This window comes from Mycobacterium hubeiense, assembly GCF_002838065.1.
In the GTDB taxonomy this organism is placed as follows: Bacteria; Actinomycetota; Actinomycetes; order Mycobacteriales; family Mycobacteriaceae; genus Mycobacterium; species Mycobacterium hubeiense.
On sequence record NZ_PIZU01000011.1, the window covers coordinates 1 to 111,925 of the forward strand.

114 protein-coding genes, 2 tRNA genes and 1 pseudogene (1 of these 117 cut by a window edge) are annotated in these 111,925 nt (G+C 67.0%); 35 read left to right on the forward strand and 82 right to left on the reverse strand.

The genetic code is table 11. From position 1 onward, the window contains the following. Positions 1–44 precede the first annotated feature (44 nt). From CWS39_RS10640 to CWS39_RS10670, 7 genes are all read right to left on the reverse strand, one after another. Positions 45–947, reverse strand: coding sequence for a tyrosine recombinase XerC (locus tag CWS39_RS10640; protein WP_102143008.1), 903 nt, complete (start codon positions 945–947; stop codon positions 45–47). A 43-nt stretch (positions 948–990) separates the two neighbouring features. After that, on the reverse strand, positions 991–2,151 hold the full coding sequence (locus CWS39_RS10645) for a lactate 2-monooxygenase (protein WP_102142892.1): 1,161 nt from the start codon (positions 2,149–2,151) through the stop codon (positions 991–993). Positions 2,152–2,175: 24 nt separating this feature from the next. Further along, positions 2,176–3,042 (reverse strand): siderophore-interacting protein, encoded by an 867-nt coding sequence (locus tag CWS39_RS10650; RefSeq protein ID WP_102142893.1) that lies wholly within the window; start codon positions 3,040–3,042, stop codon positions 2,176–2,178. Positions 3,043–3,106: 64 nt separating this feature from the next. Beyond that, positions 3,107–4,231, reverse strand: coding sequence for a DNA-processing protein DprA (gene dprA, locus CWS39_RS10655; RefSeq protein ID WP_102142894.1), 1,125 nt, complete (start codon positions 4,229–4,231; stop codon positions 3,107–3,109). Next, positions 4,231–5,739: a YifB family Mg chelatase-like AAA ATPase gene (locus CWS39_RS10660; protein WP_102142895.1), complete on the reverse strand. Its 1,509-nt coding sequence runs from the start codon at positions 5,737–5,739 to the stop codon at positions 4,231–4,233. The genes dprA and CWS39_RS10660 overlap by 1 nt, the downstream gene beginning before the upstream one ends. Next, the gene (locus CWS39_RS10665) at positions 5,739–6,107 is read right to left on the reverse strand and encodes a YraN family protein (RefSeq protein WP_102142896.1); all 369 of its coding nucleotides are present in this window, start codon (positions 6,105–6,107) and stop codon (positions 5,739–5,741) included. Before CWS39_RS10665 ends, CWS39_RS10660 begins: the two co-directional genes overlap by 1 nt. 92 nt (positions 6,108–6,199) lie before the next feature. Further along, on the reverse strand, positions 6,200–6,589 hold the full coding sequence (locus CWS39_RS10670; protein WP_102143009.1) for a hemophore-related protein: 390 nt from the start codon (positions 6,587–6,589) through the stop codon (positions 6,200–6,202). Between the two features lie 196 nt (positions 6,590–6,785). On the opposite strand from CWS39_RS10670, the gene CWS39_RS10675 reads away from it, so the two are divergent. The 3 genes from CWS39_RS10675 to CWS39_RS10685 are packed head-to-tail and all read left to right on the forward strand — an operon-like array spanning position 6,786 to position 10,414. Beyond that, positions 6,786–7,796, forward strand: a complete 1,011-nt coding sequence (locus CWS39_RS10675) for an iron ABC transporter substrate-binding protein (RefSeq protein ID WP_102142897.1) — start codon at positions 6,786–6,788, stop codon at positions 7,794–7,796. Then, entirely contained in the window at positions 7,797–9,371 is a 1,575-nt protein-coding gene (locus tag CWS39_RS10680) for an ABC transporter permease (protein ID WP_102142898.1), read from the forward strand. Continuing rightward, the gene (locus tag CWS39_RS10685; protein WP_102142899.1) at positions 9,368–10,414 is read left to right on the forward strand and encodes an ABC transporter ATP-binding protein; all 1,047 of its coding nucleotides are present in this window, start codon (positions 9,368–9,370) and stop codon (positions 10,412–10,414) included. The genes CWS39_RS10680 and CWS39_RS10685 overlap by 4 nt, the downstream gene beginning before the upstream one ends. Here the strand turns inward: CWS39_RS10685 and CWS39_RS10690 are convergent. The 3 genes from CWS39_RS10690 to CWS39_RS10700 are packed head-to-tail and all read right to left on the reverse strand — an operon-like array spanning position 10,411 to position 13,846. Further along, positions 10,411–11,196: a Rossmann-fold NAD(P)-binding domain-containing protein gene (locus CWS39_RS10690; protein WP_102142900.1), complete on the reverse strand. Its 786-nt coding sequence runs from the start codon at positions 11,194–11,196 to the stop codon at positions 10,411–10,413. The two genes, CWS39_RS10685 and CWS39_RS10690, sit on opposite strands and share 4 nt — an antisense overlap. Positions 11,197–11,205: 9 nt before the next feature. Continuing rightward, the gene (locus CWS39_RS29150) at positions 11,206–12,831 is read right to left on the reverse strand and encodes a lysylphosphatidylglycerol synthase domain-containing protein (protein WP_199178059.1); all 1,626 of its coding nucleotides are present in this window, start codon (positions 12,829–12,831) and stop codon (positions 11,206–11,208) included. Between the two features lie 46 nt (positions 12,832–12,877). Continuing rightward, a complete protein-coding gene (locus CWS39_RS10700) occupies positions 12,878–13,846 on the reverse strand; it encodes a type IV toxin-antitoxin system AbiEi family antitoxin domain-containing protein (protein WP_102142901.1) in 969 nt (322 codons plus the stop codon). 174 nt (positions 13,847–14,020) lie between these two features. Here CWS39_RS10700 and CWS39_RS10705 point away from each other — a divergent pair, with 174 nt between their 5' ends. After that, positions 14,021–15,397 (forward strand): hypothetical protein, encoded by a 1,377-nt coding sequence (locus CWS39_RS10705; RefSeq protein ID WP_102142902.1) that lies wholly within the window; start codon positions 14,021–14,023, stop codon positions 15,395–15,397. Here CWS39_RS10705 and CWS39_RS10710 read toward each other — a convergent pair. The 6 genes from CWS39_RS10710 to CWS39_RS10735 form a co-directional block, all read right to left on the reverse strand. Continuing rightward, positions 15,347–16,750, reverse strand: a complete 1,404-nt coding sequence (locus CWS39_RS10710; protein ID WP_102142903.1) for a protoporphyrinogen/coproporphyrinogen oxidase — start codon at positions 16,748–16,750, stop codon at positions 15,347–15,349. The two genes, CWS39_RS10705 and CWS39_RS10710, sit on opposite strands and share 51 nt — an antisense overlap. Positions 16,751–16,753: 3 nt before the next feature. Then, a complete protein-coding gene (locus CWS39_RS10715; protein WP_102142904.1) occupies positions 16,754–17,569 on the reverse strand; it encodes an acyl-CoA thioesterase in 816 nt (271 codons plus the stop codon). Next, positions 17,566–18,756, reverse strand: a complete 1,191-nt coding sequence (locus CWS39_RS10720) for a CoA transferase (RefSeq protein ID WP_102142905.1) — start codon at positions 18,754–18,756, stop codon at positions 17,566–17,568. The genes CWS39_RS10715 and CWS39_RS10720 overlap by 4 nt, the downstream gene beginning before the upstream one ends. 129 nt (positions 18,757–18,885) lie before the next feature. Next, complete coding sequence (locus tag CWS39_RS10725) at positions 18,886–21,012, reverse strand: thiamine pyrophosphate-dependent enzyme (RefSeq protein ID WP_102142906.1); 2,127 nt, start codon at positions 21,010–21,012, stop codon at positions 18,886–18,888. A 4-nt stretch (positions 21,013–21,016) separates the two neighbouring features. Beyond that, positions 21,017–21,790, reverse strand: a complete 774-nt coding sequence (locus CWS39_RS10730) for an HAD-IIA family hydrolase (protein WP_199178061.1) — start codon at positions 21,788–21,790, stop codon at positions 21,017–21,019. 32 nt (positions 21,791–21,822) lie between these two features. Further along, positions 21,823–22,365: a TetR/AcrR family transcriptional regulator gene (locus CWS39_RS10735; RefSeq protein ID WP_102142908.1), complete on the reverse strand. Its 543-nt coding sequence runs from the start codon at positions 22,363–22,365 to the stop codon at positions 21,823–21,825. An 87-nt stretch (positions 22,366–22,452) separates the two neighbouring features. Between CWS39_RS10735 and CWS39_RS10740 the strand changes: the two genes are divergently transcribed. Genes CWS39_RS10740 through CWS39_RS10750 form a run of 3 tightly spaced genes read left to right on the forward strand, consistent with a single transcriptional unit; the run spans position 22,453 to position 24,753 of the window. Then, positions 22,453–23,643, forward strand: a complete 1,191-nt coding sequence (locus CWS39_RS10740) for a serine hydrolase domain-containing protein (protein ID WP_102143011.1) — start codon at positions 22,453–22,455, stop codon at positions 23,641–23,643. A gap of 20 nt (positions 23,644–23,663) precedes the next feature. Then, complete coding sequence (locus tag CWS39_RS10745) at positions 23,664–24,038, forward strand: amino acid-binding protein (RefSeq protein WP_102142909.1); 375 nt, start codon at positions 23,664–23,666, stop codon at positions 24,036–24,038. 10 nt (positions 24,039–24,048) lie between these two features. Further along, positions 24,049–24,753, forward strand: a complete 705-nt coding sequence (locus CWS39_RS10750; RefSeq protein ID WP_102142910.1) for a dienelactone hydrolase family protein — start codon at positions 24,049–24,051, stop codon at positions 24,751–24,753. Between the two features lie 6 nt (positions 24,754–24,759). On the opposite strand, the gene CWS39_RS10755 is transcribed toward CWS39_RS10750, so the two are convergent. Beyond that, positions 24,760–25,770 (reverse strand): prenyltransferase, encoded by a 1,011-nt coding sequence (locus CWS39_RS10755; protein WP_102142911.1) that lies wholly within the window; start codon positions 25,768–25,770, stop codon positions 24,760–24,762. Between the two features lie 195 nt (positions 25,771–25,965). On the opposite strand from CWS39_RS10755, the gene CWS39_RS10760 reads away from it, so the two are divergent. After that, positions 25,966–27,165 carry a cytochrome P450 gene (locus CWS39_RS10760; protein WP_233213449.1) on the forward strand — a complete coding sequence of 400 codons (1,200 nt, stop codon included), beginning with the start codon at positions 25,966–25,968 and terminating at the stop codon, positions 27,163–27,165. A 229-nt stretch (positions 27,166–27,394) separates the two neighbouring features. Here the strand turns inward: CWS39_RS10760 and CWS39_RS10770 are convergent, their stop codons facing one another. Genes CWS39_RS10770 through rplS form a run of 4 tightly spaced genes read right to left on the reverse strand, consistent with a single transcriptional unit; the run spans position 27,395 to position 29,715 of the window. Further along, positions 27,395–27,700 (reverse strand): DUF2469 domain-containing protein, encoded by a 306-nt coding sequence (locus CWS39_RS10770; protein ID WP_102142913.1) that lies wholly within the window; start codon positions 27,698–27,700, stop codon positions 27,395–27,397. 41 nt (positions 27,701–27,741) lie between these two features. Next, positions 27,742–28,467, reverse strand: a complete 726-nt coding sequence (locus CWS39_RS10775) for a ribonuclease HII (protein WP_102142914.1) — start codon at positions 28,465–28,467, stop codon at positions 27,742–27,744. Positions 28,468–28,476: 9 nt separating this feature from the next. Further along, on the reverse strand, positions 28,477–29,337 hold the full coding sequence (gene lepB, locus CWS39_RS10780; RefSeq protein WP_431306114.1) for a signal peptidase I: 861 nt from the start codon (positions 29,335–29,337) through the stop codon (positions 28,477–28,479). A gap of 36 nt (positions 29,338–29,373) precedes the next feature. After that, positions 29,374–29,715 (reverse strand): 50S ribosomal protein L19, encoded by a 342-nt coding sequence (gene rplS, locus CWS39_RS10785; RefSeq protein ID WP_090338961.1) that lies wholly within the window; start codon positions 29,713–29,715, stop codon positions 29,374–29,376. Between the two features lie 309 nt (positions 29,716–30,024). Here rplS and CWS39_RS10790 point away from each other — a divergent pair, with 309 nt between their 5' ends. Beyond that, positions 30,025–30,957: a serine hydrolase gene (locus CWS39_RS10790; RefSeq protein ID WP_102142916.1), complete on the forward strand. Its 933-nt coding sequence runs from the start codon at positions 30,025–30,027 to the stop codon at positions 30,955–30,957. Here CWS39_RS10790 and trmD read toward each other — a convergent pair. From trmD to rpsP, 4 genes are read right to left on the reverse strand one after another with little or no spacing between them, the layout of a single operon-like run. Continuing rightward, on the reverse strand, positions 30,954–31,646 hold the full coding sequence (gene trmD, locus CWS39_RS10795) for a tRNA (guanosine(37)-N1)-methyltransferase TrmD (RefSeq protein WP_102142917.1): 693 nt from the start codon (positions 31,644–31,646) through the stop codon (positions 30,954–30,956). The two genes, CWS39_RS10790 and trmD, sit on opposite strands and share 4 nt — an antisense overlap. Position 31,647: 1 nt before the next feature. Next, a complete protein-coding gene (gene rimM, locus CWS39_RS10800; RefSeq protein ID WP_102142918.1) occupies positions 31,648–32,166 on the reverse strand; it encodes a ribosome maturation factor RimM in 519 nt (172 codons plus the stop codon). A 5-nt stretch (positions 32,167–32,171) separates the two neighbouring features. Further along, positions 32,172–32,414, reverse strand: coding sequence for an RNA-binding protein (locus CWS39_RS10805; protein ID WP_003928628.1), 243 nt, complete (start codon positions 32,412–32,414; stop codon positions 32,172–32,174). An 8-nt stretch (positions 32,415–32,422) separates the two neighbouring features. Beyond that, positions 32,423–32,977 carry a 30S ribosomal protein S16 gene (rpsP, locus tag CWS39_RS10810; RefSeq protein ID WP_102142919.1) on the reverse strand — a complete coding sequence of 185 codons (555 nt, stop codon included), beginning with the start codon at positions 32,975–32,977 and terminating at the stop codon, positions 32,423–32,425. Positions 32,978–33,196: 219 nt separating this feature from the next. On the opposite strand from rpsP, the gene CWS39_RS10815 reads away from it, so the two are divergent. After that, on the forward strand, positions 33,197–33,691 hold the full coding sequence (locus CWS39_RS10815) for a nuclear transport factor 2 family protein (protein ID WP_102142920.1): 495 nt from the start codon (positions 33,197–33,199) through the stop codon (positions 33,689–33,691). On the opposite strand, the gene CWS39_RS10820 is transcribed toward CWS39_RS10815, so the two are convergent. After that, positions 33,688–34,107, reverse strand: coding sequence for a nuclear transport factor 2 family protein (locus tag CWS39_RS10820; RefSeq protein WP_102142921.1), 420 nt, complete (start codon positions 34,105–34,107; stop codon positions 33,688–33,690). The two genes, CWS39_RS10815 and CWS39_RS10820, sit on opposite strands and share 4 nt — an antisense overlap. A gap of 47 nt (positions 34,108–34,154) precedes the next feature. Here CWS39_RS10820 and CWS39_RS10825 point away from each other — a divergent pair, with 47 nt between their 5' ends. Then, complete coding sequence (locus CWS39_RS10825; RefSeq protein WP_102142922.1) at positions 34,155–35,036, forward strand: serine hydrolase; 882 nt, start codon at positions 34,155–34,157, stop codon at positions 35,034–35,036. Positions 35,037–35,152: 116 nt separating this feature from the next. Then, complete coding sequence (locus CWS39_RS10830) at positions 35,153–35,926, forward strand: D-alanyl-D-alanine carboxypeptidase (RefSeq protein ID WP_199178070.1); 774 nt, start codon at positions 35,153–35,155, stop codon at positions 35,924–35,926. A 94-nt stretch (positions 35,927–36,020) separates the two neighbouring features. On the opposite strand, the gene CWS39_RS10835 is transcribed toward CWS39_RS10830, so the two are convergent. The 9 genes from CWS39_RS10835 to CWS39_RS10875 form a co-directional block, all read right to left on the reverse strand. Continuing rightward, a complete protein-coding gene (locus CWS39_RS10835) occupies positions 36,021–37,091 on the reverse strand; it encodes a metal-dependent hydrolase family protein (protein WP_102142924.1) in 1,071 nt (356 codons plus the stop codon). Then, on the reverse strand, positions 37,091–38,647 hold the full coding sequence (gene ffh, locus CWS39_RS10840) for a signal recognition particle protein (RefSeq protein WP_102142925.1): 1,557 nt from the start codon (positions 38,645–38,647) through the stop codon (positions 37,091–37,093). The genes CWS39_RS10835 and ffh overlap by 1 nt, the downstream gene beginning before the upstream one ends. Before the next feature lie 50 nt (positions 38,648–38,697). Then, entirely contained in the window at positions 38,698–41,190 is a 2,493-nt protein-coding gene (locus tag CWS39_RS10845) for a [protein-PII] uridylyltransferase (protein WP_102142926.1), read from the reverse strand. Between the two features lie 72 nt (positions 41,191–41,262). Further along, a complete protein-coding gene (locus CWS39_RS10850; RefSeq protein ID WP_102142927.1) occupies positions 41,263–41,601 on the reverse strand; it encodes a P-II family nitrogen regulator in 339 nt (112 codons plus the stop codon). Between the two features lie 5 nt (positions 41,602–41,606). Then, positions 41,607–42,986 (reverse strand): ammonium transporter, encoded by a 1,380-nt coding sequence (locus CWS39_RS10855; RefSeq protein ID WP_199178063.1) that lies wholly within the window; start codon positions 42,984–42,986, stop codon positions 41,607–41,609. Positions 42,987–43,160: 174 nt separating this feature from the next. Beyond that, positions 43,161–44,405, reverse strand: coding sequence for a signal recognition particle-docking protein FtsY (gene ftsY, locus CWS39_RS10860; protein ID WP_102142928.1), 1,245 nt, complete (start codon positions 44,403–44,405; stop codon positions 43,161–43,163). 73 nt (positions 44,406–44,478) lie between these two features. Beyond that, entirely contained in the window at positions 44,479–48,063 is a 3,585-nt protein-coding gene (gene smc, locus CWS39_RS10865) for a chromosome segregation protein SMC (protein ID WP_102142929.1), read from the reverse strand. Between the two features lie 26 nt (positions 48,064–48,089). Further along, entirely contained in the window at positions 48,090–48,374 is a 285-nt protein-coding gene (locus tag CWS39_RS10870) for an acylphosphatase (RefSeq protein WP_102142930.1), read from the reverse strand. Further along, a complete protein-coding gene (locus CWS39_RS10875) occupies positions 48,358–48,774 on the reverse strand; it encodes an OsmC family protein (protein WP_102143013.1) in 417 nt (138 codons plus the stop codon). The genes CWS39_RS10870 and CWS39_RS10875 overlap by 17 nt, the downstream gene beginning before the upstream one ends. Positions 48,775–48,909: 135 nt before the next feature. Here CWS39_RS10875 and CWS39_RS10880 point away from each other — a divergent pair, with 135 nt between their 5' ends. Further along, positions 48,910–49,449: an Rv0361 family membrane protein gene (locus tag CWS39_RS10880; protein WP_102142931.1), complete on the forward strand. Its 540-nt coding sequence runs from the start codon at positions 48,910–48,912 to the stop codon at positions 49,447–49,449. On the opposite strand, the gene mutM is transcribed toward CWS39_RS10880, so the two are convergent. The 5 genes from mutM to CWS39_RS10905 form a co-directional block, all read right to left on the reverse strand. Next, entirely contained in the window at positions 49,450–50,304 is an 855-nt protein-coding gene (mutM, locus tag CWS39_RS10885; RefSeq protein WP_102142932.1) for a bifunctional DNA-formamidopyrimidine glycosylase/DNA-(apurinic or apyrimidinic site) lyase, read from the reverse strand. After that, a complete protein-coding gene (gene rnc, locus CWS39_RS10890; RefSeq protein ID WP_431306113.1) occupies positions 50,297–51,034 on the reverse strand; it encodes a ribonuclease III in 738 nt (245 codons plus the stop codon). The genes mutM and rnc overlap by 8 nt, the downstream gene beginning before the upstream one ends. Beyond that, positions 50,986–51,564 carry a YceD family protein gene (locus CWS39_RS10895; protein WP_102142934.1) on the reverse strand — a complete coding sequence of 193 codons (579 nt, stop codon included), beginning with the start codon at positions 51,562–51,564 and terminating at the stop codon, positions 50,986–50,988. The genes rnc and CWS39_RS10895 overlap by 49 nt, the downstream gene beginning before the upstream one ends. Positions 51,565–51,600: 36 nt before the next feature. Further along, positions 51,601–52,338, reverse strand: a complete 738-nt coding sequence (sepIVA, locus tag CWS39_RS10900) for a cell division protein SepIVA (protein WP_102142935.1) — start codon at positions 52,336–52,338, stop codon at positions 51,601–51,603. Positions 52,339–52,496: 158 nt separating this feature from the next. Then, the gene (locus CWS39_RS10905; RefSeq protein ID WP_102142936.1) at positions 52,497–53,063 is read right to left on the reverse strand and encodes a hemerythrin domain-containing protein; all 567 of its coding nucleotides are present in this window, start codon (positions 53,061–53,063) and stop codon (positions 52,497–52,499) included. A gap of 166 nt (positions 53,064–53,229) precedes the next feature. On the opposite strand from CWS39_RS10905, the gene CWS39_RS28630 reads away from it, so the two are divergent. The 3 genes from CWS39_RS28630 (at position 53,230) to CWS39_RS10915 (ending at position 55,482) form a co-directional block, all read left to right on the forward strand. Then, positions 53,230–53,508, forward strand: a complete 279-nt coding sequence (locus CWS39_RS28630; protein WP_142386827.1) for a hypothetical protein — start codon at positions 53,230–53,232, stop codon at positions 53,506–53,508. A 257-nt stretch (positions 53,509–53,765) separates the two neighbouring features. Then, positions 53,766–54,992 (forward strand): hypothetical protein, encoded by a 1,227-nt coding sequence (locus CWS39_RS10910; protein ID WP_142386828.1) that lies wholly within the window; start codon positions 53,766–53,768, stop codon positions 54,990–54,992. A 28-nt stretch (positions 54,993–55,020) separates the two neighbouring features. Then, positions 55,021–55,482 (forward strand): hypothetical protein, encoded by a 462-nt coding sequence (locus CWS39_RS10915; protein WP_142386829.1) that lies wholly within the window; start codon positions 55,021–55,023, stop codon positions 55,480–55,482. 105 nt (positions 55,483–55,587) lie between these two features. Here the strand turns inward: CWS39_RS10915 and CWS39_RS28860 are convergent, their stop codons facing one another. The 7 genes from CWS39_RS28860 to CWS39_RS10945 form a co-directional block, all read right to left on the reverse strand. Further along, positions 55,588–55,731, reverse strand: a complete 144-nt coding sequence (locus tag CWS39_RS28860) for a hypothetical protein (protein ID WP_158240331.1) — start codon at positions 55,729–55,731, stop codon at positions 55,588–55,590. 101 nt (positions 55,732–55,832) lie between these two features. Continuing rightward, the gene (gene coaD / locus CWS39_RS10920; protein ID WP_102142939.1) at positions 55,833–56,312 is read right to left on the reverse strand and encodes a pantetheine-phosphate adenylyltransferase; all 480 of its coding nucleotides are present in this window, start codon (positions 56,310–56,312) and stop codon (positions 55,833–55,835) included. Positions 56,313–56,337: 25 nt separating this feature from the next. Continuing rightward, complete coding sequence (gene rsmD / locus CWS39_RS10925; RefSeq protein ID WP_102142940.1) at positions 56,338–56,889, reverse strand: 16S rRNA (guanine(966)-N(2))-methyltransferase RsmD; 552 nt, start codon at positions 56,887–56,889, stop codon at positions 56,338–56,340. After that, positions 56,886–60,269: a pyruvate carboxylase gene (locus tag CWS39_RS10930; RefSeq protein WP_102142941.1), complete on the reverse strand. Its 3,384-nt coding sequence runs from the start codon at positions 60,267–60,269 to the stop codon at positions 56,886–56,888. Before CWS39_RS10930 ends, rsmD begins: the two co-directional genes overlap by 4 nt. A 32-nt stretch (positions 60,270–60,301) precedes the next feature. Beyond that, a complete protein-coding gene (locus tag CWS39_RS10935; RefSeq protein ID WP_102142942.1) occupies positions 60,302–60,934 on the reverse strand; it encodes a vitamin K epoxide reductase family protein in 633 nt (210 codons plus the stop codon). Positions 60,935–60,938: 4 nt separating this feature from the next. Further along, positions 60,939–61,712: a DsbA family protein gene (locus CWS39_RS10940; RefSeq protein ID WP_102142943.1), complete on the reverse strand. Its 774-nt coding sequence runs from the start codon at positions 61,710–61,712 to the stop codon at positions 60,939–60,941. A 20-nt stretch (positions 61,713–61,732) separates the two neighbouring features. Then, the gene (locus CWS39_RS10945; RefSeq protein WP_102142944.1) at positions 61,733–62,821 is read right to left on the reverse strand and encodes an alpha/beta hydrolase; all 1,089 of its coding nucleotides are present in this window, start codon (positions 62,819–62,821) and stop codon (positions 61,733–61,735) included. Between CWS39_RS10945 and CWS39_RS10950 the strand changes: the two genes are divergently transcribed. Both CWS39_RS10950 and CWS39_RS10955 read left to right on the forward strand, forming a co-directional pair. Then, positions 62,820–63,650: an aldo/keto reductase gene (locus CWS39_RS10950; RefSeq protein WP_102142945.1), complete on the forward strand. Its 831-nt coding sequence runs from the start codon at positions 62,820–62,822 to the stop codon at positions 63,648–63,650. The two genes, CWS39_RS10945 and CWS39_RS10950, sit on opposite strands and share 2 nt — an antisense overlap. Before the next feature lie 5 nt (positions 63,651–63,655). Further along, entirely contained in the window at positions 63,656–64,507 is an 852-nt protein-coding gene (locus CWS39_RS10955) for an aldo/keto reductase (protein WP_102142946.1), read from the forward strand. Positions 64,508–64,519: 12 nt separating this feature from the next. On the opposite strand, the gene CWS39_RS10960 is transcribed toward CWS39_RS10955, so the two are convergent. From CWS39_RS10960 to CWS39_RS10970, 3 genes are read right to left on the reverse strand one after another with little or no spacing between them, the layout of a single operon-like run. Continuing rightward, positions 64,520–65,221: an HNH endonuclease family protein gene (locus CWS39_RS10960; protein WP_102142947.1), complete on the reverse strand. Its 702-nt coding sequence runs from the start codon at positions 65,219–65,221 to the stop codon at positions 64,520–64,522. Continuing rightward, positions 65,218–67,458 (reverse strand): ATP-dependent DNA helicase RecG, encoded by a 2,241-nt coding sequence (gene recG / locus CWS39_RS10965; protein WP_102142948.1) that lies wholly within the window; start codon positions 67,456–67,458, stop codon positions 65,218–65,220. Before recG ends, CWS39_RS10960 begins: the two co-directional genes overlap by 4 nt. A gap of 2 nt (positions 67,459–67,460) precedes the next feature. Continuing rightward, positions 67,461–69,086, reverse strand: coding sequence for a DAK2 domain-containing protein (locus CWS39_RS10970; RefSeq protein WP_102142949.1), 1,626 nt, complete (start codon positions 69,084–69,086; stop codon positions 67,461–67,463). A 214-nt stretch (positions 69,087–69,300) separates the two neighbouring features. Here CWS39_RS10970 and rpmB point away from each other — a divergent pair, with 214 nt between their 5' ends. Both rpmB and CWS39_RS10980 read left to right on the forward strand, forming a co-directional pair. Beyond that, complete coding sequence (gene rpmB, locus CWS39_RS10975) at positions 69,301–69,492, forward strand: 50S ribosomal protein L28 (protein WP_102142950.1); 192 nt, start codon at positions 69,301–69,303, stop codon at positions 69,490–69,492. Between the two features lie 45 nt (positions 69,493–69,537). Beyond that, positions 69,538–69,864 (forward strand): hypothetical protein, encoded by a 327-nt coding sequence (locus tag CWS39_RS10980; protein WP_102142951.1) that lies wholly within the window; start codon positions 69,538–69,540, stop codon positions 69,862–69,864. A 74-nt stretch (positions 69,865–69,938) separates the two neighbouring features. Here the strand turns inward: CWS39_RS10980 and CWS39_RS10985 are convergent, their stop codons facing one another. Both CWS39_RS10985 and CWS39_RS10990 read right to left on the reverse strand, forming a co-directional pair. Further along, entirely contained in the window at positions 69,939–70,622 is a 684-nt protein-coding gene (locus tag CWS39_RS10985; protein ID WP_102142952.1) for a uracil-DNA glycosylase, read from the reverse strand. A gap of 15 nt (positions 70,623–70,637) precedes the next feature. Then, complete coding sequence (locus CWS39_RS10990; protein WP_102142953.1) at positions 70,638–71,591, reverse strand: thiamine-phosphate kinase; 954 nt, start codon at positions 71,589–71,591, stop codon at positions 70,638–70,640. A gap of 85 nt (positions 71,592–71,676) precedes the next feature. Here CWS39_RS10990 and CWS39_RS10995 point away from each other — a divergent pair, with 85 nt between their 5' ends. Further along, positions 71,677–71,919 (forward strand): Lrp/AsnC ligand binding domain-containing protein, encoded by a 243-nt coding sequence (locus tag CWS39_RS10995; RefSeq protein ID WP_102142954.1) that lies wholly within the window; start codon positions 71,677–71,679, stop codon positions 71,917–71,919. Between the two features lie 44 nt (positions 71,920–71,963). Further along, entirely contained in the window at positions 71,964–72,455 is a 492-nt protein-coding gene (locus CWS39_RS11000; RefSeq protein ID WP_255413001.1) for a DUF3515 domain-containing protein, read from the forward strand. A 32-nt stretch (positions 72,456–72,487) separates the two neighbouring features. Here CWS39_RS11000 and CWS39_RS11005 read toward each other — a convergent pair whose 3' ends face one another. The 3 genes from CWS39_RS11005 to CWS39_RS11015 are packed head-to-tail and all read right to left on the reverse strand — an operon-like array spanning position 72,488 to position 75,742. After that, positions 72,488–73,591 (reverse strand): D-alanine--D-alanine ligase family protein, encoded by a 1,104-nt coding sequence (locus tag CWS39_RS11005; RefSeq protein ID WP_102142955.1) that lies wholly within the window; start codon positions 73,589–73,591, stop codon positions 72,488–72,490. Between the two features lie 40 nt (positions 73,592–73,631). Next, complete coding sequence (locus CWS39_RS11010) at positions 73,632–74,756, reverse strand: cystathionine gamma-lyase (RefSeq protein ID WP_102142956.1); 1,125 nt, start codon at positions 74,754–74,756, stop codon at positions 73,632–73,634. Positions 74,757–74,761: 5 nt separating this feature from the next. Continuing rightward, on the reverse strand, positions 74,762–75,742 hold the full coding sequence (locus tag CWS39_RS11015; protein ID WP_102143015.1) for an NAD(P)H-dependent glycerol-3-phosphate dehydrogenase: 981 nt from the start codon (positions 75,740–75,742) through the stop codon (positions 74,762–74,764). A gap of 62 nt (positions 75,743–75,804) precedes the next feature. Here CWS39_RS11015 and cofC point away from each other — a divergent pair, with 62 nt between their 5' ends. From cofC to mutT1, 3 genes are read left to right on the forward strand one after another with little or no spacing between them, the layout of a single operon-like run. Continuing rightward, complete coding sequence (gene cofC, locus CWS39_RS11020; RefSeq protein WP_102143016.1) at positions 75,805–76,464, forward strand: 2-phospho-L-lactate guanylyltransferase; 660 nt, start codon at positions 75,805–75,807, stop codon at positions 76,462–76,464. 55 nt (positions 76,465–76,519) lie between these two features. Then, entirely contained in the window at positions 76,520–78,697 is a 2,178-nt protein-coding gene (locus CWS39_RS11025) for an RNA degradosome polyphosphate kinase (protein ID WP_199178073.1), read from the forward strand. A 52-nt stretch (positions 78,698–78,749) separates the two neighbouring features. After that, the gene (gene mutT1, locus CWS39_RS11030) at positions 78,750–79,673 is read left to right on the forward strand and encodes an 8-oxo-(d)GTP phosphatase MutT1 (RefSeq protein ID WP_199178065.1); all 924 of its coding nucleotides are present in this window, start codon (positions 78,750–78,752) and stop codon (positions 79,671–79,673) included. A 57-nt stretch (positions 79,674–79,730) separates the two neighbouring features. Here the strand turns inward: mutT1 and CWS39_RS11035 are convergent, their stop codons facing one another. The 3 genes from CWS39_RS11035 to leuC form a co-directional block, all read right to left on the reverse strand. Beyond that, the gene (locus CWS39_RS11035; RefSeq protein WP_102142958.1) at positions 79,731–80,384 is read right to left on the reverse strand and encodes an HU family DNA-binding protein; all 654 of its coding nucleotides are present in this window, start codon (positions 80,382–80,384) and stop codon (positions 79,731–79,733) included. A 214-nt stretch (positions 80,385–80,598) separates the two neighbouring features. Beyond that, positions 80,599–81,192 carry a 3-isopropylmalate dehydratase small subunit gene (gene leuD, locus CWS39_RS11040; RefSeq protein ID WP_102142959.1) on the reverse strand — a complete coding sequence of 198 codons (594 nt, stop codon included), beginning with the start codon at positions 81,190–81,192 and terminating at the stop codon, positions 80,599–80,601. A 12-nt stretch (positions 81,193–81,204) separates the two neighbouring features. Further along, the gene (gene leuC / locus CWS39_RS11045; protein ID WP_199178066.1) at positions 81,205–82,617 is read right to left on the reverse strand and encodes a 3-isopropylmalate dehydratase large subunit; all 1,413 of its coding nucleotides are present in this window, start codon (positions 82,615–82,617) and stop codon (positions 81,205–81,207) included. 39 nt (positions 82,618–82,656) lie between these two features. On the opposite strand from leuC, the gene CWS39_RS11050 reads away from it, so the two are divergent. Next, the gene (locus CWS39_RS11050; protein WP_102142960.1) at positions 82,657–83,358 is read left to right on the forward strand and encodes an IclR family transcriptional regulator; all 702 of its coding nucleotides are present in this window, start codon (positions 82,657–82,659) and stop codon (positions 83,356–83,358) included. A 128-nt stretch (positions 83,359–83,486) separates the two neighbouring features. Here the strand turns inward: CWS39_RS11050 and CWS39_RS11055 are convergent. The 5 genes and pseudogenes from CWS39_RS11055 to CWS39_RS11075 all read right to left on the reverse strand — a co-directional run. After that, positions 83,487–83,559 (reverse strand) — tRNA-Glu (locus CWS39_RS11055). A 55-nt stretch (positions 83,560–83,614) separates the two neighbouring features. Next, positions 83,615–83,686 (reverse strand) — tRNA-Gln (locus CWS39_RS11060). Between the two features lie 119 nt (positions 83,687–83,805). Further along, entirely contained in the window at positions 83,806–85,278 is a 1,473-nt protein-coding gene (gene gltX / locus CWS39_RS11065; protein WP_102142961.1) for a glutamate--tRNA ligase, read from the reverse strand. After that, positions 85,275–86,060, reverse strand: a complete 786-nt coding sequence (locus CWS39_RS11070) for a fumarylacetoacetate hydrolase family protein (RefSeq protein ID WP_102142962.1) — start codon at positions 86,058–86,060, stop codon at positions 85,275–85,277. Before CWS39_RS11070 ends, gltX begins: the two co-directional genes overlap by 4 nt. Positions 86,061–86,090: 30 nt before the next feature. Beyond that, positions 86,091–86,851, reverse strand: a pseudogene (locus CWS39_RS11075) (prolyl oligopeptidase family serine peptidase); the annotation flags it as partial. Positions 86,852–86,935: 84 nt separating this feature from the next. Between CWS39_RS11075 and CWS39_RS11080 the strand changes: the two are divergent. Further along, positions 86,936–88,114, forward strand: coding sequence for an MFS transporter (locus CWS39_RS11080; protein ID WP_102142963.1), 1,179 nt, complete (start codon positions 86,936–86,938; stop codon positions 88,112–88,114). 58 nt (positions 88,115–88,172) lie between these two features. Here CWS39_RS11080 and CWS39_RS11085 read toward each other — a convergent pair whose 3' ends face one another. Both CWS39_RS11085 and serA read right to left on the reverse strand, forming a co-directional pair. Continuing rightward, positions 88,173–89,183 (reverse strand): 3-isopropylmalate dehydrogenase, encoded by a 1,011-nt coding sequence (locus tag CWS39_RS11085; RefSeq protein WP_102142964.1) that lies wholly within the window; start codon positions 89,181–89,183, stop codon positions 88,173–88,175. Between the two features lie 49 nt (positions 89,184–89,232). Continuing rightward, positions 89,233–90,819: a phosphoglycerate dehydrogenase gene (gene serA, locus CWS39_RS11090; RefSeq protein ID WP_102142965.1), complete on the reverse strand. Its 1,587-nt coding sequence runs from the start codon at positions 90,817–90,819 to the stop codon at positions 89,233–89,235. A gap of 54 nt (positions 90,820–90,873) precedes the next feature. Here serA and CWS39_RS11095 point away from each other — a divergent pair, with 54 nt between their 5' ends. Continuing rightward, positions 90,874–92,304, forward strand: a complete 1,431-nt coding sequence (locus CWS39_RS11095; protein WP_199178068.1) for a phytoene desaturase family protein — start codon at positions 90,874–90,876, stop codon at positions 92,302–92,304. Positions 92,305–92,312: 8 nt separating this feature from the next. On the opposite strand, the gene ilvC is transcribed toward CWS39_RS11095, so the two are convergent. From ilvC to CWS39_RS11110, 3 genes are read right to left on the reverse strand one after another with little or no spacing between them, the layout of a single operon-like run. Beyond that, complete coding sequence (gene ilvC, locus CWS39_RS11100; RefSeq protein ID WP_199178074.1) at positions 92,313–93,314, reverse strand: ketol-acid reductoisomerase; 1,002 nt, start codon at positions 93,312–93,314, stop codon at positions 92,313–92,315. A 46-nt stretch (positions 93,315–93,360) separates the two neighbouring features. Beyond that, positions 93,361–93,867, reverse strand: a complete 507-nt coding sequence (gene ilvN / locus CWS39_RS11105) for an acetolactate synthase small subunit (RefSeq protein WP_102142967.1) — start codon at positions 93,865–93,867, stop codon at positions 93,361–93,363. Beyond that, a complete protein-coding gene (locus CWS39_RS11110; RefSeq protein ID WP_102142968.1) occupies positions 93,864–95,726 on the reverse strand; it encodes an acetolactate synthase large subunit in 1,863 nt (620 codons plus the stop codon). The genes ilvN and CWS39_RS11110 overlap by 4 nt, the downstream gene beginning before the upstream one ends. A gap of 306 nt (positions 95,727–96,032) precedes the next feature. On the opposite strand from CWS39_RS11110, the gene CWS39_RS11115 reads away from it, so the two are divergent. Beyond that, positions 96,033–96,374: a PH domain-containing protein gene (locus CWS39_RS11115; RefSeq protein ID WP_102142969.1), complete on the forward strand. Its 342-nt coding sequence runs from the start codon at positions 96,033–96,035 to the stop codon at positions 96,372–96,374. A gap of 3 nt (positions 96,375–96,377) precedes the next feature. Here CWS39_RS11115 and CWS39_RS11120 read toward each other — a convergent pair whose 3' ends face one another. Next, positions 96,378–97,214: a DoxX family protein gene (locus CWS39_RS11120; RefSeq protein ID WP_102142970.1), complete on the reverse strand. Its 837-nt coding sequence runs from the start codon at positions 97,212–97,214 to the stop codon at positions 96,378–96,380. A gap of 127 nt (positions 97,215–97,341) precedes the next feature. Here CWS39_RS11120 and CWS39_RS11125 point away from each other — a divergent pair, with 127 nt between their 5' ends. Next, a complete protein-coding gene (locus CWS39_RS11125) occupies positions 97,342–98,463 on the forward strand; it encodes a PQQ-dependent sugar dehydrogenase (protein WP_102142971.1) in 1,122 nt (373 codons plus the stop codon). 65 nt (positions 98,464–98,528) lie between these two features. Here CWS39_RS11125 and CWS39_RS11130 read toward each other — a convergent pair whose 3' ends face one another. The 3 genes from CWS39_RS11130 to CWS39_RS11140 form a co-directional block, all read right to left on the reverse strand. Then, on the reverse strand, positions 98,529–99,728 hold the full coding sequence (locus CWS39_RS11130; RefSeq protein ID WP_102142972.1) for an IS30 family transposase: 1,200 nt from the start codon (positions 99,726–99,728) through the stop codon (positions 98,529–98,531). A 91-nt stretch (positions 99,729–99,819) separates the two neighbouring features. Next, the gene (gene gatB, locus CWS39_RS11135) at positions 99,820–101,322 is read right to left on the reverse strand and encodes an Asp-tRNA(Asn)/Glu-tRNA(Gln) amidotransferase subunit GatB (RefSeq protein ID WP_102142973.1); all 1,503 of its coding nucleotides are present in this window, start codon (positions 101,320–101,322) and stop codon (positions 99,820–99,822) included. 23 nt (positions 101,323–101,345) lie between these two features. Further along, positions 101,346–101,819, reverse strand: coding sequence for a MarR family winged helix-turn-helix transcriptional regulator (locus CWS39_RS11140; RefSeq protein WP_233213451.1), 474 nt, complete (start codon positions 101,817–101,819; stop codon positions 101,346–101,348). 73 nt (positions 101,820–101,892) lie between these two features. Here CWS39_RS11140 and CWS39_RS11145 point away from each other — a divergent pair, with 73 nt between their 5' ends. After that, positions 101,893–102,588: an NAD(P)-dependent oxidoreductase gene (locus tag CWS39_RS11145; RefSeq protein WP_102142974.1), complete on the forward strand. Its 696-nt coding sequence runs from the start codon at positions 101,893–101,895 to the stop codon at positions 102,586–102,588. Between the two features lie 26 nt (positions 102,589–102,614). On the opposite strand, the gene CWS39_RS11150 is transcribed toward CWS39_RS11145, so the two are convergent. Then, positions 102,615–103,046: a hypothetical protein gene (locus CWS39_RS11150; protein ID WP_102142975.1), complete on the reverse strand. Its 432-nt coding sequence runs from the start codon at positions 103,044–103,046 to the stop codon at positions 102,615–102,617. Positions 103,047–103,108: 62 nt separating this feature from the next. Between CWS39_RS11150 and CWS39_RS11155 the strand changes: the two genes are divergently transcribed. Both CWS39_RS11155 and CWS39_RS11160 read left to right on the forward strand, forming a co-directional pair. Next, positions 103,109–103,912, forward strand: coding sequence for a TetR/AcrR family transcriptional regulator (locus tag CWS39_RS11155; RefSeq protein WP_102142976.1), 804 nt, complete (start codon positions 103,109–103,111; stop codon positions 103,910–103,912). Continuing rightward, on the forward strand, positions 103,912–104,772 hold the full coding sequence (locus tag CWS39_RS11160) for an SDR family NAD(P)-dependent oxidoreductase (protein WP_158240332.1): 861 nt from the start codon (positions 103,912–103,914) through the stop codon (positions 104,770–104,772). Before CWS39_RS11155 ends, CWS39_RS11160 begins: the two co-directional genes overlap by 1 nt. On the opposite strand, the gene CWS39_RS11165 is transcribed toward CWS39_RS11160, so the two are convergent. Beyond that, entirely contained in the window at positions 104,769–105,800 is a 1,032-nt protein-coding gene (locus tag CWS39_RS11165; RefSeq protein ID WP_102142978.1) for an ATP-dependent 6-phosphofructokinase, read from the reverse strand. The two genes, CWS39_RS11160 and CWS39_RS11165, sit on opposite strands and share 4 nt — an antisense overlap. 220 nt (positions 105,801–106,020) lie before the next feature. Here CWS39_RS11165 and CWS39_RS11170 point away from each other — a divergent pair, with 220 nt between their 5' ends. Further along, positions 106,021–106,275 carry a hypothetical protein gene (locus tag CWS39_RS11170; RefSeq protein ID WP_233213452.1) on the forward strand — a complete coding sequence of 85 codons (255 nt, stop codon included), beginning with the start codon at positions 106,021–106,023 and terminating at the stop codon, positions 106,273–106,275. A gap of 15 nt (positions 106,276–106,290) precedes the next feature. On the opposite strand, the gene CWS39_RS11175 is transcribed toward CWS39_RS11170, so the two are convergent. The 7 genes from CWS39_RS11175 to CWS39_RS11205 form a co-directional block, all read right to left on the reverse strand. Beyond that, complete coding sequence (locus CWS39_RS11175) at positions 106,291–106,713, reverse strand: ankyrin repeat domain-containing protein (protein ID WP_233213453.1); 423 nt, start codon at positions 106,711–106,713, stop codon at positions 106,291–106,293. A gap of 3 nt (positions 106,714–106,716) precedes the next feature. Continuing rightward, entirely contained in the window at positions 106,717–106,905 is a 189-nt protein-coding gene (locus tag CWS39_RS11180) for a hypothetical protein (RefSeq protein ID WP_255413002.1), read from the reverse strand. After that, on the reverse strand, positions 106,817–107,227 hold the full coding sequence (locus tag CWS39_RS30280; protein WP_255413003.1) for an ankyrin repeat domain-containing protein: 411 nt from the start codon (positions 107,225–107,227) through the stop codon (positions 106,817–106,819). Before CWS39_RS30280 ends, CWS39_RS11180 begins: the two co-directional genes overlap by 89 nt. A 255-nt stretch (positions 107,228–107,482) precedes the next feature. After that, complete coding sequence (locus CWS39_RS11190; RefSeq protein ID WP_102142981.1) at positions 107,483–107,920, reverse strand: ankyrin repeat domain-containing protein; 438 nt, start codon at positions 107,918–107,920, stop codon at positions 107,483–107,485. Next, positions 107,910–108,569 (reverse strand): hypothetical protein, encoded by a 660-nt coding sequence (locus CWS39_RS11195; RefSeq protein WP_142386830.1) that lies wholly within the window; start codon positions 108,567–108,569, stop codon positions 107,910–107,912. Before CWS39_RS11195 ends, CWS39_RS11190 begins: the two co-directional genes overlap by 11 nt. Further along, positions 108,569–110,251: an HNH/ENDO VII family nuclease gene (locus CWS39_RS11200; protein ID WP_102142983.1), complete on the reverse strand. Its 1,683-nt coding sequence runs from the start codon at positions 110,249–110,251 to the stop codon at positions 108,569–108,571. Before CWS39_RS11200 ends, CWS39_RS11195 begins: the two co-directional genes overlap by 1 nt. Beyond that, positions 110,248–110,523: a hypothetical protein gene (locus tag CWS39_RS11205; RefSeq protein WP_142386831.1), complete on the reverse strand. Its 276-nt coding sequence runs from the start codon at positions 110,521–110,523 to the stop codon at positions 110,248–110,250. The genes CWS39_RS11200 and CWS39_RS11205 overlap by 4 nt, the downstream gene beginning before the upstream one ends. A 161-nt stretch (positions 110,524–110,684) precedes the next feature. Here CWS39_RS11205 and CWS39_RS11210 point away from each other — a divergent pair, with 161 nt between their 5' ends. Continuing rightward, entirely contained in the window at positions 110,685–111,230 is a 546-nt protein-coding gene (locus CWS39_RS11210) for a hypothetical protein (protein ID WP_142386832.1), read from the forward strand. Positions 111,231–111,252: 22 nt separating this feature from the next. Here the strand turns inward: CWS39_RS11210 and gatA are convergent, their stop codons facing one another. Then, positions 111,253–111,925 carry the 3' portion of an Asp-tRNA(Asn)/Glu-tRNA(Gln) amidotransferase subunit GatA gene (gatA, locus tag CWS39_RS11215; protein WP_102142986.1) on the reverse strand. It continues 812 nt past the right edge of the window, so 673 of the gene's 1,485 nt are visible here — the last part of the coding sequence; the start codon falls outside the window, past its right edge; it ends in the stop codon at positions 111,253–111,255.

Sequence of the window (111,925 nt, forward strand, 5' to 3'; positions counted from 1 at the left end):
TCGCAACAGCCCGTCAGCGCGACCGCGCGCGCCGAAATCGCAAGCTAGGCGCGGGGGTGCGCTTGGTCGTGCACCGCGCGCAGCCGGGCGACAGTGACATGGGTGTAGAGCTGGGTGGTGGCCAGCGTCGAGTGACCCAGCAATTCCTGCACGATGCGCAGATCCGCCCCGCCCTCCAGCAGATGGGTGGCGGCGCTGTGCCGCAGGCCGTGCGGCCCGATATCCGGCGCACCGTTGACCGCCGCGACGGTCTGGTGCACGACGGTGCGGGCCTGACGTGGGTCGAGCCGGCGACCGCGAGCGCCCAGCAGCAACGCGGGGCCGGATTGGTCATTGGCCAGCGCGGGCCGACCGTCGGACAGCCACGCCGTCAGCGCGGCCTGCGCCGGCTCGCCGAACGGCACGGTGCGTTGTTTATTGCCCTTGCCCAGTACGCGCAATAGTCGACGGGAGGTGTCGACGTCATCGATGTCCAGCCCGCACAGTTCACTGACCCGGATGCCGGTCGCATAGAGCAGCTCCACAATCAACCGGTCCCGCAGCGCCAACGGATCTCCTTGCTGCGCACCGGATTTGGCGGCGGCCATGGCGTCTAGCGCCTGGTCTTGGCGCAGCACGGCGGGCAGCGTGCGGCGGGCCTTGGGCACCTGCAGCCGGGTGGCCGGGTCAGTGGGCAGCAATCCGCGCCGCGACGCCCACCCGGTGAACGTCTTGACCGCCGAGGTGCGCCGGGCCAGCGTGGTGCGGGCAGCGCCCGCGGAGGCCTGGGTGGACAACCACGATCGCAGCAGCGGCAGGGTCAGGCTGGTGATCTGCGCGTCGGGAACGCGTTCGGCGACGAAGTCGAACAGCGACCGAAGATCGCCGCGGTAAGCCCGGCGGGTGTGGTCGGAACGAAGGCGCTCGAGCGCGAGGTACTCGTCGAACTCGTCGAGCACCGACTCGATGTGGGCCTGCACTCCCCTACCGTCGCAGATGCGGGCGGCGTGTCTACTCGACGCGCCGCAGCGCTTCGGGTGTGAGGTCTTTGCGCGTGGGATAACCGTCGACGGCCATGATCAAATCGGCTTCGGCGAGCAGCGAGCGCAGCACGTGCACGACGCCGTCCACCCCGCCCAGCGCGAGCCCGTAGGCGTACGGGCGGCCGATGCCCACGGCGGTGGCGCCCAGGGCCAGCGCCTTGACGATGTCCGCGCCGCTGCGAATGCCCGAGTCGAACAACACCGGCATCCCATCGGCGGCCTCGACCACCGCGGGTAGGCAGTCGATGGCGGGGATCCCGCCGTTGGCCTGACGGCCGCCGTGGTTGGAGCAGTAGATGCCGTCGACGCCGCCGTCTTTCGCGCGCCGGGCATCGTCGGGATGGCAGATGCCTTTGACGATCAACGGCAGCTTGGTCAGTGAGCGCAGCCACGGCAGGTCGTCCCACGTCAAGGGATTGCCGAACAGTGACACCCAATGCAGCACGGCGCCTTGCAGATTCTCCTCGGGCGGCTGCGACAGGCCGGCGCGAAACACCGGATCGCTGAAGTAATTCGCCAGGCAGCGACCGCGCAGCTGCGGGAAGTTCGACGTCGACAGATCACGCGGTCGCCAGCCGGGGATCCAGGTGTCCAGCGTCACGATGATGCCCTTGTAGCCGGCCGCCTCGGCGCGCTGCACGAGGCTGGCCGCGAGATCCTTGTCGGTGGGTGTGTAGAGCTGGAAAAACCCTGGGGTGTCGCCGAATTCGGCGGCGACATCTTCCAACGGGTCTTCGGTGAGGGTGGACACCACCATCGGCACGCCGGTGCGCGCGGCGGCCTTGGCGGTGGCGAGGTCGCCGTGGCCGTCTTGTGCGCAGATGCCGATGACGCCGATCGGCGCCATGAACACCGGCGAGGGCAGGCGCAGCCCGAACAGCTCCACGGTGAGGTCGCGCTCCTTCGCGCCGACGAACATGCGCGGCATGAGCCCCCACTGGTCAAAGGCCGTGCGGTTGACCCGCTGGGTGCGTTCGTCACCCGCACCGCCGGCGACGTAGGAGTACACCGACGGCGGCATTGCGGCCTCCGCCTTGGCCTCCCAGTCCGCGTACGCCATCGGCATCGTCGGCACGATGCCGGACAGCCCCTGCAGATAGATCTCAAGTTGGTAATCGCCGAATGCCATGACGGCTAGCGTGCCAGCCGGGTCTTACGCGCTGGCGCCAGCCTCCGCCTTGGCGAGTTCGGCCTTCCACTGCCGGAACGTCTCCTCGGTGCGGCCGCGGCGCCAGTACCCGGAGATCGACGACGCCCACTTCGCGTCGACGCCGCGTTCCTTGCGGATGTAGGGCCGCAGGTTGTGCATGACGGCCTGCGCCTCACCGTGGATGAACACCTGCACCTGGCCCGGCAGCCACGGCGTCTCCTTGACCGCCGCGATGAGCGGGGCTTGGTCGCCTGCCTGGCTTTCCGGCACGAGATCGGCGCGGCCGCCGCGGTAGATCCAGTTCACTTCCACCCCGGGCGGCGCGGTGAGTTCGATTTCGTCCTCCGGTCCGCCGACTTCGATGAACGCTTTGCCAATCGCGTTGTCGGGCAAGGCTTCCAGCGCTGCGCCGATCGCCGGCACCGCCGATTCGTCGCCGGCGAACAGGTGCCAATCCGCCGCGGCATCGGGGGCATAGGCGCCACTGGGCCCCATCAGGTAGGCGGGCTGACCCGGCGTGGCCGCGACGGCCCACGGCCCGGCGACGCCGTGGTCACCGTGCACGACGAAGTCGATCGTCACCTCCCGGCGCTCGGTGTCGGCTCGGCGCACGGTGTAGGTGCGGACCGCGGGTTGCTGCTCGGCGGGCAGGGTTTTGAAGCTGTCGAGCGTCAACGGCTGCGGCAGGGCGGCGACGTCGACACCGTCGGCGACGAAGACCAGCTTGACGTAGGCGTCGGTGTAGCTGTTCGGAGTGAACGTGTCGAAGCCGGTCCCCGAACCTGCGTCGCCGAGCACCACGCGGATCAGATGCGGCGTCAACTGCTCGGTGCGAGCCACTTCGAACGTGTGAATCGGGCGTGTCGCCACTGCTCCTCCAAAATTTATTAGCCAGCCTCATCGACTATACGAGCGCCGCCGCCGTGAAAGTGCTCTACGGCAGCTTGCTCAGCTTCCAGCGGCCGTCCTGCTGTACCACCAGACCAGCCACTTCTAACATCGCCAGCGGCCCGAGTATTCGCTGCGCGGGCATACCCGAGGCCACCGCGATCTCGTCGGCGGTGCGAAATCCGCGGGCCGGCAGCGCGTCGTACACCCGCTGTTCGGCCTCACCCAGACCGTCCAGCGGCGATGTCGGGTGCTGCTCCTCCGGCGCCAGTTCGCCGACGCGGCCCACCAGCTCAGCGATGTCTTCGGCCCGAGAGACCAGCTGCGCGCCGTCGCGCAGCAGCTTGTGACATCCCGCCGAGACCGACGATGTGACCGGCCCCGGCACCGCACAGACCACCCGGCCCAGCATCCGCGCCCAGGCCGCGGTGTTGGCCGCGCCGCTGCGCAGGCCGGCCTCTACCACGACCGTTGCGCCTGCGAGCACGGCGACCAGCCGATTGCGGGTCAGGAAGCGCAACCGGCCCGGATGCACCCCCGGCGGATACTCACTGATCACCAGTCCGGTCTCGGCGATGCGACGCAGCAGGGTCGTATGGCCCGACGGGTACGGCCGGGCCAGACCCCCGGCGAGGACGGCGACGGTCACCCCGTCGCTCGCCAGCGTGGCGCGGTGCGCCGCTCCGTCGATGCCGAACGCTCCACCCGAGACGACGGCGACGTCGCGCTCCACCAACCCCACGGCCAGATCGGCGGTGACGTGCTCGCCATATGCAGTGGCGGCCCTGGTGCCGACGATCGCAGCGGCGCGCTCGGCCACCTCGTCCAGTTGCGCCGGCCCGACCGCCCACAGCACCAGCGGCGAGCGCCCCTCCCGACGGCGCAGTACCTGCTCACCGCCGAACGCAGTGAAGCTCAGTGTTGGCCACTCATCGTCGTCGGCGGTGATCAGCCGTCCGCCCAGCCGGTCGAGAACCTCTAAATCCCTTGCTGCGCAATCAATATGACGTCGAGCTCCGGTATGCGGGGCCAGCTCCTCGACCCCGCCGCACCGGACCATGTCGGCAGCTTCGACCGGACCGACCTGCGCCACCAGCGCCGCAAGCTCGGCACACGGTGGTTCGGCAACGCGGGAAAGATAGGCCCACGCGAGCCGGACATCGTCGGTCATCACCCACCTCCACCTTGGCGGAAACTCAGCGCCGTAGTGACTTCGTCACGCCCCGGCGAGGTGAGCCCGCCCAGATCGCTCAATGTCCACGCGACGCGCAATGTCCGATCCATGCCACGGATGCTGAGCAGACCGCGGTCCAGCGCCGTGCGCACCGGCGCCATCGCCGACGGGCTCAGCCGGAACTCGCGCCGCAGCAGCGCACCGCTTACTTCGGCGTTGGTGCGAATCCCGTGCGGACGCCAGCGTTCCTCGGCCGCCGCCCGCGCCGCGGCTACCCGCTCGCGAACTTGACCGGTGGACTCCCCTGCCTCGACACCGAACGCGCCGGCCTTGACCGGGTGCATCTCCACGCGCAGGTCCACCCGGTCCATCAGCGGGCCCGACAACTTGCCGAGGTATCGGCGCTTCACCGACCCGCCACAGATGCAGTCGCGGGGGTCCGCGGGCGCACACGGACATGGGTTGGCCGCCATCACCAACTGGAACCGTGCCGGGTACCGGGCCACGCCGTCGCGTCGCGCGAGGCGAATCTCGCCGTCCTCCAACGGTGTTCGCAGCGCCTCCAGCGCGCTCACGCCGATCTCGGCGCATTCGTCGAGAAACAGCACACCGCGGTGCGCGCGGCTGACCGCACCGGGGCGGGCAAACCCGGATCCACCCCCGACGAGCGCGGCCACACTCGAGGTGGGGTGGGGCGCAACGAATGGCGGCCGGGTGATCAACGGCGTGTCACCCGACAGCAGGCCTGCGACGGAGTGGATCGCCGTCACCTCCAGCGCCTCTTCGTGCGACAGCGGTGGCAGCAGACCCGGAAGCCGTTGCGCCAGCATCGTTTTACCCACACCGGGCGGTCCGGTGAGCATGAGGTGATGCGCGCCGGCTGCGGCCACCTCGACGGCGTACCGGGCGTGTGACTGACCGATCACATCGGCCAGGTCGAGCGTGTCCTCAGGCGTGGCCGGCGGTGCGGATATGCGCTCGGCGAGCTGCGCCTTACCGGACAGCCATGAACGGAGCTGGCCGAGCGTGTGCACACCGAGCACGTCGATGCCCTCGACCAGGCTGGCCTCCGCCAGATTGTCGGCGGGCACCACCACCGTGGGCCAACCGTCGCGTTTGGCCGCCAACACGGCCGGCAGCACGCCCTTGACCGCACGCACCCGCCCGTCGAGCGCCAGCTCACCGAGCAGCACCGTCTTCTCCAGCCGGGCCCATGACGACTTTCTCTGCGCCGACAACACCGCCGAAGCGATGGCCAGGTCATACACCGAACCCATCTTCGGCAACGTCGCCGGCGAGAGCGCCAGCGTCAGCCGCGACATCGGCCAGCTGTTACAGCAGTTGGTGATTGCGGCACGGACGCGGTCTCGCGACTCCTGCAGCGCCGCATCGGGCAGCCCGACGAGATGCACACCCGGCAGCCCGGACGTGATGTGGGCTTCGATCTCCACGAGCACGCCGCTGAGCCCCCGCACCGCGACTGAAAATGCTCTGCCCAGCGCCATCAACCCACCGCCTGCAGATGGGTGATCTCCGGCGTCGGGCGCCGGCCGATGCGCACCCCGATGACGTCGAGGCGCACCGCGTGCCACCGCTCGTCCTGCCCGGCCAACCACAGCCCGGCCAACCGCCGCAGCCGACGCACCTTGTCCGGCGTCACCGCCTGCTCGACACCGCCGAACCCCTCGCCGGTGCGTGTCTTGACTTCGACGAATACCGCGGTGCGGTTCGCAACGTCCGCGGCGATGATGTCCAGTTCGCCGTAACGGCACCGCCAGTTGCGAGCCAGCACGCGCAGGCCCTGCAACGTCAGATAGTCGACCGCCAACTGCTCGCCCAATGCGCCGAGCTCGGCGCGGGTCCACGCTTCCATGTCGCCACCATGCGGTGCGCGACCGACAGGGCCGGCAGATCGGGCGCTAGTTATCCCCAGTTACGACTTCATCCACAACCGAGGCATTTGTGTCAGGCGGCGGGTGTGTTCGCCATCGCCTCGTAAAGCACCGCGATCTGGGTCGGTGACACCGCGACGTTGCAGCCCCGCTGCTGGTCGATCAGCGGCTGCGCGATGGCCCTCAGCTCCGCGTACTCCTGCGGATGCGCCACGAAGTAGTCGCGGACAGACTGCTCGGCTCCTTGGCCCCTGGTGCCCGCCGCGGTCAGCACATCGTTGGCTCCGGGATGGGTTTCGAGGTACTGCCCGGCCGCGCTGAGCACACCGCTGGCCGTAGTCGCGAACGCGGCCGCACTGCAGGGCGGCGCCGCGCTGGCCGGAGGCAAGGCAATCGTGGCAGCGGCAACGCCGCCCAGGACACCGGCGGCAAACACGCCGCCAAGACCTGCAGACATAGTCATCGGTTGTTCCTCATTCCCCAAGCGAAGGGTCACATCCCCGCACCCGACAGCGAAGTACCCGAACCCCGTCAAGATCAATCAGGTTCGATCTACCGCAGCCAACGAGTCCGGGCACGGTGGGCGGTATGGTCATTTAGGTAACCCTCAGCTAAACGACGAGCGGACCGTCAGGCGCACTTTCGGGAGGACCTTCTTGATGCGGACACGTTGGAGAGTCGCCGCAGTACTGTCCGCCGTTGCCATGATCGCGGCCAGCGCCACCGCCTGCGGTTCTGGCAGCGGCGACGAGCTCCTGATCTACAACGCCCAGCATGAATCGCTCACCAAGGAGTGGATCGACGCCTTCACCAAAGAGACCGGCATCAAGGTGACCTACCGCCACGGCGGTGACACCGAGATGGGCAACCAGCTCATCGCCGAGGGTGATGCCTCGCCCGCCGACGTATTCCTCACCGAGAACTCCCCCGCCATGGCGGCCGTCGAACGCGCCGGCCTGTTCGCCGATCTCGACTCCGAAACACTCAATCAGGTTCCGCCGCAATACCGTCCGCCCACCGGCAAATGGACCGGTGTCGCGGCGCGCACCACCGTCTTCGTGTACAACAAACGGCTGCAGCCCGACCAGTTGCCCAAGTCCATGATGGATCTGCAGCGGCCAGAGTGGAAGGGCCGCTGGGCCGCACCGCCGGCACGGCCGGACTTCCAGGCCATCGTCTCGGCGCTGCTGCAACTAGAAGGCGAGGCAGCGACGGCTCAGTGGCTCGCGGGCATGAAACAGAACGCCGTGCTCGAGGACAACAACGTCTCCACCCTCGAAGCTGTCAACGCCGGGGAGATCGACGGCGGCATCATCTACCACTACTACTGGTACCGCGACCAAGCGGAAACCAAAGAGATCAGCGGAAATACGGCGCTGCACTACTTCAAGAACCAAGACCCCGGCGCGTTCATCAGCGTGTCCGGCGGCGGCGTGCTCGCATCCAGCGACAAGAAGGACCAGGCGCAGCAATTCATCCGTTTCATCACCAGCCGGGCCGGACAGGAAGTGCTGCAGAAGGGCACCTCCTTCGAATACCCGGTGGGCAGCGGAGTATCGGCTAACCCGGCTCTGCCCCCACTCGCCGATCTGCAAGCGCCCAAGGTCGATCCCTCAAATCTGAACGCCGAGAAGGTATCCGACATGATGACGCAGGCTGGCCTGTTGTAAGTGGTCGCTCCGACGGTTTCGCTTCCCGCCACGCCGGTCGCGCGGCCAGACAAGACCGCTCGTCCCGGCCCGCTCGTCGCTGCCACGGTGACGGTTCTGGTTGCCGCGACGTTCATCCCGCTGGGATACGTGGTGTGGGGAGCGATCTCCGTCGGCTGGCGACGCGCCTACGAGCTTGTCGTGCGCCCCGGGGTGGGCGAACTGCTGTTCAACACCATCGCTCTGGTTGCTCTGACCGTGCCGCTGTGCGTCGTCATCGGCGTCGGGGCGGCCTGGCTGGTGGAGCGGACTGACCTACCCGGTCGCTCGTTCTGGCGGCCGTTGTTCGTTGCGCCGCTTGCCGTTCCGGCGTTCGTCAACAGCTACGCCTGGGTCGGGGTGATCCCGGGGTTGCACGGGCTGTGGGCGGGAGTCCTGATCACCACGCTGTCGTACTTTCCGTTCATGTACCTGCCGGCGGCGGCGACCCTGCGCCGACTCGACCCGACCGTCGAGGAGTCCGCCCGCGCATTGGGATCCGACACACCCGGCGTGTTCTTCCGGGTGGTGTTGCCGCAACTGCGGCTGGCGATCCTCGGCGGCGGCCTGCTGATCGGTGTCCATCTCCTCGCCGAATACGGCGCATTCGCCATGATCCGCTTCAACACCTTCACGGTCGCGATCTTCCAGCAATTCCAGGTCACCTTCGACGGTGCGGCGGGCAGCATGCTCGCCGGTGTGCTCGTGCTGCTGTGCCTGGCGCTGCTGATTGCCGAAGCTTCGGCGCGCGGGTCGGCCCGTTACGCCAGAATTGGCTCAGGCGCACCGCGGGCAGCACCTCCGATACCGTTGGGCCGCAGCACAATACCGGCGTTGGCTGCGGTCGTGGCATTGGTGGTGGCGGCGCTCGGCGTTCCGGTCCTGACGCTTGCGCGCTGGCTGTGGATAGGCGGTGCCGACGTCTGGGAACTCGGCGCCATCGGAACCGCGCTCGGCCAAACCCTCGGGCTGGCCTCCGTCGCCGCGATCCTGACGACGGTGCTGGCATTTCCCGTCGCGTGGGTGGCGGTGCGGTCGCGCGGTGTGCTCGCCCGTGTCGTCGAGGGCGCCAACTACGTCACGAGTTCACTGCCCGGCATCGTGACCGCGCTCGCGCTCGTCACCGTCGCCATCCACGTCGCCCGCCCGCTGTATCAGAGCGTGCCGCTGATCATCTTCGCCTACGTCCTACTGTTCATGCCGCGCGCATTGGTCAACGTCCGCGCCGGCCTTGCCCAGGTCCCACCGAGCCTCGAAGAAGCGTCGCGGTCGTTGGGCAGCTCCCCGTCGGCGACCTTCTTTCGGGTGACGCTGCGGCTCACCGCACCCGCCGCCGCTGCCGGCGCCTCGCTGGTATTCGTCGCGGTGGCAACCGAATTGACGGCCACACTGTTGCTGGCGCCGACGGGCACCCGGACCTTGTCGATGCTGTTCTGGTCGTTCAGCAGCGAGCTCGACTACCCCGCGGCGGCGCCGTACGCACTGATGCTCGTGCTGATCGCCATCCCGGTGACGGTGTTGCTGTTCCGCCAGTCGACGAAGGTGGCCGCGCTGTGAGCACACCGGTACTCGACGTCCGCGGACTCGCAAAGTCCTTCAACGGCAACACCGTTCTCGATGACATCACCCTGCAGCTGGAGCCCGGCAGCACCACGGCCGTCGTCGGCTCATCCGGCTGCGGCAAGACCACGTTGTTGCGCCTCATCGCCGGCTTCGAGACGCCCGACGCCGGCACCGTCACCATCGCGGGCCGACAGGTGGCCAGCCCGGAATCAGCTGTAGCGCCCCATCGCCGCGGGGTCGGCTATGTCGCCCAGGACGGTGCGCTGTTCCCCCATCTGACCGTCGAGCAGAACATCGCGTACGGGCTTCGCGGAGGAATTCGCAACGGCCGCACCCGCGCACGCGTCGCGGAGCTGTTGAAAACCGTCTCGCTGGACCCATCTTTCGCGGCGCGTCGCCCGCATCAGCTCTCCGGCGGTCAGCAGCAGCGCGTCGCCTTGGCGCGGGCGCTGGCCCGCCAGCCGGTGCTGATGCTACTCGACGAACCGTTCAGCGCGCTCGACACGGGCCTGCGGGCATCGACCCGAAAAGCGGTCGCGCAGTTGCTCTCCGGCGCGGGGGTGACGACGCTGCTGGTCACCCACGACCAGGAGGAAGCCCTGTCGATCGCCGATCAGGTGGCGGTCATGCGCGACGGGCGGTTCACGCAAGTCGGCGCCCCGCAGCACGTCTACCGGCAGCCCCGCGACCGGTTCACCGCGGAGTTCCTCGGCGACTGTGTGACACTGCCGTGCGTCGTCTCGTCAGGAGTTGCCGAATGCGCGCTCGGCCACATACCGGTGCGGGGGGACGACGGCCCCGGGACACTGCTGCTGCGGCCCGAACAGCTCGTGGCCACAGTGGTTTCGGACAGCGGTCAGCTCGAAGGCGTCGGCACGGTGTCGGCGGTCGAGTTCCTCGGCCACGATGTGCTGTTGACCATCGAGCCCGCCGGCGAGACCGAGCCGATCGTCGTGCGCCAGCACAGCCTCAACCCGCCGCCGATCCACGCCAAGGTCCGCATCGAGGTCGTCGGCAGCGGAGTCGTACTCCCCTAGCTGCCGCGTTTGTAGTGCTCGTTCGCCGCACGCACCGCTGAGATCAGCGGCATGGGCAGGCCTTGGCTCTGCGCAAAAGAGAGAAGCGCGTCAACATCTTTCGGCAGACAACGCCCCGAGTAGCCGCGATCGTCTGGAAACACGGCAGTGTGGTCGCGTTCGACGCGCGGATCGAGCAGCCAGCCCTCTCGAACGGCGAACCAGTTGGCGCCCACCCTTTGACACAAGTCGTAGAACTCGTTGACGAACGTGACTTTGGTTGCGAGATAGCAGTTTTCCATGTACTTGATGATTTCTGCTTCCACCGCCGAGCATTCAAAGAACCGTGTGCCGGCGCCCTCGATCGCGGTGAGGGTGCCCAGGAACCAGCGCCGGTCCTCGGGTTCGCCGCCGATGATCTGGAACGACTGATCGTGAGCCCACTGGTCCCACGAATTGCTCGCGAACGTTGTCTCGCCCACGTATTCAGGGCTGAAGCAAATCGACTTGTTGGTGGCGGCGACGAGCTCGTCCGTCGTCCCGGGGGGAACGGTCGAGCGCAGAAGAACTCGCTCGCACGGGATTCGCTTGACGGCCTCGACGACATCCGAAACGTCCGCGGCACCGTCAAGACCCGGCGGTGTTCCGACCGCGACGACGACGAAAGCACAGGTACTCAGCGCCTTTTCGGGATACGGACGTCCATCTGCGATGTCATAGGTCACTGTTTCAACGCCGGCCCGCCGGAGTCGATCCGCAACGTTGTGACCGACATGGCCCATGCCAATGATCCCCACGCGCATGAAGTGACCCTAACCGACGTCGGCCTGCGGTGAGTTGAGCTCGCGATGCACAGCGGGGATGACGTGGCTCAGGTAGCGGCCGAGCCGGACAAACGAGGTGCCGCTGTCGCGGAATGAGTACGTGATCGGCACCTCGGCATAGCGAAAACCCTTGGCCAACAGGTCGAGTGTGAGGACCTGCGCGTAGTTGTAGTCGTGCACGATCTCGGCGGCGGCGGCCGCGGCGGGCCTGAAAGCGCGGTAACCGCTCTGCCCGTCGGTCAGGTCGCGACGCCGGGTGAGCCAGCGCACCCACAGGGTCAGAACCTGGTTGCCGAACCGGCGGTGCGGCAGCATCCGACCGATCTCGCCTGAAAATCGCGAGCCGACGACATAGTCGGCCTCGCCGGCGAGGACGGGTGCGAGCACGGCCGCCGCGTCGGAGGGCGCGTATTCGCCGTCGGCGTCCAGGTAGAGCACGGCGGCGGGGCGGTACTCCATCGCCTCGGCGAGCCCGCGGCGCACGGCCGCGCCCAGGCCGAGGTTGCGCGGCTGCGCCACGACGACGGCGCCCGCGGCCTGCGCCCGCGCGGCCGACGAGTCGGTGGAGCCGTCGTCGATCACGAGCACCACGAGCCGTCGCCCGAGATCCTGTGCGAACAGGCCGGCCACGACGCCGCCGACGGTGGCTTCCTCGTTGTGCACCGGCAGAAAGGCGACGACCGGCGCATCGGGCGCGACGGGGATAGGAGGCGGCACCTGCGGCAGCTCCCGCGGCAGCCGCCACCGGCCCCAGTACGACGGCGCAGGCACGACGAGCGCGACGCCGCCGACAGCGAGCGCGTAGATCGTCTTCACGGCATGCGTCGTCAGCGCGATGGCGAACGCAGGCCCGGCGGGCACCCCGATCGCCACCATCGCGGCGGTGGCGGCGGCCTCGTAGGTGCCGATGCCGCCGGGCGTGACAGCAAAAGCCTGCGCGACGATCGTCACCGCAGTGACCGCGACGGCCTCGGTCAGGGTCAGGGGATGCCCTGCGGCGCGGGCGATTTCGTATACCACCGTCGATTCGAGGATCCACGCCGCAACCACCGCGGCGCAGGCCGGCAGCGGAGGCAGGCGCACCTGGGCCCCACCTGCGGCCAGCCGCATCGACCAGACCAGACCGGCCACCACCGCGACCGCCGCGACGGCGGCGAACACCCACCACCACGGCCCCACCAGGCGCGGCATCAGACCCGGCACGGCGATCACGGCGAGCCCCGCGACCGCGAGAAAGTCGGCGGCGCGCATCGTGACGGCCGACGCGATGACCGGACGCGCTTCGAGGTCGGTGCGACGCAGCACGCTGGTCACCCGCAGTGCTTCGCCGAGCCGCAGCGGCAGTACGTGATTGCCGAGCAGGCTGACGTGCAGCGCCGCCCATGACTGGCCGGCGCTGAGACCGGGAAGCGTCGCCCGCCAGGCCAGTGCCCGCAGGACGAACGCGGCGGCGTAGCAGGTGAGCGCCAGGGTCAGCCCGAGCGGTGCGTCGACCAGCGATCGCAGCACCCGGCCCAGCGCGGCGAGGGCCTCGCGGTCGAGCACTCGTGCGAGGTACCAGACGGCAATCGCCAATATGACGAGCCCGGCTACCGTCCGTATGCGCCGTCCCACGAGAGTCGACCCTAACGGGTTGATCACTCGCGTCTGGTGCGAGTGATCAACCCGTCAAGGCAAGCCCCGCTGGACAGTTCGGGCATGGGCGCAGGCGGCCACGCCAGCCGCGCTGCCGGAGCAGATCGGCGATCAGCCTCGCTGTGCGGCACGCATCGCCATAGACGAGGCCGTAGGTCACGCGCGTTGTCACAAGCCCTGATCGGCTCAACTCGGCGAGATCGCGCAGCGCATCGCGATCGCGGTCACCCGGCGAATCGTGAAACGCCTGGCCGTCGAGCTCGACGACGACACCCTGCGCTCGGTACCTCACGTCCTGATAGGTCGACTGGCCGGTCGCAGTGCTGCGCGCTTGACGCTCGCCCGCCGGCAGCCCGTGTGCCCGCTCGACGCGGTGCAGATAACCCCGCTCCAGCACCGAGCAGGCGCCATCGCGCACATCGGCCAGCATCGCCTCCAACGTGGCGCGGCCCGTCACGCGTCGACGCTCCGCCAGCGTCCGCAAGACACGCTCCGGGCTGGTGCGACGGGTGGAGCACACCCGCGCCAGTGTGGCGAACGCCGCCGTTACGTCGTCGCGACGCAAGTCGTCGGCGATGACGTCGATTAGTGCGTGCTCGAGGCGGATCGCGGGCGGGCTGCGGTCCAGTTCGGCACGCTGCTCGAAGTCCGGGGTCCGATGCACAACGATCCGCGGCAGCGATTGCAGGTTGCGTCCCGGCGCCACCGCGACATGCAGCACCGTGGTCGGCGGGCCGGGCAGTGCCGATACGTGGGCCAGCGCGGCGGGCCACAACGCCAGCACCCCAGCCCATTGCCACTGCGCCCAGGACGGCCGGCCGCTGTGGTTCACGTAGACGCCGCGATGGACCTGAGTCAATTCGCGCCGACGCAGCAATCGAGTGATATCGCGGTCGGTACCGCCTGCGGCAAGGATCTGACGACGCGCGACGACGCCATCCTGCGCCCAGACCAGGTGCTCGACATGCCCCAGATGCCATGCCCGCCGCGCCATGGCTGTCAGAGTCGCACCAGCGACGGGTTGCAGCCAGCGAGCAGCGCCGGTTCTTGTGGATAACCTGTGACGAGCGGGCTTGACGGGTTGATTACTCGCACCTGGTGCGAGTAATCAACCCGTCAACGTCACGAGTGCCGGTGAACGCGAGGGGGCATAAACGTGCGATGGGCGATGGCGGGCGTCGCCCTGGTCGCGTTCCTCGCGGCAGCATTGGGCATCGGGGTGTCGGCGACGCCGAACGAACCCGTCGCAGTCGACGAGCCGCAGTACCTGATGACGGCGCAATCGCTCTGGGCTGACGGCGATTTGGACATCAGCAACCAGATCGCCGCGCGCAGCTGGCGGGAGTTCACGCCGGTGGAGCCGCCGATCGAGACGGTGACACAGCCAGACGGCCGCCAAATCAGCCCGCATGACCCGCTGCTGCCGATCGTGCTGGCGGTGCCGGTCGGCCTGGCGGGTTGGGTCGGCGCGAAGCTGACGATGGCGGTGCTCGCCGGGGCCCTCGCGGCGCTCACGCTATGGGTCGCGGTTCGGCGGTTCGCGGTGCCGACCGCGCTCGCCGCCACCGGCACCGGCATCGCTGCGGCGTCTGCCCCGCTCGCGGTGTACGGCCAGCAGATTTACCCGGAATTGCCCGCGGCGCTGGTCTGCCTGCTCGGCGTGTCGGCGATCACCGGTAGGCGTTCACCGGCCTCGCTGGCGCTGCTGGCCTGCACGGTGCTGGCGCTGCCGTGGCTATCGGTGAAGTATGCGCCGGTCGCGGTGGCGCTTGCCGTCGCCGGCGCGCTCCGCATCGGTGCGCGGCGGGAATTGGCGTGGTTCGTCGGCATCCTCGCCGCAGGCGCCGCGGTCTACGCGCTGATTCACGTGGCCGTGTGGGGCGGGCTCACCGTCTACGCCAGCGGAGACCATTTCGCGCAGACCGGGCAGCTCGGGGTGATGGGAGAAGACCCCAACTTCGTGTTCCGGTCGTGGCGGCTCATCGACCTGCTGGTCGACCGCACCTTCGGACTGGCCGCATGGCAGCCCGGCTGGCTGCTGCTCGTTCCGGCGCTCGGGGCGCTGGCAGCGAAAGGACTCGGAATGCCCTGGGGCAGAACGACACTCGCGTTGCCTTTGGCAGCTGGTTGGCTCGTCGCCACCTATCCTGCGCTCACCATGCACGGCTACTGGTGGCCGGGCCGCCAAGTCGTCGTCGTGCTGCCGCTCGCCGCACTGATCATCCTCTGCTGGCTCGCCCGAGCCGGCCGCATCGTGCGCGCCGCAGCCGCGGTGCTGGGCGCCGCAGGAGTGTTCACCTACGGCTGCCTGCTGGTGGACGGCCACACCGGAGAAGTGACGTGGGTCAACGGATTCCAGCAGGCCGACGCTCCGGTGTTTCACGCGCTACACCCGCTGCTCGCCTACTACGGCACGACGACCAGCAATGTCGTGTGGGCCGGGATGATCATCGCACTGCTGGCCGCCGGGTTCTGGCAGGCGCGTCGCGCGCGTTCAGTCCTCGACGACGTGGTCGCGGAACCGCTCCCGAGCGGCCGCCCATAGTCGCGCGTCCCAGTCTCCGCGACCCAACGCGTCGACGGCGGCGTAGGCCATCGCGAACGCATGGTGAGTGTTGTCGTGGGCGAAGAGCCCGAGCCGGCCGAATGTCGTCACCGACCGCAGCGAAATGGCCCACTGGTCAAGTCCGCGCAGGTGTTCGGCGTAGCCGTGCTCATACACCGGGTAGACGTGACTCAGCCGTCGCACATACACCCCGTCGAGCCGAAGCGGCGGCAACCCGAGCCGGGCAAGCGTATCGGCGACGAGGTCCGCGAGTTGTTCCGGTGACGCTGACCAGATCGGGTCGGTGTCCTCAGCCGCACAAGGGATTTCGCAGCACAGCACAGTGCGGTCGGTCGGATCCTCTTGGGACACGCGATAATTGGCCGGCTCGGAGATGCGACTGATCGGCGTGTCGGCGTCGGGTAGGTAGGTGGCGTCGAACTCGGTCCAGCGGGAAGGCGACGAGTGGACGAGGTACACGAGCACCATCGCGCGGAAGGTCAGCTTCGCGGCATCGGCGACGGCATGTGTTGGGGCGCTTGGTGTTACGAGTTTGGCAAGCATGGTCAGCGGCGCCGTGGTGAACAGATGGCCCGCGGTCAGCGCCGCGCCGTCCGCGGTGCGCACTTCCACCCCGTCGCGTCCCGGCCTGATCCCGGTCACCTCGGCGCCAAGCTGCAGCTTGACGCCGCGGTCGACGGCCGCGTCGGCGACGGCCTCCACGATCTGCCCGAACCCGCGGCGCGGATAGTGGAACATTCGCCCGGCACCGTCGGACGGGCGGCGCAGCATTCGCCCGGCGATCTTCCATGGCGTATCGGTGCGCACCCGCACGCGGGCTTGCTCGGGGTCGATCTCCTCGCCCGGCCTGCCCCACAGCTTGACGGCGTACGGCCCGTACAGCCGGTCGTACAACGTCGGGCCGAGGCCGCGGCGTAACGCGTCCGCGTAGCTGGTGGGGGTGCCCCGGCGCCGCATCGGCGCGGCGACTGCTTCTGCGCCGATGCGCGCGATCGTCGCGGGGGGCAGCGACCGCGCGAGGTCTGCGGGGCGCAGGGGAAACCCGACCCATCGGTCGTCCACCCGCAGCCGGCCGTGCCGCGGCCGGGTCTGCAGGTCATCGCCGAGCAGGCTGCGCAGATCGGCCATGATCTCCGGCGCGGTGCTCGGATGCAGGCGATGGCTGCCGTGGTCGACGCGGACGCCGGCCACCGAGAAGCTCGCGGCCATGCCGCCAACCGTGTCGGCCCGTTCCAGAACCACGACGGAGCGGCCGGCCCGGCTGGCCCGCCAGGCGGCCATCAGCCCCGCCGGCCCGGCACCGAGCACGATCAGATCCGCCGACGTCGACATGGGCTAGACCCTACGAGCATCCCGTTCCGCGATAAGGCCTTCCTGCGCCAGCGTGGCGGCGATGACGCCGTCGGCGCGGATCAGGCTCCCCGTCACGACGCCCCGGCCGCGCGCGGCGGCCGGTGAGCTGGTTTCGAGCAGATTCCACTGGCCGGCGCGGATCGGCCGGTGAAACCAGATCGACGAGTCGGTGGTGCCGCTGCGATGGGTGCGGGCCTTCATCGAGTGTCCGTGCACCTGAAGGGCCGGGTCGATCATGTACACGTCGGTGACATAGGCGGCTATCAGGGTGTGCACCAACGGATCGTCGGGCAGTTCGACCGTTGTCCGCCACCACAGCCGGCGGACGAAGTCCACGCCGGTGCCCTCGTCGACAATCCGGATGTCGAGCTCGTCGAGCGGCATGGATGGTGCCGGCCCAGCGGGCCCGGTAGGCGCAAGCGTGTCGGGATCGGCCGGCATCGACGAGCGCCGGCCGTGCTTTGGGCCGGGCAGTTCCACAGCGAACGACACGGTGGCCGTCGTGAGTAGGCGTCCGTCCTGAAAGGAGTCGACGCGGCGCGCGGCGGCGGTCCGCCCGTCGAAAACCCTTGTCACGGTGTAGTTGACGGGGTTGCCGGCCTCGCCGCCGCGCAAGAACTGCAGATGCATATTGGTGGGCAGTCGGTCGGCGTCGACCGTGCAGCATGCTGCGGCGAGGCTCTGCGCGACGAATTGTCCGCCGTAGGAACGCTTTCCGTCGGGTCCGCTGGCAGACCCGATGAATGTGTCCTCACCGTCGCCGGGCTGCACGTCGAGCAGTTTGAGCAGTGTGCTCATGCCACGATGCCCGATTCGATCAGGCCGCGAATGGCGTCGGCGCTCAGGCCCAATCGGTCGGCCAAAACTTTCTCGGTGTCGTCACCGAGCGCCGGGGCGGCGGACGGCGGTGGATAGACGCCGTCGAATGCCAGCGGCAGTCCCGGCGCCAGATACTCACCGATGCGGGGCTGGTTCAGCGGCGTAAACAACGCATTCGCGGTGACACGTTCGTCGGTCACGACCTCGGCGAAGCTGCGATACCGTTCCCACAGAATCGATGTCGAGGACAGCGCCGCAGCGACCTCGTCGGCGGTGTGTTCGGTAAACCACACCGTGAAGAGGCCGGTGAGCGCGTCGCGATGCCGGTACCGCTCGCCCTCGTCGGTGAAGTCAGCGCCGAGCGCGTCGCCAAGCGCCGCAACGGCTTTGGTGGTCCCGGTGAGTTCGGTCAGGTCGCGGAAGTGCCGGCCGGTGAGGGCGACGACCATGAACGAGACGCCGTCGCTGCTGGTGAAGTTCTGCCCGTAGGTGCCGTACACCGAGTTGCCGATGCGTTCGCGCGCGGTGCCGTTCACCATCGCCTCGGTGAGCAGGCTGAGGTTGCCGGCTGTCGCCAGCGCAACATTCTCCAATGGAATGCTGATCCGCGCGCCTTCGCCCGTGGCGTCGCGGTGGCGCAGCGCCGTGACGACGGCCAGCGCCGCGTAGATACCGCAGGCCACATCCCACGCCGGCAGCACGTGATTGACGGGTTCGGAGAGGTTGGCCGGGCCGGTGACGAGCGGGAAACCGAGCCCTGCATTGACGGTGTAGTCGACACCGGTTCCGCCGTCGGCGCGGCCGGACACCTCGACGTGAATGAGGTCGGGCCGCAGTTTCGCCAGGGCGTCGTACGAATGCCATTCGCGGCCAGCAACATTGGTGACCAGCACGCCGCTTTCGGCGATCAGCCGCTGCACCAGTTCCTGGCCCGCAGGCGAGCGCATGTCGGCGGCCATCGACTGCTTGCCTTTGTTCAGCCCGGCCCAGTAGATGCTCTCGCCGGAATCGGTGACCGGCCAGCGGTGATAGTCCGCGGCGCCGCCGATGGGGTCGACGCGGACCACGTCGGCGCCGAGTTGGGCGAGTGTCATTCCGGCCAGCGGCACCGCGACGAAGCTCGAGATCTCGACAATTCGCACGTCGGCCAGGGGCATACCGGTCATCGGGCCAGTTTAGGTTCGGGCTCAGAGGCTCCCCGCAGCCGCTCACCCCCGCGAAACTGTAGTTATCGGGCAAAAGTGCGGGTAACGGCCCCGACAACAACAGTCTCGCGGCGCGACACACTGTCGCTATCAACCGACGAGGCCCAACGCCGCCGCTTCGATGGTGTCCTCGGATAGCAGAACCTGCAGTGCAGCATCGCCGAGCGGAATGAAGCTGTCCTCGCTGGCCACCCGCGCCACCCGGCCGGTAAAGCCATGTGCCAGCAGCTCGGCGAGGACGCCCTCCCCCACACCACCGGTTTTGCGGGTTTCGTCGACAATCAGCACCCTGCCGGTCGCCCGCGCTGCGGAAAGCATGTCGTCGACCGGAAGCGGCGCCAGCCAGCGCAGGTCGACGACGCGAACGCCTATGCCCATGTCGGCGAGTCGACGTGCGACGCGCAGGCTCATCCACACCCCGTTGGCGAACGTGAGGATCGTCAAATCGCTGCCGTCGCCGTAGCTGCGGGCGCGGCCGATGGGCACCCCGGCCGCGGGATAGGGCGCGAGCCATGCCTCGTCGCCGTCGGCGTACAGATCGCGGGTGTGGTAGAGCGCGATCGGTTCGAGGAATATGCAGGCGACGCCGGTCGTCTTCGCCGCGGCGGCGCAGGTGTGCAGCATGCCCGCGGCGTCGTCCGGACGCGACGGAGACGCGATCACCAGCCCGGGGATATCGCGGATCGCCGCAATCGAATTGTCGTTGTGGAAGTGCCCGCCGAACCCCTTCTGATAGCCGTAGCCGGCGACACGCACCACCATCGGATTGCGGTACTGCCGGTTTGAGAAGAACTGCAGCGTGGCACCCTCACCGCGGATCTGGTCGGCGGCGTTGTGAAAGTAGGCCAGGTATTGAATCTCCGGTATCGGCAGCAACCCGGAAACGCCTGCGCCCAAAGCTAATCCGAGGATGGCTTGTTCATCGAGCAAGGTGTCGAACACCCGGGCCGGGCCGGCCTTGTTGAGCAGTCCGCGGGTGACGCCGTAGACACCGCCTTTGCGGGCCACATCCTCGCCGAACACCATCGCCTCCGGATGACGCGCCAGAATATCTCCCAGCGCGCGGTTGATCGCCTGTGCGAGCGTCAGCGGCTCACCCGAACCCGTTGCGGCACTGGGCACGACGGCCATCGCCTCGTCGAGCGCCTCTCGCAGCGGCGCCGTCACCGCGGCTGCGCTGGCGAGCTGGGGCAGCTGGGCGACCTCGCGAGCGATGCCCAGCACCTCGGCACGCTTGGCCTCGTAGCGGTCCAGCACCTCGGACGGCGTCAGAATTCCTTGGGAGATAAGCAGTTTCGCCGCGCACAGCACTGGATCACGCTCGAAATCGGCGGTGATCTCGGCCGGCCGGCGATAGCCCGGCTCGTAGTCGGACCCGGCGTGACCCATCAAGCGGACCGTCCGCAAATGGAGAAAGGCCGGACGTCGGCGGGTGCGCACCCAGTCGGCAGCGGCCGCTGCAGCATCGAGAGTCGCCGGCAGGTCGGAGCCGTCGGCGTAGAAGTACTGCAGACCGTTCCGGTGCCCGTAGGTTCGCGCGATCCAGTCGCGCGGCGTCTTGACGCTGATACCGATCCCGTTGTCCTCGCAGACGAACAGCAGCGGCATCGGCACACCCTGGTATGCGGAGTGCAGCGCCGAATTGATGGCGCCCACCGCCGTCGAATGGTTCACCGACGCGTCACCGAAGCTGCACACTGCGATCGCGTCGTCGGGCCAGGGGCACGCCACGTCGAGCTTGCGGGCACGGGCAATCGAGAACGCCACGCCGACCGCCCGAGGTAGGTGCGAGGCGATGGTCGAGGTCTGCGGAATGACATTGAGGTCGTAACGGCCGAAAACCTTGTGCCGCCCACCCGAAATCGGCTCCTCGGTGGCGGCCACCACGCCCAGCAGCACGTCGCGCAGCGGGTCGCTGCCCTTTACCTGCGCGGCCCGGGCGAGGAAGAACCCGCCCGAACGGTAGTGCAGCAGAGCGGGATCGGTGGGCCGGAGCGCGGCGGCGACCGCGGCGTTGCTCTCATGACCCGACGAGCCAATGGTGTAGTACCCCTTGCCCTGTGCACGTAGCCACCGCGCGGCCAAATCCAAATGACGGCTGCCGAGTTGAGCGTCGAAGAGCGCCAACCATTCCCGCGCATCCGGCGCGGCAGATCTCGTGCCCTCGCGCAGCGCGGAGATCGTCGCCGTGAAGTGCTCGTCGACGGGCTCGGCCATGGCCTCAGATCAACTCGATGGCGTCGGCGATCGACTGCAGCACGCGGCTGGGACGGAACGGGTACCGCTCGATCTCCTCCACCGTGGTGGATCCGGTGAGCACCAGGATCGTCTCCAATCCCGCCTCGATGCCCGCCACCACGTCGGTGTCCATCCGGTCGCCGACCATGACGGTGCTTTCCGAGTGCGCCTCGATCCGGTTCAGCGCGCTGCGGAACATCATCGGGTTGGGCTTGCCGACGAAGTACGGCTCGCGGCCGGTGGCCTTGGTGATCATCGCTGCCACCGACCCGGTCGCGGGCAGCGGGCCCTCGGCCGACGGCCCCGTGACGTCGGGATTGGTCGCGATGAACCGGGCACCGCGAAGAATGAGGCGAATGGCCTTGGTGATGGCCTCGAACGAGTACGTCCGCGTCTCCCCGAGCACGACGAAGTCGGGGTCGATGTCGGTCAGCGTGTAGCCGGTCTCGTGTAGCGCGGTGGTCAGGCCGGCCTCGCCGATGACGTACGCCGAGCCACCCGGCAGTTGGTCGTTGAGAAACGCCGCGGTCGCCAACGCCGACGTCCAGATCGACTCTTCGGGTACGGAGAGGCCCGACCGCATCAAGCGCGCCGCAAGATCGCGTGGCGTGAAGATCGAATTGTTGGTCAACACGAGGAAACGCCGCTTCTTTTCGACGAGGCGCTGCAGAAACTCGGCGGCTCCGGCGAGGGCGGCCTCTTCGCGCACCAGCACACCATCCATATCGGTCAGCCAGCACTCCGCAGTCCCGCGCACCCGCCCAGTGTCTCAAGCGGCGCCGCAGCCCATTATGAAAACGCCGGCACCACAAAGCGACGTACGGCCCTCTCTTCGACCGCGGCTGTGCCCATCGGCCAGTACAACAACGAGAGCACCACGCGCACAATCCATTCCGCAGCCAGCGGATCATCTGGCCCGAGGCCGGCCAGCTCTGCCGCCGCGGCGGCCAGCCGAGGTGAGTCGGTCAGCGTCCGATTGACGTTGTCGGCGGTCGGTGGTGCGGCGATCAGCGAGGCTGCCACCGGGTCGGCGCGCACTGCCCGCACCGAGGTCAGGATCGCATTCACGACGCGCTCGGACCCGTGCAACCCAGCAACCGCGGTCCGGACATCCACGCCGATGCGCGCGATCGATCGAGCGAGTACCGCATCGCGGATCGCGCTCTTGCCGCCGACATGGCGGTAGATGGTGGCCCGCGAGCAGCCCGCCCGTTTCGCGAGGTCGTCGATGTTGAGCAGATCCAGCCCGCGCGCGGCGATCACCTCCGCGGCGGCGTCGTAGATCCGTTCGATCGCCAGATCCCGGCGGTCGCCGCCGGCCAGCCAGTCCATCATCGAGACTCTACTGCCCAAATGCCTCGTCTTGAGACATTCGTCCGGAATCCGTCTCAAGCCGTGTCTGGGTTAATGTCGTACACCATGACGATCGGCGGTGATACCGGGCGCAAGCCGTCCGAGGTCACGCTGGACAACTGGCAGTCGGCCGCCCACCTGCACTGGGCGTTCCAGCACGTCGCCGACTTCCTTCCCACGGCGGTGATCTCCCGCGGCCACGGACCCATCGCCGAGTTGACGTCTACTCCGACCGCGCTGTCGGACATCCCGCTTCACGACCACACCAACGACCGACGCACCACCGTCGGCGACGTGATGGCAAGCACCGCAACCGACGGCTGGATCGTCGTCCAGCACGGCAAGGTGCTCGCCGAGCAGTACCACGGCGGCATGCTGCCGGGCACCTCCCATCTGCTGATGTCGGTGAGCAAGTCATTGGTCGGCATGGTCGCCGGCGCCTTGATCACCAGCGGTGCACTTGACCCCGACGCGCAACTGTCGAGGTATGTGCCCGTGCTGGCGCAGTCGGGCTATGCCGGTGCGACGGTGCGCCACCTGCTCGATATGCGTTCGGGCATAGCGTTTTCCGAGGACTACCTGGACCCCATGGCCGAAGTGCGCTTGCTGGAGCAGGCCATCGGGTGGGCGCCGCGCACCGTGCCGAACCTGCCCAGCACCATGTACGACTTCCTGCTCACCCTGCGCCAGAAATCGCCGCACGGCGGGCCGTTCGAGTACCGGTCCTGCGAGACGGACGTGCTCGGGTGGATCTGCGAAGCCGCCGCTGGAGTGCGGATGCCCGAACTCATGTCCCACCTGCTGTGGAGCAAACTCGGTGCGCAGAACGATGCGACCATCGGCGTCGACTCAGTGGGCACGGGCATGTTCGACGGCGGTATCAATGCCTGCCTACGGGACCTGGTCCGGTTCGGGATGCTCTTCCTCACCGGCGGAACATCGCTGACCGGCCAGCAGGTGGTGGCGCCGTCGTGGATTGCGGACACCTTCTCGGGCGGACCCGATTCGCGCGAGGCATTTGCCGCCAGCCCCGACGACAACCGCATGCCAGGCGGCATGTACCGCAACCAGTGCTGGCTGCCCTACCCCGGCGACGACGTGTTGTTGTGCCTGGGCATCCACGGCCAGATGATCTACGTCAACCGGTCGGCGGACGTCGTCGCCGCCAAACTGTCGAGCTGGCCGTTGCCGCAGGACGCCACCAAACTGTTCCCGACCATCGCCGCCTTCGACGAAATCGCGGCAAACTTGAGTTAGCAGCCCGAAAGGAGCGCGGCATGGCGACCGATTTGACGCTCTATCTCGACGACCAACCGGGTGAGCTGGCCAGGGTCGGCGATGTGCTCGGAAAGGCAGGCGCCAACATCGACGGCCTGTGCGCGCTGCCCAGCGGCGGTGGCCAGGCAGAGGTGCACATCCTGGTGCAGGATCCAACCCCCGCCTTCGAGGCGTTGGAGCACGCCGGCATCAAGATCGCCTCCGAGCAGGAGGTGATCGTGATGGACATCGAGGACCGGCCGGGTGCGCTCGGCGAAGTCGCCCGCAAGCTCGGCGATGCGGACGTCAACCTGACCACCGCCTACTTGGCGACCAACACCCGGCTCGTGCTGGCCGCGGACAATCTCGCCGAGGCGAAGGCCGCGCTCGGCTAGATTGCAACGCGTGACGACGATCGAGATCAGTACCCCCGACGGCCCGATCGACGCGCTGTGCAGCGTCCCCGAAGGACAGGGCCCGTGGCCGGGCGTCGTCGTCATTCATGACGCGATCGGCTACGGACCGGACAACGAGGCCATCTCACGGCGTATCGGCGCGGCGGGATACATCGCGATCACGCCGAATCTGTACGCCCGCGGCGGCCGGGCGCGCTGCGTCACCCGGGTGTTCCGCGAGCTGATGGCCAAACGCGGCCGCGCCCTCGACGACGTCCTCGCGGCGCGAGATCACCTGCGTGCCATGCCCGAGTGCAACGGAGCGATCGGCATCGCAGGCTTCTGCATGGGCGGCCAATTCGCGCTCGTCATGTCGCCCAAAGGATTTGGTGCGTCGGCGCCGTTCTACGGCACGCCGCTACCGCGAAATCTCAGCGAAACACTGGACGGCGCATGCCCCATCGTTGCCAGCTTCGGCCGGCGCGACCCGGCCGGTATCGGGGCGGCCGCAAAGCTGCAGAAAGTGGTCGACGAGAAGGGCATTCCGGCCGATATCAAGGTCTACCCCGACGCCGGGCACAGCTTCGCCAACAAGCTCCCCGGCCAGCCGCTGCTGCGGATCGCCGGGTTTGGCTACAACGAGGCCGCCACCGAGGACGCCTGGTCGCGCGTCTTTGCGTTCTTTGGTGAGCACCTGCGCGGCCAGAGCGACTGAGCAGACTCAAATCGCTTGCAGCACAGCGCCGATGGCGAGGCCGACGACCAGCAACGCACCCGCCCGTCGCACATGAAGCCACGCCAGCGCGGCGTACCACAGCGGCCACACCGGAAAATCGGCGGGCGGTTCGTCGGGGGGCGGCCGACGGAAATACGGCCAGATCTTCACCAGCCGCGGCACCGCCAGAATCACGATCAGCGTGGGCCACGGCATCGCTCCCACCACGACCGCCACCGCGGTCAGTACATAAAAACCGACCATCATCGCCAGCGTGACCGCGCGCGCACGGACCGCACCCAGGATGACGGGAAGCGTTCGCACACCTAGTGGTTCGTCGTACGGAATCTTGTCGATGTGCTTGCCCATCAACACCGTGGTGCACAACAACCCGTACGGCAGTGACGCCAGCGCGATGTCCCAGCCGACCGTGCCGACCGCCGAGTAGTACGTGCCGCACACCATCAACGGACCCCAGACGACAAACACGTCGGGCTCGCCGAGGCCACGCTTCTTGAGCCGCAGCGGCGGCGCCGTATAGGCGACGCTCAAGACGAACCCCGCCAACCCGAAGGCCAGTACCGGCCATCCCCGCGCCATCGTGAGGACGACGAGGATGACGAGGCCGAGCAGGTTCACCCCGAGGATCGCGGTGATGAGCGTGCGCCGGCTCACCAACCCCGATAGCACCGGGTGTGGCGCGTACAGCGCGCGTGGGTAGCCGGCGCTGTCGGTGCCGACTTGCGTGTCGAACAGGTCGTTCATCAGGTTGTTCGCGATGTGCGCCAGGGTGATGCCGACGATGGCCAGGACGAGCCAGCGCCAATCCAGACCGGGTTGGCCGACCGCCAGCAGCGCGGCGACCAAACCGGACACCAGCGTCATCGGCAGCACCGCCGCGCGGGTGACGACGATCCAGCGGGTGACGAAGTCGACGGACGCGTCTGGCGGCGGGTTGGTGGTGCGCAGCGCGTAGGCCCACGAGCTCAACCGCGAACGCGCTGCCAGCTCAGGCATTTTTCGATGGTAGCGCGCACCCGTGAAATCGGTCCGGCCTTTTCGTCTCACTCTGAGACACATTTGACGTTGCATCTCGCATCCATGCTGGTCATCGACGCGCTTGAGACAACGTCCATTCACCCAGGTCAATGGCTGTTTCGCAATCTTCAAACTGCCTTGACAAGCGTTGTTCGGACAACGAAAGCTCAAGGCGTGCAAGTTGTCTCAGACCTGTTCGACGCCGCGGTGATCGACGATCCGTATCCGTTCTACGAAAGGCTGCGCGGCACGGCGCCGGTGCACCGGGTGGGCGACACCGGCTTCTATCTGGTGTCGACGGCCGAAGCGGTCCGTGAGGCGACGGCCCGCACCGACGACTTTTCGTCGAACCTCACCGCAACACTGGTGCAACACGGTGACCGCGCGGCGGTGTTCGATATGGACGGCGCTGGCGAGGCGCGACACGTGCTTGCCACCGCTGATGACCCGCACCACGCCCTCGAGCGCAAGCTGGTGCTACCCGGACTGGTGGCCAAGCGTATCCGCGCGCTGGAGCCCGAGATCGAGCACATCGCTGAGCGGCTATGGGAGGCCGCCGCATCCGAGAACACCATTGAATGGATGTCGGCGATGGGCGATCGACTACCAATGACGTTGGTGGCCAAACTGATTGGTCTGCCCGACGCGGACGTGCCGCAACTCGTCGACTGGGGCTATGGCAGCACCGAACTGCTGGGCGGCGTGGTGGCGCAGGACCGCCTCCCCGTCGTCGTCAACGCGGCGGTCCAACTCGGCGGGTACCTGCACACCGCCTTCGACGATGCGATGCGCCACCCACACGACGATCTGCTCGGCGACCTGGCCCGAGCGGTGGATGCCGGCGACGTCGACCGGGAGGTCGCCGTGTTGATGCTGATTCAGCTTGTCGGGGCGGGTGGCGAATCGACCGCCGGACTGATCGGCAACGCCGCCCGGTTACTTGCGACGCATCATGACCTGCAAGCGGTTGTCAGGGCCGACGCGGCCCTGCTGGCGCCCTTGCTGGAGGAGACGCTGCGGCTGGAATCGCCGTTCCGCGCGCACCATCGCCACGTCACCACCGACACCGCGCTCGCGGGAGTGGATTTGCCGCGGGGCGGCCATCTGCTGCTGATGTGGGGTTCGGCGAACCGCGACCCCGAGGCCTTCGACGACCCCGACCTGCCGCGGCTGGATCGTGCCAATCTCCGCGGGCATCTGGCGTTCGGCAAGGGGTTGCACTTTTGCGTCGGCGCGGCCTTGGCCCGCACCGAGGCGAGAATCGCGTTACAAACCCTGCTCGATCACACGACCTGGTTCAGATTGGCCGACGCCGAATGGTTGCCGAGCATCTTCGTGCGCCGGCACCGCCGTCTGGAGCTCGCCGTCGACTGACATCAGCGATACTGCACAATGCCGAGCCCATTGATGCGTCGGAAGTGTTCCGGATTCGCGGTGACGATCGGGATGCCCAAACGCAAACTCGTGCAACCGATCCAGAGATCGTTGGCACCGATCAACTCGCCCCGGCGACGTCGTCCACCGTCGGCAGCTCGGCAATCGCCTCGAGCAGCTCCCCTGCGGTCGGAGTCTTCGTAAGCGACCGTCGCACCCGAGTCGGCAACTAGTCGGGCAGCCGCAGCTCGGGCTTTTCCACTTCTTCGATGTTGACGTCTTTGAAGGTGATCACCCGAACCTGCTTGACGAAGCGGGCGGGCCGGTACATGTCCCACACCCACGCGTCGGCCAGCCGCAGCTCGAAGTACACCTCACCGTCGGAATTGCGGGGCACCAGCTCCACGCTGTTGGCCAGGTAGAACCGCCGCTCGGTTTCGACGACGTAGCTGAACTGACCGACGATGTCCTTGTATTCGCGGTACAGCGAGAGCTCCATCTCGGTTTCGTACTTCTCGAGATCCTCGGCACTCATCTGCTTCGCTGTCCTTCGTCTAGGGCTGGCTTCATTCTCCCTTACCCGACTTCGCCGCACCGATCCGGCTCGTCCGGATCGTCGATCAGCTCCGTCACCATCCTGACGCCGGTCGGCGTGGCGACCCGGCGCACGTTGATGAACGAGTACCGGTGCTGGGCGCACGGACCCAACTCGGCCAGCGCGGCGGTGTGCGCGGGCGTGCTGTAGCCCTTGTGTTCGGCAAAGCCGTAGCCGGGATGCTCCGAATCCATCTTGACCATCAACCGGTCCCGGCTGACCTTGGCCAGCACGCTGGCCGCGGCGATGCAGGCCGCCGCGGCGTCGCCGCTCACCACCGGCAGCGACGGCATCGGCAGCCCGGGCACCCGAAACCCGTCGGACAGCACATATCCCGGCCGCACCGACAGACCGGCCACCGCCCGTCGCATGCCCTCGATGTTGGCCACGTGCACCCCGCGCCGGTCCACCTCCGTCGACGGGATGAACACCACGTGATAGGCCAGCGCGTAGCGACGGATGAGCGGGAACAGGCGCTCACGTTCCTTTTCGTTGAGCTTCTTGGAGTCGTCGAGAGCGGCCAGGCTCTCCAAGCGATTGGGCCCGAGCACGCACGCCGCGACCACCAAAGGTCCCGCGCACGCCCCGCGACCAACCTCGTCGACCCCTGCCACCGGGCCCAGGCCGCTGCGGTACAGCGCGGACTCCAGGGTGCGCAGGCCAGATGACTTCCGGATCACCGTTCGGGGCGGCCATGTCGCCGGCAACTGCAGCTCCTACTGGCTGTTTTGCGAATTCACCTGCGGGTTCACGCTGCCCACTCCGCCCCATCGCGACGGTGGCCACGCGATGAACCGTGCCTTTCCAATGACATTGTCTACCGGCACCGTGGCCGATGTGGGATCGCCCGTACACAACAATCCGCGCTGGGCGTCTGCGGGCACGTTGGTGCAGTGTGCGCGCGAATCCGCGGAGTGTGTGCGGTTGTCACCCATCACCCACAGCCGGCCTTCGGGCACCGTGACGGGTCCGAATTCGTTGCCGAGGCACGGGTAGATCTTCGGGTCGGCCATCATCGTGCTCGGGTCGAGGTAGGGCTCGTTGAGCGGCTTGCCATCAACGGTCAGACCGGTGTTGGCACGACATGCGACGGTCTGCCCGCCCACGGCGATGATCCGCTTCACCAAGTCGTTCTCGTCGGGCGGCACGAAGCCGACGAAAGACAGCGCGTTCTGCAACCAGCGCACCGCCGTGTTGTCGGACCGGATCGACTTGTAGCCGATGTTCCACGCCGGCGGGCCCTTGAACACGATGACGTCGCCCGGCTCGGGTTCGGAGAACCGGTAGGTCAGCTTGTCCACCATGATCCGGTCGCCGGTGCATCCGTGGCAGCCGTGCAGAGTGGGTTCCATCGACTCCGACGGGATGAGATACGGCCGGGCGACGAAGGTGAGCATGACGTAATAGAGCACCAACGCGATGGTCACCAGGATCGCCGCTTCGCGCAGCGCACCGTGCTTGCGCTTGGGTTCTTCGGCTTTGTCCTGGGTCGCACCGTCGTCGACGACGTCGGCGTCGGTGCTATCGAGAGAGTCGGCGGAGTCCGTGGATCCGGTCACGGCGTCAACAGTAGCCAGCGAAGTGGAGATTGCCGCCGGAGCCTGTCGATTCGGTCAGCGCTTTTCCTTGATCTTGGCCTTCTTGCCGCGCAGCTCACGCAGGTAGTACAGCTTCGCGCGGCGTACATCGCCACGGGTGACGACGTCGATGTGGTCGATGTTCGGCGAGTGCACGGGGAAGGTCCGCTCGACGCCGACGCCGTAGCTCTCCTTGCGCACCGTGAAGGTCTCGCGGATCCCGCCGCCCTGGCGGCGCAGCACGACGCCCTTGAAGACCTGGATACGCTCCTTGGACCCCTCGATGACCTTCACGTGCACGTTGACCGTGTCGCCGGGGCCGAAGTCCGGGATGTCGTCGCGCAGCGACGCTTGATCGACGAAGTCCAGCGTGTTCATCGGTGACACTTCCTTGCTGTTGGCGGCCTCGGACGGGGCTTCGCGATGCGACGCGGGCCGCCGAGCCGATGTAGTTCGGGCGTTGGGGGCGTATCTCGCAGCGGGCAAAAATCAGTCGGCCCACGCGGACAACTGCTCAATTGTGCCAGATGAGCATCGATGCAGTGAAATCGCCGCCTCTCCCGACACCAGACACTGAGGGCGCCTAAGTACGCGCGGTGGGCAGCCAACGGTTAGGCTGAACATACGGGCTGGCTGGAGCGACGGGGCAAGCCTGGTTCCAGTTCTGGATCACGCGAGGGAGGGCCCATGCGACGGCGGCCGTCGAGGCTGGTCATGGGCGCCGCAGCCGCGTTGGCGGTGGCGCTGGTCGCGGCGGGTTGCGAAGCCAAGGTGTACGGCACTACGCCGGCACCACCAAAAGCGCCGCCGGTGACGGGCGTCGCCCCGCAGGGCGAGTTGGCTCCCCTGCCGCAAGCTCCGCCCGACGAACCCGCGGCCACCTTCGACGGGTTGGCGGACCGCGCGCGACAGGCCACCGCCGACGCCGCCAAGGCCGGCGCCAAGATCTCAGCGGTCGTGCTGGATCGCAACACCGGCCAAATCGTCTCCAGCGGTGACCAGCCTTTCCCGATCGCGTCCGTGGTGAAGCTGTTCATCGCCGACGACCTGCTGATGCGCGACGAGCCGCTGTCCCCCGTCGACCGCAGGTCGCTCGACGTCATGCTGCGATCGTCGGACGACAGCGCCGCCGAGATCTTCTGGAACCAACTCGGTGGAAGCGCCGTCATCGGCCGCATCGTGGCGCGATACAAGTTGACAGGCACCTCGGCGCCCTACGACGGGCACTGGGACGTCACACTCAGTACCGCAAGCGATCTGGTCCGCTACTACGACATGCTGCTGGACGGCAGCGGCGGCCTGCCCCGGGACAAGGCCGAGATCATCCTGTCGAACCTCGCGCTGTCCACGCCGATGGCGATCGACGGCACCCAGCCTGGCGGTGTCTACCCGCAGCGGTTCGGCATCCCCGACGGGCTGTACGCCGAACCGGTTGCGGTCAAACAGGGTTGGTTCTGCTGCTGGAACGGCGCCAACCAGTTGCACGTGTCCACCGGCGTGATCGGCCCGGAGCGCCGCTATGTGATGGCGATCAGTTCGTTACAGCCCACCGACCCCGCCGCCGCGCGCAACACCATCACCCAGGTGGTCAAGACGATGTTCCCGGGCGGGCGGATCTAGCTCTCGTCCAAGAGATCCGGGCGGCGCTCACGGGTGCGCTTCACCGCCTGCTCCCGGCGCCACGCCGCGATCTTCGCGTGGTCACCGGACAGCAGCATCTCGGGCACGTCGAGACCGCGCCAGCTCGGCGGCCTGGTGTAGCTCGGGCCTTCCAGCAAGCCCCCGTTTTGCACAGAATGCGAATCTTCTTGGTGCGACGCCGGATTCCCCAGCACGTCGGGCAGCAGCCGGACGACCGCCTCAATCATGACCAGCGCCGCGGACTCACCGCCGGGCAGCACGTAGTCGCCGATGGACACTTCTTCGACGCGCATCCGTCGGCCGGCGTCGTCGATGACGCGTTGGTCGATGCCTTCGTAGCGACCGCAGGCGAATACCAAATGCTTTTCGTTACTCCATCTTTGAGCATCGGCCTGGGTGAACAGTCGGCCCGCGGGTGTGGGTACGACGAGAAGTGTTTCCGTCGAACAGATTTCGTCGAGCGCCTCACCCCACACTGGAGCCTTCATCACCATGCCGGGGCCGCCCCCGTAGGGCGCGTCGTCGACGGAGCGGTGCACGTCGTGGGTCCACCGTCGCAGATCGTGTACTTCAAGCTCGACGATGCCGGCGTCAATCGCTTTGCCCGGCAACGATTGTCGAAGCGGATCGAGGTAGGCGGGGAAGATCGTCACCACATCGATGCGCATGTCAGCCCAACTCCAGCAGACCGTCAGGCGGATCGATCTCGATGATCTGCTCGGCCAGCGAGACCGAGGTGACGATGGCGCTGACGAAGGGCACCAGCACTTCGCCTCCCTCGGCGCGTACCGCGAGCAGCTCGCCCGCCGCGGTGTGCAATACCTCGGCGACGGTTCCGACCGGCGCGCCGTGGACCGTCCGCACCTGCAGCCCTTCGAGCTGGTGATCGTAGAACTCGTCAGGGTCCTCGATGGGCGGCAGGTCAGCGGACTCGACGACAAAGACGGTGCCGCGCAACGCCTCGGCGGCATTGCGGTCGGCGACACCGGCCAATCGGATCAGCAACCGGGGGCCGTGCTCGCGGACGGAGTCGATGACGAAACGGCCTTCGGTTCCGCCTTTGGCGGGCCTGCCGCGCAGCGCGGTGCCGGGCGCGAACCGGTCAGCCGGGTCGTCGGTGTGAATGTCGACGACGACCTCGCCGGTGATGCCGTGCGCTCTGACGACCCGCCCGACGACCAGGTCCATGACGCCTACTGGTCGGTGTCCACTACGTCGACGCGGATGCCCCGGCCGCCGATGCCGGCGACCAACGTACGCAACGCCGTCGCGGTGCGACCGCCCCGGCCGATGACCTTGCCGAGATCGTCGGGATGCACGTGCACCTCCACGGTGCGACCTCGGCGATTTGTCACCATGTCAACCCGGACATCGTCGGGATTGTCGACGATTCCGCGGACCAGGTGCTCGACGGCGTCAACGACCACTGAGCTCACGGTCGCGCTCAGCTCTCGGTCGACTCGGTCGACTCGGCCTGTTCGGCGGCCCCGGCCGCGGTCGCGTCGGCGCCTTCGGCGGCGGGCTCGGACTCGTCCTTCACAGGAGCCGTTTCGGCCTCGACCTTCTCAGCCTTCTCAGCCTTGTCGGCCTTCTCGGCCGCCTTCTTGGCGGGCGCCTTCTTCTTCTTGGGCTGTGCGGCCTCGGTGCTCGGCCCGCCCTCGGCTTCGGCCAGCGCCGCGTTGAACAGTTCGAGCTTACTGGGCTTGGGCTCCTTGACCTTCAGCGTGCCCTCGGCGCCAGGCAGACCCTTGAACTTCTGCCAGTCGCCGGTGATCTTCAGCAGCGCCAGCACGGGTTCGGTGGGCTGGGCACCGACGCTGAGCCAGTACTGAGCCCGCTCCGAGTCGATCTCGATGAGGCTGGGGTCTTCTTTGGGGTGGTACCGGCCGATGACCTCGATGGCGCGGCCGTCGCGGCGGGTGCGCGCGTCGGCGACGGCGATGCGGTACTGGGGATTGCGGATCTTGCCAAGCCGAGTGAGCTTGATCTTGACAGCCATGGTTAAGCGACTTCTCCTGTGGTTGCCACGCTGCAATTCAGCGATCGCTGGCGGGATGCCGGGATCCGGTTTTGCCTTACGTGTGTGACCGCCGCACAGCCGTGGTCGTGCGGCAGACAGCCGCTCATTGTGCCAGAACAGCCGTGAACAGTGGAAATCGCGGCGAGCCGGCCGCTCACCATGCTTTACAACATCGTTGCTAAGTGTCACGCTCTGGAGATGGATGACGCCGCTGCGCTGCTGGACATCGAGGCGCTCAAGCAGTTGAAGGCCCGCTACTGCCGTTATCTGGACACCAAAGACTGGCAGGCGTGGCGGCGCCTCTTCGCCGACGACTTCCTCAGCGACACGTCGGAGGCGGGCGGCACGGTGATCCACGGCGCCGACGACTTCGTCGCCTTCACCCGCAAAAGTCTTCGCGATCAAGCCACCGTGCACCAGGTCCATGCGCCCGAGATCGAGGTGACCTCGGCGACCACGGCCCGCGGCGTGTGGGCGCTCGAGGACGTCGTGCGGCTGGCTCCGGGCGTGAACCTGCGGGGGTACGGGCACTACACCGAAACCTACGAAAAGGTTGACGGGCAGTGGCGATTCACCAGCTCAAAGCTGACCCGCTTGCGCGAAGACGTCTTCAATATCTTTGTCTCCGTGTATGTTTCGGACCGCATCAAGAGACTGATCGCCAAGGCGGCGCGTCGACAGCGGCCCGCTTAGACGAGTTTGTCGAAGCACTTCTCCTCGACGCGACGGCTCATGCGCCATCCGTCGGGCGTGCGGATGAACTCGTCGACGTACCAGATCCCGACGAAGTAGATCTGCTTGTGCTCGCCGCCCATCGCCATGGGGTTGAAGCAGATGGCGCGCGACGTCGCACGGTCACCGTCAATGCGGAGATCGACATTGCCGAGCATGTGGTAGTACGCGGGGAAGTTGGGCAGCACCTCGGCCAGCCATGCCTTGACTCGCGGATACTGCCCGTCGATTCCGCCCGTCACGCGGTAGTCGATGTAGGCGTCGGGCGTGAACACCTTGTCCAGGTCGTCGAAGCGCTTCTGGTCGATGGCCGTCGAGTAGTCGATCAGCAGCTGCTGGATCTCGAACCGATCCGATATCTCCGCCAGGCTCAGCATGGAGATCGATTGAACACGATCGCGCCGCGGGTTTAGGCTCAGCGCCCGTGGGGAGGCTCTTTTTATCTATTCTTGCCGCGTTGTGCCTGGTCGTCGGGGGAACCGTTACAGCGCACGCCGCGCCGGTGCCCGGCATCAGCCAGCCGGCCGGCTCGGTACCTGTGCCCGAGGGTCCCGCTCAGGCGTGGATCGTCGCTGATATGGACACCGGCCAAGTGCTCGCCGCCCGCGATGAGTACGGCTCGTACGCCCCGGCCAGCACCATCAAGGTGCTGCTGGCGCTGACCGTGCTCGACGAGCTGCCGCTCAATGCGACCGTCGTTGCCAACGAGGCCGACACCCGCGTCGAATGCAACTGCGCAGGCGTGGCGCCCGGCCACACCTACACCGCCCGGCAGCTGCTCGACGCGGCGCTGCTGGTGTCGGGCAACGACGCGGCCAACACGCTGGCCACCATGCTCGGCGGTCACGACGCGGCGGTGATGAAGATGAACGGCAAGGCTGCACTGCTGGGTGCGTACGGCACCAATGTCGGGTCGCCGTCCGGCCTGGACGGACCCGGTATCGACATGTGGTCGTCGCCGCACGATCTGGCGGTGATCTTCCGCGCGGCCATGGCCAATCCGGTGTTCGCGCAGATCACCGCCCAGCCCACTGCGGTGTTCCCTACCAAGACCGGCGAGAAGGTCTTGGTCAACCAGGACGAGCTGCTCAAGCGTTATCCCGGAACCCTCGGCGGCAAAACCGGTTTCACCGACCGGGCGCGCAAGACTTTCGTCGGCGCTGCCGAGCGCAACGGCCGCCGACTGGTGATCGCGCTGATGTACGGGATGGACAAGCCCGGTGGCCCGACCTACTGGGACCAGGCCGCGAGCCTGCTGGACTGGGGTTTTGCGCTCGATCGCAACGCCAGCATCGGGATGCTGTAGCCGAAAGTTGCGCATTCGCAACCGATCCGATACCCGTGCGCGGCTAAATCCAGTGTTTTCACAGGTTACGCTCAGCGCCCGTGCGAAAAGTGTTGGCGGCGTTGGTAACCGCGCTGATGATCGTCGCCGGCGCTCCGGTCGCCTCAGCCGAGCCAGCCGGCGCCGTCGCGCTGCCCGATGGCCCCGCACCCGCCTGGCTGGTCGCTGACCTCGACAGCGGCCGCATCCTGGCCTCCAAGGACCCGTACGCGCAGCACGCTCCCGCCAGCACCATCAAACCGTTGCTCGCGATGGTGGTGCTCGACCATCTGCGCCCCGATAACTTCGCGCGCGCCAACGAATCTCACACCGAGGTCGAGTGCTCATGCGTCGGATTGAAACCCGGCCAGGCCTACACCACGCGCCAACTGCTGGAGGGGCTGCTGATGGTGTCGGGCAACGACGCGGCCAACATGCTCGCCGACATGCTCGGCGGCCAGCGTGTCGCGGTCGCGGCGATGAACCGCAAGGCCGCCGCGGTGGGCGCCCGCGGCACCAAGGCGTCCTCGCCGTCCGGCCTCGACGGGCCCGGCTGGGAATCGACCACCACGCCGCATGACCTCGCGGTGATTTTGCGTGCGGCGCTGCGCTATCCGCTGATCGCCCAGATCATGCGACAGCAGTCCGCACAGCTGCCCGGCAAGACCATCACCAACCAGAACGAACTGCTGACGCGCTATCCCGGCACCATCGCGGGCAAGACCGGCTTCACCAACCTGGCCCGCAATACGTTCGTCGCCGCCGCCCAGCGCGGGAACCGACGCCTCGTGGTCGCGCAGATGTACGGCACCGGCGACCTCTACGGCCAGGCGATCGGCTTGTTCGACTGGGGCTTCTCCCAATACCCGTAGCCCAATACCCGTAGCGCGCAATACCCGTAGCGCGCGAAATTGCGTTCCGGCAGCGAAAGTGCGAGTAGAGGCCTGCCGGAATGCAATTTCGCGACTACGCGAAAACCCGGCCGCGCAGGATCACCAGCGCTGGATTGTTGACGACGGCTGCGCCCTGCCGCGGGTCGTCGGCGTAGCACACCAGATCCGCCGGCGCGCCGTGCTCCAGCGCGGGCCGGCCGAGCCATTCACGGGCATTCCAGCTCGCCGCCCCCAGCGCGTCGGTCGGGCTCATGCCGACCCGTTTGAGCGCGTCGATCTCGTCGGCGATGCGGCCGTGCGCGACCATGCTGCCCGCATCCGTGCCGGCGAATATCGGCACCCCCGCGTCGTGGGCCGCGGCCACCCGCGCGTGACACCGCGCGTACAGGTCGCGCATGTGCGCCGCGTACGACGGGTACCTCACCGCGGCTTCGGCAATGCCCGGGAAGTTCTCGATGTTGATCAACGTGGGCACCAGCGCGGTGCCGTGCTCGACCATCAGCTCGATCGTGTCGTCGGTCAGGCCGGTGCCGTGCTCGATGCAGTCGATGCCGGCGTTGATCAGACCGGGCAGCGCGTCCTCACTGAACACGTGCGCGGTGACCCGCGCCCCTTCGGCGTGCGCCGCGTCGATCGCCGCCTTGAGCACGTCGTCGGACCACAGCGGCGCCAGGTCGCCGACCTGCCGGTCGATCCAGTCGCCGACCAGCTTGACCCAGCCGTCGCCCCAGCGGGCCTGCTCGGCGACCGCGTCGGGCAGCTGCGACTCGTCCTCCAACTCGAGAGCCAAGCCCGGCGCATAGCGCTTCGGACGGGCCAGATGCCGGCCCGCGCGGATGATGCGGGGCAGGTCGTCGTGGTCGTCGAGGCTGCGGGTGTCGACGGGCGAACCGCAGTCGCGCAAAAGCAGCGCCCCGGCGTCGCGTTCGGTCTGCGCCTGGACGATCGCCTCGTCGACGTCGACTGGGCCGTGCTCGCCGAGCCCGACGTGACAGTGCGCATCGACCAACCCGGGCACAATCCAGCCGCCGTCGAAGACGGTCTCCGCGCCGCTGACCGGTTCGGCACTCAGCACACCGTCGACGATCCACCACTCGACCGGCTGCTGGTCGGGCAGGCTGAGCCCTTTGACGTGCAGCCGCATCAGTTGTTGGGGAACTTCAGCTTCGACAGATCGATATCGGCCAGGCCCGGTGGCAATTCATCGAGGCCCTTGGGCATGTTCGACAGGTCCGGGAAGCCAGGTGGCATGCCGGCCATGCCCGCGCCCAGCGGATTACGCACCTTCGGCGGCGTCGGGCCCCGCCCGGCTTTCTTGCCCTTCTTGCCCTTGCCCTTCTTGCGGGTCGACGATTTGCGGCCGAACGGCATGCCCATCTGGCCGGCCATCTGCGACATCATCTTGCGGGCCTCGAAGAATCGGTCGACCAGCTGGTTGACCTCCGACACCGTGACGCCCGAGCCGTTGGCGATGCGCAGCCGGCGTGAGGCGTTGATGATCTTCGGGTCGGCCCGCTCCTCGGGCGTCATGCCGCGGATGATGGCCTGCACCCGGTCGAGCTGCTTGTCGTCGACGGCGGCCAGCGCGTCCTTCATCTGGCCGGCGCCGGGCAGCATGCCCAGCAGGTTGCCGATCGGGCCCATCTTGCGGATGGCCAGCATCTGCTCGAGGAAATCCTCCAGCGTCAGCTCACCGGTGCCGATCTTGGCCGCCGCGGCCTCCGCCTGCTCGGCGTCGAAATGCTGCTCGGCGGCCTCGATGAGGCTCAGCACATCGCCCATGCCGAGGATGCGGCTGGCCATCCGGTCGGGGTGGAATACGTCGAAGTCGTAGAGCTTTTCGCCGGTGGACGCGAACAGGATCGGCACGCCGGTGATCTCGCGCACCGACAGCGCCGCACCGCCGCGAGCATCGCCGTCGAGCTTGGTCAGCACCACACCGGTGAAGCCGACGCCCTCGCGGAACGCCTCGGCGGTGGTGACTGCGTCCTGGCCGATCATCGCGTCGAGCACGAACAGCACTTCGTCGGGGTCGAGCACATGGCGGATCGCCGCGGCCTGGCTCATCAGCTCGTCATCGATGCCGAGCCGGCCCGCGGTGTCGACGATGACCACGTCGAAGTGTTTGGCCTTGGCTTCGGCCAGCCCACCTTCGGCCACCGCGACGGGATCGCCGTGGCCGGCTTGTTCGGATCCCTCCGCCGACACCCCCGGGTGCGGCGCGTAGACCTGGACCCCGGCGCGTTCGCCGACGATCTGCAGCTGGTTGACTGCGCCGGGACGCTGCAGGTCACACGCCACCAGCAGCGGCGTATGTCCTTGGCCCGCAAGCCATTTCGCAAGCTTGCCGGCCAACGTCGTCTTACCGGAGCCTTGCAGGCCGGCCAGCATGATCACCGTCGGCGGGGTCTTGGCGAACGCCAGTTGACGGGTCTCCCCGCCGAGGATCCCGATCAGCTCCTCGTTGACGATCTTGACGACCTGCTGAGCGGGGTTGAGCGCGGCGGAGACCTCGGCGCCCTTGGCGCGGTCCTTGATGCGCCCGACGAAGGAGCGCACCACCGGCAGCGAGACGTCGGCCTCCAGCAGCGCCAGGCGGATCTCGCGGGCAGTGGCGTCGATGTCGGCGTCGGTCAGCCGGCCCTTGCCGCGCAGTCCCTGCAGGGCACCGGTCAAGCGGTCGGACAGCGATTCAAACACGCGGTCCAGCGTACTTACCCCGGCTCGCTACGCTCGCTTGCCCACCGGACTTAGCTGGCTTGCTCAGCAGCCTTTGCGGGCGCGGGCGCGGGCAGCACCGCGTACAGGTCGCGTTCGAGCTCGGCGCGAACGGCCGACTCATCGGCTGACGCTGGGCCGCTGCCGAGGCTGATGCAGAACGCGTCGACGACGGACGAGCCCATCGTGGTGACCTTGGCCCAGGCGATGTCCACGCCGTCGCGCTCGAAAACGGCCGTCAGCTTCGCCAACAGTCCCGCCCGGTCGGTGGCCCGCACCTGTACCACCAACTCCCCCGGCGTGTGCCCGTCGAACCACAGCACGCGCGGTGGTGCGTGCACGTGGTTGCCCGGGACCGCGGCGGGTATCTCGCCGGCGCGACGGGTGCCGTGCTGGGCCGCCTCGCGCTCACGTTGTTCGAGCGAGCCGGTCACGTCGAGCTCATCGCCCAGGGCGAGGATGAACTGCTGGCGCAGCAGCTCCGCGGCGGGCGGGGAGCCGAAATGCGGTGATACGACGAAGGTATTGATGGCCGAGCCTTCGTGGCTGTTCACCGACGCCGAGTGCACCCGCAGCTTGTTCAACGCCAGCACACCCGCCGCCTTGCTCAGCAGGCCGCGCCGGTCGGGGGCAATCATCGTCACGTTGTAGATGTGCGGGCTGTCGGCCGGTGTCAGTTCGACGTGCACGCCCACCTCGGCGGCGAGCGAAAGATACCGGGGTTCAATGGGATCGGGCTGCGGCAGCGGCTCGCCGGCCATCACCAGCCGGCAGCGCCGGACCAGGTCGCCGATCAGCGAGGCCTTCCAGTCGCCCCACACCCCTGGGCCGGTGGCCAATGAATCCGCCTCGGCGAGCGCATGCAAGAGCTCCAACAACACCGGGTCGCCGCCGAGTGCGTCGACGACGGTGTCGATGGTCTTGGGGTCCTGCAGGTCACGGCGGGTTGCGGTGTCGGGCAGCAGCAGGTGGTAGCGCACCATCTTGGCCAGCACGTCGATGTCCGACGGCCACATGCCGAGACGGGTGCCGATCTGGGTGGCCAATTCGGCGCCGATGACGCTGTGGTCGCCGCCGCGGCCCTTGCCGATGTCGTGCAAAAGCGCGCCCAGCACCAGCAGGTCCGGCCGCGACACCCGTGTGGTGAACGCGCTTGCTCGCCAGACGGTTTCGACGAGATGACGGTCGACCGTCCAGATGTGGACGACGTCTCGCGGAGGCAAGTCGCGCACCGTGCCCCATTCAGGAAAAAGCCTGCCCCACAAGCCGGTTCGGTCCAGCGCCTCGATTGTGGCGACGGTGGCGGGGCCGGCCGCCAGCATGACGAGCAGATCCTTGAGCGCCTGGCGAGGCCAGGGTGTGCGTAGTTCGGGCGCGTGTTCGGCAAGCCGGCTCAGCGTGGACGCCGACATCGGCAACCCGGCGGTCGCCGAGGCCGCGGCCACCCGCAAGATCAGGCCCGGATCCCGTTCCGGACGCGCGTCGCGGGCCAGGATCACTTCGCCGGCGAACTCGATGACGCCTTCATCGAGCGGACGACGCACGGGGCGGCGCAGCGCGGCGAACCCCCGCCGCGGCAGCGCGTTGGCGGCGGTGCGCAGCCCGGCGTCGACGTAGTAGCTCACCGTGCGCGCTGCATCGCTGAGCATGCGGGCGAGGTCGAAGCGGTCGCCGATGCGCAAAGCGGCGCCGATCTCGTCGGCATGCTGGGCGAGAAGTTGTTCACGGCCACGGCCGGATACGCGGTGCAGTTCGGTGCGGACGTTGAGCAGGGCGAGGTGCGCATCGCCCAGAGAGCCGGTCGGTGAGGCCAGCGATCGACTGGGATAGACGTCCGCCAATTGCGCCATCGCCAACGCGTTGAGCAACTGCACGTCGCGCAGCCCGCCGCGACCGCTCTTGAGGTCGGGTTCGGCGCGGTGGGCGATTTCACCGCTGCGCTGCCAACGCGATTGGGTGTGCTCGACGAGTTCGTCGAAGCGCGAAGCGATGCCGGTGCGCCACTGGCTGCGCGCCCCGCCGATCAGCAGCGACGACAGGTCGGAATCGCCGGCGATGTGGCGGACGTCGAGCATCGCCAGGCCGGCGGAGATGTCCTCGCCGGCGACCTTCAGCGCTTGCGGCACCGTGCGCACGCTGTGATCGATCCGAATGTTGGCGTCCCACAACGGATACCACAGCATCTCGGCGACTTGGCTGACGACCTCGACGGGCATGTTGTCATGCAACAGCATCAGATCCAGGTCGGAGTACGGCATCAGTTCGCCGCGGCCGAGCCCACCGGTGGCGACGATCGCGAATCCACTGGTTGGGGTGATGCCGATCTCGGCGGCCTTTGTGGTGAGCCAGAACTCGTGCAGATCCAGCAGGGCTTCACGAAGCGCAGCGGCGTCCAGCTGGCGGGTACCGCCGGACAGCAGTTGTTCGGCGGCGGCGGCGAGGTCGGTGGCAGGTCGTGACGATGCCGCCTCCGGGGCTTCCCATCGAGAAGCCCCGGAGGCGGGATCTGGTGTGTTTCTTATCATTTCAGCCCTCCCCCGGCCCTTGCCCATTAACGCTCACTCGGTACACGGCCGGGAGACGACATCTCCTACCACTTAGAGTGCGTCAGACCCCCGCTCACCGGTGCGGACTCGGACCACCGTGTCGACGGGGCTGACCCACACCTTGCCGTCGCCGATCTTTCCGGTGCGTGCGGCCTGCACGATGACGTCCACCACCTTGTCGACCGCGGAGTCATCGACGACGACCTCCACACGCACCTTGGGCACGAAGTCCACCGAGTACTCGGCACCGCGATACACCTCGGTGTGGCCCTTCTGGCGCCCGTAGCCCTGCACCTCACTGACGGTCATCCCGAGGATCCCGGTCTGTTCCAGGCCGGTCTTGACATCTTCGAGCGTGAACGGCTTGACAATCGCAGTGATCAGCTTCATTTCCCTCATTCCTCCGCGCCGTGACGACCAAGAACCGAGCTACCACCGACTGCCGCGAAGTCGTAACTGCTTTCCGCATGTTCGGCTTCGTCGGCGCCGGCTGCTTCATCTTCCTCGGCAAGACGCAGCCCCACAGTGAACTTCACTACGAAAGCCAAGATAGCCGTAGCGATGGCGCAATAGATCAGAACCGCCCCTGCGCCAACCGCCTGGCGCCAAAGTTGGTCGAATCCGCCGCCGTAGAACAGGCCGGCCACACCGGCACCCGTCTCCGGCGCGGCGACCAGGCCGACGAGCAGCGTGCCGACCAGACCACCGACAAGGTGCACACCCACCACGTCGAGTGAGTCGTCGTATCCCAGTTTGTACTTCAGCCCAACCGCGAGCGCGCACAACACACCCGCGCAGGCGCCGATCACCAACGCGCCGAGCACGTTCACCGAAGAGCAGGAGGGCGTGATCGCGACCAGACCCGCGACGATGCCCGACGCCGCACCCAGTGACGTGCCCTTGCCGTCGCGGATGCGTTCGGTCAACAGCCATGCCAGCATGGCCGCCGCGGTGGCCACCGTCGTCGTGACGAACGTCGAGCCGGCCAAACCTCCTGAGGCAGTGGCGGATCCGGCGTTGAAGCCGTACCAGCCGAACCACAGCAGCCCGGCGCCCAGCATCACAAACGGCAGGTTGTGCGGACGCATCGGCGTGGTGGGCCACCCTTTGCGCTTGCCCAGAATGATCGCGAGCACTAGGCCCGCGGTGCCGGCGTTGATGTGAACCGCTGTGCCACCGGCGAAGTCGATGGCCGCAAGCTTGTTGGCGATCCAGCCACCGGTTTCGGCGGTGACGCCGTCGAACGAGAAGACCCAGTGTGCGACAGGGAAATAGACGAACGTCGCCCACAGGCCGGCGAACAGCAGCCAGCCGCCGAACTTCATCCGGTCGGCCACCGCGCCGGAGATCAGCGCGACGGTGAGGATGGCGAACATCAATTGGAAGGCGACGAACACGGTGGCCGGCATCGTGCCCACCAGCGGGATGGTGACCGCTTCGGCCGCCTCGACGCCCGCGGCCGGATCCGCGATGACCTCCGCGCTGGCATTGCCACCGATCAGGCCCTTGAGTCCCCAGAACTGCGTGGGGTCGCCGAACAGGTTGCCGACGTCATTGCCGAAGGCCAGCGAGTAGCCGTAGAGCACCCACAGGACAGTCACCACACCCATGGAGCTGATGCTCATCATGATCATGTTGAGCACACTCTTGGCGCGAACCATGCCGCCGTAGAAGAACGCCAGACCAGGCGTCATCAGGAGCACCAGTGCAGCGCTTATCAACATCCACGCTGTGTCACCGGTGTCCGGTATACCCATCGTCGGGAATTGGTCCACTCGCAGATTCCTCCTTCGACACGCCACGGCCGCAAGGATTTACGACCATTGACCTGGTCCAAGACAATGCGCAGTGGTTGTTTCGGCTAAGACGCAGGGGTGTTTCGCTCGTGTGAACGGATGCGGGACCGACGTTTCGCCGGTGTTACATCAGGTGTTTTCGGCGCCGTGCCGCTAGCCGAGCAGGGCGTCGACGAACGCGGCGGGCTCGAACGGCGCAAGGTCGTCGGGTCCTTCACCGAGGCCGACCAGCTTCACCGGCACACCCAGTTCCTGCTGCACCCTGAACACGATGCCGCCCTTGGCGGTGCCGTCGAGTTTGGTCAGCACCACCCCGGTGATGTCCACGACTTCGGCGAACACCCGGGCCTGCGGCAAGCCGTTTTGCCCGATGGTCGCGTCGAGCACCAGCAGCACCTCGTCGACCCTGGCGCGCTTGTCGACCACCCGCTTGACCTTGCCGAGCTCGTCCATCAGACCGGTCTTGGTGTGCAGCCGGCCAGCGGTGTCGATGACCACGACGTCGGCGCCGTCCTTGATGCCGGCGTCGACGGCGTCGAACGCCACCGACGCGGGATCAGATCCTTCGGGCCCCGTGACCACGTGTGCCCCAACCCGCGATGCCCAGCTCTGCAACTGATGGGTGGCCGCGGCCCGGAACGTGTCGGCCGCGCCGAGCACCACCCGACGACCGTCGGCGACCAGCACGCGGGCCAGCTTGCCGACGGTGGTGGTCTTGCCGGTGCCGTTCACGCCGACGACCAGCAGCACCGAGGGTTTGTCGTCGTGCGGCAAGGCCTTGATGGAGCGATCCATGTCGGGTCGCAGCTCGGAGATCAGCACCTCGCGCAGCACCGCCCTGGCGTCGGTCTCGGTGCGCACGTTGCTGCTGGCCATCCGCGACCGCAGCGCGGTGACCACGGAATCGGTGACGACGGGGCCGAGGTCGGCGATCAGCAGGGTGTCCTCGACCTCCTGCCACGAGTCCTCGTCGAGGTCGCCGCCGCCGAGCAGGCCGAGCATGCTGCGACCCAGCGCGTTCTGCGACTTGGCGAGCCGTCCGCGCAGCCGGTCCAACCGCCCTTCAGGCGGGGCGATGGTGTCGATTTGCGGTGGCTCGGGCAGTTGCACGTCGGCGATGGGGCGTTTGGGGGCATCGCGGGGAATGGTGGCGTCATCGCCGACGGCGGGCAGGCCGGTGGTGTCGAGGCGCTCCTCAGCGGGAGCTGACTGAGCGAATGTGATGCCCGAGGACGCGGTGTAGCCGCCGGAGCGGTCGATCGGCGTGGCCGTGTCGGGCCGCGACAGTCGGATCCGACGGCGGCGATAGAGCGCCAACCCGACGACCAGAGCAGCGATCAGCAATACAGCGATGACCGCGATCGCGATCCAGAGGCCTAGCCCAACACTTTCGATCACGCCGCCATTGTCTCAGAGCGATTTCGGCGCGCTCGGTCGCGCTCACCGCGACTGCGCGCGCCGAAATCGCACGTTACCCGGCGCCGACCAGTTCCTGGCCGCGCATGCGCTGGCTGATCACCGCGGTGATGCCGTCGTCGCGCATCGTTACGCCGTACAGCGCGTCGGCGACTTCCATCGTCGGCTTCTGATGGGTGATGACGATCAGCTGCGACTGCGCCCGCAGTTGCTCGAAAAGCCCGAGCAGCCGGCGCAGGTTGACGTCGTCGAGCGCGGCCTCCACCTCGTCCATGACATAGAACGGCGACGGCCTGGCGCGGAAGATCGCGACCAGCATCGCCACCGCGGTCAGCGACTTCTCGCCACCGGACAGCAGCGACAGCCGCTTGATCTTCTTGCCCGGCGGGCGGGCCTCGACCTCGATGCCGGTGGTCAGCATGTCGTCGGGGTTGGTGAGCAGCAGCCGGCCCTCACCGCCGGGGAACAACGCCGAAAACACTTCGCGGAACTCGCGTTCCACGTCGGCGTAGGCCTCGGCGAACACCTGCAGGATGCGATCGTCGACGTCTGCGATGACGTCGAGCAGATCCTTGCGGGCGGCTTTCACGTCCTCGAGTTGCGTGGACAAAAAGTTGTAACGCTCCTCCAACGCGGCGAACTCCTCCAGCGCCAGCGGGTTGACCCGGCCGAGTTCGGCCAGTTCCCGCTCGGCGCGTTTGGCCCGCCGCTCCTGCGTGGGCCGGTCGAACGGCATCGGGGCCGGCGCGGTCACCTGCTCGCCACGCTCGCGTGCCTGCTCGTACTCGGCCATCTCCAACTCCGACGGCGGCAGCGGCACGTCGGGGCCGTACTCCGCGATCAGGTCGGCCGGCGCCATGCCGAACTGCTCGAGCACCTGAGCCTCCAACTGCTCGATGCGCAGTGTCGCTTGGGCTTTGGCGACTTCGTCGCGGTGCAGCGCATCGGTGAGCGAGGCCAGCTTGGCGCCCAGCTCGGTGACCTCCTCGCGGGCCTTGGCCAACGCGGCGGCCCGGCGCTGGCGTTCGGCCGCCAGCTGGTCGCGCGTGCGGGAGGCCACCGACACCACCGCGCTCAACCGCTGGGCCACCAGGCGTCCCGATTCGGCGACCGCGGCGGCCACCGCGGCGGCGTGCTCACGCGCCTCGCGGGCGCGCTGCGCGCGCAGCCTCGCCTCGCGCTCGGCGGCCGCGGCCCGTCGCAATGAATCCGCCCGTCCGCGAACGGCATTCGCACGTTCTTCGGCGGTGCGCACGGCCAGCCGAGCCTCCACCTCGGCGGCACGGGCCGTCTCGGCGGCGGCCATCGACGCCTGGCGGTCGACCGGTTCGGCGTCAAACGTCGGCGCCTGCTCGGCGTTGTGCAGTCGCGACTCGAGCTCCGCGAGCTCCTCGACGGTGCGGGCCCGGCCGGCCTCGAGCTCGTCGCGCTGTTTGATCAGCCGCTGCCACTCGTCGTCGGCGGCGCGGGCCTCCTGCCCCAGCCGGCCCAGCTGCTCGTAGATCGCCGAAATCGCCGCGTCGGATTCGTTGAGCGCCGCCAGCGCCTGCTCGGCCGCATCCTGCCGCGCCGACTGCTCGGCCAGCGCACCGGACAACGCCGCCGACAGCTCGCGAGTCTGCTTCTCGGCCGCCTCCAATTCGGCGCGGGCCTTGTCGATTTCGGAGGTGATCTCCAGCGTGCTCGGTTTGCGGTCCGAGCCGCCGCTGACCCAGCCCGCTCCAACCAGGTCACCGTCGGCGGTCACCGCCTTGAGCTGCGGGCGAGACGCGACCAGGTCCAGTGCCGCGGAGAGGTCGCGCACCACCGCCACACCGGAGAGCATCGCGGTGATGGCGCCGTGCAGCCGCGGCGGCGTCTCGACCAGGTCGATCGCCCACACGGCGCCGTCGGGCAGCGGGTCCGCGACGGGTGCCCCATCATGCGGCCAGTCGCCGAGCACGATCGCGGCGCGTCCGCCGTCGGATGCTTTCAGCGCGGCCACCGCCGAGCGGGCGGCACCGAAATCCTCGGCGGCGACGGCATCGGCAGCTGCGCCGAGCACCGCCGCCACCGCTGCCTCGTAGCCGGGCCGCACCTTGAGCAGCTGCGCGATCGACCCGAAAAGCCCTGCGCCGTTGTGGTTTCGCTGCAGCCACGCCGCGCCGTCCTTGCGGTCCAGCCCCACCGACAGCGCGTCGATGCGGGCCCGCAGCGAAGCCACCTGGCGTTCGGCAGCACGCTCGGCCGCCTGAAGTTCGGCGACACGTTCGTCGGCCAGCCGCAGCGCGGCGACGGTGCGGTCGTGGTGTTCGTCGAGGCCGACCTCACCCGCGTCGAGCTCGCCGACGCGGCCCTGCACGGTTTCGAACTCGGCTTGCGCCTGCTGCGCCTTGGCGGCCGCCTCCTCGATGCCCGCCGACAGCCGCGCGACGGTTTCGTCGATGGATTCGACACGGGTGCGCATGGTGTCCACCTGACCGGCCAGCCGGGCCAACCCCTCGCGGCGGTCCGCTTCGGCGCGCGCGGCGGCCAGATGCGCCCGTTCCGCCTCGGCCGCGACCCGCTCACGCTCGGTCAGCTCGGCACGGGCGGCTTCCAGGCGCGTCCGCGATTCGGTGAGCTCGGCGAGCAGCTGCTGTTCGCGCGCCGCCATCTCGTCGGCCTCGGCCTCCAGCGCGTCGGGGTCGGCGCCGGTGGACGGTTCGGGTTCGGCGTCGAGCAGCTGGGCGCGCTCGCTGGCGATGCGCACCGTCGCGCTGACGCGTTCGGCCAAGGCGGACAACCGGAACCAGGTCTGCTGCGCTTCTTCGGCGCGTTCAGACAGACCGGAGACGGCTGCTTCGTGGCCCTCCAATGCCGCGGTCGCGGCGTCGAGCCGGGTGGCGATCTCGTCGTGTTCGCGCCGCAGCGTCGTCTCCGCCGCGTTGGTGTTCTCGAACTCGGCGCGGCGGGTGACCAGGTCGTCGGCGGCCAGCCGCAGCCGGGCGTCGCGCAGGTCGGCCTGGATGGTCTGGGCGCGACGGGCCATCTCGGCCTGGCGGCCCAGTGGTTTGAGCTGGCGACGCAGTTCGGTGGTCAGGTCGGTCAGCCGGGCCAGGTTGGCCGACATCGCGTCGAGTTTGCGGACCGCTTTTTCCTTGCGCTTGCGGTGCTTGAGCACGCCGGCGGCTTCCTCGATGAACGCCCGGCGGTCCTCGGGGCGCGACTCCAGGATCTCCGAGAGCTTGCCCTGCCCGACGATGACGTGCATTTCGCGGCCAATACCGGAATCAGACAGCAGTTCCTGCACATCCATCAAACGGCAACTGCTGCCGTTGATTTCGTATTCACTGCCGCCGTCACGGAACATCCGACGGGTGATCGACACCTCGGAGTATTCGATCGGCAGCGAGTTGTCGGAGTTGTCGATGGTGACGGTGACCTCGGCGCGACCGAGCGGCGCACGCGACGAGGTGCCGGCGAAGATGACGTCTTCCATCTTGCCGCCGCGCAGCGTCTTGGCGCCCTGTTCGCCCATCACCCACGTCAGCGCGTCGACGACGTTGCTCTTGCCCGAGCCGTTGGGGCCGACGACGCAGGTGATGCCCGGCTCGAAGCGCAGAGTCGTCGGCGAAGCAAAGGACTTGAAGCCCTTCAGCGTCAGACTCTTGAGGTGCACGACTGGCCAGACTACCGCCGCAAGGGCTATCGCTCGCTGAAGCCCGGCATCGGGTCGCCGGGTTCTGACCAATCGGCGATGACCTTGTCGACCGATCCCGGCGTTTTCCCACTTTGCAGGAGCTCAAGCAAGCGTTGACATTTGTCGCGGGGCCCCTGCGCGACGACCTGCACGCGCCCGTCGGGCCGGTTGGAGGCAAACCCCCTCAGCCCGAGTTCGAGCGCCCGTGCGCGTGTCCACCACCGAAACCCGACGCCCTGGACGTAGCCGTGCACCCAGGCGGTGAGGCGAACCTCAGGCTCGGCCGACATCTTTCACCTCAAATGTCACTTTGGTCCCGGACTTGAGGGTGCGGCCGACGGTGCAGACCTGGTCGATGGCGCGTTCGACGACGGTGATCACGCGCGCCCGTTCGGCGTCGGACAATCCGGACAGATCGAGTTCCATGCGCTCTTCGAGCAGCGGGTAGCGCTCCTGCTCACGGTCGGGCGGGCCGGACACCTTGATCGTCGCCCCGTAGTCGTCGCCGAGGCGGCGTCTCAGCGGCTGGTCGCTGGCCATGCCGCTGCAGGCCGCGAGGGCGATCTTCATCAGCTCGCCCGGCGTGAACACGCCGTCGACATCCTCGTTGCCGACGAGCACCTGCGCGCCGCGGCTGCTGCGTCCGGTGTAGCTGCGCACACCGGTGCGCTCGACCCACAGTTCCGTCATGGTCCCCATCTTCGCCGAAATGGAATTCCCGGTCGCCAACAGCGTGACTTCGCCGCCCGGAATTCCATTTCGGCGCAATCAGGGCCGACGACGTTAGGCTTGCGGGCGCCGACACGATCAACGAACTGGACGACGATGACCTATCCCCCCATCCCGCCGGGATCCCCACCTCAGCCCTACGGCTACGGCATGCCGCCGCAGGGTCAATACCCGCCGCCGACGCCCGGCGGGAATCGCTCGCTGCTGATCTTCGGTGCCGTGGCCGTCGTCGTACTCCTCGCGGTGGCCGGAATCGTCGCCGTGGTCGCCACCTCGGACAGTTCCGGCTCCCCGACCGCTGCGGGCTCGGAGTCCCCAGACGAGGAGGCGATCCGGGCGTTACTCGCAGCACCGTCGCTGGACAGCAGCAGCGACATCTCCGATGCGATGCCGTACTTCTGCGAGGCAGATCAGAAGTTGCTCGAGAAGATTGACGACATGGGCCTCGACGCAAACGAGATTGCCCCGCAGGAACCGGACCCGTCGTCCACCATCAGCGACATCGAGGTCAACGGTGACAAGGCCACGGCGCGGGTCGAGAACAAGGCCGGGACATCAAAGATGTACTTCCGCAAGGAAAGTGGCGAGTGGAAGATCTGCATGAGCGACATGCCGGGGATGCCGCCGATCCGGTGATCAGCGCCGCACCCGCGGGCGCGGTTGGCATTTCGGGCAGTAGTACGACGAGCGGTTCATGAACTTCTCCCGCCGCATGACCGCGCCGCAGCGCCGGCACGGCTCACCTTCGCGGCCGTAGGCGTCCAGCGAGCGCTCGAAGTAGCCGGATTCGCCGTTGACGTTGACATAGAGCGAATCGAACGATGTGCCGCCCTGGCCCAGCGCCTCGCTCATCACCGTCGCCGACGCGTCGAGCAGCTCGCCGAGCTGGCGACGGCTCAACGACGACGCGAGCCGGCCGCCGTGCAATCGCGCCCGCCACAGCGCCTCGTCGGCGTAGATGTTGCCGATACCGGAGACGACTGTCTGGTCGAGCAACTGGCGCTTGATCTCAGAATGCTTGCGGCGCAACACCGTGACGACACTGTCGCGGTTGAATTGCGGGTCCAGCGGATCACGCGCCAGATGCGCGACGGGCGCCGGTACGTCGCTGCCGTCGACGGTGACAATGTCGGCAAGCATCCAGCCGCCGAACGTGCGCTGGTCGACGAAGCTCAGCGCGGTGCCGTCGTCGAGCAACGCCGCGATGCGCAGATGGTTCTCGTTCGGCACATCGCCCAGCAGCATCTGCCCGCTCATGCCGAGGTGCACCACCAATGCCGAACCGTCATCAAGCGTGAGCCACAGGTACTTTCCGCGCCGACCGGTTCCGACGATGCGCGCCCCCAGCAGCCGCGCGGTCAGGTCGGCGGGACCCGCCTCGTGCCGGCGCACCGCCCGGGGATGGTGCACCCGCACCGCGGTGATGGCCTTGTCGACGACGTGCGCGTCCAGACCGCGACGGACGACCTCTACTTCGGGAAGTTCAGGCACTATCCAGCGCAGTCCATGCCGCCGCGGCGGCCTTGAGCTCCGCCTCTTTCTTCGTCCGGCCGACGCCCGTGCCGTATTCCGTGTCGGCGATGACGACGGTCGCGGTGAATTCCTTGTCGTGATCGGGGCCCGTCGCCGTCACGACGTAGGACGGGGCGCCCAGATTGCGGGCGGCGGTCAGCTCTTGCAGGCTGCTCTTCCAGTCCAGTCCCGCGCCCAGGGTCGGCGCCGTATCGAGCAGCTCACCGAACAGTCGCAGGATCACTTCGCGAGTCACCTCGGCGCCGTGTTCCAAATAGATTGCGCCTAAAAGGGATTCGACGCCATCAGCGAGAATGCTGGACTTGTCGGCGCCGCCGGAGTTCTCCTCGCCCTTTCCGAGCAAAAGGAACGCGCCCAGGCCCTTGTCGCTGAGTTGGCGGCCCACATCGGCCAGCGCCTGGGTGTTGACGACGCTGGCGCGCAGCTTGGCCAGATCGCCTTCGGACTTGTCGGGATGGCGGTGGTAGAGCTCTTCGGTGACGGTCAGCCCGAGCACGGCGTCGCCGAGGAACTCCAGGCGCTCGTTGGTGGGCAGCCCGCCGTTCTCGTAGGAGTAGCTGCGATGGGTCAGGGCAATGGTGAGCAGTTCGTCGGGCAGATCGACGCCCAGCGCCTCGAGCAGCGGCGCGCGGTCGACCGTCACGACTCGTCTCCGATCTGGTCGCGCAGCGCGGCCAGTTTGGCCCATCGGGGGTCGAGCTTGTCGTGGTGGTGGCCGGGTTCGGCGGTGGCCAGCGGGATGCCGCAGTCCGGGCACAGGCCGATGCAGTCCGGACCGCACAACGGGGAGAACGGCAGGGCCAGCCCGACGGCATCGACGATCGGCTGCTCCAAATCGACGGTTTCGTCCACCACGCGCCCGATTTCGTCGGATTCGGTGGTTTCGTCGGTGGCGCTGTCGGGATAGGCGAACAGCTCCGTCAGTTCGATCTCCACCTGTCCGGCCGTCGGGCTCAGGCAGCGCGCGCATTCGCCGACGGTCGGCCCCGACACGGTGCCGGTGACCAGTACGCCCTCCGAAACGGATTCCATCCGCAGATCGAGTTCCAGCGGCGCGCCCGCCTCGATCGCCACCAGGGCCACGCCGATGCGCGACGGGCTGACCACGGTTTCGTGGATACTCAGCATCGACCCGGGCCGCCGGCCCAGCCGCGAAACGTTCAACACGAGCGGCGATCGGGACGCGCGGTGCGCCTTCGCGTTCGCTTGTCTCGCCATGACGCCAATCCTACGGCGGCAACAGCCGCCGACCGGTCAGCGTGCCGCGTAGTCGTGCGTGCCGGCCGCGGTGCGTAGCTGGTGACGGCCGCGCCCCACCGAGCGCAGGGTCCCGTTGAGGAAGTCCTCGAACTCGGCGAGTTTGCTGTCGACATAGATGTCGCATTCGCCGCGCAACCGGTCCGCTTCGGCGTGGGCGGCGTCGATCAACCGGGTGGCCTCAGCGTTCGCGGTCGAAACGATCTCGGTTTGCGACACCAGTCGCTGCTGTTCCTTGATGCCCTCTTGCACGGCTTTCTCGTAGGCCAGGTTGCCGCTTTCGATGAGCCGGTCGGCTTCGGCCTTGGCTCGGCCGGTGGCGGCCTCGTACTCACGCTTTGCCGTGGCGGCGACGCGGGCCGCCTCCTCACGCGCTTCGGCGACCATGCGTTCGCTGTGCTGACGGGCCTCGGCGACCATGCGGTCGGCCTGTGCCTTGGCGTCGGCGAGCAGCCGGTCCGCCTCGGCGCGGGCGTGGTTGAGCATCGAATCGGCCTCCGCGCTGGCCGTCGACACCATCGAGTCCGAGTGCTCCTTGGCCTCACGCAGGAGCGAATCCCGGGCGTCGAGCACATCCTGGGCGTCGTCGAGTTCACCGGGGATGGCGTCCTTGATGTCGTCGATTAGCTCGAGGACATCGCCGCGGGGCACCACGCAGCCGGCGGTCATCGGCACGCCGCGTGCTTCTTCGACAATGGCGCCCAGCTCGTCGAGCGCTTCAAATACTCGGTACACGGCAACATCCTCCAGGCGAAGTTATTTGTTACTAGTGTGCCTGGTGTTACGCCTGTGACAGTGCAGCACGGTCGGTGTGTCGCCACCGGGCACATGCCCAATATGCACGACGCCGTCGGCCGCCGAAACCTGCAGGTACGACGAGGCGTCCTGGCCGGTCACCTCAGCGCGGCACCGATCGCGTCACGTGCACGATCCAGCATCGACGCGAACGGGCCCACAGCAAAGTTCATCTTGGCGGACTCGACTCCGGGGTGCGGGCGCGTCGGCGCGAGGGCCTCGGCGGCCTGGACCGCCTTCTCCATCCGCTTGAGGTCGTCGGCCGCCAGGTTGCGCTGAAGCTTGTTGAACTCCTCGTTCTCCTCGTGATCGGCATGGTCGGCGACGGCGTCGCGGAACTTCGTGAGCGCGTCGATGAACTCCTTCGAATCGACGTCCATGCTCTCGAGCTTCGACAGCTGTTCTTTGGCCGCGTGTTCCTCGTGGAGGCGGGCGTCGACGATCTCGTCGCCGCCGCGAACTTCGTGCCGCACACGCGGATGAACCACCATCTCTTCGGCGGTCTCGTGCACCGCCAACAACTGGCGAAGGTCGACGAACGCCTTCTCGCGCGCTTTGGTGCTCGACGCCGACAGCACGTCGTCGAACATGTCCTTGATCAGGTTGTGCTGCGCCGTGAGGAAGGCGACGACGTCATCGGCGGACTGAACGAATGTCTGTGTCACGGCGGTTACCTCCGCAGCTGTTGTGGGACCGGCTACCCGCCTGTACCCGCCGCGGCCACGGGTTAATCGCCGCGCACACATCAGCGCGTTTTGGACAGCGCGGTCCCAACGTGCGACAGCTAATACACTTTGGGACGTCGTCGCCGATCACGGGGGTTGTATTCAAGTGCCAGATCGCCGTCTCTCGGTTAACCCGGAAGGGCTGCTCGCGGCGTCCGCGACGCTGAGCGAACATGCGGGCCGACTTGGTGAAACCAGCGGCGCATCTGGTGGCAGTAAACCATCTGGCGCGGGCGCGGCCGCGCTTGTCGCGTCGGTTTCCTCATTCATGGAGGCCTACAGCGCACGTTTGTTACACCACGGGCAGTCCGCGCAGACGGCGGCCGATAGCTACATCACAACCGACGGCGAGGCAGCGGGTGGCATCTCGGCGGTGTCGTTGTGAGCTCGATACCTGCTGGGCTTGTCTCAGCGCCGGCGCCGGCGACGTCAGGCCCGGGTGTTCCCTCTCGGTCGCAGATCGACGGCTGGATTTCTGATATCGACCATCTGTCGAGTACCGCCTCGTGGTTGCGATCGCAGGCCGAGAAGGCTGAGGCGGCCGCCGACGCCCACGCGCAGCAGTTGTCTGCACCTGGCGGCACCGAATGGGAGGGTGAAGCCGCCGATACAGCCCAGGAACGTGCCTACGGTGACCGCGGCGTGGTGTACCGGGCCGCCGACCACAAGCGCGAGATGGCCAAGGTCGCCGATCTCGGTGCGCAAAACCTCTTCCAATTACGTAATCGCGCTCTCGAAGCGATCAGCCAGGCCGAAGACGACGAGTTCGAGGTGGGCGAAGACCTCACGGTCACCGACAAACACAGCTACACCACGCGTGAGCTGAACCTCTGCTTGGCGCGGGAAGCCATCGCCAAGGAGCACCAGGACGCCATCATGACCTGGGCCAAAGCGCTTGCGGCAGAAGACGCCCAAGTCGGCGCGAAGCTCTCAGCTGGTGCCATCGCATTAGACGCCATGCTTCCGCAACATTGGAACAACGCTGGTACCGACAAGACGGGCGAACCCCACATACAGGCCGTCGACAATCAGATCGAACGCGATGAAGACGGTGCCGAATCATCGGATCCGCAGACCGACTCGGATCCAGCTGGCCCGTTGCCGAGCGAGTCAGAGGGGTTCGTCATCGGCCCACCGACCAAACCGAAGCTGGAGTGGGATGAAGACTTTGAGTACGGATCTCAAAGTCCCACATTGAAGGACTGGCGTGACCGCGCCGAGTGGCAAGCAAAGTTGGCCGGCGGGCGGCTACTACGACCTGATCTAGATGACGCCACCGCGATGTACGAGCACTACTGGGACAACGATGGCAAGCCGATCGTGTTCGACTACGAGGAGGCGTACCGCGAGGACACTGGTGTGCGCGCGAACGTGAACGCCGAAATCGCGCGTGCACAACGCGCTGCCGAGGACCTTGTTCGCGCGGGCAACACGTCGTTTTCGATGACCGGCAACGCGTCGGCGACGAAGGAATATCCCGTTACCGAGAACTGGCAGAAGGCCATCGGCGGATATCAGCAATGGAGTAGTGCGGATGTCCGAGTCGACGGCAACAAGGTCACCATGGAAGTCACCGTGCACGCCGAGGACCACTACAACTTCAACCGCGGCGAGACGGACATCGGGACGGGAACACCGGACGAGGTCAATGGTCGGTTCGCAGAAGTTGGGTGGGCCAAGCCTTTCGATTCGTCTGGCTCGGTGACTCGGACAATCACGTGGGAACTGGGCAGCGCTCCGTCCGGCGAAGCCGGAGGGCCTCAGTTCAACCCTGGACGGGAGGATCGTGTAGATGGCAGAGGCAGCGCGGGCTCATTCCCAGACTGGCCGTCAAACAACCGTGGGACGGGACGAGTCGGCCTGCCGTGATCGCAAATGGCTTCCGGGCATCGTAGCTGTGCTGGTCATGCTGTTGGCGGCCGCTTGTAATGGTCAGCCAGTAGCCGAACGCGACGGAGAACAGACTGTGCAAACATCGGCGCAGAAGCGTGACGCGAACCCTGTACGCCACGACCTCGAGCCGCTGACCAAGCGCTTCCCTGCATTGGGCAGCCCCGTTTCGGCGTCATGGGTGAGCGGCAATATGGGCGATCCCGATGTGCCAGGCCCGTCGTTGTACTGGATCGACGCCATCGTGGAGCTCACACCAGAGACCGCGCGTCAGCTTGCCGAGAAGTTTTCACCTGCACCCACATCCGTCCAACCCGATGTCTGGACAACTCTTGCGGACGCGCTGCCCCAGGGCCAGTTTCGGGCTAGCGACGCCTTGGATATGGCGTTCACCTCAAACCAGGTGAAGGCAAAGGTGTTCCTCGCCGAGAACGCACCCATCGTCGTCATTACCGCGATGGGTGAATAACTACCAAGCGGTTTCTCTCACCCGCTTTTCCAGTTTCAGTCACCTACTGATTTCATTGCCGACACGGGCTCGCTTGGCGATATCAGGCGCTGTGTGACCGAATGGCTACCTCTGCCGCAGCCGGTGATTGTGGACGGAGGTGTTGTTGCGCAATTTAGCTTTTGCCGCGATCCACGCCGGGCCCGAGGCGATCAGGAAACTGACAAGAGGTCCCGCCACCATGTGCGGCAAATCGGAGATGATGCTCATGAGCCGAGTATCGGGTGTGGGTCTGACACAGCAGGGCGAGCGACAGTAACCAACCGCCCTAACGCGTCAGCTGTCGGACTGGTGCCCAAAACGCCCCAAAGCTACCCGCCGCGCAGCTTTTCCTGCAGCCGCCGGTTCACCGGCTCGGGCAAAAGTTCGGAGACGTCGCCGCCCAGTGACGCCACTTCTTTCGCCAGCGACGACGACACGAACGAATAGGTCGGCCTGGTGGCGACGAAGAACGTGTCGACGCCGGCGATGTGCTTGTTCATCTGCGCCATCTGCAGCTCGTACTCGAAGTCGGTGCCGGTGCGCAGCCCCTTGACGATCGCCGTCAGCCCGCGCGACTTCACAAAGTCGACCACCAGACCCTCGCCCGACTCGACCCGCAGATTCGGCAGGTGCGTCGTCGACTCCTCGATCATCGCGATGCGTTCCTCGAGGCTGAACATCCCCTTCTTGTTGGGATTGATCAGGATCGCGACGACGACCTCATCGAATTGCGCCGACGCACGCTCGAAAACGTCGATGTGGCCGAGGGTCACCGGATCGAAGGATCCTGGGCATACCGCGCCGCTCATGGGTGACGACGCTAGCAGGGCGGCTTCACGCCTGCGCCATCTCGATGCGGGTATCGCCGTAACGGCGCGGCGGCCACTCCGTCCAGCCGTCCGGCCATTTCAACGGTTCAGCTGTGCCCGGCCGCTCGATGACCACCACCGTGCCCGCCGTCGTCCAACCATGACTGGCCAACGCCGCGACTACCGCCTCGATTTCGCCCGAACCGATGTCGTACGGCGGGTCGGCCAACACCAAATCCACCGGCCGATCTGGCCCTGCCGCCAGCACCTTCGCGACGGGCCCGCGGCGCACCGTCGCGCCGGAAACATCGAGCGCACCGATGTTCTGCGAAATCACGCCCGCCGCCCGCTGATCCGATTCGACGAACACCACCGAGGCCGCTCCACGGGAAAGAGCTTCCAGCCCAAGAGCTCCCGAACCGGCATAGAGATCGAGTACAGCCAAGCCGGAGAAATCCAGGCGGGCCGTCAACACGTTGAACAGCGATTCGCGCACCCGATCGGTGGTCGGCCGGGTCCCGGTGCGCGGCACCGCAATCCGGCGTCCGCCGAACTTCCCGGCGACGATGCGGGTCAGCTGACCACCACCAGCAAGTCGCCGCCTTCGACCTGCGCGGTGGCCGAGACGGCGACGCGTTGCACCTTGCCCGCCTTCGGCGCGGTGATGGCGGCCTCCATCTTCATCGCCTCGATGGTGGCGATGGTTTGTCCCGCACTCACCTCGTCACCGACAGCGACGCCCACGGTGACGACGCCCGCGAACGGCGCCGCGACGTGATCGGGGTTGGCGCGGTCGGCCTTTTCGGCGGCGGGCACTTCACTGGCGATGCTGCGATCGCGCACCAGCACCGGCCGCAGTTGGCCGTTGAAGATGCACATCACCGTGCGCATACCGCGCTCGTCGGGATCGGAAATCGCTTCCAGCCCGATCAACAGCTCGACACCGCGCTCGAGCTTTACCTTGTGCTCTTCGCCGTGGCGCAGGCCGTAGAAGAACTGGTTCGCCGACAGGCTCGACGTATCGCCGTACAGCTCGCGGTGCGCCTCGAATTCCTTTGTGGGGCCGGGGAACAGCAGGCGGTTCAACGCGGCCTGCCGCTTCGGCCCCGGCTGTGCGAGAACCTCTTCGTCTTCGGGGGTCAGCTCTTGCTGCGGTCTGGCCGGTGGACGGCCCGCAAGCGCCTTGGAGCGCAACGGTTCCGGCCAGCCGCCGGGCGGATCACCCAGCTCACCCCGCAAGAAACCGATCACCGAGTCGGGAATGTCGAAACGCGACGGGTCGGCGGCGAATTCGTCGGCGGTGATCCCCGCACCCACCAGCGCCAGCGCCAGATCGCCCACCACCTTCGATGACGGTGTCACCTTGACCAGCCGGCCCAGGATCCGGTCAGCGGCGGCGTAGTTGTCCTCGATCGCTTCGAAGCGGTCGCCCAGGCCCAATGCGATCGCCTGCTGGCGCAGGTTCGACAGCTGGCCGCCAGGGATCTCGTGATGGTAGACCCGGCCCGTCGGTGCGGGCAGCCCAGACTCGAAGGGCGCGTAGACCTTTCGCAGCGCCTCCCAGTACGGCTCGAGATCGGTCACCGCCGAAAGCGACAACCCCGTGTCGTATTCGGTGTGCGCGGCCGCCGCCACAATCGACGAGAGCGCAGGCTGGCTGGTGGTGCCGGCCAGCGGCGCGGCGGCCCCGTCGACGGCGTTGGCCCCGGCCTGCCACGCCGCCATCAGGGTGGCCAGCTGCCCGCCCGGGGTGTCATGGGTGTGCACGTGTACCGGAAGGTCGAATCGGCTGCGCAGCGCGCTGATCAACGCCGTTGCGGCTTGGGGCCGCAGCAGCCCGGCCATGTCCTTGATCGCCAGGATGTGCGCGCCGGCGTCGACGATCTGCTCGGCCAGCTTGAGGTAATAGTCCAGGGTGTAGAGCTTTTCGCCGGGATCGGACAGATCGCCGGTGTAGCTCATCGCGACTTCGGCTATCGCCGTTCCGGTTTCGCGTACGGCGTCGATCGCGGGCCGCATCGACTCGACGTTGTTGAGTGCGTCGAAAATGCGGTAGATGTCGATGCCGGTGGCCGTCGCCTCCTCGATGAACGCCTTGGTGACGGTCTCCGGATACGGGGTGTAGCCGACGGTGTTGCGGCCGCGCAGGAGCATCTGGAGGCAGATGTTGGGCACCGCCTCACGGATAGCGGCCAACCGCTCCCACGGGTCTTCCTTCAAAAACCGCAGCGCCACATCGTAAGTCGCGCCGCCCCAGCACTCGATGGACAGCAGTTGCGGTGTCATCCGCGCGATGTAGGGCGCCACCATCAACAGCCCGTTGGTGCGCACGCGGGTGGCCAGCAGCGACTGGTGCGCGTCGCGGAACGTCGTCTCGGTGACACCGACGGACTTCGTCTCGCGCAGCCACCGCGCGAACGCCTCCGGCCCGATCTCGGTGAGCAGGTGCTTGCTGCCCCGCGGCGGCACCGCTTCCAGATCGATCTTCGGCAGTTTGTCGTGCGGATACACCGTCGACGGACGCGGTCCGTGCGGCTGGTTGACCGTGACGTCGGCGAGGTAGTTGAGGATCTTGGTGCCACGGTCGGCCGGCGTCCGGGCGGTCAGCAGGTACGGGCGGTCGTCGATGAACGAGGTATTGATCCGGCCTGCCCGGAAGTCCGAGTCGGTCACCACGGCGAGCAGGAACGGGATATTCGTCGACACGCCACGGACCCGGAACTCGGCCAGCGCACGACGCGAACGTGCGACCGCGGCGTTGAAATCCCGTCCGCGGCAGGTCAATTTCACCAGCATCGAGTCGAAGTGCGCGCCGATCTCGGCGCCCAGATGTGCTGCGCCGTCGAGGCGGATGCCCGCGCCGCCCGGTGAGCGGTAGCCGGTGATGCGGCCGGTGTCGGGCCGGAACCCGTTGGCGGGGTCCTCGGTGGTGATCCGGCACTGCATCGCCGCACCGCGGATCTGCAGCGAATCCTGGCTTAGGCCAAGGTCTTCGAGCGTCTCCCCGTCGGCGATGCGCATCTGGCTGGCCACCAGGTCGACGTCGGTGATCTCTTCGGTGACGGTGTGCTCGACCTGGATGCGCGGGTTCATCTCGATGAACACGTAGTTGCCGCGCTCGTCGAGCAGGAATTCCACGGTGCCCGCGTAGCTGTAGTTGATCTGGCGGGCGAACGCCACCGCGTCGGCGCAGATCCGTTCGCGCAGTTGCGGATCCAGGTTCGGCGCGGGCGCCAGTTCGATGACCTTCTGGTGGCGGCGCTGCACGCTGCAGTCACGCTCGAACAGGTGCATGACGTTGCCGTGGGTGTCGGCCAGGATCTGCACCTCGATGTGGCGTGGGTTCACCACCGCCTGCTCGAGGTAGACGGTCGGGTCGCCGAACGCCGACTCGGCCTCGCGCGACGCGGCTTCGATCGCCTCCTGCAGCGCGTCCATGCTTGCGACGCGGCGCATGCCGCGTCCCCCACCGCCGGACACCGCTTTGACGAACAACGGGAACTGCATCGTCTCGGCGGCGGCCATCAGTTCGTCGACCGAGGACGACGGCGCCGAGGAGTTGAGCACCGGCAGTCCGGCCTCCCGCGCCGCCGCGATGGCCCGCGACTTGTTGCCTGCCAGCTCCAGGATCTCCGCTCCCGGTCCGACGAAGGTGATGCCGGCGGCCGCGCAGGCCGCGGCGAGTTCGGGGTTTTCCGACAGGAAGCCGTAGCCGGGATAGATGGCGTCGGCCCCGGACCGCCGCGCGGTCGCGACGATCTGGTCGACCGACAGATATGCGCGGACCGGATGGCCCTTCTCCCCGATCTGATACGACTCGTCGGCCTTGAGCCGGTGCAGCGAATTGCGGTCCTCGTACGGGTACACCGCGACGGTGGCGATGCCCATTTCGTAGGCAGCGCGGAACGCGCGGATCGCGATTTCCCCGCGGTTGGCTACCAGGACTTTAGAGATCACGCGCTACCTTATCCCGCCGCTGGTGTGAGGGCCTAGAGAAGGGTCGACCAGTAGTCCCAGAACCGCGCCAGGATCAGCAGAATCAGCGCGGTGAACCACAGCGCCGTCAGCGACCACCGCCATTGGTAGGCGAACCGCGCCGCGGAATTCGTCGCCAATGGCTGCAACGCGATCGACGACACCACGACGAGCAGCGGAATCGTCACCGCCCACACCACCATGCAGTACGGGCACAACGCGTCGATGCGATAGAGGCTCTGGAAGATCAGCCAGTGCACGAATGCCGTGCCGAGAAGGGTGCCGACGGCCAGCCCGCCCCAGTACCACCGCGGCAGCGCGACCTTCGCAACAGCCAGCACACCGGTCACCACGACCAGCGTGAACGCGACGATGCCGATCAGTGGGTTCGGGAAGCCGAACGCCTCGGCCTGCGGGGTCACCATCACCGAGCCGCATGACAGCACCGGGTTCAGGCTGCACGACGGCACGTAGTCGGGGTTCTCCAGCAGCCGCACCCGCTCCACGGTCAGGGTGAGCGATGCGGCCAGCCCGACAAGTCCCGCAATCAGCACAAAGATTGCGCTCGGAGTGCGCACCGTCGCGCCGGACGGCGGTGCAGCCGGGGTCTCGGCTGCTCCGGTCGTGCGCGGCGCGGCGACGGTCATGGCGTCATGGCCTCGCCGGTGCAGGCTCGGGTTGCGGCGTCACCGCTTGCAGCTCCGGAATGTCGCCGACGATCTCCTCGATCTTGGCCACCAGCGCGTCCGGCGTGGACGGGTCGTACTCCTCGCCGTTGATCTTCACCGTCGGGGTCGAGCGGACGCCGGTGGCGGCGGCCAAGCCCTCCACCATTTCGACGTAGCGGCCCTTGTTGATGCATTCCGGGACGCTGCCCGCAGCGCCGGCCTGGCGGGCCAGCTCGATGAGGCGGGCGTTGTCCGGGTAGACGCCGCTGCCCTCTTCGGGCTGGATGCCCTTGGTGAACAGCGCGGAGTGGAACCGCCGGAACGCGTCGATCGACTCATCGGCGACGCAGTACGCCGCGGCGCCCGCGCGCGACGAGTAGCCGTCGCCGACGCGGTCGAGAATGCCGACCATGTAGTAGTCGGCCGCGATGGCGCCGGTGTCGATGGCCTTGCTGATGGTGGGTCCGAACTGGCGCTCGAAGTTGCCGCACGCCGGGCACAGGAAGTCCTCGTAGAGCGACAGCACCACCTTGGGCTCGCTGGTGCCCTCCTTGGTGATCAACTTGCTCGACGTCACCCGGACGGACTTCGCGTCGCCGGAGGCCGGCTTGTCCTCGGCCGACATCACGATGTAGAGCACCAGTGCGACGGCGAACACCACGACGACAGCGGTCAGGCCGATCTGGATGAGCAGATTGCGCTTGCGATCGGCGGCCTTCAGGTCGTATTTGGCGTTCTTCTTCGGTTTCGTGGCCACGGGGTAAGCGTACCGGCCGGTCAGCGGCGGCTGAGATGCGCTCGCAGCGCCGAGATCATCTCCGCAGTCGCGTGGGCGCTGCCGCCGCCGAGGGAGAAGAAGCTCGCGAAGCCGTGGATCAACGAGCCGTACTGGCGGTGGTCGACGGGGACGCCCGCCGCACGCATCGCCTCGGCGTACTGGTGGCCCTCGTCGCGGAGCGGATCGAAGCCGGCGGTCAGCACCATCGCCGGCGGCAGCCCGGACAGGTCCTCGGCCAGCAGCGGCGCCACCACCGGATCGGTGGGCTCCACCGCGGCGCCGTCCGTGTAGTGGATCCTGGCCAGTTCCATATCCCGGTTGGTCAAGAAATAGCCCTCCGCGAACAACGTCTTGGACCGGGTGGCGCTGCACAGGTCGGTGACCGGATAGATGAGCAGTTGCAGCGTCGGCAACGGCACATCGTCGTTGCGCGACCGTTGCGACACCACCGCGGCGAGGTTGCCGCCCGCGCTGTCGCCGCCCACCGCGATGCGTGCCGGGTCGGCGCCGAGTTCCGCGGCGTGGTCGGCCGCCCATCGATACGCGGCGTAGGCGTCGTCGGCGGCGGCGGGCGCCTTGTGTTCGGGCGCCAACCGGTAGTCGACGGCCAACACGTTGAGCTGGCCGTCGCGGCAGATCAGCCGGCAGAGGCTGTCGTGGGAATCGAGGCCGCCCAGGACGAAGGCCCCGCCGTGGAAAAAGACCAGCAGCGGGGCGTCGCGTTCGGTCGCGCGGTAGTGACGGGCCGGGAGGTCGCCGGCCGGACCGGGCAGCGAGAGATCGGTCACGTCGACCGGCAGATCGACGGTCAACATCGCCACCGTCTTGTCCAGTTCTGCCCGAGAGACCGCCACATCGTCGCTGACGAACAGCCCGCGCATGCCCGCGGCCCGCTGCCCGGCGAGCATCAACTGCATCGTGGTGTCCAGCGTGTTGCCGTCGACCGTGATCGACCGCCCACCCAGCAGCAGCCGCTTGACGCGGTCGGGCGTACGGGGCAGCAGGTTCAGCGTCGCCTTCGTCGCGACGTCGAGAACGGCGTCCTTGACGCGGCTCGTCCTGAGCGTCCCTGGCAGACTTTGGGTCATGTCGGCTCCCCTGATCACGCTTAACGACGGATATTCGATTCCCCAGGTTGGATTGGGCGTCTGGCAGACGCCACCCGAAGATACCGAGCGCGCGGTGAGCGCAGCCCTGGATGCGGGATACCGGCATATCGACACGGCCGCGGGCTACTTCAACGAACGCGAGGTCGGCCGCGCCATCGCCGGATCCGGTATCGCCCGCGACGAGGTGTTCGTCGTCACCAAGCTGTGGAACGCCGATCAGGGCTACGACAGCACGCTGGCGGCGTTCGACGCCAGCATGCAGCGTCTCGGACTGGAATATCTGGATCTGTACCTCATCCATTGGCCGGTGCCCGCGAAGAACCTGTTCGTCGAGACCTTCAAGGCGTTCTCGCAGCTGCGGGACCAAGGCCGGATCCGCTCGATCGGCGTCAGCAACTTCGAACCCGAACATTTGCGGATTCTGATCGACGCGACCGGAATCGTGCCGGCTGTCAACCAGATCGAACTGCACCCGCTGCTGCCGCAGCGCGAATTGCGGGAAGTGCACGCACAATTGGGCATCGCCACCGAGGCGTGGAGTCCGCTCGGTCAGGGCTCGCTATTGACCAATCCGACCGTCACCGCGGTTGCTGACGCGCACGGGAAGACCGCCGCCCAGGTACTGATTAGGTGGCATATACAACTCGGTAATATCGTCATCCCCAAGTCGGTGAACCCTGAGCGGATTGTGAGCAACTTCGACGTGTTCGATTTCGAGTTGAGCGAGAAGGACATGGCGTCCATTTCTTCGCTCGAGGACGGAACGCGATTGGGTCCCGATCCACGAACCTTCAACTTCACAGGGTAGGTGACATGACCCCATCACACGGGGCGGCGGCCGCAATTCCCACCGTCACACTCAACGACGACAACAGCATTCCGATCATCGGTCTCGGAGTCGGCGAACTCTCGGATGCCGAGACCGAGCGGGCGGTGTCGGCGGCCCTGGAGGCCGGCTACCGCCTGATCGACACGGCGTCGGCGTACGGCAACGAGGCCGCCGTCGGGCGCGCTGTCGCCGCGTCGGGCGTTCCGCGCGACGAGTTGTTCGTCACCACCAAGCTGGCCACCAGCGATCAGGGCTTCCAGTCCTCACAGGACGCCGCCCGCGCCAGCGCGGAGCGACTCGGCCTCGACTACATCGACCTCTACCTCATCCACTGGCCGGCCGAGGAGCAGGGCCGCTACATCGACAGCTGGGGCGGGTTGATGAAGGTGCGCGAGGACGGCGTCGTCCGCTCCATCGGGGTATCGAACTTCCACGCCGAGCACCTGTCGAACATCATCGAGCTGTCGTTCTTCACCCCGGCGGTCAACCAGATCGAATTGCACCCGCTGCTGAACCAGGCCGAGCTGCGGGCGGTCAACGCCGAACACAACATCGTCACCGAGGCGTACGGACCGCTGGGCGTCGGCAAGCTGCTGGACAACCCGACGATCGCGAATATCGCTGCAGCCCACGATAAGTCAGCGGCGCAGGTGTTGATTCGGTGGAGCATCCAGTTGGGCAACGTCGTCATTCCGCGTTCTGCCAATCCGGAACGCATCGCGTCGAATCTCGACGTCTTCGATTTCGAGTTGACCGACGATGAGATGGCCGCGCTCAACGCCCTCGACGACGGCACCCGCTTCCGGCCCGACCCCGAGACCTACACGGGCACTTAGCCGTTTCGGCATTCAGGCGTGGGGGCAGGTGGCCGCCGCGTCGCGCAGCACCGTCGCCGACGGGGCATCGACGGGCAGCGCGTAGCCTCGCAGCACCGCGATGAACGCCACCGCGTACTGACACCAGAACGCCCGGTTGGGCGGCATCCAGTCCGCGGGCTCCTGATCGCCTTTGTCCTGATTGGCTGCGCCGGAAACCGCGAGCAGGTTCGCGGGATCGTTGGCGAACCGCACCCGCATCTCGTCGGTCCAGTGCCGCGCGCCCAGATCCCAGGCCAACGCCAACGGCACGATGTGGTCGATCTGCACCGACGCGCCGATCTGGTTGCCGCGCACGAACGCGACGACGGCGTTGGTGTACGGGTCGCGCAGCGTGCCGGTGGCCACGGCGCGCGGACACCGCTTGATCGCGACGTAGGTCTTCTCGACCAGATCGCGGTCCAAGACGTCGTTGCGGGTGTCACAGCCGTTGTGACCGCCGGGAGCAGTGGTGTCGTCGGTCCAGGTGTCGCCGAACGCATCCCGGCGATAGTCGTAGCCGCGGATCCGCAGCGGGACCACCGCCACACCCGCGAGAACATCGACACCCGCTGCGACCGTGGGGATGTCGGCCTGCGCGACGAACCGGGCGGCGTCGCGCGTTGTCACCTGGACGGCGACCACCACCGCCAGCAGCACCGCCGCGACGAGCCACCCCAACCTGTTGCGGCTCATGCCTTGTCCAGATACTCGACGCGATCCGTGTCGACGAATTGCGCTGCCAGCACCGCCATTCCGGGATCATTCGGATCTTGTTCGTAGCGCGACTCACACAATTCGCGGGCGGCCAGGATGACGTCGAGATGCTCGGACAGCGACAAGAACCGCAGCGTGATGGGACGCCCGGATTGACTGAGCCCCAGCACATCTCCCTCACGGCGTTCCTTGAGGTCCAAATCGGCGAGCTTGAAGCCGTCCAGCGTGCTTGCCACGGCTTTGAGCCGCTGCCCCGCCTTGGATCCCTCCGGCAGCTTGGTGGCCAACAGGCACAGGCTGGGATGCTGCCCGCGGCCGATGCGGCCCCGCAACTGGTGCAATTGGCTGATGCCGAACCGATCGGCGTCCATCACCAACATCACCGTGGCGTTGGGCACGTCGACCCCGACCTCGATGACGGTGGTGCACACCAACACATCGATCTGGCCGGCGCGGAACGCCGCCATCACGGCGTCCTTCTCGTCGCTGGGCAGCTGACCGTGCATCAAGCCGAGCCGCAGGCCCGACAGCGCCCCGTTGCGCAGATCGTCGTACAGCTTGACCACCGTGGTGGGGGGCGGACCGCCTTCGCCGTTGCCGCTCTTGTCATTTTCGTCGATGCGCGACGCGACGACGTAGGCCTGCCGGCCGGCGCGTACCTCTTCGACGATGCGCGCCCACGCCCGCTCGAGCCACTTCGGTTTCTCGCGGGTGAAAATCGTGTTGGTGGTGATGGGTTGACGCCCGCGGGGCAGTTCGCGCAGCGTCGATGTCTCCAGGTCGCCGTAGACGGTGAGCGCGACCGTGCGCGGGATCGGCGTCGCCGTCATCACCAGCAGGTGCGGTGTAAGGCCCTCGGGGGCCTTGGCGCGCAAGCGATCTCGTTGCTCCACACCGAACCGGTGTTGCTCGTCGACGACGACCAAGCCGAGGTTGTGGAACTCGACGGCGTCCTGCAGCAGCGCGTGGGTGCCGATCACGATACCGGCTTCGCCCGATGCGACCTCGTCGCGGACCTGCCGTTTCTGTTGCGCAGACATCGATCCGGTCAGCAGCGCCACCCGTGTCGCACCGTCGGCGCCGCCGAGCTGACCCGCCATAGCCAGGGGCCCCAACACGTCGCAGACCGACCGGGCATGTTGTGCGGCAAGCACTTCCGTCGGCGCCAGCATCGCGCACTGGTAGCCGGCGTCGATCATCTGCAGCATCGCCAGCACCGCGACGATGGTTTTACCGGAGCCGACCTCGCCCTGCAGCATGCGGTTCATCGGTCGGGTGGCGGCGAGTTCGGTTGCCAGCACATCAAGCACCTCGCGCTGCCCGTTGGTGAGATCAAAGGGCAATTGCCGCAGCAGCGCGGCGGCCAATCCGTCGTCTCGTCGCGGCGCCGGCGGACCTGACTCACTCAGTTCACCGTATCGCCGCGCCACCAGCGCCCACTGCAGCCCGACCGCCTCGTCGTAGGTCAGCCGGTCGGCGGCGCGGTCCCGCTCCACGGCATTCTCGGCGAGATGAATAGCCCGTAACGCCTGATCCTCGGACATCAGATCGCGCTGCCGCACAAATGATTCCGGCAGCGGGTCGTCGACGGGGTCGAGCATGTCGAGCACTTGGCGCACACACTTGTAGATCTCCCAGCTCTGCACCTTGGCGCACGCGGGATAGATTGGGAAGAAGTCGCGCTCGAACTCCGACAACAGGTCATCGCCGGTCGCCCCAGACGTCTTGGCGATGGCCGCCATCGCCTGGCTCCCCACCGTCTTGCCTGAGGACGAAGAGAGAACGAGGAAGTCGGGATGGCTCAACTGCATTGTGCCCTTGAAGTATCCGACCTCACCGGAGAGCATGATGCGGGTGCCGACGGGAAGCTTGTCCTTCATCCAGGCGGCGTTGAAGAAGGTTGCCGTCACCCTGGGGCGATGGTCGCCGAGGGTGATGCGCAGAAACTTCGGGTACCGCATCTTGCCGGTTCGCTTGTCGATCTGCGGCTTCATCTTGCCGAGTTCGGCGTCGGTGATGACGTCGACGAACGTCACGTGTTCGCCCTCTTGAAGATCGAGTTCGTCGCCCTCACCGCGCACCGTCATGCCCTCGACGTACTTGCGCGGGTAATGCCGCAGAAGATCATTGACCGTGCGGATGCCGAAGTTCTCCTCCAGCTTTTTCGCCGACGATCGGCCGACGACGTAATCCAAGCGATCGCCCAGCACCGCCATCGCTACTCCACCCCGATCAACAACGCGTCGCCGTCGTGGCCGGTGTGATACGTCACCAACTCCGCGCCGAGGTGCTGGCGGTGCACATGTTCCTGCAACGCGTCGCCGACGCTGCCGTCCACCCCGGCTCCGGTCAACACCGTGACGAGTTCACCGCCGGCGACCAGCAGCAGATCGATCAAACCTGCACCGGCGCTGGTGATGTCAGGCGCGACGATCAACACCTCGTCCCCGGCGATGCCCAACCCGTCGCCGGGCTTGCACGTGCCGGCCCACGTCAATGCCTCCTCCGTGGCCACCCGCACGGAGCCGTGCCGGGCTGCCGCCGCGGCGCGCGCCATGGTGTAGCCGTCGTCGACGGCCTGTCGGCCGGCGTCGTGTACCGCCAACGCGGCCAGTCCCTGCACCATCGAACCGGTGGGCACCGGCACCACGTCGATTCCCCACCCGATCGCGGCGGTGCAGCCCGCGACGAGCTCCTCGGCGGCCACATAACCGTTGGGCAACACCATGATCTGCGCCGCGCCGACGTCGACCAGAGCGCGCAGCAGTTGCTTGGCGCTGACCGGTGCGTCGGCGTCGGGCCGCAGTACGTGTGCCCCTTCGCCGGCGAACAACTCCGCCGCGCCGTCACCGTCGACGACGGCGAGCACCGCGCGTTCACGGCTCCAGCCGCCCGGTGGACGCGCACTGGACGCACCCGTCAACGCGGTGATCTGGATCCGGCTCGGCATGCCGATGGACAACGCGGCCTCCACGGCGCCACCGGCGTCGTCGGCATGCACGTGGACCGAATACTGGCCGGCACCCGACGTAGCGATCGCCACCGACTCCCCCAGCTCCTCGAGGCGCTCGCGAAGCGCCTCGATCTGGCCGGGTTCACAACCGCTGAGCAGATACATCACTTCGAACTGGGGCGGCGCCGACGTGCGGGTGGCGGTCTCGGTCGTCGGCGACGGAAGGTATTCGCGGCGCTCGGGGGTATGGCCGGTGAGCGTGACGGTCATCGCGTCGAGCAGCACCAGCAGCCCGCGTCCGCCCGCATCCACCACACCCGCCTGGGCCAGCACGTCGAGCTGCTGCGGGGTCTTGTCCAGCGCGACCACGGCGGCGTCGGCCGCCGCGCCGACCACCTCGGACAGCTCCGCGCCGTCGGCGGCCGCATGTTCGGCTGCGCCCGCGGCCGCCTGCAGCACCGACACGATGGTGCCCGGCACGGTTTCGCCCATCGACGTGACGGCCAGCCCGACCGCATGCCGCAGCGCGGCGCCGAACAGGGTGCCGTCGATATCGGCCAGCTCGCCGCCCCGGTCTTCAGCGGCGGCGGCGGTGACATCGGCCAGGCCGCGCAGGATCTGCGACAGGATCACGCCCGAGTTGCCACGCGCCCCCTGCAGCGCGCCACCGGCCAGGGCTGCGGCCACCTGCGCCACGTCGCCGCTGGTCTGCTGCGCGTCGGCCGCAGCCCAGGCCGCACGCATCGTGAACAGCATGTTTGTCCCGGTGTCGGCGTCGGCGACGGGGAACACGTTGAGCCGGTTGATCTCGTCGGTATGGGTGATGAGGTCCCCGACCGCGGTGTGCGACCAGTCCCGCAGGGCGGAAGCATCGAGCCGCCGAGCCGACATCGGACCTTCACCTCCGCGTAGCCACCGTGGGCTGTCAGCCTAATCAGTGTCGGCGACATCACCAGACATCGCCGCTCACAACATTGCCGCCGGTGGATAGCGTTTTGGCTAACCATGGACGGGCCGGTATCCTGGTCAGGTTGTTTGGTCGCGCCGCGCCCGGTCGCGGCGACAATGCCCAGACCCCCACGTACTGATTCGAGGAGTTCTACACATGGCTGCCGTATGCGATATCTGCGGGAAGGCGCCCGGCTTCGGCAAGTCGGTGTCGCATTCGCATCGCCGGACCAGCCGTCGGTGGGACCCGAACATCCAGACCGTGCGCGCCGCCCGGCCGGGCGGCAACAAGCAGCGCATCAACGTGTGCACCTCCTGCATCAAGGCAGGCAAGGTCAGCCGCGGCTAGCTGCCGTTTGTTTAGCGGTCGCGCAGCCGGGCTAGTCCCGCCTGCATGACCTCACGTGACCGATCCACGTCCGTCCTGTCCGCCGTCGGTGCCGCCGTCGCGGCGGGAGTGCTGGTGACCGCGTGTGGCGGTGATGACGCCGCCGACGAAACCACCACCGAAACCACGACGACCACCACCGTGGTGACGACGGTGTCGCCGTCTCCGTCGCCGGTCGTGCCGCCCCCTGCGGGCGAAGGCGAAGACGGTGGTGACGCGACGATCGAGATCCCGTCGCCGCCGGCCATCCCGTCGCCACCCGCAATTCCCGCGCCGCCGGCCATTCCCGCGCCACCGCCGATCCCGGCGCCGCCGCCGATCCCGGTGCCCTGATCCCCGCGAGCAGTCGCAGAGTCGCACGATCCGCGGCCCGGTAATGCGATTCTCTGTCTGTTCGGCGGTGAGGCTTACGGCAGGCGCCAGTCGATCGGCTCGGCGCCCATCTTCTCCAGCAGCTCGTTGGCGCGGCTGAACGGGCGCGAACCGAAAAATCCGCGTGACGCCGAGAGCGGCGACGGGTGCGGCGACTCGATCGCCACGCAGTCGGTGCCGTCGAGCATCGGCTTCAGGGTGGACGCGTCGCGGCCCCACAGCACGGCCACCATCGGCTGTTCGCGAGCGACCAGCGCCCGTATCGCGCATTCGGTCACCGCTTCCCAGCCCTTGCCGCGATGCGACGCGGGGTTGCCCGGCCGCACGGTGAGCACCCTGTTGAGCAGCATCACGCCGCGCTGCGCCCACGTCGTCAAATCACCCGTCGCCGGCGGCGGGTAGCCCAGGTCCTTGGTGTATTCGGTGAAGATGTTCTCCAGGCTGCGCGGTAGCGGTCGCACCTCGGGCGCCACTGAGAAACTCAGGCCGACCGCGTGACCCGGCGTCGGATATGGATCTTGGCCGACGATGAGCACCCGAACCTGATCGAACGGAAATGTGAAGGCGCGCAACACATTCGGACCAGCAGGCAGATACCGATGGCCGGCGGCGAGCTCGGCGCGCAGAAACTCCCCTATCTGCGCCACCTGCGGGCCGACGGGCTCCAACGCGCGCGCCCAGCCTTCTTCGACAAGCTCGTGCAGTGGACGTGCGGTCACGAGTCGTCACCCTAACTACTCGAACGACTCCCAGCCCGGCTTTCCCTGCCACGTGTCGCCGTCCACCAGCACCCGCGGCGGCCCGTCGAGCACCCTCCCGATGCCCCGCCACCCGGCCGGCGGTGCACCGGGAAACGTCGCGACCAGCGCGTGGTCCTCGCCGCCGCCGAGCACCCAGCCCCACGGGTCGGCACCGACCGCCGCCGCGGCGCCGGACACGGCGTCACGGTCCCCGGCCAACGCCGCCGTCGAGAGGTCGATGCCGACGTTCGACGCCTCCGCGATGTGCCCGAGGTCGGCGAGTAGACCGTCGGAGACATCGGTCATGGACGTGGCGCCGGCGTCGGCGGCCACCCATCCCTGACCGTACGGCGGCTCGGGTACCAGATGCCGTCGACGCAGCTGTTCATCTTGCTGAATATTGTTGTGCCACAGGGCATATCCCGCCGCAGATCGACCGAGCGCGCCCACCACCGCCACCGTGTCGCCCGGCCGGGCCCCACTTCGGCGCACCGGTGCGCGGCCGTCGAGGTCGCCGAGCGCCGTCACCGAGATCACCCATTGCGGGGCGCTCACCAGGTCACCGCCGACGATCCCGGCGCCCAACCGGCCCGCCTCGTCCCACATGCCGTCGGCGAGTTCGAGCGCCTGCGCGGTCGGGGTGTCGCCGGGGGCGCCGAACGCCACCACGAAGGCGCTCGCCCGCGCGCCCATCGCCTCGATGTCGGCGGCGTTTTGGGCAATGGCCTTGCGGCCGACGTCGTGTGGGCTTGACCAGTCCAGTCGAAAGTGCCGTCCGGCCACCAACATATCGGTGCTCACCACCGTCCGGCCGTCGCCGAAGACGACCACTGCGGAGTCGTCACCGGGCCCCAGCGCGACCGCCGCCGGCTGCTCTCGCCCCGCGACCAGCCGATCGATGACCGCGAACTCGCCCACCCCCGCCAGGGTTGCCTCGTCGCTCGCCATATCGCCTCCTGCCGACGGACCTGGGCTGCGGTACGTTTGGTCCCTGCGGCGAGGAGTCTATGTAGGGAGACGGAGGCGAGAGCGGGTGGTCGAGGCTTTCATGCTGATCCAGACCGAGGTGGGCCGCGCCGAGGTCGTCGCCAAACAGCTCGCCGAACTTCCCGGTGTGCTCTCCTCGGAGTACGTCACCGGCCCCTACGACGTCGTGGTGCGCATCGGCGCCGATACGCTCGCCGAACTACAGGCCGACGTGGTGCCCAGCGTGCAGCAGGTGGCCGGGATCACCCGCACGCTGACCTGTCCGATCGCCAGTGGAGCACAACCATAGAGAGCGATGACGGCCCGCCGCGGGCGCTTCTGATCGCGGCGATCGTGGTGGCCGCCGCGGCGGTGATCGGCGTACTCGCCATCGCGACGATGCGCCAGGGAAAACCCGAACAGGAACCCGTCGCGATCGCGGCGGTGCCTGCGCCGCAGGCCAACAGCCCGCAATGTCAAGCACTGCTGAGCGCGGTCCCCGAACAGCTCGGTGAGTACCGTCGCGCGGCCACAGCCGATCCCACACCGGCGGGCACCGCGGCGTGGCAGGCCGACGCCGGCGGCGAGGCGATCATCCTGCGCTGCGGACTGGATCGGCCCGCGGATTTCGTGGTCGGTGTGCCTCTTCAGCTGGTCGACGCGGTGCAGTGGTTCGAGGCCAAGGATCCGACCGGCGGGCGCAGCACCTGGTTCGCGGTGGATCGCCCGGTGTACGTCGCGCTGACCCTGCCGCAGGGTTCGGGGCCGACGCCGATTCAGCAGATCTCCGATGTGATCACCACGACGATGCCGGCCGAGCCGATCGACCCGGCCCCGCCGCGCTGAACCCCGCCGTACGCGCAGCGCCGACGGGCGGCTCAGCGCAGGCCGGTGCCGCGCGCCAAGGCGGTCTCCACCATGGTGGCCAACAGCGTCGGATAGTCCACCCCGCTGGCCGCCCACATCCGCGGGTACATCGAAATCGTGGTGAAGCCGGGCATGGTGTTGATCTCGTTGATCACCGGCCCGTTGTCGGTGAGGAAGAAGTCCACCCGCGCCAGGCCCTGACCGTCGATCGCGTGAAATGCCCGAATTGCCAACTGGCGCACCGCATCGGCGACGTGGTCGTCGATTTTTGCGGGCACATCGAGCTCCGCGGCGTCCTCCAGATACTTGGTGGCGAAATCGTAGAACCCGTCCTCGCGACCGCGCACACCCGCGACCCGGATCTCGCCCACCGTACTGGCTTCGATTCTGCCGTCAGGGAATTCGAGCACGCCGCACTCCAGTTCGCGGCCGGGCACGGCGGCCTCGACGATCACCTTGGGGTCATGCCTGCGAGCGTCGGCGATCGCCGTGGGCAGCTGGTCCCACGCGCTGACGCGGCTGACGCCGATGGACGAGCCGCCGCGGGCGGGCTTGACGAACACCGGCAAGCCGAGCCGCTCGCGGTCTTCGAGTTCGACGGTGGCGTCCCGCGGCCGCAGCACGACATGGTCGCCGATCGGCAGCCCCTCGGCCGCCAGCAGCTTCTTGGTGAATTCCTTGTCCATCCCGGCCGCGCTGGCCAACACACCCGAACCCACATACGGCACGCCGGCGAGTTCGAACAGGCCCTGGATGGTGCCGTCCTCGCCGTACGGCCCGTGTAACACCGGGAAAACCACGTCGACGGCCGCCAACAGCTCGCCCGGCCCGTTGCCGAGGGATAACAGCTGGCCGCTGCGCCCCGGATCGGCCGGCAACGCCAGCTCGGTGCCCGACGATGCGCTGACCTCGGGCAGTCGGCCGTCGGTGATCGCCAAGGCTTCCGGTCGCGCATCGGTGAGCACCCACGAGCCCTCCGGGGTGATCCCGACCGCGACCACCTCAAACCGCTGCGGATCGAGGTTGCGCAGGATGCTGCCGGCCGAAACACACGAGATGGCGTGTTCGGAACTACGGCCGCCGTAGACGACGGCGACACGGATTCGGGCAGTCACAACCTAGAGAGGCTACCGCCCCGGCCGGATCGGCCCGGGATCACGCCCACCGACCAGTGGCTGCGCCCAAGGCCTGTTCGATGTCGGCGAGCAGGTCATCGGTGTCCTCGATGCCGAGCGAAATCCGGGCGAACCCGCCGGTGACGGCATCACCCCACCGCGCCCGTCGGTCGACGGAGCTGTGAATACCGCCGAAACTGGTCGAGGCGATCAACAGCGCGCTGCGCTCCACCAGCGCGTGCACCGCATCCGCGTCGGCCAATTCCACCGCCACCAGCCCGCCGAACCGCTTCATCTGCAGTGTGGCGATCGCGTGCGATGGATCGTCGGGCAGCCCGGGGTAACGCACCGAGCGCACGGCCGGATGTGCGCGCAGCATCACCGCAAGCGCCTGGGCATTGGCGCACTGGCGCTCGAAGCGCAGCCCCGCGCTGCCCAGGCTGCGCAGCACCAGCCATGCCTCGAATGCCCCCAGGATCGGGCCGGCCAGCAGCCGTTCCCGTTCCAGTGCGGCCATCAACTCAGGGTGGCTGCCCGCGACGTACCCCGCGACGAGGTCGCTGTGCCCTGACAATGCCTTGGTGGCGCTGGCCACCACGAGGTCGGCCCCCAGTGACAACGGCTGCTGGCCGAGCGGAGTCGCAGTGGTGTTGTCGACGATGAGGGTTGCGCCGCGGGCCCGGCAGGTCATGGCGAGCCTGTGCAGATCGACGACGTCCAACCCCGGATTGACCGGCGTCTCGGCGAGCACCACATCGGCTTCCGACGCGGCTTCGCACATTCCGGCGGCACTGGCTTCGACCACCGTAACGCCTTGCGGTGCAAGATATTCCGTGGCATAGCGGCGAACCTGGTAGTACCCGTCGGCGGGGACGACGAGCTTGGTCCCCGGCTTGGCGAGAACCCGCAGCGCCGAGGTGATAGCGGCCATGCCTGACCCGAAGGTCAGCGCCGCCGAGGCGCCTTCTAGTTCGGCAAGTGCCGACTCGAGTTGGCGCCACGTCGGATTCGAGCTGCGCCCGTAGCTGTCCAACGGTTCCGTCTCGTCGGGCGACAGGTGATACGTCGACGCCGGAACCGGCATCGGGGCGACGGGCTCGCCCGGGACTGCCTCCGAGCCAACGGCTTTCACGCTACGGGTCGAGTCGCCGTACGTGCCGTCCATCGCTGCTACTCCGGCTTGATGCTGCGCCCCAACAGCAGGGCGACCGCTTCGTCGACAGATAATCCCTTGTGGCACACCCGATGCACGGCATCGGTGAGCGGCATCTCGACATCGTAACTCGAGGCCAGCGCCAGCACCGATTCGCAGGACGCCACCCCCTCGGCGACGTGGCCGCCCGCGTCGCGCAACGCGGATTCCATCGTGCCGCCCTTGCCGAGACGCACACCGAACGACCGATTTCGGGAATGCGGCGAGGTGCACGTGGCGACCAGGTCACCGACGCCGGCCAACCCGGCCAGGGTGGCGGGCTTGGCGCCCAAGGCGATTCCGAGTCGCATGATCTCGGCGAGTCCGCGGGTGATGATCGCGGCCAGCGTGTTCTCCCCCAGCCCGACACCCGCGGCCATGCCGCACGCCAGCGCGATGACGTTCTTGCATGCGCCGCCCACTTCGGCGCCGATGACGTCGGCGTTGGTGTACGGACGGAAGTACCCGGTCGACAACGCCCGCTGCAGCGTCACCGCACGGCCGGAATCGCTGCAGGCGACGACGGTGGCGGCGGGCTGCTCGTCGACGATCTCGCTGGCCAGGTTCGGGCCGGTGACCACCGCGACACGGGCCGGATCGGCACCGGTGACCTGCACGATGACCTGGCTCATCCGCATCAGCGTGTCCAATTCGATGCCTTTGGCCAGGCTGACCAGCGTGGTGTCGTCGCCGATCAGGCCGGCCCACTGTTCGAGGTTGGTGCGCAGGGTCTGCGACGGCACCGCGAGCAGCACGGTGCAGGCATCGGACAACGCCTCGGTGGCGTCGCTGGTGGCGCGGATCGACTTGGGCAGCTCGGCATCACCGAGATAGCCGGTGTTGCGGTGCGTGTCGTTGATCTCATCGGCCAACTCGGGACGACGTGCCCACAGGGTGACGTCGTTGCCCGCGTCCGCGAGGACCTTGGCCAGTGCCGTTCCCCACGCACCAGCTCCCATGACCGCCGCCTGCACCACGGCTTCACCCTAACGCGGCACCGGCCCCTGGCAGGATGGCGCTCATGAGCGGCACACACGGCACCGGACCCGCCTCGGCGGCGCCTGATGATGTCGCGTTGGTGATCGCGATGAAGCGGCTCGCCGCCGCCAAGACCCGGCTGGCGCCGATCTTCTCGGCGTCGACCCGCGAAGCGGTGGTGCTGGCCATGCTCGTCGACACCATCACCGCCGCGTCGGCCGTCGCCGCCGTCACCGTCGTCACGCCCGACGACGTGGCGGCGGACGCGGCGCGCCAGTTGGGCGCTGCGGTGCTGGCCGATCCCACTCCCCCGGGACACCGCAACCCGCTGAACAACGCCATCACCACCGCCGAGGCGGCGCTGCGCGAATCGACCCCGAATATCGTTGTGCTGCAAGGCGATTTGCCTGCGATGCAACCACAAGAGCTCGCGGAGGCGATCGCCGCCGCACGCGGTTACCAGCGCAGCTTCGTCGGCGACCGGCACGGCACGGGCACCTCGGCGCTGTTCGCGTTCGGCGTCCCGCTCGACCCCCACTTCGGACCCGACTCCGCTCAGCGTCATCGGCATTCGGGAGCCATCGAATTGACCGGGGCGTGGCCGGGTCTGCGCTGCGATATCGACACACCCGACGACCTCATGGTGGCGCGGCGCCTCGGTGTCGGCGCGGCGACGGCTCAAGCCATCGCCCGGCAACGGTGACGGCCTTGTCCCAGGTCGGTCTCGCGGTGGCAAGACCACGACCCGATAAGGGAAGATCAGAGGCGTGACCGAAGCCGAGGCCCAGATCCGCACCGAGGACGCCGAATGGGTGTCCACCGACGCGGCACCGGAGGCTCCACCTGCGGCGACGACGCCCGCCGTCGACTCCGCGTTGCCCGAGCCCCTGCCCGAGGACCGCTACCTCAACCGCGAACTGAGCTGGCTGGACTTCAACTCCCGAGTGCTGGCCCTTGCCGCCGACCCGTCGCTGCCGCTGCTGGAGCGAGCGAAGTTTCTGGCGATTTTCGCCTCCAACCTCGACGAGTTCTACATGGTGCGCGTCGCAGGCCTCAAACGCCGCGACGAGATGGGCTTGTCGGTGCGCTCAGCCGACGGTCTGTCGCCTCGTGAACAGCTTCGCCGGATCAGCGAACGCACCCAGCAGATCGCCAACCGGCACGCCCACGTGTTCCTCGACTCGGTGCGCCCCGCGCTGGCCGACGAGGGCATCGTCATCGTCGCCTGGTCCGACCTCGACGATGCGGAACGTGACCAACTGTCGATGTACTTCCACGAGCAGGTGTTCCCGGTGCTCACCCCGCTGGCCGTGGACCCGGCGCATCCGTTCCCGTTCGTCAGCGGGCTGAGCCTGAACCTTGCGATCACCGTGAAGCAGCCCGAGAACGGTGGCCAGCACTTCGCCAGAATCAAGGTTCCCGACAACGTCGACCGCTTCGTGCAACTGCCCAACCGCGAAGGCGATTCCGTCGTGCGGTTCCTGCCGATGGAAGAGCTGATCGCCGCGTTCCTTCCGGTGTTGTTCCCCGGCATGGAAATCGTGGAGCACCACGCATTTCGGATCACCCGCAATGCGGACATGGAAGTCGAAGAGGACCGCGACGAGGACCTGCTGCAGGCACTCGAGCGTGAACTGGCCAAGCGCCGCTTCGGTTCACCGGTGCGCCTCGAGGTCGCCGACGACATGACCGAGAACATGCTCGAGTTGCTGTTGCGCGAACTCGACGTGCATCCCGGCGATGTGATCCAGGTGCCCGGCTTCCTCGACCTGTCATCACTGTGGGACATCTACGGCGTGGACCGTCCGGATCTGAAAGACCCGCCGTTCGTTCCGGCCACCCACCCGGCCTTCGGCGAACGCGAAACGCCCAAGAGCATTTTCGCCACCCTGCGCGACGGCGACGTGCTGGTGCACCATCCGTACGACTCGTTCTCCACCAGCGTGCAGCGCTTCATCGAACAGGCGGCCGCCGACCCCAATGTGCTGGCCATCAAGCAGACGCTGTACCGCACGTCGGGTGACTCGCCGATCGCCAACGCGCTGATCGACGCCGCCCAGGCCGGTAAGCAGGTGGTGGCGCTCGTGGAGATCAAGGCGCGCTTCGACGAGCAGGCCAACATCAAATGGGCACGGGCACTGGAAGATGCGGGCGTGCACGTGGTGTACGGCCTGATCGGGCTCAAGACCCACTGCAAGACGGCGTTGGTGGTGCGCCGTGAGGGCTCGGCGATTCGGCGCTACTGCCACATCGGGACCGGCAACTACAACCCGAAAACCGCGCGACTGTATGAGGATGTCGGCCTGCTGACCGCCGCACCCGACATCGGCGCCGACCTGACCGACCTGTTCAACTCGCTGACGGGCTACTCGCGCAAGGATTCCTACCGCAATCTGCTGGTGGCGCCGCACGGGGTGCGCAAGGGCATCATCGAACGCATCGATCGGGAAATCGCGGCAGCCCATTCCGGCGCCGAGACCGGTATCCGGCTCAAGGCCAACGCCTTGGTGGACGAGCAGGTGATCGACGCGCTCTACCGTGCGTCACAGGCCGGGGTGCCCATCGAGGTGGTGGTGCGCGGCATCTGCGCGCTGCGGCCCGGTGTTGCGGGGTACTCGGAGAACATCGCCGTGCGCTCGATTCTCGGCCGGTTCCTGGAACACTCGCGGATTATTCACTTCCGCGCCATCGACGAGTTCTGGATCGGCAGTGCCGACATGATGCATCGTAATCTCGACCGGCGGGTCGAGGTGATGGCTCAAGTGAAGGATCCCCGCCTGACCGCACAACTGAACGACGTGTTCGAGTCGGCCTTGGATCCCGCCACCCGGTGCTGGGAATTGGGTTCCGACGGGCATTGGACGGCCTCGCCGCAGGAGGGGGCGACCGTTCGAGACCATCAGGTGTCGTTGATGGAACGGCACCGGCATCCCTGAACCGGCCGGCTGAAGGTGGGCGCAGCGCCCCGAACGACCTGCAGGAGTTGAGGTGCTAGAGATTTCGCCAGACCCCGTCCCGGCCAAGGCCGTCCACGCCGCCGGCGCGGTGCTGTGGCGCTCGAACGGTGACTCCGCCGCCCCGGAGGTGGCAGTCATCCACCGTCCGCGTTACGACGATTGGTCACTGCCCAAAGGCAAGGTCGACCCTGGCGAGACCGAACCCGTCACCGCCGTGCGCGAGGTGCGCGAGGAGACCGGCTACCACGCCCATCTGGGCCGGCGGTTGGGCGCGGTGAGCTATCCAGTCGAGCAGGGGCTGAAGAAGGTTTGGTACTGGGCGGCGCGCCTGGTCGACGGCGAATTCGTGCCCAATGCCGAAGTCGACAAGCTTCTTTGGCTACCCGTCGACGAGGCCATGAAACACGTGGTCTACCCGCATGACCGGAAGGTGTTGCGGCGCTTCGCCAGACGCCCCGTCGACACGCAGACGGTGCTGATCGTCCGACACGGCACCGCGGGCAGCAAGTCCCGCTACAAAGGCGACGACCGAAAGCGCCCACTGGACAAGCACGGTCGAGCTCAGGCTGAATCGCTTGTGGGTCAACTGCTGGCCTTCGGTGCCTCAGAGCTCTACGCCGCCGCCCGCGTGCGCTGCCACCAGACGCTCGAGCCGTTGGCCGAAGAACTCGGAGTCAGCATTCACAACGAACCCGGGTTGACCGAGGAAGCGTACGCCGACGATCGCAATGCCGCCCGGCGTCGGGTGCTCGAGATCGCCGAGGCGGGCGGTACCCCGGTGATCTGCACGCAGGGCAAGGTGATTCCCGACCTCATCTCGTGGTGGTGCGAGCGGGACGGAGTGCGCCCGCAGTCCAAGGGCAATCGCAAGGGAAGTACGTGGGTGATGTCGCTCGCGGACGGACACCTGGTCGCGGCCGATCACATGGGCAGCCCGTTGGCCAGTAAGAGGTAGCGACCGCAGGTAGGCACGCCGCGGGTCGACTGGACCCGCGGCGTGCCGTCGGCGAATCTACTTGCGGCCGCGTTTGGCTGGCGCCTTGCGCGCCGGTGCCTTCTTGGCCGTCTTCTTGGCGACCTTGCGAGCCGGAGCCTTCTTGGCAGCCTTCTTGACCGCAGCCTTGCGCACGGTCTTCTTGGCCGCCGTCTTCTTGGCGGCCTTCTTGACTGCAGCCTTGCGCACGGCCTTCTTGGCCGCTGCCTTCTTGACGGCCTTCTTGACCGCAGCCTTGCGCACGGCCTTCTTGGCCGCTGCCTTCTTGACGGCCTTCTTGACCGCAGCCTTGCGCACGGCCTTCTTGGCCGCTGCCTTCTTAACGGCCTTCTTGGCCGCCGGCCGTCCTGCAGTTACGCCTCGCTTCACTGCTGGTCCTTCCGCTGGGAGTCGCTGTGCCCCAGAGACAACCGCTTTGAATTGAGCGCCGGGGCGAAATGCCGGCACGGACGTGGGCTTGACCTTCACCGTTTCACCGGTGCGCGGATTGCGCGCCACCCGAGCGGCACGACGGCGCTGTTCGAAAACGCCAAAGCCGGTGATGGTCACGCTGTCACCCTTGTGCACCGCGCGCACGATGGTGTCGACAACGTTCTCGACGGCGGCGGTGGCCTGCCGACGATCGGTGCCCATCTTCTGCGTGAGTACGTCGATGAGCTCTGCTTTGTTCATGCAAAACCTCCGAAACCAGTGGTCCACTTTGGACCGACTAGAGGACACGGTAAACCCTGTGACCACTGATTTCCAAGAGCCACGCGCAATTTCAGGTATAGCTGGCGAACTTTTTGGCAATCCGCTTGCCGCGCTTGGCGTCCTGAGACGGGTGTCGAGAACCGGGTTGGCAGGCCTTGATTTCGGGCCGCCGGAGCTGTCGTGTGGCCCGAAATCAGGCCGGCAGAGTCCGTGGCTTCCAGGCCGGTCGACGGGCCTCGTACGACTCGATTTCGTCGAGTTTCCGCAGCGTAAGGCCTATATCGTCGAGTCCTTCAAGCAGCCGCCAGGCGGTGTAATCGTCAATCGTGAACGGCACCATGACCGTTCCCGCGGTGATATTCCGATCTTGAAGATTCACAGTGATTTCCAGCCCCGGATTCTGCTCGATCAGCTTCCAGAGCAGTTCCACATCGTCTTGGGCAACTTCGGCGGCCAGAAGACCCGCCTTGCCGGCATTGCCCCGGAAAATGTCGGCGAATCGGGACGAGATAACCACCCGGAAGCCGTAGTCCATCAGCGCCCAGACGGCGTGTTCGCGCGACGATCCGGTGCCGAAATCGGGCCCTGCGACCAATACCGAGCCTTTGTTGAACGGCGACAGATTCAAAACGAACGAGGGATCTGCGCGCCAGGCCGCGAACAATCCGTCCTCGAAACCCGTTCGGGTGACCCGCTTCAGGTACTCCGCCGGAATGATCTGGTCGGTGTCGACATTGGACCGGCGCAATGGCACGCCGATTCCGGTGTGGGTGCGAAAAGCTTCCATCACCTAGCTCCTCTAGTTGATCAAATCGGCGGGCGAGGACAGCGTGCCGCGCACGGCGGTGGCGGCCGCGACGGCGGGCGAGACCAAATGCGTGCGGCCGCCCTTGCCCTGCCGTCCCTCGAAATTGCGGTTGGATGTGGACGCACAGCGTTGGCCGGGCGACAGCTGGTCGGGGTTCATGCCCAGACACATCGAGCAGCCGGCTTGGCGCCATTCGGCGCCCGCGGCGGTGAAGATCTCGCCCAGCCCTTCGGATTCGGCTTGCGCGCGCACGCGCATCGACCCGGGCACGATGAGCATCCGGACGCCGTCGGCGACCTTGCGCCCGCGCAGCACGTCGGCGACCACGCGCAGATCTTCGATGCGGCCGTTGGTGCACGAGCCGACGAAAACGGTGTCGACCGCGATGTCGCGCATCGCCGTTCCGGGCCGAAGATCCATGTACGCCAACGCTTTTTCGGCTGCCTGCCGTTCGGCGTCGTCGTGCATCAGTTCGGGGTCCGGCACCGATGCGGACAGTGGCACGCCCTGTCCGGGATTGGTGCCCCAGGTGACGAACGGGCTGAGCGACGACGCGTCGAGGTAGACCTCGGTGTCGAATTCGGCGCCCTCATCGGTACGCAGTTGGGTCCACGCGGCCACCGCGGCATCCCACTGCGCGCCCTTCGGAGCGTGTGGGCGGCCGCGCAAAAACTCGAATGTGGTCTCGTCCGGGGCCACCATCCCGGCCCGGGCGCCGGCTTCGATGCTCATGTTGCAGATCGTCATCCGGCCCTCCATCGACAGCGATTCGATGGCACTGCCGCGGTATTCGATGACGTGGCCCTGCCCGCCGCCGGTGCCGATCTTGGCGATGACGGCCAGGATGATGTCCTTGGCGCTCACCCCGGGCGGCAGCACGCCGTCGACGTTGACCGCCATCGTCTTGAACGGCCGCAGCGGCAACGTCTGGGTGGCCAACACATGTTCGACCTCAGAGGTGCCGATGCCCATCGCGAGCGCGCCGAAGGCGCCGTGGGTCGAGGTGTGGCTGTCGCCGCACACCACCGTCATCCCGGGCTGGGTGAGACCCAGTTGCGGTCCGATGATGTGCACGATGCCTTGTTCGGCGTCGCCCATCGGGTGCAGCCGGATGCCGAACTCCTCACAGTTGCGGCGCAGGGTTTCGACCTGGGTGCGCGAAATCGGGTCCGCGATCGGTTTGTCGATGTCGATCGTCGGCACGTTGTGGTCTTCGGTCGCGATGGTGAGATCGGGCCGACGCACCCTGCGCCCGGCCAGCCGTAGCCCGTCGAAGGCCTGCGGGCTGGTGACCTCGTGCACGAGATGTAGGTCGATGTAGATCAAATCGGGCTCGCCGTCGCCCGACGCGACGACATGATCCGCCCACACCTTTTCTGCCATTGTCCGCGGCTTGGTGGCCATACTTGACGATCTCACAATCTGGGAAGCTAGTATCTCCTTGTGAGACAGGATAGCGGCATCGGCGTGTTGGACAAAGCGGTGGGTGTGCTGCACACGGTGGCCGAGTCGCCCTGTGGGCTCGCCGAACTGTGCGAACGGACCGGCCTGCCCAGGGCCACCGCGCACCGGTTGGCCGCCGGGCTGGAAACCCACCGTCTGCTGGCCCGCGACGGCGACGGTCGCTGGCGGCTCGGACCCGCCCTGACCGAATTGGCCGGACAGGTCAACGATCCGCTGCTGGCCGCCGGTGCGGTCGTGCTGCCCCGCCTGCGCGAGATCACCGGCGAGAGCGTGCAGCTCTACCGTCGGGAAGGCACCGCGCGTATCTGCGTGGCGGCGTTGGAACCGCCCGCGGGGCTGCGGGATACCGTGCCCGTCGGCGCGCGGCTGCCGATGACCGCCGGCTCAGGCGCCAAAGTGCTGCTGGCCTATGCCGATCCCGCCACCCAACAGGCGGTGCTCCCCGCCGCGAAGTTCACCGAACGCACATTGGCCGAGGTGCGCAAGCGCGGCTGGGCGCAAAGCGCTGCCGAGCGCGAACCCGGTGTGGCCAGCGTCTCAGCCCCTGTTCGTGATGGTCGCGGTGCAGTGATCGCGGCGGTGTCGGTATCGGGACCGATCGACCGGATGGGCCGTCGGCCCGGCGCCCGCTGGGCCGCTGACCTATTGGCCGCCGCCGAAGCGCTGACTCGCAGGCTGTAGACACTCGAACTCGTCGAGTTCTGCGTCAGGTCGTGATGCGCCGGCACAGCCCAGGCGCAGAAATCGGCGCATACCACGCAGCGCAAAAGAAAAAGCTGTGAACCAAATGTGGTTCACAGCTGTAGTTGTAGCCCCGATGGGATTCGAACCCACGCTACCGCCGTGAGAGGGCGGCGTCCTAGGCCGCTAGACGACGGGGCCAGAACCGGATTGCCAGCATAACCCACACGGGTATGCCGACCTAATTGTGCTGCAGCTGGGGTACCAGGACTCGAACCTAGAATGGCTGAACCAGAATCAGCTGTGTTGCCAATTACACCATACCCCATTGGCTGCCCATAACCGCAGGTCATAGGCTGTTTTCGGACCTGGCTAGCGGAGAGGACGCAATGCCGCCCGCCGCATACCGGCCGACAGGCAGACTACCAAAGATTCGGCAGAGCCTTCTCACGCGCCGGGGGTGACGGCGGCCGCGTGGTCTCGTCCGGCACGCAGCCGGCGCAAGCTGCGGTCGCGACCGAGCAGTGCCAGCGACTCGAACAGCGGCGGGCTGATCGATGACCCGGTGGCGGCCACCCGGATGGGCCCGAACGCCTCGCGCGGCTTCAGCTCGAGCTTGTCCAACAGCGCCTCCTTGAGCGCCGCTTCGATGTGGGGGGTGGTCCACTCGCCAATCGGTTCGAGCGCGGCCAACGCGGCGTCGAGCACCGGGACCGCCTCGGCCCGCAGTTCCTTCGCCGCGGATTTCTTGTCGAGCGCGAACTCGCTGTCGTTGAGGAACTTCAGCAGGTCCCAGGCATCGCCGAGCACGCCGATGCGCGTCTGCACCAGGGCGGCCGCCTCGGCGAAATGGCGCTCGTCGAGCCCGGTGTCGTGGCCGTGGGCGTCGAAATATGCGCGCAGACGCGCGGTGAAGTCCTCGGCGGTCAGCAGCCGGATGTGTTCGGCATTGAGCGCGTCGGCCTTCTTCTGGTCGAACCGTGCGGGATTGGAGTTGACGTCGACGACGTCGAATGCCGCCACCATCTCGTCAAGGCTGAACACGTCGCGGTCCTCAGCGATACCCCAGCCCAGCAGAGCGAGATAATTCAGCAGCCCTTCCGGGATGAATCCGCGCTCGCGGTGCAAAAACAGGTTGGACTGTGGGTCGCGCTTCGACAGCTTCTTGTTGCCATCACCGAGAACGCTTGGCAGGTGTGCGAATTCGGGGATGCGTTCAGCGACGCCGACGCGCATCAGCGCCTGATACAGCGCGATCTGGCGCGGTGTGGACGGCAGCAGGTCCTCGCCGCGCAGCACGTGCGTGATCTTCATCAGCGCGTCGTCGACCGGATTGACCAAGGTGTACAACGGGTCTCCGCTTGCGCGGGTGAGCGCGAAGTCGGGCACCGTGCCGGCGGCGAACGTCGTCTCGCCGCGGACCAGGTCGGTCCAGCTGAGGTCCTCGTCGGGCATTCGCAGCCGCACCACCGGCTTTCGCCCCTCAGCCAGATACGCCGCGCGCTGCTCCTCGGTCAGATCACGGTCGTAATTGTCGTAGCCCAGTTTGGGATTACGGCCCGCGGCCAGATGGCGGGCCTCGACTTCCTCTGCGGTGGAGAACGCCTCGTAGGCTTCTCCGGCGGCCAGCAGGCGCGCAACGACGTCACGGTAAATGTCCCGACGCTCGGACTGCCGGTAGGGAGCGTAGGGCCCGCCGATGTCGGGTCCCTCGTCGTAGTCCAGGCCGAGCCAGTGCAACGCGTCCAGCAGCGCCAGATAGCTTTCCTCGCTGTCGCGTTCGGCGTCGGTGTCCTCCAACCGGAACACGAATGCCCCGCCGGTGCGCCGGGCGTAGGCCCAGTTGAACAACGCGGTGCGGATCAGGCCGACGTGCGGGGTGCCGGTTGGCGATGGACAGAACCGAACTCGTACCGTCATGACTTTCCTTTGCGCACAACGGGATTGGTCAGTGTCCCGATACCTTCGATGGTAATGCTGACAGTGTCGCCGTGCTCCAGCGGGCCGACGCCCTCCGGTGTGCCGGTCAGGATCAGATCACCGGGCAGCAGCGTCATCACCGCGGAAATCCACTCCACGATCGCGCCGATGTCGTGCATCATCAGCGACGTCCGACTGCGCTGGCGCACCTCGCCGTTGAGCTCGGTACACAGTTCCAAGTCGGACGGGTCGACGTCGGTTTCGATCCACGGCCCCACCGGACAGAACGTGTCGTGGCCTTTGGCCCGCACCCATTGACCGTCCTGCTGCTGCTGATCGCGGGCGGACACGTCGTTGGCGATGGTGTAGCCGAGGATGTTCTCCGCGGCGCGCGCGGCCGGCACGTCCTTGCACGGCCGGCCGATCACCACGGCCAGCTCACCCTCGAAGTGAACCGGATTGGCGTTCGCGGGCAGCTGGATCGGGACGTTGGGCCCGATGATCGCGGTGTTGGGTTTGAGGAAGATGATCGGATGCGGGAAGTCGCCGCCGCCCATCTCCTCGATGTGGGCGGCGTAGTTCTTGCCCATGCACACCACCTTGCTGGCCAGGATCGGCGCAAGCAGCCGCACGTCGGCCAGCGGCCATTGCCGCCCGGTAAAGGTCGGCGTGCCGAACGGGTGCTCGGCGATATCGCGTGCGATGGCGCTGGGGTCGTCGGGCGGGCCCTCGATACTGACGAAGGCAACACCGTCGGGGCTGGCGATTCGGCCGAGACGCATTGGGCCAGCCTAGTAACGGAACGTAAGCAGCTAGGTCGAGGGCTGGCTGAACATGCGCCGCAGGAACGGTGTCGAGTCCGGCAGGGATGCCAGCACCGTGCCACTGTGGTCCTCTTCGGGATAGATCTTCAGCTCGACGTTCTGGTTGTTGGCCACCAACTGGTCGTAGAGCATCAGCGACGATCTGGCCGGACGTCACGGTCCAGCAGGCCCGCACCCAGGAAGATCGGCCGGTCATAGCCGCTGACCGGCGTGCCCATGTATTGATCGAGCGCTTGTGAGACACCCGTTAGCGACTTCATCGGCACCCGGAAGAACTGCGTCGGTGTCATGCCGGTCAGTTGTTGGTCGAGTTCGGGCGTGCACACCGTCTCCGCCTTCGCGACCGCATCGAGGCCGGCCGGCGTGAAAATGCTGTTGACATCGATATCGGGACGCGCTTCGCGGAAGCCGGCGAGTATGTACGCGGTGTAACTGTTGGCGGCCGGACCCAGCGGCAGCACCATATCGGGAGCTCCGAGCTCGACAATGCGCTCGATGTTGGCGGGCGTCCCGGTCGCGACGACACCGCGATAGTCCAGCCCCGCGTGCGCGCTGAACTCGGTCGCCCACCGAGCGCTGTTGACGGCCGCTCCCCCGCCCTGGGACTGCCCGACGATCGCCCACTTCGGTGACAACGGCAGGTCCATCTGATGTGCGGCGACCACCGAGTCGACGACTGCGTGTGCGGTGGACAGGCTGTTGAGGTAGCTCATCAGGCCCGGCGTGCCCAGACCGGCGTAATCAGTGCCGATCAGCTGCACCCCGACCACCCACGCGATGCGGACTGGGGCTTCATCGCCACAGCCTTCAGATGTGCATGCGACGATCGCAGCATGATCAGTTCGGCACGACGCTGGTCGATGTTGGTCATTGCGCTGGCCTCGACGTTGTGCGCCAACGTGTTCATCAACGGCGCGGCGTTTCTCATCCCCACCCTGCACACCGAACGTGGACTCGAGCTCGCGCAAGCCGGCCTGCTGTCGTCGATGCCCAGCTTCGGCATGGTCACCACGCTGATCGCCTGGGGGTATCTGGTCGACGTCCTCGGCGAGCGGATCGTGCTCGCGGCGGGCTCGGCGTTGACGGCCGCGGCGGCGTTCGCGGCGGCGTCGGTGGACTCGCTGATCGCCGTCGGCGTGTTTCTGTTCCTCGGCGGGATGGCCGCGGCCAGCAGCAATTCGGCCAGCGGACGGCTGGTGGTCGGCTGGTTCCCCCCGGATCAGCGAGGAATGGTGATGGGCATCCGGCAGGCCTCGGTGCCGCTGGGAGTCGGGTTGGGCGCCTTGGTCATTCCGCGACTCGCCGAGGGGTACAGCGTCTCGGTCGCGCTGCTGTTTCCCGCCGCGGTGTGTGCGGTGTCGGCGGTGGTCTGCGCCGCCGCCGTCATCGACCCACCGCGGCCACCGCGCGCCGAGGCGCCACAGGAGCAGCTGGCCAATCCCTATCGGGCGTCGGCGTTTTTGTGGCGCATCCATGCCGTCTCGGTGCTGCTGGTCATTCCGCAGGCGGTGCTGTGGACGTTCACCCTGGTGTGGCTGATGGCCGAGCGCGGGTGGTCGGCCGCCTCGGCGGGTGTGATGGTCACCGTCGCCCAGGTGCTCGGCGGCCTCGGGCGCATCGCCGCGGGGCGCTGGTCTGATGTGGTCGGTTCGCGGCTGCGGCCCATCCGCTGGATCGCCCTCGCGGCGGCCGCCGCGATGGGTCTGCTGGCGTTGACGGACGTGCTGGACGCTTCGATCAGTGTCCCGTTGATGGTCATCGCATCGGTGATCACGGTGTCGGACAACGGTTTAGCGTTCACCTCGATTGCCGAACAGGCCGGGCCGTTCTGGAGCGGCCGCGCCCTGGGCACCCAGAACACCAGTCAGCACTTGGCGTCCGCGGTCGCGGCGCCGGTGTTCGGCGGTCTGATCGGGATCGCGGGCTATCCCGCCGCGTTCGCCGTGTGCGCGTTGCTGCCGTTGGTGGCGGTGCCACTGGTGCCGAGCGAGCCGGCCTTGTCACGCCGTTGACTTTGCGAATATGGCGCATTCTTCTCGACCCCTTGCGCCGTAGCCGCAGAGTGAATGCCTAGAGCGCGGCGACGATTCGGTCGCCGATCTGTGTGGTGGTGAATTTCTGGTCGCCTCGCGTGGCCAGATGGTGTTCGACGGCCTTGTCGACACGGGCGGCTGCGTTGTCCTCACCGACATGGGCCAACAGCATCCCGACCGACATGATGGCCGCCGTCGGGTCGGCGATGCCCTGCCCCGCAATGTCAGGCGCGCTGCCGTGCACGGGTTCGAACATCGACGGATTGGCCCGTGTCGCATCGATATTGCCGCTGGCGGCCAGGCCGATGCCGCCGCACACCGCGGCGGCCAGATCGGTGACGATGTCGCCGAACAGGTTGTCGGTGACAATGACGTCGAACCGGCCCGGATCGGTGACCATGTGGATGGTGGCGGCGTCTACGTGTTGATACGCCACCTCGATGTCGGGATACTCGGCGGCCACCTCTTGCACGGTGCGCCACCACAATCCGCCGGCGAAGGTCAACACGTTGTTCTTGTGCACGAGTGTCAGGTGTTTACGCCGTTGTGCGGCGCGCTGAAAGGCGTCCAGCACCACGCGGCGCACCCCGTATGCGGTGTTGACGCTGACCTCGGTGGCGATTTCGTGCGGTGTGCCGACGCGGATCGCGCCGCCTGTTCCGGTGTACGGGCCTTCGGTGCCTTCGCGGACGACGACGAAGTCGATGTCGGGATTGCCGGCCAGCGGGCTGCTGACGCCGGGATACAGGCGGGCCGGCCGCAGATTGATGTGGTGGTCGAGCGCGAACCGAATACGCAGCAGCAGACCACGTTCGAGCACACCGCTGGGCACCGACGGGTCGCCGATCGCGCCGAGCAGGATCACGTCGTGCGCCTTGAGCTCGTCGAGCACCGACTCCGGTAGCACTTCCCCGGTCGCGTGGTACCGCCGCGCGCCGAGGTCGTAGCTGGTCTTCTCGACGCCCGGCAGCAGCGCGTCGATCACCTTGACGGCCTCCCCGATCACCTCGGGTCCGATGCCGTCACCGGGAATGATCGCCAATCTCATCGGCGCCGCTCCTCCTCATCGCTTCGCTCTGCATCGTCGGCGGCGCGTCTCATGACAGGTCCACGACTTCCAGCTTCATCGCGCCGACGGCCTCGGAGATCGCCGCACGCAGATCCTCGGGCACATCGCGGTCCAGCCGCAGCAGGATCGTCGCGCCGGGACCCTCGGCGTCCTCACTGAGTTGCGCCGCGTGGATGTTGATGTCGGCCCCGCCGAGCAGTGTGCCGATCTTGCCCAGTGTGCCGGGCTTGTCGATGTAATGGATGATCAGGTTGATGCCCTCGGCGCGCAGATCGAAGTTGCGGCCGTTGATTTGGACGATCTTCTGCACCAGCTGCGGTCCGGACAGTGTGCCGGCGACGTTGATCGTCGACCCGTCGGAGAACACGCCGCGCACGTCGACCATGCTGCGATGGTTGGGACTTTCGGTGGCGGTGCTGATGTCGGCGGCAACGCCCCGTTCGGCGGCGATCGCCGGCGCGTTGACGAACGTCACCGGATCCTCGATCACCGCGGAGAACAATCCGCGTAACGCCGAAAGACGCAACACCTCAACGTCTTCGGATGCCAGCTCGCCGCGCACCTGCACCGACAGCGACACGGGCAGCTCCGGCGCCAACCGGCCGACGAGCAGACCGAGCTTGCGCACCAGGTCCAGCCATGGCGCCACTTCTTCGCTGACGACGCCGGCGCCGACGTTGACCGCGTCGGGCACGAATTCGCCTCTGAGCGCGAGCTTGACGCTATGGGCCACGTCGGTGCCGGCCCGGTCCTGCGCCTCGGCGGTCGATGCGCCGAGGTGCGGGGTGACGACGACTTGGGGCAGATCGAACAGCGGGCTGTCGGTGGCCGGTTCCTTGGCGAACACGTCGATCCCCGCGGCGCGCACGTGTCCGCTGCGAATGGCCTCGGCAAGCGCGTCCTCGTCGACCAGTCCGCCGCGGGCGGCGTTGACGATCACCACGCCGGGTTTCGTCTTCGCCAGCGCCTCTTTGCCGATCAGGCCGGCGGTTTCGGGTGTTTTGGGCAGGTGCACGGAGATGAAGTCCGCGCGGGCCAGCAGGTCGTCGAGGGAGAGCAGCTCGATGCCGAGCTGGGCGGCGCGCGCCGGTGACACGTACGGGTCATAGGCCACCACGTGGGTGCCGAACGCGGCCAGCCGCTGGGCCACGAGCTGTCCGATGCGGCCCAGTCCGACCACACCGACGGTCTTGCCGTACAGCTCGGTGCCGGAGAACGCCGAGCGCTTCCAGGTGTGCTCGCGCAGTGAGGCATCGGCGGCGGGGATCTGGCGGGCAGCCGCCAGCAGCAGCGCGACCGCGTGTTCGGCGGCGCTGTGGATGTTCGACGTCGGCGCATTGACCACCAGCACGCCGCGGGCGGTGGCCGCTTCGACGTCGACGTTGTCCAGGCCCACTCCGGCGCGGGCGACGATCTTGAGCTTGGGCGCGGCGGCCAGCACCTCGGCGTCGACGGTGGTCGCCGAGCGCACCAGCAGCGCGTCGGCCTCGGGCACCGCGGCCAGCAGCTTTTCCCGGTCCGGGCCGTCGACCCAGCGGACTTCTACCTGGTCACCGAGGGCGGCGACGGTCGATTCGGCGAGTTTGTCGGCGATCAGTACAACGGGGAGACTCACCCGGCCAGCGTAATGGGCTTGAATGACGGGATGGTGGGCGGGAGAACTGAGAGCGTGGACGTCACTGTGGTCGGCAGCGGACCCAATGGCTTGGCCGCCGCAGTCATCTGCGCCAGGGCTGGCCTGTCGGTGCAGGTGTTCGAAGCCCAGCCGACGTTCGGCGGCGGTGCGAGGACGGCCGCTGACCAGGAGTTTGCGGGTGTTTCGCACGACATCTGTTCGGCGGTGCATCCGCTGGCGCTGGCGTCGCCGTTTCTGGCCGAGTTCGACCTGCGGGCGCGCGGAGTGACGCTGGCCGTGCCGGAGGTCGCCTACGGCAACCCGCTGCCGGGACGGCCCGCCGCGATCGGCTATCACGACCTGGAACGCACCTGCGACGAATTGGACGACGGCGCGTCGTGGCGCCGGCTGCTGGCCCCGCTGGTCGAGCGCGACGATGCCGTGCTCAAGCTCGTGCTGGGCGACAAACGCTCCATTCCGGGTGATGTGGTCGCGGCGGCCCGCTTCGGGGTGCGCCTGCTCGAACAAGGCACCCCGGCCTGGCGGGCATTGTCGGGTGAGGACGCCCGCGCGTTGTTCAGTGGCGTTGCCGCGCATACTATTTCGCAAATGCCGTCGCTGGTGTCGGCGGGGGCAGGGCTGATGTTGGCGATGCTGGCGCACACCGTCGGCTGGCCGATCCCGGTCGGCGGTAGCCAGGCGATCCCCGACGCGTTGATCGCCGACCTGCGTGCGCACGGCGGCACGCTGATCGCGGGCGAACCGGTCGCGTCGCCACCTGATGGCGTGGTGATCTTCGACACCGCGCCCACCGCGCTGCAGTCGATCTACCGCGACCGGATCCCGTCGCGGTACGCAAAGGCGTTGCGGCGCTATACGTTCGGCCCCGGCGTCGCAAAGGTCGATTTCGTGCTGTCCGACGAGATCCCGTGGACCGACTCGCGGCTGGCCAATGCGCCCACGCTGCACCTCGGCGGCACTCGTGAGCACATGGCGTCGGCCGAACGTGACGTCGCAGCCGGCCGGCACCCCGAGTGGCCGATGGTGTTGGCGGCGCTGCCGCATCTGGCCGATCCCGGGCGCATCGACGCGCAGGGCCGCCGACCGCTGTGGACCTATGCACACGTGCCATCGGGTTCGACCGTCGACCAAACAGAAACCGTCACAAAGGTTTTCGAACGCTTTGCGCCCGGCTTCCGCGACGTCGTGGTGGCGGCGCGCTCGATTCCCGCCGCGCAGATGAGCGACCACAACGCCAATTACGTCGGCGGCGACATCGGCGTCGGCGGCAACACCATGTGGCATGCGCTGGCCGGGCCGACGCTGCGATGGAACCCGTGGAGTACGCCGATCGACGGGGTGTACCTGTGCTCGTCGGCCACGCCGCCGGGTGGCGGCGTGCACGGCATGGCCGGCTATTACGCCGCCCGCACTGTGCTGCGCCGCGAGTTCGGCATCAAAGAATTGCCGAAGCTCTCCCCCTGATCGCCGACCTACGCGGTGTCCGTCAAGGGACGGTCGACCCAACTCATCAGACTGCGCAGCTTCTTGCCGGTCACCTCGATCGGGTGCTCGGCATTGCGCTTGCGCAGCTCCTCGAGCTCCTTGTTACCGCCCTCGACGTTGGCGACGAGCCTCTTGACGAAGGTGCCGTCCTGAATCTCGGCCAGGATCTGCTTCATCCGCTCCTTGGTGCCCGCGTCGATCACCCGCGGCCCGGACAGATATCCACCGAACTCCGCGGTGTCGGACACCGAGTAGTTCATCCGCGCGATGCCGCCCTCATACATCAGGTCGACGATCAGCTTGAGCTCGTGCAGCACCTCGAAGTATGCGAGCTCCGGCGCGTACCCCGCCTCGACCATCACGTCGAACCCGGTCTTGACGAGTTCCTCTGTGCCACCGCACAACACGGCCTGCTCACCGAACAGGTCGGTTTCGGTCTCATCCTTGAACGTGGTCTTGATGACGCCGGCGCGGGTGCCGCCGATGCCCTTGGCGTAGGACAGCGCAAGCGCCTCGCCCTCGCCCTTCGGATCCTGGTCGACCGCGATCAGACACGGCACGCCCTTGCCGTCGACGAACTGGCGGCGCACCAAGTGCCCCGGGCCTTTAGGCGCCACCATGCCGACGGTCACGTTGGCCGGCGGTTGGATCAGCTTGAAGTGAATGTTGAGCCCGTGGCCGAAGAACAACGCATCGCCATCGTTCAGATGTGGCTCGATGTCGTTGCGGAAGATGTCGGCCTGCGCGGTGTCCGGCGCGAGCAGCATGATGACGTCGGCCCACTTGGCAACCTCGGCGGGAGTGTCCACCTCGAGGCCCTGCTCGGTCACCTTCTCGCGGGACTTCGAGCCCTCCTTGAGGCCGACCTTCACCTGCACACCGGAATCGCGCAGGGATAGCGAGTGCGCATGGCCCTGGCTGCCATAGCCGATGACACCGACCTTGCGGCCTTGAATGATCGACAGATCGGCGTCGTCGTCATAGAACATCTCTACTGCCACTGAATCTTCCTTCTCTTCTAACTGATTTGGGGTCTTACTTCGTCGTACCGATACCGCGAGGGCCACGGGCCAGCGACACCACACCGGACTGCACAAGCTCACGGATTCCGTATGGCTCCAGCACCCGCAGTAGTGCCTCGATCTTTCCCGGCGTGCCAGTTGCTTCGATGGTCAGCGATTCGTTTGAAACGTCAACCACTTTGGCGCGGAACAGATTCACCGCCTCGATGACCTGGCTACGTGTGGTCGCGTCGGCACGCACCTTGATCAGCGCGAGTTCGCGGGCCACCGAATTGTCCTCGTCCTGCTCGACGATCTTGATCACGTTGACCAGCTTGTTGAGCTGCTTGGTGATCTGCTCCAGCGGCGAGTCCTCGACGCTGACCACGATGGTCATCCGGGACATGTCCTTCTGCTCGGTGGCGCCGACGGCGAGCGACTGAATGTTGAAGCCACGCCGGGAAAACAGTGACGCCACCCGGGCGAGCACGCCGGGTTTGTCTTCGACGAGCACGGAGAGCGTATGCGTGGAGACGGTCATGCGTGTCCCTCTTCCGGGTCGTCGAACAGCGGACGAATACCCCGTGCCGCCTGGATCTCGTCATTGCTGGTGCCGGCGGCCACCATCGGCCACACCTGGGCATCGGCGCCCACGATGAAGTCGATCACCACTGGCCGGTCGTTGATCTCACGCGCCTTGCGGATCACGTCTTCGACGTCTTCGGCGCGCTCACAACGCAATCCGACGCAGCCCAGCGCCTCGGCCAGCATGACGAAATCGGGAATGCGATGCGAATGTGTGGCCAAATCCGTTTGGCTGTACCGCTCTTCGTAGAACAGCGTCTGCCACTGCCGCACCATACCCAGGTTGCCGTTATTGATGATCGCGACCTTGATCGGCGCGCCCTCGACGGCGCACGTGGCCAACTCCTGGTTGGTCATCTGGAAGCAGCCGTCGCCGTCGATGGCCCACACCTCGGCGTCGGGACGGCCGAATTTGGCGCCCATCGCCGCGGGCACCGCGAAGCCCATGGTGCCCAGACCGCCCGAGTTCAGCCACGTCTTGGGCTTCTCGTATTTGATGAACTGGGCCGCCCACATCTGGTGCTGGCCCACCCCGGCGACGTAGATGGCGTCGGGCCCGGCCATTTTGCCGAGCGTTTCGATCACATACTCCGGCGACAGGCTGCCGTCACTCTGCGGTCCGTAGCTGAGCGGGTACGTGGACTGCACCCCGCGCAGGTACTCCCACCAGTCGTCGATCTTGATCTTCTCCGGCGTGCCCTCGCGGCGCAGCGCCTGGATCAGATCGGTGATGACCGCCTTGACATCGCCGACGATCGGGACGTCGGCGTTGCGGTTCTTACCGATCTCGGCGGGATCGATATCGGCGTGGATGACTTTGGCTTCCGGCGCAAAGGAATCCAGCTTGCCCGTCACCCGGTCGTCGAAGCGGGTGCCCAGCGCGATCAGCAGATCGCTACGCTGCAGCGCCGCCACCGCCGCGACCGTGCCGTGCATACCCGGCATGCCCATGTGCTGGGGATGGCTGTCCGGGAACGCGCCACGCGCCATCAGCGTGGTGACCACCGGGATGCCCGTCAGTTCGGCCAGCTCTCGCAGCTGTTCGGTGGCCTCACCGCGGATCACTCCGCCGCCGACGTAGAGCACCGGCTTGCGCGCGGCCGCGATGAGCTTGGCGGCCTCGCGGATCTGCCGGTTGTGCGGTTTGGTGTTCGGCTTGTAGCCGGGCAGGTCGATGCGCGGTGGCCAGCTGAACGTGCACTGGCCCTGCAGGATGTCCTTGGGGATATCGACAAGCACCGGACCGGGTCGTCCGGACGACGCGATGTGGAATGCCTCGGCCAGGACCTGCGGGATGTCGTTGCCGTCGCGGACCAGGAAGTTGTGCTTGGTGATCGGCATGGTGATCCCGGAGATGTCGGCTTCCTGGAACGCGTCGGTGCCGATCAGCGCGCGACCCACCTGGCCGGTGATCGCGACCACCGGGATCGAGTCCATATGAGCATCGGCCAGTGGCGTCACCAGGTTGGTGGCACCCGGTCCCGACGTCGCCATGCACACGCCCACCCTGCCGGTGGCGTGCGCGTACCCGCTGGCGGCGTGGCCGGCGCCCTGCTCGTGACGGACCAGCACGTGGCGTAGCTTCTGCGAGTCGAACAGCGGGTCGTAAACCGGCAGCACCGCGCCACCCGGGATACCGAAGATGACCTCGACGTCGAGCTCCTCCAGCGACCGGATCACCGCTTGCGCACCGGTGAGTTGCTGCGGCGCAATGCGTTTCGGTGTATCCGGCGCCTTGGCGGCGGGGGTTGCGGGAGCTCCGCCGTTCGGCGGTGTCGCGGACCGTTCCGGCGGTCGCGTGGTCGGTGCGCTCACGGTGTCCTCTTCTATCTCGATCTATCTCGTCAAATCGGCGTTGGGGCAAGAAAAAACCCCCGTCAGCGGAAGCTGCTGTACGAGGGTTGCGCGCTGATGCGTGTGACTATGCCCGGCTTGGGGCTAGCGCGGCATCAACGCGCAACCCAATTACTACGAGCAATCCCGGGGTCTGCATAACAATTGACGGTAGCCTCCGCACAGGTCAAAGGTCAAATTAGGGGTAGGCTGCCCGCGCCGCCGGGCCGACAGGCGCAGTGCGAGGATGGCGGAGTGAGTTCCCCGGTCGTCTTGCGCATCTCCCCGATGGCGCATTTCGCGGTCGGATTCTTCGCGCTCGGTCTGCTGACGCTGGTCGCGGCGAACGCGTGGTTCGCGCCGTTGCTCGTCATCCCGGTCCTCTTGTCGGCATTGATTATTCGCCGCCGGACTGTCGCGGACTCCGAATCCGTGACGGTGCGCACGTTGTTCGGCAGTCAGTCCGTGCGCTGGGAGGACATTCAGGGACTGCGGTTCGGCAGGCGTCTATGGGGCATCGCGCAGCGAAGAGACGGCAGCGAACTGACGCTGCCGGGTGTGACGTTCTCCACCCTTCCGTTGCTGACCGAGGTCAGCAGTGGCCGCGTGCCCAACCCGTACGAGAAGTGAGGCTCACGCCAACGGGTTGGCGCCGTTGAGCAGGACCCAGATCGCGATGCCGCCGCCAATGCCCAGCAGCAGGGCCGCGAACGACCCGATGAACGGCCGACGGGCCCAGCCGCGCCCGGCGTCGAACCCGTAGCGGCCCGGCCCGATCAGGATGATCGCGGCGACCGCGCAGAGCAGGATGACCTTGTACTCGTGCCCGTCGGTGAGGAACTCCGAGAGCCGGGCCTCCTGGTGCGCCACGGTGGCCTCCGCGAGCACACCGTTGATCAGGTAGGCCAGTGCGCCGGCCGCGGCCAGCGGCGTGAAAAGACCCAGCACCAGCAGCACCCCGGCGGCGATCTGACCGAACGTGGCGATATAGGTCAGCAGGTCGGCGTGCTGGTACCCGAAATCCGACAGCGTCGACTCGAAGCCGTCCATGCCGGGACCACCCCACCAGCCGAAGGCCTTCTGCAGCCCGTGGGAGATCAGCAACGCGCCGACCGCCCAGCGCAACAGCATCAACCCGAGATCCTGGGTGCCACGCCGCCCGGCGGCCTTGATCCGGTCGTCGTCGGGGCCGACTTCGGTGGGTTCGGCGGCATACGGCGCCAGGGCGTGCCGGCCGCCGCCGGGCTGCACGTACGGCAGCGGCTCGGGGTCGCCGATCAGCCCGAAACCGGGCGGCTGGTCGGTCGACTGTTTGTCCGAGTCGTATCTCGGTATCGCGGTGGTTTCGAAATCACCCGCATAGTTGCTGGTAGGAAGGTCGTCTTCGGGGTCGACCAGGCTCGCCGACGCGGGCCGGCCCGCCTCGTCGGGCCGCTGCCAAGCGTGTGGGTCCTGAGAGGAACTGGTCACGCTGCTCAGGGTAAGTGCTAGCCACCCGCGAATCGAGGATTTGGGACGGCGCTTCTATTGCAGTATCGACAGCTTTGGGAAACGTCTGCGTGGCGCATCGGGTCCGACAATCCGTAACCTGGCGTGCATGAGACCGCGCCGGCCGATGCAGGGTGCCTTCGCCCTGTTGTGTGCAGCGTTGCTGGCCGTATCCGGATGTGCCCGCTTCGACAGCGCCCAATCGCAGCCGTTCACCACCGAACCGGAGCTGCGGCCCGGCCCGACGTCGACGCCCCCGCCGCCTCCGCCGCTGCCGCCGAAGCCGTTCCCCAAGGCGTGCCCGGCGCAGGGCGTGATGCAGGGCTGCCTGGAGAGCACCAGCGGGCTGATCATGCTGCCCGACAGCCAGTCGGCCCTGGTGGCCGAGCGTCTCACCGGTGCCGTCAAAGAGGTGTCCGTCCGGGCGGAACCGAAGGTCAAGACGACGATTCCGGTTGATCCGGCTGGCGACGGCGGGCTGATGGACATCGTCTTGTCGCCGACGTACTCCCAAGACCGGTTGATGTACGCCTACATCAGCACGCCGACCGACAACCGCGTCGTGCGCGTCGCCGACGGCGACATCCCCAAGCCGATCCTGACCGGCATCCCCAAGGGCGCCACCGGCAACACCGGATCGTTGATCTTCACCAGCCCCACCACGCTGGTGATCCAGACGGGCGACGCCGGCAACCCCGCGATGGCCGCCGACCCGGGTTCGCTGGCCGGCAAGGTGATCCGCATCGAGCAGCCCACCACCATCAACCAGGCCCCGCACACCACGGCGTTGACGGGGATGGGCTCGGCCGGCGGTATGTGCATCGACCCGTCGGATGACTCGCTCTACATCACCGACCGCACGCCGACCGCCGACCGGCTGCAGCGCATGACCAAGGATTCGAAGGTGTCGACGGTGTGGACCTGGCCGGACCGCCCTGGCGTCGCGGGCTGCGCCGCGCTGGACGGCACGGTGCTGGTCAATCTGGTGAACACGAAGCAGACGGTCGCGGTGCGGCTGGCGCCCGACACCGGCGCGGTCACCGGCGAACCGGAGGTCATCCGGCAGGACGTGCGGGGGCATGCCTGGGCGCTGGCGCTATCCCCCGACGGCAACGTGTGGGGCGCGACGGTCAACAAGACGTCGGGGGACGCCGAGAACTTCGACGACGTCGTCTTCCCGCTCTTCCCGCAGGGCGGCGGCTTCCCGCGCACCAACGCCGACAACACCTAGGCCGCCCGCGAGGCTGTAGTTATCGAGGTCCTTACTCGGGCAAAGTCAAGTGGTGAGTGCAACATTTAGGCGGCTTGGCTAATCAGGGCGGCGAGGCGCTTTGCGGGTGTGTCGAGGTCCAGGGTGGGTCGAGGGCGGCTGTTGAGCTTGTCCTGGACGCGTTTGAGGTCGGCCTTGGAATACGCCGATAGGTCGGTGCCTTTCTCGAACCAAAACCGCAATAGCCGGTTGGTGTTTTCGTTTGTGCCGCGCTGCCATGGTGAGTGCGGGTTGCAGAAGAACACCGGGGCAGCGAGCTGCAGCTTGATGTTTTCCCAATCGGCCATTTCGCTTCCGCGGTCCCAGGTGATCGATCGACGCAGATGTTCAGGCAACTCGCTCATGGCCTCGATCATCGACGCAGCGACGGTTTCGGCGGTGTGATCGCCGGGCAGGTGCAACAAGATGGTGAACCGGGTACTGCGTTCGACCAGGGTTCCGATCGCTGAGGTGTTGCCGGCGCCCATGATCAGATCACCTTCCCAGTGCCCGGGCACGGCGCGGTCGGCGGCCTCGGGTGGCCGGTCGCTGATGGTGAATATCTCGTCGCCGTACACACCGGTGCGTTTGGAGCCGCGCGGTTTGCGCGCTGATCGCTTCGTCGACAGACACTTGTACAGATCGGCGCGCAGACTGCCACGGGTCTGCACATACAGGCACTGGTAGAGGGTTTCGTGACTCACTGTCATCAGCTTGTCACCGGGGTGATCGCGGGCCAACACATCGGCGATCAGCTTGGGGCTCCACCCATCGTCCATCCAGTCCTCGATGGACCGACACAGCGGATGGTTGCGAAGCTTGAACGCTTTCGGGCGACGCGCTTTTCGTGCCGCCATGGCATGGGCCATCAGGGCGTGATAATCCCCATCGGGTAGACAATTGCGCTGATATTCCCGCCAGACCACCGAGCGGTCGCGGCCGATATGCCGAGCGATTTCGGCGAAGCTCAGGCCGGCATCACGGCCGCGCATGATCTCCACGCGCTCTGAGAAACTGACTCGATGCCCCGGCCCGCCCGGTCTGTCTAGGTCCTGGGCAGGTGCTAACCCGCCCTTGCCGCCATATCCGTTGCGTAGCTTCATCGCTCCAGCGTCGCGCCACCAAAACCAGCCGGTCCGGTGCGACACGCCGACCTTCACCGACGCCGCTGTCGTAGCCATACCCCCACAGACCAGATCGAAGAACTCCCGCTTAACCGCCCTAGAAACCGGAATCCCACTCGGCACAGCAACCTCCTAAATCACCGGATGTTGCACTGACCGTATGAATCCGCCTCGAAAAACCTCTCGCTAACTACAGTCTCGCGATCCTGAGCCGCTAGCTGCAGGCAGCCAGCACCAGCTCGCGCACCCGGGCGGCGTCGGCCTGGCCCTTGGTGGCCTTCATCACGGCGCCGACGATGGCGCCGGCCGCCTGGACTTTGCCACCGCGGATCTTTTCCACCACATCAGGATTGGCGGCCAGCGCCTCGTCCACTGCGGCCTGCAGGGCCGAATCGTCGCGCACCACTTCCAGTCCGCGGTCGGCCATCACCTGTTCGGGCTCGCCCTCACCGGCGAGCACACCCTCGACGACCTGGCGGGCCAGCTTGTTGGACAGCTTGCCCTCGTCGACCAGCTTTACCACGGCGGCTACCTGTGCCGGCGTGATGGGCAGCGCGTCGAGCTCGACGCCTGCTTCATTGGCCTTCTGCACCAAGAAGTTTCCCCACCAGGCGCGGGCAGATTCGCTGGACGCGCCCTGCTCGACGGTCGCAGCCACCAGTTCCACCGCGCCGGCGTTGACGAGATCGCGCATCACCTCGTCGGAGACGCCCCACTCCTGTTGAATCCTCTTGCGGCGCGACCATGGATACTCCGGGATGGTCTGGCGGAGTTGCTCCACCAACTCGGCGCTGGGGGCAACGGGTTCCAGGTCCGGTTCGGGGAAATAGCGGTAGTCCTGGGCGGTTTCCTTGCTGCGGCCCGGCGAGGTGTAGCCGTCCTCGTGGAAGTGCCTGGTTTCCTGGTGAACTCGACCACCTGCAGCCAAAACCGCTGCCTGACGACGCATTTCGTACCGCACCGCCACCTCGACGCTTTTGAGCGAGTTGACGTTCTTGGTTTCGGTGCGGATGCCGAACTCTTGCTGTCCGATGGGCTTGAGTGACACGTTCGCGTCGCAGCGCATCGATCCCTGATCCATCCGCACATCGGAAACACCCAAGCCGCGCAACATATCTCGCAGCGCGGTCACGTAGGCGCGGGCGATTTCGGGTGCCCGCTCACCGGTGCCTTCGATCGGCTTGGTGACGATCTCGATCAGCGGCACACCGGAGCGGTTGTAGTCGATCAGCGACGTCGTCGCACCCTCGATGCGGCCGGTGTCGCTGCCCAGGTGCGTGAGCTTCCCGGTGTCCTCCTCCATGTGTGCGCGCTCGATCTCCACCCGCCAGGTGGAGCCGTCGTCGAGCGGCACGTCGAGGTAGCCGTTGATCGCGATCGGCTCGTCGTACTGGCTGATCTGGTAGTTCTTCGGCATGTCCGGATAGAAGTAGTTCTTCCGGGCGAACCGGCACCACGGCACGATTTCGCAGTTGAGCGCCAATCCGATGCGGATCGCCGACTCCACCGCCGTCTGGTTGAGCACCGGCAGCGAACCGGGCAGGCCCAGGCAGACCGGGCACACCTGGGTGTTGGGTTCGGCGCCGAATTCGTTGGCGCAGCCGCAGAACATCTTGGTCGCGGTGGACAGCTCGACGTGCACCTCGAGCCCGAGCACGGGTTCGTAGCGCGCCACCACCTCGTCGTAGTCGAGCAGTTCGGCTGCGGTAACAGTCATGGCGCCGATCTTAGTTGCGCTCCCTAGCCCAGCTTCGGGTGCACACCGGGGATGAGGCCGGCTTCGGCGGACATGCGTTGCAGCAGGCGCAGCGCGGTGCGGCGCTCGGCGGCCGTCAGCGACGCGGTGATCTCGTCCTGTAGCGCGCGCCCCTGCGCGTCGAGTTCGGGCAGCAGGTCGCGGGCCTTGTCGGTGAGGGTCACCGCGAAGGCCCGCCGGTCCCCGGGATGTGGCATCCGTTTGACCAGGCCTTGCCGTTCCAGATCGTCGACGAGCGTCACCATGACGTTGCGGTGCAACCGCAGCCGGGCCGACAGCTGTCGCTGAGACTGCCCGTCGTCGGCGTTCAGCGCCATCAACACCGCGTATGTGCGTGGCCCGACGCCGAAGGGCTCCAAGCGGCGCCCGAACTCCTCGGCGACGTAGAAGCCGAGCTGTGACAGGAGAAACGGGATCCGTTCATTCAGGTCGGTGATGCCCATCTGAGGCTCGATCACCCTGCCACATTAGCACTTCTAGTGATGATCCATTAAAGTGATAATCATATGTAGTGACTACTTAGGAGGAGCGATGCGGATCGTCATATTCGGGGCCAACGGGCACACAGGCAGGCTGCTCACCCGGACGGTGCTTGACGCCGGTGACACCGCGGTGGCCGTCACGCGGCGACCCGACACCTTCCCGTTCGCCGATGCGCGACTGACGGTGGCCCGTGCCGACGTGCGCGACGGGGCTGCGGTGAAGAACGCCATCGAGGGAGCCGACGCGGTGTTGTCCACCCTGGGGGTACCCTTCAGCCGCCGTGCCATCGACACGTACTCGGTCGGAATAGGCAACATCGTCACGGCGATGCAGGCGACCCGTGTCCGGCGATTGGTGGCGGTGAGTTCGTCGGCCGTCTACCACTATCCGAACCGGCGCCAATCATCGCTGGCATCAAGGTTTTTCGAACTCGTCATCTCGCGCACCATCGGCAAGACGACCTACGACGACCTGCGCCGGATGGAGGAGATCATTCGAGTCAGCGGGCTGGACTGGACCGTCATCAGGCCGTCAGGACTGTTCGATCTGCCCGAACCGACGAATTACATTGCCGGGGAGGTGGATCCGGTAGGCGGATTCACTGCCCGCATCGACTTGGCCGACTACATGGCCAAGCTCGTCGACGAACGTTCGGCGATCGGCAAGACGGTGATCATCTCCACCACCGAGAACACCCCGACGATGTGGCAGGTGATCCGCCGCGAAGCCTTCAAGAGCGCCTGATTTCCGAAGCCGAATGGTGAGAGCCTTCATCGACTGAGCCGGAAGACCGGCAGCTTCCACAGCAGCGCAAAGGTTTCCAGGCAGATCAGCGGGATGTGGATGGCGAGGCTGACGTAGAGGATCCGTTCGGAATCGGTCGCGGCGATTACCTCGCGGCCGATCAGGATGGCAGACAGCGGCGCCAGATGCGCACACAGCATGCTTGCATTCCACAGCCGACTGGGCCAGCGGCCGGCGCCGATGAATGCCACCACCGCGATGAGAAACATCAGGACATACGCCTGGTACAGCCCCATGTAGCCCAAGGGCTGGTCCGCGAGCACCCGGTACGGCCCTCGGTCCTGCCAGCCCACCGTGGCGACCGCCGTCGCAACCACGGTGATGACGAACATGATGCGGGCATGGATCCGCACGATGCGCCGGCGCAGCTCCGCGCCGGTCTCGTCCCCTCTCAACATGACGACTCCTCTCAGGCTTCTTGATACTAGACACTAGGGTAACTAGTCCCTAGTATCAAGACATGGATGCCGCAATTGTGCGTGCCGCGATCGAGGAGGCCGAGCAGACCGCAACGCCGGTCGCCGAACTGTCGCTCGACCGCATCGCCCGGCGCGCCGGGGTGTCACGGTCGACGATCTATCGCCGGGTCCGCAGCCGGGAGGCGCTGAATGAAGCCGTGCGCAAGGCCGGCGCCGATCCGGGTAGCCGGGTCGGGGTGCGCGAGCGCGCGGTCGCGGCGGCGACCGAGATCATCCTTGCCGACGGGGTCGCTGCGCTGACCGTCGAGGGTGTCGCCCGCCGCGTCGGCTGCGCGGTGAGTTCCGTCCACACCACCTTCGGTGGGCGCGCGGGCCTACTTGCCGCGGTGTTCGAACGCCACGCGCCGTTACCCATCGTCGAACAACTCATACAGGCCGATCCGAAACGGTTCAGCGACTTCGAAACCGGAGTCCGCACCATCTACACCGTGGTGTTCGACGCCGTTGCCGACGACACGGGCGTACTCGAGGCAATGGTCGCCGAGGCCCTCGGGAGTCCCAACGGCATCGGAATGGCATTCGTCCGTGAGCAGATAGCGCCTCGGATCGCTGCGACGGTCGGTACCTGGCTGCAAGAACAGATCCGGGCGGGGCACTGCATCGACCTGCCACTTTCCATGCTGGTGCCCTTGCTCATCGCACCGATCAGCGTCCACCTGATCGCCCGGCAGCGACTCGCCGCGGCCGGGCAACCTGTGCCCGACCGGCAAACCGTCATCGACACGATGACGACGGCGTTCTGCCGCGCGGTGGAGACCACCTCAACGCGCCACCGGAGGACATGATGAAGTCAGTCGTCGTCACTGGAACATCGTCGGGCATCGGGCGGGCCTGCGCGCTCATGTTGGACCGCAATGGATTTCGCGTCTTCGCCGGCGTCCGGAAAGGCGTGGACGGCGAGTCGCTACGGGCCGCGGCGTCGGAGGCGCTGACACCGGTCAATATCGACGTCACCGACAGCGAATCGATCCATGCGATGGCTGAGCAGGTGGCACGCGAAGTCGGCGACGCAGGGCTCGCCGGACTGGTGAACAACGCCGGGACCACACTGCCCTGCCCGGTGGAATGCTTGCCGCTCGACACGTTCCGCCATCAACTGGAGGTGAATCTGGTTGGACCGCTGGCCGTCACGCAGGCGCTGCTCCCGCTGCTGCTTCGTGGGCGCGGACGCATCGCGAACGTCACATCGGTCGCCGGCAGGGCCGCAGTGCCGATGATGGCACCCTATGTCGCAGCCAAACACGGCCTGGAAGGCCTCAGCGACGTACTGCGCCTGGAACTTTCCGATCTCGGTATGCACGTCGCCATCGTTGAACCCGGTTTCGTCTCAACCGAGATGCGCCACAAGCTTGAGCGTGACACCGAGGACACCATCCGATCGCTGCCCCCCACCGCGGCGTCACGGTACGGGCCGCAACTGATGGCGCTCGCAGATTCCATCAGTTCACATGCAGCACAGGGATCTTCGCCAGATGTTGTCGCTAAATCAGTGTTGCACGCGCTCACCAGCGACAAGCCACGGATCCGATATCCCACCGGAGCGGGCGCCAGACGGATGCTGATCCTGCGCCGAATCCTGCCGGACCGCCAATTCGATCACGTCGTTCGGCGGGCAGCCACCAGATCAGCGCGAGCGGACAACTAGCCGAAGAACTCTGCGGCGTCCTCGTAGCGGCTCTGGGGCACCAACTTGAGCTGACGCGTCGCATCCGCCAACGACACCCGTCCGATGTCTTGCCCGCGAAGCGAGACCATCATGCCGAATTCGGCTGCGTGGGCGGCGTCGGCGGCGTTCACCCCGAAGCGCGTGGCCAGCACTCGGTCATACGCCGTCGGTGTGCCGCCGCGTTGGACGTGCCCGAGCACGGTGACCCGAACGTCTTTGTTGATGCGCTTTTCCACTTCGACCGCGAGCTGCTGGGCGACGCCGGTGAAGCGTTCGTGACCGAACTCGTCGATGCCGCCCTGACGCAATTGCATGGTGCCCTCGGCGGGTTTGGCGCCTTCGGCCACCACGCAGATGAAATGCGAATCGCCGCGTACGAAGCGGCCCTTGACCAGTCGGCACACCTCTTCGACGTCGAACGGGAACTCCGGGATCAACGTCATATGCGCGCCGGAGGCGAGGCCGGCGTTCAAGGCGATCCAGCCCGCGTGACGGCCCATCACCTCGACGAGCATCACCCGTTGATGCGACTCGGCGGTGCTGTGCAACCGGTCGATCGCCTCGGTGGCCACGGTCAGCGCGGTGTCGTGGCCGAATGTCACGTCGGTGCAGTCGATGTCGTTGTCGATGGTTTTGGGCACCCCGACCACCGGCACGTTCTCTTCGGAGAGCCAGTGCGCGGCGGTCAGCGTGCCCTCGCCGCCGATCGGGATCAGCACGTCGATGCCGTTGTCGTCGAGGGTCTGCTTGATCTGGTCGAGGCCGGCCCGCAGCTTCTCCGGATGCACGCGCGCGGTGCCCAGCATGGTGCCGCCCTTGGCCAGCAGCCGATCGTTACGGTCGTCGTTCTTCAGCTGGATGCGGCGGTTCTCCAGCAGTCCGCGCCAGCCGTCCTGGAAGCCGACGACCGACGAGCCGTACCGCACATCGCAGGTGCGGACTATCGCCCGGATCACCGCGTTCAACCCTGGACAGTCGCCACCGCCGGTGAGGATTCCGATGCGCATAGCTCCATCTTGCCCGCTGGGCCTGCCCCTCGCCGAGCGTACGGTTCATTCCTTGTGCTCGACGTTTGTGTCAATCAACCGAACCGCTACAGCCGGCGAAAGAACCAGGAACCGGCACTGCCCGGGACCCTGAGCTAGTGGCACTGGACGAGGTCATCGCTCAGATCAACGACCTGTTCTCCGGCGAGCATCCCGACTCCAGCGTTGGCCACGGACAAGCGTGCGCAACGTGGTCACGCATATCAAGGACCGGCTGCAAGAGAGTGAGACCCTGCAGCAGCAGGCTCAGAACAACTCGCTCACACAGTTTTCCGCTAGCCCGGACCTGCATAGCGAGTTCAAAGGCGCGGTGATCGGAGCTATGGAGTCGCATACCGATCTGGGCGCGCAGATACTCAATAACTCCGAGCTATCCCAGAAGCTCATGGGGGAACTCGTTCCGATCACCTACGAGGCCTTGAAGGCATCGGCCTGATCGGCGGTTGGATGTTCAAGCCTTCTGTTCTAGCTCCTGAACCAGGTCTTCGGGGAAACCCGCAATCATTCGGGCCAGTTCTAGCGGCGTGTTGTTTCCCTCCCCCCTGGTCGGATCTGCACCGCGATCGAGGAGGAGGCGGATCATCGATCCATCCGGGCAGGACCGCCGCCGTTCCATGGTGGCGACCCATAGTGGCGTATTGCCCCAGACGTTGATCGGATCGACTTCGACGCCAGCATCCAAGAGCGCCTTGGCAAATTCGACATTGCCCAGGTCCGCGGCGATGTGCAGGGGCGTCATGCCTTCTGGGCCGGGCGCGTTGATGTCATTGCCAGCGGCAAGCTCTCCGCTGAATGTTGATACATCGTTGTCCATGACCGCCCGATGAATCGGCTTGAGCGGATCAATCTTAGGCGGCCTGCCGCTGCGCGCCACGATCTACCTGTCATTCGCCGTTTGTTCTAGCTTCTTAATCAGGTCCTCTGGGAAATCCGCAATCATTCGAGCCAGTTCTAGCGGCGTGTTGTTTCCCTCACCCCTATTCGGGTCCGCACCGTGGTCGAGCAGGAGGCGGATCATCGATCCATCCGGACTCGTTAAATGTTGCTCCATGACAGCTACCCACAGTGGGGTGTTCCCCCAGACGTTCACGGGGTCGATGTCTACGCCGCGATCCAACAGCNTGCTCCATGACAGCTACCCACAGTGGGGTGTTCCCCCAGACGTTCACGGGGTCGATGTCTACGCCGCGATCCAACAGCTCTTTGGCGAACTCGACGTTCCCTCGGTGGGCCGCGATGTGCAGGGGCGTCATGCCTTCTGGGCCCGGCGCGTTGATGTCATTGCCAGCGGCAAGCTCTACGCTGAATGTTGATACATCGTTGTCCATTACCGCCCGGTGAATCGGTTTGAGCGGATCGATCTTGGGCGGCCTGCCGCTAGGCGCCATCTTGATGTACCTCCCTAGCAGGCAACGAGGTTGCTGGCTCGTTATCACCGCATCGAATGTCGCGAGGTGGGCCGAATGTACGCCGTCGCTAAGCTTATGTCCCTTCCGCCTCAGCTCGCTCACCGCATAATAGGCTGTGCAACGTCTACGACACCTTTGCAGCAAAGACGGGCGATCTGCCAACGGGTGTGATTCCAAACAGACGCAGTCATTTCGGCGCGTCCTAGGCGATGAGAGTCAGACTGAGTCTGCCCATCATGGCCTCAATTGCTTCGCCTTTTCTTCGATGAGTTCGATCAGCTCCGAAGGAAATCCAGCGATCCTGTGAATCATCACTAGTGGTGAGTTCTTACCTTCGGTTCTGTTCGGGTTCGCGCCGCGGTCCAGCAACAGTCGGATCATCGATCCGTCTGGGCATGTTCGGCTTTGCTTCATTATTGCCACCCACAGAGGTGTGTTCCCCCACACGTTGATCGGGTCGACTTCGACGCCAGCATCCAAGAGCGCCTTGGCAAATTCGACATTGCCCCGGTCCGCGGCGATGTGCAGCGGTGTCATGCCTTCGGGGCCAGGGGCATTGATGTCGCTTCCGGCGGCCAGTTCAACGCTGAATGTCGAAACATCATTATCCATGACCGCTCGGTGAATCGGCTTGAGTGGATCGATCTTCGGCGGCCGGCCGCTACGTGCCATTCCGGTGTACCTCCATCACAGGTAACGGGGTGGTGGCGTCATCTTCGCCCACCGTAGGGATCATGTCGAGAAACGCCGCATGCACGGAGTCGCAGAGGTCGGTGATGTCATCGCGCAACCTGACGCGGGCATCCGAGCCGGAAAATACAGCATGCGCGATGAGTCGGCCTTCCCCGGATGTTTCACTAGGCGCAACGTAAGTGCTGTACTGCGCCCACATCCGGCGAGTACCCGCGGTGAAGTAGCCGCTGCTGCGAACGGCGCAGACGCGAGGCACGGCGGGCGTCGCGAGGGCATGCGTGGTGATGCCATCTGCGTTGAGGCCGCGCAGGCTGCAGTCGTTGTTTTCCGCGACCAAACCATCGGGCGGCATGCCGGTGAAGCGAAAGAGGCTGAGGGTTTCGCAGCCGTCCCAGCCACCCCCACTTCGCTCACCGCACACGGCGATCCGCAATGGCTGCGGCGAGTTACTGTCGAGATGGGCGATCTGCCACCCGAGTGGGATGCTCAACGTCGGTAGCCATTCTGGTGTGTCTTGCGCGGCAATAAGTGTGAGATCGGTGACGTGACGGGCCACCATGTCGATGATCGACAGCGTCGAGGTTAAGCGGCGCTGGTCAACTGAATTTCCACCGTTTGACTGGGTCATCATCCGAAGGGGTGGGCCAGTGAGCTGCCGACTTTGCCGAGAATCGCGATTGCGGCCCCGACGCCGGCGAGGAAGCCGCCGGTCTTCGCATCCTCCGGTGTCAAGTGCACATCGGGGAGTTCAATAGATAGGTCCGGCGGTGTCCACGCCGTAGTTGGTGACGTCGCGGGTGTGGGCGCACTATCGATGGACACGTCGTAGGGGCCGAGCAGCGGATTGGCGCCAGGGGCGTGGCCGGCACCCGGATCGGTGAGCCACGGCGGCAGTGCCGGCGTTGGCGCGAGGGGCGGAATAGTTGGAGTCGGCGGGTGACTACCTTGCGCGGGAGGCACCGCTACCGGCGGATGATCCAGTACCCCAGGCATATTGGGCGGTGGCGCGATGATCGGCGCAGTTCCGCCACCGGTACCAGCTCCCGCTGCCGTAGCCTCGGCTAGACGGTCGGGTGTCCACGCGGGATTCGGAATGTATGGGCTGTGATCCTCGTGGGCGTGGCTGAGGTTCTCGCTCGGTGTCTCCAGCCTGTAGTGGCCGTGCTGGTTCATGAAGTCGTTGAACTCCTGTTGTGTCCAGCCCTCCTCGGCGGCCTGGTGAAGCACCCGCCAATTCTCGTAACCGTACTGGTGTCCAAGGTGGTAGTGACCCCGCTCCGGGACTGTCATCGAATCTGGCGTGCCTTCGGCCACTCTTGCCCCGGTCAGTTTGTCGACCCAGATCAGATCGCCGTCGGCGTCGCGGGCTGCCGGGATGACATCACCGCTAACGTCTGAGAGGAGATCGCCGTCGGGCGTTCGTAGTGTGCCTTCAAAAATCCCCAACCGAATGTGCTTGCGCACGTAGGCTCGATGCAGCTCGGCCATATAGGCGACGGCGGCATTCTCAGCGCTGTTGTAGGCGTCGTCTGCGCTCAGCCCGTTGGCGGATGCTTGGTGCAGTTCGTTGCGCAGGATTTCTGAGAGCCGTTGCGCCTCGGCCGGGTTGAGATCCTGGCCGGCCAGCAAGTCGTCGATGGTGTCTTTGATCTGGGCATCGGACATCGGACCATCGGGTGGTGCTCCCGCGACCGGAGTTTCGTGGCGGTCGTCTTCACCGCGCTTGTCGTCGAGCATTTGGGTCGTGCCGTCGTTTCCGCTCTGCTCGAACGTGATTCCTTGCAGCTCAGCGGCTTTGGCTTCGAGCCGATCACCGACCAGCCTGTCGGTGGCGAGGAGTTGCTCGGCGTGCCAGCGGATGTTTTCGGCGTGCTCCAGGGCGGCCTCCTGGCGGCCAGCTGGCGCCCTCAGCAGCGGCGAGGCGTAGCGCGCCTCGGTCACCGACAGATCTTCGCCGACGCTGAATCCGTCCGCTTCAGCCTCAGCGATCGCTTCCAAGGCTTTTCGCTGCGCGGCCTGAATGTCGTCAGCACCGTTCGAAGCGATATCAGCGCCATCCCGCTGAACCTGACTCTGCCGACGCACTACCTCCATATCGGCAGTGACACGTGCATACGCTGCGTCCTTCGCCGAGCCTGCCCAGTTGGTGCCACCCGGAGCGGCAACATTCTGCACGTGTTGCTCGAAGAGCCGCTCAGAGCCATCGGCCCAAGCCAGCAGCTGGGCCGCGGTGCTCTCCAGGTGTGCCGACGGCCAGTTCTGTATGCGCGACTTGGTCGGCAACACCGCCGGGGCGGCAGCCGGACTCACATCGACCTCTCCAGATCGCCGGCACCGCGTTGATCGGTGCTCTCGTAGGCGCTGGCTGCACTGGTCAAGGCGTCCGCCTGCCCAGCCACGCGACCGGATTGGACCTGACGAACCGCCTGGGCGGCGGCGAGGATGGCCGCCGCGCCGACTTGACTGGGTTCGCTTCCCGCTCCGCCGCCTGCCGCGGCGTCCGCCAGCGCCGCAGCAACGGACTCGCTGTTGGCCGCGCCCGACCGCAAACCGCCAAGATCAGCATCAAGACGATCGCTCACCATCTGCCCCTTACCACAGACAATGAGCGCAGCGTATCAACCGTTTCGCGACGCCGCCCACAACTGGTGGATGGGTGGAGCTAACAGGTACGTCCTTCTCCTGCCCGCGTTGGCCACGTCTTTGGTGTACTGCATTCGTGGCTAATCACAGCGGTGCTGCAATGCAAAGTCCCCACGCGATGCTGCGCTGGCTGGTAGCGGAGCGGCGACGGCTCGAACGCACGATTGGGCATCGGCCCATCGGTGCCGCCGCGTGTGAGGTGTTCGATGAGCTGATTCGCCGCACGCGGGTGATTGCCGATGCCGTGCCCGTCGACGCGGCGATGACTCTCGACCTCATCAACCGGCACTTCGGCGACCTCGCAGACACCCTGATGTTGATTTCCACGACATTGAGGACGATGGCCGACTTGACGCAGGAGGGTGCGGATGCCGTCGAAGAACGCCGTCAACCGTTTCTGAGGTTCGTCGCTCGGGTCGAATCCGAGGGTTACGCCGTCGCCGACAACCTCGCCGTCACCGACACCGCAGACTGGCCGACGTTGGAGGAAAGCGGCGATGCGGATGTCAGGGTTCAGCTCGCCGCCGAGAGGATCGCCCGCGCGGAGCAGGCGCTCATCCATCAGCAGCGCATCGAACGGATGGCGGCCGGGGTCGCTGGAATCGAAAATGCATACGCTCAGCGCATTCGCGACCTGATTGTTTAATCCAACCGTCAAGCAGCTGACTTCAGACTGCCGTCGGCAACGAACCGCGGGCCACCTCGTAGGCCGCGCCGACGCGGTAGAGCCGGTCGTCGGCCAGGGCGGGCGCCATGATCTGCAGGCCGACGGGCAAGGTGTCGTCGGGCGACAGTCCTGCGGGCACCGACATCCCGCAGTGCCCGGCCAGGTTCAGCGGCAGCGTGCACAGGTCGAACAGGTACATCGCCAGCGGATCGTCGACCTTCTCCCCGAGCGGGAACGCCGTGGTCGGCGTGGCCGGCGACACCAGCACGTCGACGTTGCGGTACGCCTCGTCCAAGTCGCGGGCGATGAGCGTGCGCACCTTCTGCGCCTGGTTGTAATAGGCGTCGTAGTACCCGGCCGACAGTGCATAGGTGCCGATCATGATGCGGCGCTTGACTTCTGGACCGAAGCCGGCCGCCCGCGTCAACGCCATCACCTCTTCGGCGCTGTGCGTGCCGTCGTCGCCGACCCGCAGCCCGTAGCGCATCGCGTCGAACCGTGCGAGGTTCGACGACACCTCCGAGGGCAGGATCAGGTAGTAGGCCGCCAGCGAGTAGTCGAAGTGCGGGCAGTCCACCTCGCTCACCTCGGCGCCCAAGGACGTCAACACCTCGACCGCGGCATTGAACGTCGACAGCACCCCGGCCTGGTAGCCGTCGCCGCGCAACTGCTTG

Excerpts from the sequence above, each read along its gene's own strand:
- CWS39_RS10850 (WP_102142927.1), bottom strand. The coding sequence starts at position 41,601 with ATGAAGCTGATCACTGCGATTGTCAAGCCGTTCACGCTCGAAGATGTC.
- dprA (WP_102142894.1), bottom strand. The coding sequence starts at position 4,231 with ATGACCGACGATGTCCGGCTCGCGTGGGCCTATCTTTCCCGCGTTGCC.
- rpsP (WP_102142919.1), bottom strand. The coding sequence starts at position 32,977 with ATGGCTGTCAAGATCAAGCTCACTCGGCTTGGCAAGATCCGCAATCCC.
- CWS39_RS11080 (WP_102142963.1), top strand. The coding sequence starts at position 86,936 with ATGATCAGTTCGGCACGACGCTGGTCGATGTTGGTCATTGCGCTGGCC.
- CWS39_RS10660 (WP_102142895.1), bottom strand. The coding sequence starts at position 5,739 with ATGGCGCTGGGCAGAGCATTTTCAGTCGCGGTGCGGGGGCTCAGCGGC.
- CWS39_RS10880 (WP_102142931.1), top strand. The coding sequence starts at position 48,910 with ATGACCTATCCCCCCATCCCGCCGGGATCCCCACCTCAGCCCTACGGC.
- CWS39_RS10830 (WP_199178070.1), top strand. The coding sequence starts at position 35,153 with ATGATCGTCGCCGGCGCTCCGGTCGCCTCAGCCGAGCCAGCCGGCGCC.
- CWS39_RS10945 (WP_102142944.1), bottom strand. The coding sequence starts at position 62,821 with ATGACCCAAAGTCTGCCAGGGACGCTCAGGACGAGCCGCGTCAAGGAC.
- gltX (WP_102142961.1), bottom strand. The coding sequence starts at position 85,278 with ATGACGGTACGAGTTCGGTTCTGTCCATCGCCAACCGGCACCCCGCAC.
- CWS39_RS10815 (WP_102142920.1), top strand. The coding sequence starts at position 33,197 with ATGGATGACGCCGCTGCGCTGCTGGACATCGAGGCGCTCAAGCAGTTG.
- CWS39_RS10645 (WP_102142892.1), bottom strand. The coding sequence starts at position 2,151 with ATGGCATTCGGCGATTACCAACTTGAGATCTATCTGCAGGGGCTGTCC.
- CWS39_RS10935 (WP_102142942.1), bottom strand. The coding sequence starts at position 60,934 with ATGACCGTCGCCGCGCCGCGCACGACCGGAGCAGCCGAGACCCCGGCT.
- CWS39_RS10820 (WP_102142921.1), bottom strand. The coding sequence starts at position 34,107 with ATGCTGAGCCTGGCGGAGATATCGGATCGGTTCGAGATCCAGCAGCTG.
- CWS39_RS10790 (WP_102142916.1), top strand. The coding sequence starts at position 30,025 with ATGCGACGGCGGCCGTCGAGGCTGGTCATGGGCGCCGCAGCCGCGTTG.
- CWS39_RS10720 (WP_102142905.1), bottom strand. The coding sequence starts at position 18,756 with ATGACCGGTATGCCCCTGGCCGACGTGCGAATTGTCGAGATCTCGAGC.
- CWS39_RS10705 (WP_102142902.1), top strand. The coding sequence starts at position 14,021 with ATGGCGGGCGTCGCCCTGGTCGCGTTCCTCGCGGCAGCATTGGGCATC.
- CWS39_RS10870 (WP_102142930.1), bottom strand. The coding sequence starts at position 48,374 with ATGTCGGCCGAGCCTGAGGTTCGCCTCACCGCCTGGGTGCACGGCTAC.
- CWS39_RS10990 (WP_102142953.1), bottom strand. The coding sequence starts at position 71,591 with ATGGCGAGCGACGAGGCAACCCTGGCGGGGGTGGGCGAGTTCGCGGTC.
- CWS39_RS10875 (WP_102143013.1), bottom strand. The coding sequence starts at position 48,774 with ATGACGGAACTGTGGGTCGAGCGCACCGGTGTGCGCAGCTACACCGGA.
- CWS39_RS10740 (WP_102143011.1), top strand. The coding sequence starts at position 22,453 with ATGACGATCGGCGGTGATACCGGGCGCAAGCCGTCCGAGGTCACGCTG.
- CWS39_RS10670 (WP_102143009.1), bottom strand. The coding sequence starts at position 6,589 with ATGACTATGTCTGCAGGTCTTGGCGGCGTGTTTGCCGCCGGTGTCCTG.
- gatB (WP_102142973.1), bottom strand. The coding sequence starts at position 101,322 with ATGACTGTTACCGCAGCCGAACTGCTCGACTACGACGAGGTGGTGGCG.
- leuD (WP_102142959.1), bottom strand. The coding sequence starts at position 81,192 with ATGGAAGCTTTTCGCACCCACACCGGAATCGGCGTGCCATTGCGCCGG.
- CWS39_RS10895 (WP_102142934.1), bottom strand. The coding sequence starts at position 51,564 with ATGGCGAGACAAGCGAACGCGAAGGCGCACCGCGCGTCCCGATCGCCG.
- CWS39_RS10970 (WP_102142949.1), bottom strand. The coding sequence starts at position 69,086 with ATGTCGGCTCGGCGGCTCGATGCTTCCGCCCTGCGGGACTGGTCGCAC.
- CWS39_RS11035 (WP_102142958.1), bottom strand. The coding sequence starts at position 80,384 with ATGAACAAAGCAGAGCTCATCGACGTACTCACGCAGAAGATGGGCACC.
- trmD (WP_102142917.1), bottom strand. The coding sequence starts at position 31,646 with ATGCGCATCGATGTGGTGACGATCTTCCCCGCCTACCTCGATCCGCTT.
- CWS39_RS28860 (WP_158240331.1), bottom strand. The coding sequence starts at position 55,731 with ATGAGCATCATCTCCGATTTGCCGCACATGGTGGCGGGACCTCTTGTC.
- ilvN (WP_102142967.1), bottom strand. The coding sequence starts at position 93,867 with ATGACCGTCTCCACGCATACGCTCTCCGTGCTCGTCGAAGACAAACCC.
- cofC (WP_102143016.1), top strand. The coding sequence starts at position 75,805 with ATGAGCGGCACACACGGCACCGGACCCGCCTCGGCGGCGCCTGATGAT.
- CWS39_RS11010 (WP_102142956.1), bottom strand. The coding sequence starts at position 74,756 with ATGGACGGCACGTACGGCGACTCGACCCGTAGCGTGAAAGCCGTTGGC.
- CWS39_RS10950 (WP_102142945.1), top strand. The coding sequence starts at position 62,820 with ATGTCGGCTCCCCTGATCACGCTTAACGACGGATATTCGATTCCCCAG.
- CWS39_RS11155 (WP_102142976.1), top strand. The coding sequence starts at position 103,109 with ATGGATGCCGCAATTGTGCGTGCCGCGATCGAGGAGGCCGAGCAGACC.
- CWS39_RS11085 (WP_102142964.1), bottom strand. The coding sequence starts at position 89,183 with ATGAGATTGGCGATCATTCCCGGTGACGGCATCGGACCCGAGGTGATC.
- CWS39_RS11190 (WP_102142981.1), bottom strand. The coding sequence starts at position 107,920 with ATGGCACGTAGCGGCCGGCCGCCGAAGATCGATCCACTCAAGCCGATT.
- CWS39_RS11150 (WP_102142975.1), bottom strand. The coding sequence starts at position 103,046 with ATGTTGAGAGGGGACGAGACCGGCGCGGAGCTGCGCCGGCGCATCGTG.
- rnc (WP_431306113.1), bottom strand. The coding sequence starts at position 51,034 with ATGGGCCAAACTGGCCGCGCTGCGCGACCAGATCGGAGACGAGTCGTG.
- CWS39_RS11195 (WP_142386830.1), bottom strand. The coding sequence starts at position 108,569 with ATGACCCAGTCAAACGGTGGAAATTCAGTTGACCAGCGCCGCTTAACC.
- CWS39_RS11165 (WP_102142978.1), bottom strand. The coding sequence starts at position 105,800 with ATGCGCATCGGAATCCTCACCGGCGGTGGCGACTGTCCAGGGTTGAAC.
- CWS39_RS10955 (WP_102142946.1), top strand. The coding sequence starts at position 63,656 with ATGACCCCATCACACGGGGCGGCGGCCGCAATTCCCACCGTCACACTC.
- CWS39_RS11015 (WP_102143015.1), bottom strand. The coding sequence starts at position 75,742 with ATGGGAGCTGGTGCGTGGGGAACGGCACTGGCCAAGGTCCTCGCGGAC.
- rplS (WP_090338961.1), bottom strand. The coding sequence starts at position 29,715 with ATGAACACGCTGGACTTCGTCGATCAAGCGTCGCTGCGCGACGACATC.
- rpmB (WP_102142950.1), top strand. The coding sequence starts at position 69,301 with ATGGCTGCCGTATGCGATATCTGCGGGAAGGCGCCCGGCTTCGGCAAG.
- CWS39_RS10735 (WP_102142908.1), bottom strand. The coding sequence starts at position 22,365 with ATGGACTGGCTGGCCGGCGGCGACCGCCGGGATCTGGCGATCGAACGG.
- CWS39_RS11115 (WP_102142969.1), top strand. The coding sequence starts at position 96,033 with ATGGCGCATTTCGCGGTCGGATTCTTCGCGCTCGGTCTGCTGACGCTG.
- CWS39_RS10715 (WP_102142904.1), bottom strand. The coding sequence starts at position 17,569 with ATGAGCACACTGCTCAAACTGCTCGACGTGCAGCCCGGCGACGGTGAG.
- ilvC (WP_199178074.1), bottom strand. The coding sequence starts at position 93,314 with ATGTTCTATGACGACGACGCCGATCTGTCGATCATTCAAGGCCGCAAG.
- recG (WP_102142948.1), bottom strand. The coding sequence starts at position 67,458 with ATGGCGGTGCTGGGCGATCGCTTGGATTACGTCGTCGGCCGATCGTCG.
- CWS39_RS10845 (WP_102142926.1), bottom strand. The coding sequence starts at position 41,190 with ATGATAAGAAACACACCAGATCCCGCCTCCGGGGCTTCTCGATGGGAA.
- CWS39_RS10675 (WP_102142897.1), top strand. The coding sequence starts at position 6,786 with ATGCGGACACGTTGGAGAGTCGCCGCAGTACTGTCCGCCGTTGCCATG.
- CWS39_RS11125 (WP_102142971.1), top strand. The coding sequence starts at position 97,342 with ATGAGACCGCGCCGGCCGATGCAGGGTGCCTTCGCCCTGTTGTGTGCA.
- CWS39_RS10710 (WP_102142903.1), bottom strand. The coding sequence starts at position 16,750 with ATGTCGACGTCGGCGGATCTGATCGTGCTCGGTGCCGGGCCGGCGGGG.
- CWS39_RS10835 (WP_102142924.1), bottom strand. The coding sequence starts at position 37,091 with ATGCGGCTGCACGTCAAAGGGCTCAGCCTGCCCGACCAGCAGCCGGTC.
- CWS39_RS10960 (WP_102142947.1), bottom strand. The coding sequence starts at position 65,221 with ATGAGCCGCAACAGGTTGGGGTGGCTCGTCGCGGCGGTGCTGCTGGCG.
- CWS39_RS10690 (WP_102142900.1), bottom strand. The coding sequence starts at position 11,196 with ATGCGCGTGGGGATCATTGGCATGGGCCATGTCGGTCACAACGTTGCG.
- CWS39_RS10665 (WP_102142896.1), bottom strand. The coding sequence starts at position 6,107 with ATGGAAGCGTGGACCCGCGCCGAGCTCGGCGCATTGGGCGAGCAGTTG.
- CWS39_RS10755 (WP_102142911.1), bottom strand. The coding sequence starts at position 25,770 with ATGCCTGAGCTGGCAGCGCGTTCGCGGTTGAGCTCGTGGGCCTACGCG.
- CWS39_RS10745 (WP_102142909.1), top strand. The coding sequence starts at position 23,664 with ATGGCGACCGATTTGACGCTCTATCTCGACGACCAACCGGGTGAGCTG.
- CWS39_RS11145 (WP_102142974.1), top strand. The coding sequence starts at position 101,893 with ATGCGGATCGTCATATTCGGGGCCAACGGGCACACAGGCAGGCTGCTC.
- CWS39_RS10770 (WP_102142913.1), bottom strand. The coding sequence starts at position 27,700 with ATGAGTGCCGAGGATCTCGAGAAGTACGAAACCGAGATGGAGCTCTCG.
- rimM (WP_102142918.1), bottom strand. The coding sequence starts at position 32,166 with ATGGACCTGGTCGTCGGGCGGGTCGTCAGAGCGCACGGCATCACCGGC.
- leuC (WP_199178066.1), bottom strand. The coding sequence starts at position 82,617 with ATGGCCACCAAGCCGCGGACAATGGCAGAAAAGGTGTGGGCGGATCAT.
- CWS39_RS10700 (WP_102142901.1), bottom strand. The coding sequence starts at position 13,846 with ATGGCGCGGCGGGCATGGCATCTGGGGCATGTCGAGCACCTGGTCTGG.
- CWS39_RS11070 (WP_102142962.1), bottom strand. The coding sequence starts at position 86,060 with ATGCGTCTCGGCCGAATCGCCAGCCCCGACGGTGTTGCCTTCGTCAGT.
- coaD (WP_102142939.1), bottom strand. The coding sequence starts at position 56,312 with ATGAGCGGCGCGGTATGCCCAGGATCCTTCGATCCGGTGACCCTCGGC.
- CWS39_RS10725 (WP_102142906.1), bottom strand. The coding sequence starts at position 21,012 with ATGGCCGAGCCCGTCGACGAGCACTTCACGGCGACGATCTCCGCGCTG.
- CWS39_RS10980 (WP_102142951.1), top strand. The coding sequence starts at position 69,538 with ATGACCTCACGTGACCGATCCACGTCCGTCCTGTCCGCCGTCGGTGCC.
- CWS39_RS11160 (WP_158240332.1), top strand. The coding sequence starts at position 103,912 with ATGAAGTCAGTCGTCGTCACTGGAACATCGTCGGGCATCGGGCGGGCC.
- CWS39_RS11210 (WP_142386832.1), top strand. The coding sequence starts at position 110,685 with ATGCAAAGTCCCCACGCGATGCTGCGCTGGCTGGTAGCGGAGCGGCGA.